Annotated in this window: 129 protein-coding genes, 1 tRNA gene and 2 riboswitches (2 of these 132 cut by a window edge); of the genes, 21 read left to right on the top strand and 109 right to left on the bottom strand. The window is 41.2% G+C overall.

Annotated features, from left to right (window positions below; genetic code table 11):
- The 26 genes from spoIVB to BA79_RS10935 form a co-directional block, all read right to left on the bottom strand.
- Positions 1–855, bottom strand: the 5' portion of a protein-coding gene (gene spoIVB, locus BA79_RS11060) for a SpoIVB peptidase (RefSeq protein ID WP_008342225.1). 423 nt of this gene lie to the left of the window's left edge; the window shows 855 of its 1,278 coding nt (coding positions 1–855); its start codon is at positions 853–855; its stop codon lies beyond the left edge, outside the window.
- 198 nt (positions 856–1,053) lie between these two features.
- The gene (gene recN, locus BA79_RS11055; protein ID WP_008342224.1) at positions 1,054–2,787 is read right to left on the bottom strand and encodes a DNA repair protein RecN; all 1,734 of its coding nucleotides are present in this window, start codon (positions 2,785–2,787) and stop codon (positions 1,054–1,056) included.
- Between the two features lie 34 nt (positions 2,788–2,821).
- Positions 2,822–3,271, bottom strand: coding sequence for a transcriptional regulator AhrC/ArgR (gene ahrC / locus BA79_RS11050; RefSeq protein WP_007501163.1), 450 nt, complete (start codon positions 3,269–3,271; stop codon positions 2,822–2,824).
- A gap of 366 nt (positions 3,272–3,637) precedes the next feature.
- Positions 3,638–4,492, bottom strand: a complete 855-nt coding sequence (locus tag BA79_RS11045) for a TlyA family RNA methyltransferase (protein WP_035702806.1) — start codon at positions 4,490–4,492, stop codon at positions 3,638–3,640.
- Positions 4,489–6,390: a 1-deoxy-D-xylulose-5-phosphate synthase gene (dxs, locus tag BA79_RS11040; protein ID WP_035702804.1), complete on the bottom strand. Its 1,902-nt coding sequence runs from the start codon at positions 6,388–6,390 to the stop codon at positions 4,489–4,491. Before dxs ends, BA79_RS11045 begins: the two co-directional genes overlap by 4 nt.
- 151 nt (positions 6,391–6,541) lie before the next feature.
- Positions 6,542–7,438 (bottom strand): polyprenyl synthetase family protein, encoded by an 897-nt coding sequence (locus BA79_RS11035; protein WP_205831366.1) that lies wholly within the window; start codon positions 7,436–7,438, stop codon positions 6,542–6,544.
- Positions 7,422–7,682 carry an exodeoxyribonuclease VII small subunit gene (locus BA79_RS11030; RefSeq protein ID WP_003215880.1) on the bottom strand — a complete coding sequence of 87 codons (261 nt, stop codon included), beginning with the start codon at positions 7,680–7,682 and terminating at the stop codon, positions 7,422–7,424. Before BA79_RS11030 ends, BA79_RS11035 begins: the two co-directional genes overlap by 17 nt.
- Complete coding sequence (xseA, locus tag BA79_RS11025) at positions 7,666–9,024, bottom strand: exodeoxyribonuclease VII large subunit (RefSeq protein WP_035702801.1); 1,359 nt, start codon at positions 9,022–9,024, stop codon at positions 7,666–7,668. Before xseA ends, BA79_RS11030 begins: the two co-directional genes overlap by 17 nt.
- A gap of 70 nt (positions 9,025–9,094) precedes the next feature.
- Positions 9,095–9,946 carry a bifunctional methylenetetrahydrofolate dehydrogenase/methenyltetrahydrofolate cyclohydrolase FolD gene (gene folD, locus BA79_RS11020; protein ID WP_007501171.1) on the bottom strand — a complete coding sequence of 284 codons (852 nt, stop codon included), beginning with the start codon at positions 9,944–9,946 and terminating at the stop codon, positions 9,095–9,097.
- 11 nt (positions 9,947–9,957) lie between these two features.
- On the bottom strand, positions 9,958–10,353 hold the full coding sequence (gene nusB, locus BA79_RS11015) for a transcription antitermination factor NusB (RefSeq protein WP_012010530.1): 396 nt from the start codon (positions 10,351–10,353) through the stop codon (positions 9,958–9,960).
- A 209-nt stretch (positions 10,354–10,562) separates the two neighbouring features.
- Positions 10,563–10,970: an Asp23/Gls24 family envelope stress response protein gene (locus BA79_RS11010; RefSeq protein ID WP_017357965.1), complete on the bottom strand. Its 408-nt coding sequence runs from the start codon at positions 10,968–10,970 to the stop codon at positions 10,563–10,565.
- Positions 10,971–10,995: 25 nt separating this feature from the next.
- Entirely contained in the window at positions 10,996–12,345 is a 1,350-nt protein-coding gene (gene accC, locus BA79_RS11005) for an acetyl-CoA carboxylase biotin carboxylase subunit (protein ID WP_008342217.1), read from the bottom strand.
- A gap of 11 nt (positions 12,346–12,356) precedes the next feature.
- Entirely contained in the window at positions 12,357–12,839 is a 483-nt protein-coding gene (accB, locus tag BA79_RS11000) for an acetyl-CoA carboxylase biotin carboxyl carrier protein (RefSeq protein ID WP_008342216.1), read from the bottom strand.
- A gap of 194 nt (positions 12,840–13,033) precedes the next feature.
- Positions 13,034–13,666: a SpoIIIAH-like family protein gene (locus BA79_RS10995; RefSeq protein ID WP_024718861.1), complete on the bottom strand. Its 633-nt coding sequence runs from the start codon at positions 13,664–13,666 to the stop codon at positions 13,034–13,036.
- Positions 13,666–14,301 (bottom strand): stage III sporulation protein AG, encoded by a 636-nt coding sequence (gene spoIIIAG / locus BA79_RS10990; RefSeq protein ID WP_370539206.1) that lies wholly within the window; start codon positions 14,299–14,301, stop codon positions 13,666–13,668. The genes BA79_RS10995 and spoIIIAG overlap by 1 nt, the downstream gene beginning before the upstream one ends.
- Before the next feature lie 28 nt (positions 14,302–14,329).
- Complete coding sequence (spoIIIAF, locus tag BA79_RS10985) at positions 14,330–14,962, bottom strand: stage III sporulation protein AF (RefSeq protein WP_007501185.1); 633 nt, start codon at positions 14,960–14,962, stop codon at positions 14,330–14,332.
- A 14-nt stretch (positions 14,963–14,976) separates the two neighbouring features.
- Positions 14,977–16,170: a stage III sporulation protein AE gene (gene spoIIIAE / locus BA79_RS10980; protein WP_017357967.1), complete on the bottom strand. Its 1,194-nt coding sequence runs from the start codon at positions 16,168–16,170 to the stop codon at positions 14,977–14,979.
- Positions 16,171–16,189: 19 nt separating this feature from the next.
- The gene (gene spoIIIAD / locus BA79_RS10975) at positions 16,190–16,603 is read right to left on the bottom strand and encodes a stage III sporulation protein AD (RefSeq protein ID WP_087978339.1); all 414 of its coding nucleotides are present in this window, start codon (positions 16,601–16,603) and stop codon (positions 16,190–16,192) included.
- Entirely contained in the window at positions 16,600–16,806 is a 207-nt protein-coding gene (gene spoIIIAC / locus BA79_RS10970; protein ID WP_003153142.1) for a stage III sporulation protein AC, read from the bottom strand. The genes spoIIIAD and spoIIIAC overlap by 4 nt, the downstream gene beginning before the upstream one ends.
- Before the next feature lie 19 nt (positions 16,807–16,825).
- Positions 16,826–17,341 (bottom strand): stage III sporulation protein SpoIIIAB, encoded by a 516-nt coding sequence (gene spoIIIAB / locus BA79_RS10965; RefSeq protein ID WP_035702800.1) that lies wholly within the window; start codon positions 17,339–17,341, stop codon positions 16,826–16,828.
- Positions 17,335–18,258 carry a stage III sporulation protein AA gene (spoIIIAA, locus tag BA79_RS10960; RefSeq protein ID WP_019743012.1) on the bottom strand — a complete coding sequence of 308 codons (924 nt, stop codon included), beginning with the start codon at positions 18,256–18,258 and terminating at the stop codon, positions 17,335–17,337. The genes spoIIIAB and spoIIIAA overlap by 7 nt, the downstream gene beginning before the upstream one ends.
- Positions 18,259–18,324: 66 nt before the next feature.
- Complete coding sequence (locus BA79_RS10955) at positions 18,325–18,606, bottom strand: YqhV family protein (protein WP_017367580.1); 282 nt, start codon at positions 18,604–18,606, stop codon at positions 18,325–18,327.
- Positions 18,607–18,777: 171 nt separating this feature from the next.
- Complete coding sequence (efp, locus tag BA79_RS10950) at positions 18,778–19,335, bottom strand: elongation factor P (protein WP_007501192.1); 558 nt, start codon at positions 19,333–19,335, stop codon at positions 18,778–18,780.
- Between the two features lie 25 nt (positions 19,336–19,360).
- Positions 19,361–20,422, bottom strand: a complete 1,062-nt coding sequence (locus tag BA79_RS10945; protein WP_007501193.1) for a M24 family metallopeptidase — start codon at positions 20,420–20,422, stop codon at positions 19,361–19,363.
- A complete protein-coding gene (gene aroQ / locus BA79_RS10940; RefSeq protein WP_007501195.1) occupies positions 20,419–20,862 on the bottom strand; it encodes a type II 3-dehydroquinate dehydratase in 444 nt (147 codons plus the stop codon). The genes BA79_RS10945 and aroQ overlap by 4 nt, the downstream gene beginning before the upstream one ends.
- A 109-nt stretch (positions 20,863–20,971) precedes the next feature.
- Entirely contained in the window at positions 20,972–21,499 is a 528-nt protein-coding gene (locus BA79_RS10935; protein WP_035702799.1) for a YqhR family membrane protein, read from the bottom strand.
- A 221-nt stretch (positions 21,500–21,720) separates the two neighbouring features.
- On the opposite strand from BA79_RS10935, the gene BA79_RS10930 reads away from it, so the two are divergent.
- Positions 21,721–22,677 carry a DUF1385 domain-containing protein gene (locus BA79_RS10930; protein WP_017357970.1) on the top strand — a complete coding sequence of 319 codons (957 nt, stop codon included), beginning with the start codon at positions 21,721–21,723 and terminating at the stop codon, positions 22,675–22,677.
- A gap of 38 nt (positions 22,678–22,715) precedes the next feature.
- The gene (locus BA79_RS10925; RefSeq protein WP_007501201.1) at positions 22,716–23,111 is read left to right on the top strand and encodes an SA1362 family protein; all 396 of its coding nucleotides are present in this window, start codon (positions 22,716–22,718) and stop codon (positions 23,109–23,111) included.
- Here BA79_RS10925 and BA79_RS10920 read toward each other — a convergent pair.
- From BA79_RS10920 to BA79_RS10910, 3 genes are all read right to left on the bottom strand, one after another.
- Entirely contained in the window at positions 23,108–23,983 is an 876-nt protein-coding gene (locus tag BA79_RS10920) for a patatin-like phospholipase family protein (RefSeq protein WP_008342205.1), read from the bottom strand. The genes BA79_RS10925 and BA79_RS10920 overlap by 4 nt on opposite strands.
- A gap of 306 nt (positions 23,984–24,289) precedes the next feature.
- On the bottom strand, positions 24,290–24,724 hold the full coding sequence (gene mntR, locus BA79_RS10915) for a transcriptional regulator MntR (protein ID WP_003215946.1): 435 nt from the start codon (positions 24,722–24,724) through the stop codon (positions 24,290–24,292).
- 85 nt (positions 24,725–24,809) lie between these two features.
- Positions 24,810–25,646, bottom strand: coding sequence for a lipoate--protein ligase family protein (locus tag BA79_RS10910; RefSeq protein ID WP_017357972.1), 837 nt, complete (start codon positions 25,644–25,646; stop codon positions 24,810–24,812).
- Positions 25,647–25,865: 219 nt separating this feature from the next.
- Here BA79_RS10910 and BA79_RS10905 point away from each other — a divergent pair, with 219 nt between their 5' ends.
- Entirely contained in the window at positions 25,866–26,246 is a 381-nt protein-coding gene (locus BA79_RS10905) for a rhodanese-like domain-containing protein (RefSeq protein WP_024718853.1), read from the top strand.
- Positions 26,247–26,285: 39 nt separating this feature from the next.
- Here the strand turns inward: BA79_RS10905 and gcvPB are convergent, their stop codons facing one another.
- Genes gcvPB through gcvT form a run of 3 tightly spaced genes read right to left on the bottom strand, consistent with a single transcriptional unit; the run spans position 26,286 to position 30,202 of the window.
- Complete coding sequence (gene gcvPB / locus BA79_RS10900) at positions 26,286–27,749, bottom strand: aminomethyl-transferring glycine dehydrogenase subunit GcvPB (RefSeq protein WP_035702793.1); 1,464 nt, start codon at positions 27,747–27,749, stop codon at positions 26,286–26,288.
- Positions 27,742–29,088 carry an aminomethyl-transferring glycine dehydrogenase subunit GcvPA gene (gene gcvPA / locus BA79_RS10895; protein WP_035702787.1) on the bottom strand — a complete coding sequence of 449 codons (1,347 nt, stop codon included), beginning with the start codon at positions 29,086–29,088 and terminating at the stop codon, positions 27,742–27,744. Before gcvPA ends, gcvPB begins: the two co-directional genes overlap by 8 nt.
- Positions 29,089–29,104: 16 nt before the next feature.
- Positions 29,105–30,202: a glycine cleavage system aminomethyltransferase GcvT gene (gene gcvT / locus BA79_RS10890; protein WP_019743009.1), complete on the bottom strand. Its 1,098-nt coding sequence runs from the start codon at positions 30,200–30,202 to the stop codon at positions 29,105–29,107.
- Between the two features lie 104 nt (positions 30,203–30,306).
- Positions 30,307–30,402, bottom strand: a riboswitch (glycine riboswitch).
- 3 nt (positions 30,403–30,405) lie between these two features.
- Positions 30,406–30,513: riboswitch (glycine riboswitch) on the bottom strand.
- A 250-nt stretch (positions 30,514–30,763) separates the two neighbouring features.
- On the opposite strand from gcvT, the gene BA79_RS10885 reads away from it, so the two are divergent.
- From BA79_RS10885 to sinR, 4 genes are all read left to right on the top strand, one after another.
- The gene (locus BA79_RS10885) at positions 30,764–32,434 is read left to right on the top strand and encodes a DEAD/DEAH box helicase (protein ID WP_008342199.1); all 1,671 of its coding nucleotides are present in this window, start codon (positions 30,764–30,766) and stop codon (positions 32,432–32,434) included.
- A 14-nt stretch (positions 32,435–32,448) separates the two neighbouring features.
- Entirely contained in the window at positions 32,449–33,246 is a 798-nt protein-coding gene (locus tag BA79_RS10880) for a YqhG family protein (RefSeq protein ID WP_035702783.1), read from the top strand.
- A gap of 184 nt (positions 33,247–33,430) precedes the next feature.
- Positions 33,431–33,595: an anti-repressor SinI family protein gene (locus BA79_RS19065; RefSeq protein ID WP_081826988.1), complete on the top strand. Its 165-nt coding sequence runs from the start codon at positions 33,431–33,433 to the stop codon at positions 33,593–33,595.
- A 33-nt stretch (positions 33,596–33,628) separates the two neighbouring features.
- Positions 33,629–33,964: a transcriptional regulator SinR gene (gene sinR / locus BA79_RS10875; protein ID WP_017357978.1), complete on the top strand. Its 336-nt coding sequence runs from the start codon at positions 33,629–33,631 to the stop codon at positions 33,962–33,964.
- Between the two features lie 67 nt (positions 33,965–34,031).
- Here the strand turns inward: sinR and tasA are convergent, their stop codons facing one another.
- The 3 genes from tasA to tapA are packed head-to-tail and all read right to left on the bottom strand — an operon-like array spanning position 34,032 to position 36,041.
- A complete protein-coding gene (gene tasA, locus BA79_RS10870) occupies positions 34,032–34,832 on the bottom strand; it encodes a biofilm matrix protein TasA (protein ID WP_008342195.1) in 801 nt (266 codons plus the stop codon).
- A gap of 58 nt (positions 34,833–34,890) precedes the next feature.
- Positions 34,891–35,463 carry a signal peptidase I SipW gene (gene sipW, locus BA79_RS10865; RefSeq protein ID WP_035702782.1) on the bottom strand — a complete coding sequence of 191 codons (573 nt, stop codon included), beginning with the start codon at positions 35,461–35,463 and terminating at the stop codon, positions 34,891–34,893.
- Between the two features lie 50 nt (positions 35,464–35,513).
- Positions 35,514–36,041 (bottom strand): amyloid fiber anchoring/assembly protein TapA, encoded by a 528-nt coding sequence (tapA, locus tag BA79_RS10860; protein ID WP_035702780.1) that lies wholly within the window; start codon positions 36,039–36,041, stop codon positions 35,514–35,516.
- A 252-nt stretch (positions 36,042–36,293) separates the two neighbouring features.
- Between tapA and BA79_RS10855 the strand changes: the two genes are divergently transcribed.
- The gene (locus BA79_RS10855; RefSeq protein ID WP_007501224.1) at positions 36,294–36,620 is read left to right on the top strand and encodes a DUF3889 domain-containing protein; all 327 of its coding nucleotides are present in this window, start codon (positions 36,294–36,296) and stop codon (positions 36,618–36,620) included.
- Between the two features lie 33 nt (positions 36,621–36,653).
- On the opposite strand, the gene BA79_RS10850 is transcribed toward BA79_RS10855, so the two are convergent.
- From BA79_RS10850 to BA79_RS10810, 9 genes are all read right to left on the bottom strand, one after another.
- Positions 36,654–36,842, bottom strand: coding sequence for a YqzE family protein (locus tag BA79_RS10850; RefSeq protein WP_008360237.1), 189 nt, complete (start codon positions 36,840–36,842; stop codon positions 36,654–36,656).
- Between the two features lie 60 nt (positions 36,843–36,902).
- Positions 36,903–37,286 (bottom strand): competence type IV pilus minor pilin ComGG, encoded by a 384-nt coding sequence (locus tag BA79_RS10845; RefSeq protein ID WP_035702776.1) that lies wholly within the window; start codon positions 37,284–37,286, stop codon positions 36,903–36,905.
- Positions 37,283–37,780 (bottom strand): competence type IV pilus minor pilin ComGF, encoded by a 498-nt coding sequence (gene comGF, locus BA79_RS10840; RefSeq protein WP_019743636.1) that lies wholly within the window; start codon positions 37,778–37,780, stop codon positions 37,283–37,285. Before comGF ends, BA79_RS10845 begins: the two co-directional genes overlap by 4 nt.
- Positions 37,722–38,000 carry a type II secretion system protein gene (locus BA79_RS19825; protein WP_268989650.1) on the bottom strand — a complete coding sequence of 93 codons (279 nt, stop codon included), beginning with the start codon at positions 37,998–38,000 and terminating at the stop codon, positions 37,722–37,724. Before BA79_RS19825 ends, comGF begins: the two co-directional genes overlap by 59 nt.
- Positions 38,001–38,019: 19 nt before the next feature.
- Positions 38,020–38,466 carry a competence type IV pilus minor pilin ComGD gene (gene comGD / locus BA79_RS10830; protein ID WP_035702770.1) on the bottom strand — a complete coding sequence of 149 codons (447 nt, stop codon included), beginning with the start codon at positions 38,464–38,466 and terminating at the stop codon, positions 38,020–38,022.
- Positions 38,459–38,752 (bottom strand): competence type IV pilus major pilin ComGC, encoded by a 294-nt coding sequence (comGC, locus tag BA79_RS10825; RefSeq protein ID WP_008342186.1) that lies wholly within the window; start codon positions 38,750–38,752, stop codon positions 38,459–38,461. The genes comGD and comGC overlap by 8 nt, the downstream gene beginning before the upstream one ends.
- 16 nt (positions 38,753–38,768) lie before the next feature.
- Positions 38,769–39,809, bottom strand: a complete 1,041-nt coding sequence (comGB, locus tag BA79_RS10820) for a competence type IV pilus assembly protein ComGB (protein WP_035702767.1) — start codon at positions 39,807–39,809, stop codon at positions 38,769–38,771.
- Positions 39,790–40,860, bottom strand: a complete 1,071-nt coding sequence (gene comGA, locus BA79_RS10815) for a competence type IV pilus ATPase ComGA (protein ID WP_017357987.1) — start codon at positions 40,858–40,860, stop codon at positions 39,790–39,792. Before comGA ends, comGB begins: the two co-directional genes overlap by 20 nt.
- Before the next feature lie 465 nt (positions 40,861–41,325).
- The gene (locus BA79_RS10810; RefSeq protein ID WP_007501231.1) at positions 41,326–42,195 is read right to left on the bottom strand and encodes an STAS domain-containing protein; all 870 of its coding nucleotides are present in this window, start codon (positions 42,193–42,195) and stop codon (positions 41,326–41,328) included.
- 99 nt (positions 42,196–42,294) lie between these two features.
- Between BA79_RS10810 and BA79_RS10805 the strand changes: the two genes are divergently transcribed.
- Positions 42,295–42,365: transfer RNA gene (locus BA79_RS10805), tRNA-Gln, on the top strand.
- Positions 42,366–42,420: 55 nt separating this feature from the next.
- On the opposite strand, the gene BA79_RS10800 is transcribed toward BA79_RS10805, so the two are convergent.
- On the bottom strand, positions 42,421–42,801 hold the full coding sequence (locus BA79_RS10800) for a Spx/MgsR family RNA polymerase-binding regulatory protein (protein ID WP_007501232.1): 381 nt from the start codon (positions 42,799–42,801) through the stop codon (positions 42,421–42,423).
- Positions 42,802–43,013: 212 nt separating this feature from the next.
- On the opposite strand from BA79_RS10800, the gene BA79_RS10795 reads away from it, so the two are divergent.
- On the top strand, positions 43,014–43,256 hold the full coding sequence (locus tag BA79_RS10795; RefSeq protein WP_003217440.1) for a DUF2626 domain-containing protein: 243 nt from the start codon (positions 43,014–43,016) through the stop codon (positions 43,254–43,256).
- Between the two features lie 48 nt (positions 43,257–43,304).
- On the opposite strand, the gene BA79_RS10790 is transcribed toward BA79_RS10795, so the two are convergent.
- Positions 43,305–43,943 (bottom strand): MBL fold metallo-hydrolase, encoded by a 639-nt coding sequence (locus BA79_RS10790; RefSeq protein ID WP_017357989.1) that lies wholly within the window; start codon positions 43,941–43,943, stop codon positions 43,305–43,307.
- Positions 43,944–44,103: 160 nt separating this feature from the next.
- Here BA79_RS10790 and BA79_RS19060 point away from each other — a divergent pair, with 160 nt between their 5' ends.
- Positions 44,104–44,277, top strand: a complete 174-nt coding sequence (locus tag BA79_RS19060) for a DUF2759 domain-containing protein (RefSeq protein ID WP_003217333.1) — start codon at positions 44,104–44,106, stop codon at positions 44,275–44,277.
- Positions 44,278–44,500: 223 nt separating this feature from the next.
- Here the strand turns inward: BA79_RS19060 and BA79_RS10780 are convergent, their stop codons facing one another.
- The 11 genes from BA79_RS10780 to rpmG all read right to left on the bottom strand — a co-directional run bounded on the left by BA79_RS10780 (position 44,501) and on the right by rpmG (position 54,259).
- Positions 44,501–44,815, bottom strand: coding sequence for an MTH1187 family thiamine-binding protein (locus tag BA79_RS10780; RefSeq protein ID WP_008342314.1), 315 nt, complete (start codon positions 44,813–44,815; stop codon positions 44,501–44,503).
- A gap of 77 nt (positions 44,816–44,892) precedes the next feature.
- Positions 44,893–46,146: an MFS transporter gene (locus BA79_RS10775; RefSeq protein WP_035702765.1), complete on the bottom strand. Its 1,254-nt coding sequence runs from the start codon at positions 46,144–46,146 to the stop codon at positions 44,893–44,895.
- A 330-nt stretch (positions 46,147–46,476) separates the two neighbouring features.
- Positions 46,477–47,598 carry a M14 family metallopeptidase gene (locus tag BA79_RS10770; protein ID WP_035702762.1) on the bottom strand — a complete coding sequence of 374 codons (1,122 nt, stop codon included), beginning with the start codon at positions 47,596–47,598 and terminating at the stop codon, positions 46,477–46,479.
- 86 nt (positions 47,599–47,684) lie between these two features.
- The gene (locus BA79_RS10765) at positions 47,685–49,604 is read right to left on the bottom strand and encodes an LTA synthase family protein (RefSeq protein ID WP_017367600.1); all 1,920 of its coding nucleotides are present in this window, start codon (positions 49,602–49,604) and stop codon (positions 47,685–47,687) included.
- Between the two features lie 212 nt (positions 49,605–49,816).
- Positions 49,817–50,770, bottom strand: a complete 954-nt coding sequence (locus tag BA79_RS10760; RefSeq protein WP_007501244.1) for an ROK family glucokinase — start codon at positions 50,768–50,770, stop codon at positions 49,817–49,819.
- 13 nt (positions 50,771–50,783) lie between these two features.
- Positions 50,784–50,987, bottom strand: a complete 204-nt coding sequence (locus tag BA79_RS10755) for a YqgQ family protein (RefSeq protein ID WP_008342322.1) — start codon at positions 50,985–50,987, stop codon at positions 50,784–50,786.
- Positions 50,988–51,057: 70 nt separating this feature from the next.
- Positions 51,058–52,596, bottom strand: a complete 1,539-nt coding sequence (locus tag BA79_RS10750) for a rhomboid family protein (protein ID WP_017367601.1) — start codon at positions 52,594–52,596, stop codon at positions 51,058–51,060.
- 86 nt (positions 52,597–52,682) lie between these two features.
- Positions 52,683–52,856: a hypothetical protein gene (locus BA79_RS19455; protein WP_017367602.1), complete on the bottom strand. Its 174-nt coding sequence runs from the start codon at positions 52,854–52,856 to the stop codon at positions 52,683–52,685.
- Positions 52,857–52,956: 100 nt separating this feature from the next.
- A complete protein-coding gene (locus BA79_RS10745) occupies positions 52,957–53,421 on the bottom strand; it encodes a hypothetical protein (RefSeq protein WP_007501250.1) in 465 nt (154 codons plus the stop codon).
- Between the two features lie 79 nt (positions 53,422–53,500).
- The gene (locus tag BA79_RS10740) at positions 53,501–54,061 is read right to left on the bottom strand and encodes a 5-formyltetrahydrofolate cyclo-ligase (RefSeq protein ID WP_035702759.1); all 561 of its coding nucleotides are present in this window, start codon (positions 54,059–54,061) and stop codon (positions 53,501–53,503) included.
- 48 nt (positions 54,062–54,109) lie between these two features.
- On the bottom strand, positions 54,110–54,259 hold the full coding sequence (rpmG, locus tag BA79_RS10735; protein WP_008360061.1) for a 50S ribosomal protein L33: 150 nt from the start codon (positions 54,257–54,259) through the stop codon (positions 54,110–54,112).
- Between the two features lie 451 nt (positions 54,260–54,710).
- Between rpmG and BA79_RS10730 the strand changes: the two genes are divergently transcribed.
- A complete protein-coding gene (locus BA79_RS10730) occupies positions 54,711–55,058 on the top strand; it encodes a hypothetical protein (RefSeq protein WP_003217285.1) in 348 nt (115 codons plus the stop codon).
- Entirely contained in the window at positions 55,055–55,555 is a 501-nt protein-coding gene (locus tag BA79_RS10725; protein WP_008342335.1) for an endolytic transglycosylase MltG, read from the top strand. The genes BA79_RS10730 and BA79_RS10725 overlap by 4 nt, the downstream gene beginning before the upstream one ends.
- 45 nt (positions 55,556–55,600) lie before the next feature.
- On the opposite strand, the gene pstB (BA79_RS10720) is transcribed toward BA79_RS10725, so the two are convergent.
- The 9 genes from pstB (BA79_RS10720) to BA79_RS10680 form a co-directional block, all read right to left on the bottom strand.
- Positions 55,601–56,383 (bottom strand): phosphate ABC transporter ATP-binding protein PstB, encoded by a 783-nt coding sequence (pstB, locus tag BA79_RS10720; protein ID WP_017367606.1) that lies wholly within the window; start codon positions 56,381–56,383, stop codon positions 55,601–55,603.
- 15 nt (positions 56,384–56,398) lie between these two features.
- Positions 56,399–57,211: a phosphate ABC transporter ATP-binding protein PstB gene (gene pstB, locus BA79_RS10715; RefSeq protein WP_007501258.1), complete on the bottom strand. Its 813-nt coding sequence runs from the start codon at positions 57,209–57,211 to the stop codon at positions 56,399–56,401.
- Between the two features lie 23 nt (positions 57,212–57,234).
- Positions 57,235–58,119, bottom strand: a complete 885-nt coding sequence (gene pstA / locus BA79_RS10710; protein WP_007501259.1) for a phosphate ABC transporter permease PstA — start codon at positions 58,117–58,119, stop codon at positions 57,235–57,237.
- Positions 58,119–59,045: a phosphate ABC transporter permease subunit PstC gene (gene pstC / locus BA79_RS10705; RefSeq protein ID WP_017357999.1), complete on the bottom strand. Its 927-nt coding sequence runs from the start codon at positions 59,043–59,045 to the stop codon at positions 58,119–58,121. The genes pstA and pstC overlap by 1 nt, the downstream gene beginning before the upstream one ends.
- A gap of 79 nt (positions 59,046–59,124) precedes the next feature.
- Positions 59,125–60,042: a phosphate ABC transporter substrate-binding protein gene (locus BA79_RS10700; RefSeq protein ID WP_007501261.1), complete on the bottom strand. Its 918-nt coding sequence runs from the start codon at positions 60,040–60,042 to the stop codon at positions 59,125–59,127.
- A gap of 214 nt (positions 60,043–60,256) precedes the next feature.
- Positions 60,257–62,392 (bottom strand): peptidoglycan D,D-transpeptidase FtsI family protein, encoded by a 2,136-nt coding sequence (locus BA79_RS10695; RefSeq protein WP_035702956.1) that lies wholly within the window; start codon positions 62,390–62,392, stop codon positions 60,257–60,259.
- A gap of 122 nt (positions 62,393–62,514) precedes the next feature.
- Positions 62,515–63,801, bottom strand: a complete 1,287-nt coding sequence (locus BA79_RS10690) for an MFS transporter (protein ID WP_008342348.1) — start codon at positions 63,799–63,801, stop codon at positions 62,515–62,517.
- Positions 63,802–63,924: 123 nt separating this feature from the next.
- On the bottom strand, positions 63,925–64,533 hold the full coding sequence (gene sodA, locus BA79_RS10685; protein ID WP_007501264.1) for a superoxide dismutase SodA: 609 nt from the start codon (positions 64,531–64,533) through the stop codon (positions 63,925–63,927).
- Positions 64,534–64,716: 183 nt separating this feature from the next.
- Positions 64,717–65,202, bottom strand: coding sequence for a DUF456 domain-containing protein (locus BA79_RS10680; protein ID WP_017358001.1), 486 nt, complete (start codon positions 65,200–65,202; stop codon positions 64,717–64,719).
- 143 nt (positions 65,203–65,345) lie between these two features.
- On the opposite strand from BA79_RS10680, the gene BA79_RS10675 reads away from it, so the two are divergent.
- The gene (locus BA79_RS10675) at positions 65,346–66,098 is read left to right on the top strand and encodes a DUF1189 domain-containing protein (RefSeq protein ID WP_017367612.1); all 753 of its coding nucleotides are present in this window, start codon (positions 65,346–65,348) and stop codon (positions 66,096–66,098) included.
- A gap of 241 nt (positions 66,099–66,339) precedes the next feature.
- On the opposite strand, the gene BA79_RS10670 is transcribed toward BA79_RS10675, so the two are convergent.
- Positions 66,340–66,885 carry a GNAT family N-acetyltransferase gene (locus BA79_RS10670; protein WP_017367613.1) on the bottom strand — a complete coding sequence of 182 codons (546 nt, stop codon included), beginning with the start codon at positions 66,883–66,885 and terminating at the stop codon, positions 66,340–66,342.
- Between the two features lie 185 nt (positions 66,886–67,070).
- On the opposite strand from BA79_RS10670, the gene BA79_RS10665 reads away from it, so the two are divergent.
- Both BA79_RS10665 and ispG read left to right on the top strand, forming a co-directional pair.
- On the top strand, positions 67,071–67,373 hold the full coding sequence (locus tag BA79_RS10665; RefSeq protein ID WP_007501268.1) for a hypothetical protein: 303 nt from the start codon (positions 67,071–67,073) through the stop codon (positions 67,371–67,373).
- Between the two features lie 106 nt (positions 67,374–67,479).
- Entirely contained in the window at positions 67,480–68,595 is a 1,116-nt protein-coding gene (ispG, locus tag BA79_RS10660) for a flavodoxin-dependent (E)-4-hydroxy-3-methylbut-2-enyl-diphosphate synthase (protein ID WP_008342357.1), read from the top strand.
- Positions 68,596–68,643: 48 nt separating this feature from the next.
- Here the strand turns inward: ispG and BA79_RS10655 are convergent, their stop codons facing one another.
- A complete protein-coding gene (locus tag BA79_RS10655; RefSeq protein WP_008342359.1) occupies positions 68,644–69,006 on the bottom strand; it encodes a DUF308 domain-containing protein in 363 nt (120 codons plus the stop codon).
- A 139-nt stretch (positions 69,007–69,145) separates the two neighbouring features.
- On the opposite strand from BA79_RS10655, the gene BA79_RS10650 reads away from it, so the two are divergent.
- Positions 69,146–69,724 (top strand): 5' nucleotidase, NT5C type, encoded by a 579-nt coding sequence (locus tag BA79_RS10650; protein WP_008342361.1) that lies wholly within the window; start codon positions 69,146–69,148, stop codon positions 69,722–69,724.
- Positions 69,725–69,748: 24 nt separating this feature from the next.
- Here the strand turns inward: BA79_RS10650 and BA79_RS10645 are convergent, their stop codons facing one another.
- The 5 genes from BA79_RS10645 to BA79_RS10625 all read right to left on the bottom strand — a co-directional run bounded on the left by BA79_RS10645 (position 69,749) and on the right by BA79_RS10625 (position 73,867).
- A complete protein-coding gene (locus BA79_RS10645) occupies positions 69,749–70,666 on the bottom strand; it encodes an ROK family protein (RefSeq protein ID WP_025207635.1) in 918 nt (305 codons plus the stop codon).
- A gap of 140 nt (positions 70,667–70,806) precedes the next feature.
- Positions 70,807–71,235, bottom strand: a complete 429-nt coding sequence (zur, locus tag BA79_RS10640; protein WP_003217433.1) for a zinc uptake transcriptional repressor Zur — start codon at positions 71,233–71,235, stop codon at positions 70,807–70,809.
- The gene (locus tag BA79_RS10635) at positions 71,213–72,073 is read right to left on the bottom strand and encodes a metal ABC transporter permease (protein ID WP_007501274.1); all 861 of its coding nucleotides are present in this window, start codon (positions 72,071–72,073) and stop codon (positions 71,213–71,215) included. The genes zur and BA79_RS10635 overlap by 23 nt, the downstream gene beginning before the upstream one ends.
- Complete coding sequence (locus tag BA79_RS10630) at positions 72,073–72,849, bottom strand: metal ABC transporter ATP-binding protein (RefSeq protein WP_008342368.1); 777 nt, start codon at positions 72,847–72,849, stop codon at positions 72,073–72,075. Before BA79_RS10630 ends, BA79_RS10635 begins: the two co-directional genes overlap by 1 nt.
- A gap of 136 nt (positions 72,850–72,985) precedes the next feature.
- Positions 72,986–73,867 (bottom strand): YitT family protein, encoded by an 882-nt coding sequence (locus tag BA79_RS10625; RefSeq protein ID WP_017367617.1) that lies wholly within the window; start codon positions 73,865–73,867, stop codon positions 72,986–72,988.
- Between the two features lie 140 nt (positions 73,868–74,007).
- Here BA79_RS10625 and BA79_RS10620 point away from each other — a divergent pair, with 140 nt between their 5' ends.
- The gene (locus tag BA79_RS10620; RefSeq protein WP_008342377.1) at positions 74,008–74,262 is read left to right on the top strand and encodes a DUF2624 domain-containing protein; all 255 of its coding nucleotides are present in this window, start codon (positions 74,008–74,010) and stop codon (positions 74,260–74,262) included.
- A 49-nt stretch (positions 74,263–74,311) separates the two neighbouring features.
- On the opposite strand, the gene BA79_RS10615 is transcribed toward BA79_RS10620, so the two are convergent.
- Together BA79_RS10615 and BA79_RS10610 are read right to left on the bottom strand one after the other, a co-directional pair.
- Complete coding sequence (locus BA79_RS10615; RefSeq protein WP_017358005.1) at positions 74,312–75,205, bottom strand: deoxyribonuclease IV; 894 nt, start codon at positions 75,203–75,205, stop codon at positions 74,312–74,314.
- Between the two features lie 9 nt (positions 75,206–75,214).
- Entirely contained in the window at positions 75,215–76,534 is a 1,320-nt protein-coding gene (locus BA79_RS10610; protein WP_024718822.1) for a DEAD/DEAH box helicase, read from the bottom strand.
- A gap of 155 nt (positions 76,535–76,689) precedes the next feature.
- Between BA79_RS10610 and vrrA the strand changes: the two genes are divergently transcribed.
- Together vrrA and BA79_RS10600 are read left to right on the top strand one after the other, a co-directional pair.
- Entirely contained in the window at positions 76,690–77,412 is a 723-nt protein-coding gene (gene vrrA, locus BA79_RS10605; RefSeq protein WP_035702754.1) for a VrrA/YqfQ family protein, read from the top strand.
- 156 nt (positions 77,413–77,568) lie between these two features.
- On the top strand, positions 77,569–78,513 hold the full coding sequence (locus tag BA79_RS10600; RefSeq protein WP_035702752.1) for a 4-hydroxy-3-methylbut-2-enyl diphosphate reductase: 945 nt from the start codon (positions 77,569–77,571) through the stop codon (positions 78,511–78,513).
- Positions 78,514–78,549: 36 nt separating this feature from the next.
- Here the strand turns inward: BA79_RS10600 and BA79_RS10595 are convergent, their stop codons facing one another.
- The 25 genes from BA79_RS10595 to rpsU form a co-directional block, all read right to left on the bottom strand.
- A complete protein-coding gene (locus tag BA79_RS10595) occupies positions 78,550–79,671 on the bottom strand; it encodes a Nif3-like dinuclear metal center hexameric protein (RefSeq protein ID WP_035702746.1) in 1,122 nt (373 codons plus the stop codon).
- On the bottom strand, positions 79,664–80,380 hold the full coding sequence (locus BA79_RS10590; protein ID WP_035702742.1) for a tRNA (adenine(22)-N(1))-methyltransferase: 717 nt from the start codon (positions 80,378–80,380) through the stop codon (positions 79,664–79,666). The genes BA79_RS10595 and BA79_RS10590 overlap by 8 nt, the downstream gene beginning before the upstream one ends.
- A gap of 120 nt (positions 80,381–80,500) precedes the next feature.
- Positions 80,501–80,860 (bottom strand): cytochrome c550, encoded by a 360-nt coding sequence (gene cccA / locus BA79_RS10585; protein ID WP_008342390.1) that lies wholly within the window; start codon positions 80,858–80,860, stop codon positions 80,501–80,503.
- 301 nt (positions 80,861–81,161) lie between these two features.
- On the bottom strand, positions 81,162–82,283 hold the full coding sequence (gene rpoD / locus BA79_RS10580) for an RNA polymerase sigma factor RpoD (RefSeq protein WP_008342392.1): 1,122 nt from the start codon (positions 82,281–82,283) through the stop codon (positions 81,162–81,164).
- 203 nt (positions 82,284–82,486) lie between these two features.
- Positions 82,487–84,316: a DNA primase gene (gene dnaG, locus BA79_RS10575; protein ID WP_008342393.1), complete on the bottom strand. Its 1,830-nt coding sequence runs from the start codon at positions 84,314–84,316 to the stop codon at positions 82,487–82,489.
- Between the two features lie 33 nt (positions 84,317–84,349).
- Positions 84,350–84,850, bottom strand: coding sequence for a YaiI/YqxD family protein (locus tag BA79_RS10570; RefSeq protein ID WP_035702740.1), 501 nt, complete (start codon positions 84,848–84,850; stop codon positions 84,350–84,352).
- 261 nt (positions 84,851–85,111) lie between these two features.
- Entirely contained in the window at positions 85,112–85,933 is an 822-nt protein-coding gene (locus BA79_RS10565) for a pyruvate, water dikinase regulatory protein (RefSeq protein ID WP_008342399.1), read from the bottom strand.
- Between the two features lie 25 nt (positions 85,934–85,958).
- A complete protein-coding gene (gene ccpN / locus BA79_RS10560; RefSeq protein ID WP_024423017.1) occupies positions 85,959–86,597 on the bottom strand; it encodes a transcriptional regulator CcpN in 639 nt (212 codons plus the stop codon).
- A gap of 166 nt (positions 86,598–86,763) precedes the next feature.
- Positions 86,764–88,809, bottom strand: a complete 2,046-nt coding sequence (glyS, locus tag BA79_RS10555; RefSeq protein WP_017367621.1) for a glycine--tRNA ligase subunit beta — start codon at positions 88,807–88,809, stop codon at positions 86,764–86,766.
- Positions 88,802–89,689: a glycine--tRNA ligase subunit alpha gene (gene glyQ, locus BA79_RS10550; protein ID WP_003217487.1), complete on the bottom strand. Its 888-nt coding sequence runs from the start codon at positions 89,687–89,689 to the stop codon at positions 88,802–88,804. The genes glyS and glyQ overlap by 8 nt, the downstream gene beginning before the upstream one ends.
- A gap of 329 nt (positions 89,690–90,018) precedes the next feature.
- Positions 90,019–90,789 (bottom strand): DNA repair protein RecO, encoded by a 771-nt coding sequence (gene recO / locus BA79_RS10545; RefSeq protein WP_007501304.1) that lies wholly within the window; start codon positions 90,787–90,789, stop codon positions 90,019–90,021.
- Positions 90,790–90,824: 35 nt separating this feature from the next.
- Positions 90,825–90,968: a YqzL family protein gene (locus tag BA79_RS19045; protein WP_008342408.1), complete on the bottom strand. Its 144-nt coding sequence runs from the start codon at positions 90,966–90,968 to the stop codon at positions 90,825–90,827.
- Positions 90,969–91,115: 147 nt separating this feature from the next.
- Positions 91,116–92,021 carry a GTPase Era gene (gene era / locus BA79_RS10540; RefSeq protein WP_007501305.1) on the bottom strand — a complete coding sequence of 302 codons (906 nt, stop codon included), beginning with the start codon at positions 92,019–92,021 and terminating at the stop codon, positions 91,116–91,118.
- A complete protein-coding gene (locus BA79_RS10535) occupies positions 92,014–92,412 on the bottom strand; it encodes a cytidine deaminase (RefSeq protein ID WP_008342410.1) in 399 nt (132 codons plus the stop codon). Before BA79_RS10535 ends, era begins: the two co-directional genes overlap by 8 nt.
- Before the next feature lie 112 nt (positions 92,413–92,524).
- The gene (locus tag BA79_RS10530; RefSeq protein WP_008342413.1) at positions 92,525–92,911 is read right to left on the bottom strand and encodes a diacylglycerol kinase family protein; all 387 of its coding nucleotides are present in this window, start codon (positions 92,909–92,911) and stop codon (positions 92,525–92,527) included.
- A complete protein-coding gene (gene ybeY, locus BA79_RS10525; protein ID WP_007501310.1) occupies positions 92,889–93,368 on the bottom strand; it encodes an rRNA maturation RNase YbeY in 480 nt (159 codons plus the stop codon). The genes BA79_RS10530 and ybeY overlap by 23 nt, the downstream gene beginning before the upstream one ends.
- The gene (locus BA79_RS10520; RefSeq protein WP_375830217.1) at positions 93,369–95,483 is read right to left on the bottom strand and encodes an HD family phosphohydrolase; all 2,115 of its coding nucleotides are present in this window, start codon (positions 95,481–95,483) and stop codon (positions 93,369–93,371) included.
- 114 nt (positions 95,484–95,597) lie between these two features.
- Positions 95,598–96,557: a PhoH family protein gene (locus BA79_RS10515; RefSeq protein WP_008342419.1), complete on the bottom strand. Its 960-nt coding sequence runs from the start codon at positions 96,555–96,557 to the stop codon at positions 95,598–95,600.
- Positions 96,558–96,560: 3 nt separating this feature from the next.
- On the bottom strand, positions 96,561–97,751 hold the full coding sequence (gene yqfD / locus BA79_RS10510) for a sporulation protein YqfD (protein ID WP_017358015.1): 1,191 nt from the start codon (positions 97,749–97,751) through the stop codon (positions 96,561–96,563).
- Between the two features lie 18 nt (positions 97,752–97,769).
- The gene (gene yqfC / locus BA79_RS10505; RefSeq protein ID WP_003217398.1) at positions 97,770–98,051 is read right to left on the bottom strand and encodes a sporulation protein YqfC; all 282 of its coding nucleotides are present in this window, start codon (positions 98,049–98,051) and stop codon (positions 97,770–97,772) included.
- A gap of 206 nt (positions 98,052–98,257) precedes the next feature.
- A complete protein-coding gene (locus tag BA79_RS10500) occupies positions 98,258–98,755 on the bottom strand; it encodes a hypothetical protein (protein WP_035702737.1) in 498 nt (165 codons plus the stop codon).
- Between the two features lie 31 nt (positions 98,756–98,786).
- A complete protein-coding gene (gene floA / locus BA79_RS10495; RefSeq protein WP_007501317.1) occupies positions 98,787–99,779 on the bottom strand; it encodes a flotillin-like protein FloA in 993 nt (330 codons plus the stop codon).
- A 27-nt stretch (positions 99,780–99,806) separates the two neighbouring features.
- The gene (locus BA79_RS10490; protein WP_007501318.1) at positions 99,807–101,120 is read right to left on the bottom strand and encodes an NfeD family protein; all 1,314 of its coding nucleotides are present in this window, start codon (positions 101,118–101,120) and stop codon (positions 99,807–99,809) included.
- Positions 101,121–101,261: 141 nt separating this feature from the next.
- Positions 101,262–101,711 carry a GatB/YqeY domain-containing protein gene (locus tag BA79_RS10485; RefSeq protein WP_017358018.1) on the bottom strand — a complete coding sequence of 150 codons (450 nt, stop codon included), beginning with the start codon at positions 101,709–101,711 and terminating at the stop codon, positions 101,262–101,264.
- 14 nt (positions 101,712–101,725) lie between these two features.
- A complete protein-coding gene (rpsU, locus tag BA79_RS10480) occupies positions 101,726–101,899 on the bottom strand; it encodes a 30S ribosomal protein S21 (RefSeq protein WP_003152957.1) in 174 nt (57 codons plus the stop codon).
- A gap of 182 nt (positions 101,900–102,081) precedes the next feature.
- On the opposite strand from rpsU, the gene BA79_RS10475 reads away from it, so the two are divergent.
- On the top strand, positions 102,082–103,011 hold the full coding sequence (locus tag BA79_RS10475; RefSeq protein ID WP_007501320.1) for a Na/Pi symporter: 930 nt from the start codon (positions 102,082–102,084) through the stop codon (positions 103,009–103,011).
- 40 nt (positions 103,012–103,051) lie between these two features.
- Here BA79_RS10475 and mtaB read toward each other — a convergent pair whose 3' ends face one another.
- The 9 genes from mtaB to lepA form a co-directional block, all read right to left on the bottom strand.
- The gene (mtaB, locus tag BA79_RS10470) at positions 103,052–104,410 is read right to left on the bottom strand and encodes a tRNA (N(6)-L-threonylcarbamoyladenosine(37)-C(2))-methylthiotransferase MtaB (RefSeq protein ID WP_017367626.1); all 1,359 of its coding nucleotides are present in this window, start codon (positions 104,408–104,410) and stop codon (positions 103,052–103,054) included.
- Positions 104,410–105,180: a 16S rRNA (uracil(1498)-N(3))-methyltransferase gene (locus BA79_RS10465; RefSeq protein WP_019743217.1), complete on the bottom strand. Its 771-nt coding sequence runs from the start codon at positions 105,178–105,180 to the stop codon at positions 104,410–104,412. The genes mtaB and BA79_RS10465 overlap by 1 nt, the downstream gene beginning before the upstream one ends.
- A gap of 23 nt (positions 105,181–105,203) precedes the next feature.
- Positions 105,204–106,139 (bottom strand): 50S ribosomal protein L11 methyltransferase, encoded by a 936-nt coding sequence (gene prmA, locus BA79_RS10460; RefSeq protein ID WP_019743216.1) that lies wholly within the window; start codon positions 106,137–106,139, stop codon positions 105,204–105,206.
- 22 nt (positions 106,140–106,161) lie between these two features.
- Complete coding sequence (dnaJ, locus tag BA79_RS10455) at positions 106,162–107,295, bottom strand: molecular chaperone DnaJ (protein WP_008342467.1); 1,134 nt, start codon at positions 107,293–107,295, stop codon at positions 106,162–106,164.
- Positions 107,296–107,460: 165 nt separating this feature from the next.
- Positions 107,461–109,299 (bottom strand): molecular chaperone DnaK, encoded by a 1,839-nt coding sequence (gene dnaK, locus BA79_RS10450; protein ID WP_008342469.1) that lies wholly within the window; start codon positions 109,297–109,299, stop codon positions 107,461–107,463.
- A gap of 24 nt (positions 109,300–109,323) precedes the next feature.
- The gene (gene grpE / locus BA79_RS10445; RefSeq protein ID WP_008342471.1) at positions 109,324–109,881 is read right to left on the bottom strand and encodes a nucleotide exchange factor GrpE; all 558 of its coding nucleotides are present in this window, start codon (positions 109,879–109,881) and stop codon (positions 109,324–109,326) included.
- Between the two features lie 62 nt (positions 109,882–109,943).
- The gene (gene hrcA, locus BA79_RS10440; RefSeq protein WP_008342473.1) at positions 109,944–110,975 is read right to left on the bottom strand and encodes a heat-inducible transcriptional repressor HrcA; all 1,032 of its coding nucleotides are present in this window, start codon (positions 110,973–110,975) and stop codon (positions 109,944–109,946) included.
- 81 nt (positions 110,976–111,056) lie between these two features.
- Positions 111,057–112,196 carry a radical SAM family heme chaperone HemW gene (gene hemW / locus BA79_RS10435; protein WP_035702733.1) on the bottom strand — a complete coding sequence of 380 codons (1,140 nt, stop codon included), beginning with the start codon at positions 112,194–112,196 and terminating at the stop codon, positions 111,057–111,059.
- Between the two features lie 114 nt (positions 112,197–112,310).
- Positions 112,311–113,984, bottom strand: the 3' portion of a protein-coding gene (gene lepA / locus BA79_RS10430) for a translation elongation factor 4 (RefSeq protein ID WP_008342476.1). The gene runs 165 nt beyond the window's last position; 1,674 of the gene's 1,839 nt are visible here — the last part of the coding sequence; its start codon lies off the right edge, out of view; it ends in the stop codon at positions 112,311–112,313.

Genomic DNA, 113,984 nt, shown 5'->3' with positions numbered 1-113,984 from the left:
AATATCACCTATCGTTTTTCTTTCGGAAGAAAACCTAGCCAATTTTTCTCCAGGGTTGCCTCCTGTCCCTTTTTCAATGGATGTGACAGTTGATCTGACAATTTCACCATTGTCGACCACGATTGGTTTTTTTGTATCCATGTCAGAAATCACATGCCCAAGGGCGCCATATTTTTTAGAAGATGGTTCAAAGAAGGTCATCGTCCCGATTCCTGCTGCGGAATCACGAATATAAAGACCGATTCGATAAGTACCTTCACTTGCATCTTTCGCGGGTGTTAGTGTCGTTTGAAAGGTTTTATGGTCTCTTTTTATGAGTAAATGAAGGGTTTCCCCCGTTTTTCCGGCTTTCTGAATAAATGGGGTGAGGTCATTCATCTTCTCCATTTTCTGACCATTGATCTCAATGATCATATCCCCTGATTGAATGCCTGCAGCTTCACCTGGTGATTTTTTGCCGTCTGCTGTTGTGATTTGATGAAAACCGACAACGAGAACTCCGACAGAATGGAGTTTGACGCCAATGGATTGTCCTCCAGGAATGACTTTTAATTCGGGAAGAACATCGACTTTTGTTTTCTTAATAGGAAATCCTTTAAAATCATAAACAATTTCGGCTTTTCCCGCCTTTTGTCCCGTTACTTCAAGTTGATTCTTTTTCTCTGAAAGACTAAAGGCTGGCGAAGAAGCATTGGCTGACGCTTCAATGGATGTATCAATCGAATGCTTCTCGTGTTCAAATACTGCGACAGTTGTTGGAATGCTGATATATTCCTTCACTATGCTCATAAACCCTGTACTTATTAAAGAAACAAGGAGAATCACACCAATGGCTTTTCTCATCTTTTCGGGCATTCATTTTTCACTCTCCTCGCTCCTTACCCACACCAGAACATTAATGTTTTGGCTACATCTTTACTTTTGCCTTCTTAGCGAGGATTTATAACCGGCACCTTTAGAAAATGATTGGATAAATTGATAAAAGAAAAAGACGATTTCATGCGTATATACGGCGAATATGAGACAATATAAAAAAGGCAGCTGTTGTTTCAGCTACCCTGTCGTTTTGACATCATTTGCTTGGTGCAGTAATTCTTTTGCATGCTGTTTTGTGAGCTCAGTGACTTCTACACCAGCAATCATTCGGCCAATTTCACTCACTTTTTCATCATCACTGAGTGGTTTGACGTTCGTCATTGTTCTACCAGCTTTAGCGCGTTTAGAAATAAAAAGATGTGTATCAGCCATTGCTGCGACTTGCGGAAGATGGGTAATACAGAGTACTTGTGAGCCTGCTGCTACTTTATAAATTTTTTCAGCAATGGCTTGTGCGACTCTGCCGCTAACACCCGTATCCACTTCATCAAATATAATGGACGTCACTTCTTGTTTCGCTGAGAAAATACTTTTCACTGCCAGCATGACACGTGAAATTTCTCCTCCAGATGCTACTTTTGACAAAGATTTCATCGGTTCACCCGGATTTGTAGAAATGACAAATTGCGCTTGATCTATGCCATTTTTTCCGAGCTGTACGGGTTTTCCATCTAAAAGCGGGCAGTCCGTACTGCCAAAAGGTGCATATCGAATCGTAAAAGCGGTATCAAAAGAAGACTTCTCCATATATAAATCCTTCAATTCAGCTTGAATATGCTTCGCCAGTTTTTTCGCCCATTTTTTACGGAGCTCTGACACGTTAAGCGCTTCAAGCAATGCATCCCGGCTTATCGCATCAAGTTTGTTTTTAAGTGTCTGCAAATGGCTGTCTCGATTTTGGATTTGGTCTATCTCCTCTTCAATCTTAGCTGCATATTCTAAAATTTCCTCAACGGTTGTGCCGTACTTTCGCTTCAGCTGCTTCATCTCATTTAGCCTAGACTCAATAAAATCAAGACGGGCTGGGTCAAATTCTAATTGATCAAGCATGCTGCGCATTTGAAAAGTAGAATCTTCTAATAAATAATAGGAGTTTGACACTTGCTCAGAGAGCTTTTTCAGATCGTCGTTGATCTCAGAAACTTGCTCAAGCTCACTTGAAGCCATCCCAACCCAATCAAGTCCTCCCTGCTCATTACGCAGAGCATTATATGCGTTTTGAAGCGAGGAAAAGATTTTTTCAAAATTGCTGATTTGATGACGTTCCTCTTGAAGCTTCTCATCTTCCCCAGGCTCTAATTGTGCCGCTTCAATCTCTTCCAGCTGAAATTGCAATAAGTCTAACCGGTGAACCATTTCCTGTTCATTTTCAGACAGCTGTTTGAGTTTTTGCGCCGTCTTCATATATTGATCATACGCTTCTTGATACTGTGAGAGAGCAGGTGCAATTTCTTCTGCTCCAAATTGATCAAGCAAATGTAAATGATTTTCATCTTCCATTAACAGCTGATTATCGTGCTGTCCATGTATATCAAGCAAAAGACGGCCAACTTCTCTTAAAAGCGAGATGGTGACAAGCTTCCCATTAATGCGGCAAATGCTTTTCCCGCTTTGATTGATATCACGGCGAAGAATCATCATTTCATCAGATGCATCAATTCCTTGCTCCTCGCAAAGGGCAAATACAGGATGATCTGCTGGTACAAGAAAAAGACCTTCCAGCTCTGCTTTTTTTTCGCCATAACGGACAAATTCGGATGATCCTCTTCCCCCTACAAGAAGTGAGACAGCGTCAATCATGATTGATTTTCCGGCACCTGTTTCCCCTGTTAGAACTGTGAGTCCTTTTTCAAACGAAACCGTTAACTCCTCAATGATTGCAAAGTTTTTAATGGTTAGTTCTGCTAACACTCATTTGACACCTCTTTTTGTATACCTGATCTCTTTATAGAAGTTCTAAAATTTTAGACGAAACGGTATCCGTATCATCTGGCGTGCGGCAAATGATTAAGATGGTATCATCCCCACAAATGGTTCCCATAATTTCTTCCCAATCTAAATTATCCATTAAAGCACCGATGGCTTGAGCGTTCCCAGGCATTGTTTTTAGAACGATTAAATGACTGGCAGCATCCATTTTAATAAATGCGTCCATTAAGGAACGCTTTAATTTTGATAGCGGGTTAAACCGCTGATCTGCAGGAAGGCTGTATTTATATGTTCCATTATTTGTTGGCACTTTGACTAAATGCAGTTCTTTGATATCTCTTGATACGGTCGCCTGTGTGATGTTATATCCATCCGCTTTCAAAATATCGACTAATTCGTCTTGTGTTTCGATTTCTTGGCTTGCGATAATTTCTCTAATCTTAATATGTCTTTGACCTTTGTTCATTTTGACCCCCCTAGGCGTTAGAATCTCAGTTTGTCTTTACGTTCTATGTTATATGATGCACACTTCAAAAAACAAGCATTACGTGAGAAACGGTCAATTCTGATCTTTTGACCATGTAAAAAGGAATAATAGCGAGCGATTATTCCGTTCAGCATGTAGACAAACCCTCGCATTCTTTGTCAGTCCTGCGCTCTGGTGCTCACGAATGCCAAATTCGCTCCGCGCCAGTACTCGTCCTTCCTAGACTGCAAAGGTTTTCTATCACGCTGAAAAGAAGACAAAGGGCTAAAATCAAGTTCATTTTAGCCCTTTGTCAACAATCTAAAAGGAATAATAGCGAGCTATTATTCCTTTTGTTTCAATAATTCATGTGTCAGCCGGCTCAGGACTGTTTTTCTTTTCTTTCAATACGGCATGGGCTTCTTTGACGACTTTTTCAAGTTCAGATACTGGAAGTGCCGTATTCTCTTCTTGATCGGGATGCAGGACCAAGTGGATGAGAAATTCGATATTTCCATCTCCGCCTGTAATGGGTGAAAACGAAACATCCTTTACATCATAGCCTTCTTTTGCAGCAAATTGATTCATTTCTTCTAGCACACCAAGGTGTACAGAAGGTTCTCGCACAATGCCTTTTTTTCCAACAAGCTCTCTGCCCGCTTCAAACTGCGGCTTTACTAGCGCAATACAGTCGCCGCCTGGGATAAGAATATGCTTTAATGCAGGAAGAATGAGTTTGAGCGAGATAAATGATACATCAATAGATGCAACCTCTGGTAATCCTTCGGTGAAATCTGCCGGAACAGAATGGCGGAAGTTGGTGCGTTCCATGACGATCACCCGATCATCCTGTCGTAATTTCCACGCAAGCTGATTGTAGCCAACATCCACAGCATAGGATTTGACTGCTCCATTTTGGAGTGCGCAATCTGTAAATCCCCCTGTTGATGAGCCGATATCAATTAAAAGCTTTCCTTCAACGGTTAAATCAAATTCTTGAAGTGCCTTTTCGAGCTTTAGCCCACCTCGGCTGACATATTTCAGCGGATTCCCCTTCACAGTCAGCGGGGTATCACGAGCGATTTTTTCTCCTGGCTTATCCAAACGGTTTTCATTTGAATAAACGATCCCTGCCATAATGGCGCGTTTTGCTTTCTCTCTCGTTTCCATTAGTCCTTGTTCGACTAATAAAACGTCAAGTCGTTCTTTCTTTGATGTCATGATCCAATTCCTTTTCTTGGTGCTGCGGGAAGCAGGTCACGTAACGTTTCAGCAACCTGCGTTTTCGTCAGTCCAATTTCCTCAAGTAGCGCATCGACACTTCCATGCTCAATAAATTCATCTGGAATGCCCATACGTTCTACTTTTATATGAGACGCTTTTTTGTCGTGAATATATTCTAATACGCTGCTGCCAAATCCACCTTGAAGCACCGCTTCTTCTATTGTTAAAATTGGCAAACCTTCAGACAGTATCTCATTTAACATGGCTTCATCAAGAGGCTTAATGAAACGTGCATTGACAACACGGATTGATTTACCTTCTTTTTGCAGTTCTTCTGCTGCCTGCAGCGCCATTTTAATGGTTGTACCGAATGTTAAAATGACAGCATCTTTCCCGGGACGAAGAACTTCCCAAGAACCAATTGGGATGGTTTTCAGCTGTTCATCCATTTTGACGCCTAGTCCATTTCCACGCGGGAAGCGCATGGCGATTGGACCATTATCATATTGAATGGCTGTGTTGACCATATGCTGTCCTTCATTTTCATCCTTTGGCATCATGAGAACCATATTCGGCATATGACGCATGAAAGCAATGTCAAACACACCTTGATGCGTTTCTCCATCTGCACCGACAAGACCTGCACGGTCAATTCCAATGAACACATTGAGATTTTGACGGCAAATATCATGCAACACTTGGTCATAGGCTCTTTGAAGGAACGTTGAATAAATCGCTAAAAATGGCTTCATGTCCTGTGTAGCAAGTCCGGCTGCCATTGTTGCAGCATGCTGCTCTGCAATCCCAACATCAAACATTCGCTCAGGGAATTCTTTTGCAAATCCTTCAAGCTTTGAGCCAACAGGCATTGCAGGTGTAATCGCGACAATCCGCTCATCTTCCCGTGCAAGCTTTCTGACGGTTTCACTGACGAGACCACTCCATGACGGTGCAGCTGCTGTCGGTTTTACAAAGTCACCTGTGTCGATTTTATATGGGCCTGTTCCGTGCCATGTGCCGATCTTATCAGATTCGGCCGGCTTATAGCCTTTTCCTTTTTTCGTGATGACATGAAGGAGAACCGGGCCTTTTGTTTTCTTTGCGTACTCAAGATTCTCAAACAAATCTTCATAGGAATGTCCATCTACTGGTCCTAAGTAAGTAAAACCCATTTCCTCAAAGAACATACCAGAGACAAGCAAATATTTCAGACTGTCCTTGATACGTTCTGCTGTTGCAGCAAGCTTCCCTCCTACTGCTGGGATACGCTTGAATAAGTATTCAAGCTCGTCCTTTACCCATTGGTATTTACCAGCTGTACGTAGTCTGCCAAGCATTGTATGGATCGCCCCAACGTTTGGCGCAATACTCATTTCATTGTCGTTTAAGATCACAATCATGTCTTTTTTTTCATCCCCGATATGGTTCAGTGCTTCTAACGCCATACCGCCGGTTAGTGCACCATCGCCGATAATCGGGAGAATGTATTCATCTGTTCCTTTAATGTCACGCGCTGCCGCCATTCCCATTGCACCAGATAATGAGGTTGAACTGTGTCCAGTTTCCCAAACATCATGTTCACTTTCATTTCGTTTAGGGAACCCGCAGAGCCCTTTATACTGACGAAGTGTATCAAACTCGGCGCCTCTTCCAGTTAACAGCTTGTGAACGTAAGACTGATGTCCAACATCCCAAAGAAATTTGTCTTTCGGGCTGTCAAATACTTTGTGAAGTGCAACAGTAAGTTCAACGACACCAAGGTTTGGACCAATGTGCCCACCAGAGTTCGCTAACGACTCAATTAAAAATGTGCGAATGTCCGCACTCAGCTCCTCTAATTCTGCATTTGACATTCCTTTTAGAAACGTTGGATTTTTTATTGATAAAAGATCCAATCAGGATCAACTCGCTTTCAACAAAATTTCTATCTACATATATAATGCCTTATTCCTATGAAAACCAATTCAGGAATAAGAGTTGTCTCATCATGATAAACTGTTTACAGTTTACCACAATTGCTCGAGGACCCTCAAATCTAGGCTGTTTTTAGTGATCTCGTGAGGCAATCAGATCGCATAAATCATGCAGCAAGTTTTGCTCCAACTCAAGATTTGAGACAATTTCTTTCGCACGAGTGATATGTTCATCCAGCTTTTCTTTTGCTCCTGAAAGCGTTAATAAAGAAGGATATGTCGACTTTTCATTTGCTGTATCGGAGCCGATCCGCTTTCCTATTTTCTCTTCGCTGCCTTCAAGATCTAAAATATCATCACGGATTTGAAAAGCAATGCCAATATGATAGCTGAATTCCCTCAGCTTTTCGATCTCATCATCAGATGCACCTGCCAGTATCGCACCAGCAACCACACTAAAGGTGAGTAGCTTTCCTGTTTTGCGGGCATGAATCGATTCTAATTCAGAAAGAGGGATTTGTTTCTGTTCTGCTTCCATATCATCAAATTGCCCGCCAACCATTCCGAGTGCACCTGCTGATGTAACAAGTTCATCGATGATTCGAAGCTTTTGATCAGCAGGTACATCGTCAGATAATTGCGATGTAATCAGACGGAAGCTTTCAGTGAGCAACGCATCGCCTGCAAGAACGGCTGTTGCCTCGCCGTATACTTTATGGTTGGTCGGTTTTCCTCGGCGCAGATCATCATCATCCATACAAGGAAGATCATCATGTATCAAGGAATACGTATGAATCATTTCCACTGCACAACCTACTGGTATACCGTCTTCTTCCTTTTTCCCATACGCATTTAAAAGAGCAAGAACAAGCACAGGACGCAGTCTTTTTCCGCCAGCTTTCAGAGAATAAAGCATAGAAGATTTCAGCTCTTCTGGAATAGACAATTCCTGCACATATGTAAATAAATAATCTTCAATTGCTTGTTTTCGTGTTGTTAAAAATTCGTTTAAGTTACTTGTCACCAGCATCTGCCTCCTTCACTGAAAAAGGAGCCAGTTCACCGTCCTCTTTTAAAATGAAATCCATTTGCTTTTCAACATGCTGTAATTTTTCATGGCAAAGTTTTGAGAGTGTCATACCCTCTTGGAAATAGTGGATGGCTTGTTCAAGCGGTACATCGCCTTCTTCGAGCTTTCCCACAATCTCTTCAAGTCCTTTCATAGCCTCTTCAAATGTCATTTGTTCTTCTTTTTGTTTATTTGATTCTGTCATGATGATTGCCCTCCTTCTCAATAACCTCACAAATCAGACGTCCATCCTTCATTGTAATCGTCAGTTGATCCTTCGTTTCTACTTGATTCACACTTTTAATGAGCTCATCTTCTTTATAAGCTAAACTATAGCCTCTTTCCATGACTTGAAGCGGATTTAATGCATTTAGTTTACCAAGAACCGATTGGAACTGCGAATGAATTGTTTTCATTTGCACATTCATGCTCCGAACGAGCTGTTCTGTTTCATTGGCATGGCGTTTTTTCGCCTGAAGAAGCTGCTCTTTTGGATGAAGCGGCTTCAGTCTATATGTTTGGCGGTCAAGTTGACTGCGTTTTTGTTCCATTTGTCTTGTCAGCTGTTTTTGAAAACGATCAAATACCATATCGAATTGCTGCTCTTTTTGCTCTTGTAATCGTTTTGGAAAACGGAAAGCATAAGACGATTGAAGTGCCACAAGACGGTCTTTTGCTTGTGACGTTCGATTTTTTACTGCTCTTGTTAACCGAATGTCGATTGATTTGATTCGTTCAATTAAGTCAGCGGTGCTTGGAACAGCTAGTTCTGCTGCTCCTGTTGGTGTGGGTGCTCTCATGTCTGCAGTGAAATCACTAATGGTAAAGTCTGTTTCGTGCCCAACGGCAGAAATGATTGGAATGTCTGATGCGAAGATCGCTCTTGCGACTGCTTCTTCATTAAAGGCCCAAAGTTCTTCAATCGATCCTCCGCCTCTCCCGACAATCAAGACATCACAAAGCTGTTTTTCATTGGCTTCTTTAATCCGTTCCACAATCGAACGCGGAGCATTTTCTCCTTGGACTAATGCCGGAAGCACAATGATCTTGGCCTGCTGATAGCGCCGATTGATCGTGGTAATGACATCTCGAACAGCTGCTCCTGTTGGGGATGTAATGACACCAACAACCTCTGGATATTCAGGAATTGTTTTTTTATAGCGCTCATCAAATAAGCCTTCACTTGCTAGTTTCTTCTTCAGCTCTTCATAGGCAAGATGAAGAGCACCAACACCATCAGGCTGCATTTCTTTTGCATATAATTGATAGCTTCCGCTCGGTTCGTAGACTTGAATTCCGCCACGTACGAACACTTTCATTCCGCTCTTTGGTGAAAAAGGCAGCTTGGACGCGGAGCGCTGGAACATAACAGCTTGCATACGTGCATTTTCGTCCTTTAAGGTGAAATAAACATGACCTCTTGAATGAACCTTCACATTTGATAACTCACCTTTGATCCAAATATCTTCTAAATGAGGGTCAACATCAAATTTTCTTTTTATGTATTTTGTAAGGGCTGTGACCGTCACAAAGGCTTTTTCACTCATGACGTATTCCTCCTCTTCAAAAACGCACATTCATCCACCGGCAGCACGCAGGTGGATGAATGGATCAAGCTTATGATAATGTACGTTTTGCTGATTTAACTGTATTGTGTGCAAGCATCGTAATTGTCATTGGACCCACTCCACCAGGGACTGGTGTGATGTAAGAAGCTTTTTCTTTTGCTGCTTCAAAGTCAACGTCCCCTACAAGTTTCCCTGTTTCTAGACGATTGACTCCTACATCAATGACAATAGCGCCTTCTTTAATTTGGTCAGCTTTAATAAAGTTTGCTCGACCGACGGCAACAACTAAAATGTCCGCTTTTAACGTATGTTCTGAAATGTTCGCCGTTCTTGAATGACAGTAAGTGACGGTTGCATTTTCGTTTAATAGCAATTGTCCAACTGGTTTGCCGACGATATTGCTTCGTCCTACAACGACCACTTCTTTGCCAGAGAGATCCACACCTGTTTTGTTCAATAATTCAACAATACCTGCTGGTGTGCAAGGGAGGAATGTGTCTTCCCCAAGTAGCATTTTCCCGATATTCAGCGGATGAAAACCATCTACGTCTTTCTCTGGTGAAATTCGTTCAATGACGGCTTTTTCAGAAATATGTTTTGGCAGTGGAAGCTGAACAAGAATTCCGTGGAATTGATCATTCGCATTGTACTGATCAATCATCTTTAGCAATTCCTCTTCTGTTAAAGAAGCATCTAAATGATCAAGCTGGAAATGCATGCCCATGGCTTCTGCTGCTTTTTTCTTCCCGCGTACGTAAGAAAGTGAAGCCGGATCATCACCGATTAGAATAACGGCAAGACCAGGTGTGACTCCTTTTTGTTTTAGCTCTTCTACTTCTTTTGCTAATTGTTCACGCTTTTCTTTTGCTGTTTCTTTCCCATCGATGATTGTTGCTGTCATGTCGAATCCTCCTATTGCTGCTTTAGGTCGTTTTTAATGTTTGAAAGTACACCATTTACAAATTTCGGCGCCTTATCGTCACCGAACAATTTAGCCAGTTCAATGGCTTCATTCATTGAAACACTCACCGGGATATCTTCTTGATATACCATTTCGTACACAGACAGCCTTAAAATGGCTCTGTCTACGTTCGCAATACGATCAAGTTTCCAGTTCACAAGATGCTGTGAAATCATGTCATCGAGCTTGTCCTTTTGTTCGAGCACACCGAAAACCAGTTCCTCGAAAAAAGGATCTGATTCTTGTTCATCCAGCGCATGTGTAATGGCCTCTTTCGGATCAATATTGCTGACATCAATTTGAAATAATGTTTGTAGCGCCTTTTCTCTTGCAGTTCTTCTTTTCATTATTTACTCCTTTAACCACTTTATCCGCTTGTCGTTAAGCCATACAGAGATCATAACATATTTTGACCGCAGTCGCACCAAGATCCATGCGAGCTGTGACGAAAAACGAATCACTCCATGCGTGACGTAATCATCATGTGGAATTTTCCCAAAAATGGGCTTTAAAAAACCAAAGAGGCAATGCCTCCTTGGTTTCACTTCAACCCTTTTTACATTTCTTGATCAACTTCAGCTTCAGCTGTTTTTGTATCAAATTGAATGCCCACGACATGAATGTTGATTTCATTAATCGTTAAGGCCGTCATGTTTAAAAGGGTTTGACGGATATTTTCTTGAACAGCAGTGGATACCTTTGGAATGGATAGGCCAAATTCAACCACACAATACACATCAATTGTGATGCCTTCATCAGAGACATCTACTTTCACACCTTTACGGTGATTTTTCTTCCCAAAGCGTTCTGCCACATCAGCAGCGAAGTTGCCGCGCATTTCCGCAATTCCTTCGACCTCTGATGCAGCGATCCCAGCAATGACTTCAATCACTTCTGGCGCAATTTGCACTTTTCCCAATTGATCTTCATCAAGGTTCATTTCAAGCAAATTGTTTTCTGACACGATCATTCACCTCCGAAAGCTGTTATTATTTCATAATTTGATACGTTTCTAAAAACTTCGTATTAAAATTACCGCTCACAAATGTTTCGTGCTCTAGTAATCTGAGGTGGAATGGAATCGTTGTGTAGACTCCTTCAATGACGAATTCTTGAAGCGCACGTTTCATTCTTGCTATTGCTTCTTCTCTCGTTTTACCATATGTGATCACTTTCGCAATCATACTATCGTAATATGGCGGAATCACATAACCAGGATAAGCGGCAGAATCAATACGTACTCCTAAACCGCCTGGCGGAAGGTACATTTTAATTTCACCAGCAGAAGGCATGAAATTTTTCTCAGGGTTCTCTGCGTTAATACGACATTCAATCGCCCAGCCTTCGTATACGACATCCTCTTGCGTAAGGGAAAGCTTTTCACCTGAAGCTACTTTGATCTGTTCTTTGATCAAATCAACACCAGTGACCATTTCCGTTACAGGATGCTCTACTTGGATACGTGTATTCATTTCCATGAAGTAAAACTTCTCTTCATTATAATCGTAAATGAATTCAACCGTTCCAGCACCTGTGTATTCAACAGCTTCGGCTGCTTTTACGGCAGCTTCACCCATTTGCTCACGAATATCTGCATTTAGTGCAGGTGATGGCGTTTCTTCCAGAAGCTTTTGCATTCTTCTTTGGATAGAACAATCACGTTCACCTAAGTGAATGGTATTCCCATGCTGATCAGCAAGGACTTGAATTTCAACGTGTCTAAAGTCTTCAATGAATTTCTCCAAATAGACACCTGGGTTCCCGAAGTTTTGTGCTGCTTCCTGCTGCGTGATGGTGACACCGTTAATGAGCTCTTCTTCTGTGCGAGCCACACGGATACCTTTACCACCGCCGCCTGCAGTTGCTTTAATAATGACAGGATACCCAATACCAGCTGCTGTTGAAACAGCATCATCAAGATCTTTTACAATTCCTTGAGAACCAGGGACAATTGGAACACCAGCTTGCTTCATTGTTTCTCTTGCCACATCTTTCGTTCCCATTTTGGAAATTGCTGACGCAGTTGGTCCAACAAAGATGACATTACATTCCTCGCAAAGCTCTGCAAAGTCTGCATTTTCAGCAAGGAAACCATATCCTGGATGGATGGCATCTGTACCTGTTAGTTTTGCCACACTGACAATATTTGTCACATTTAAATAACTATCTTTTGAAGCAGTCGGTCCGATGCAATATGCTTCATCAGCCATTTGAACATGCAGCGCATCACGATCCGCTTCAGAAAATACCGCAACTGTTTCAATTCCAAGCTCTTTACAAGCACGGATGATTCTAACTGCGATTTCTCCTCTGTTTGCAATTAATAGCTTTTTAATCATGATCGTACTCCTTACTCTGCTTTCACTAGAAAGAGGGGTTGTCCGAATTCTACAAGCTGACCGTTTTCAGCTAATACTTCGACGATTTCGCCTTTTACTTCTGCTTCGATTTCATTAAACAGTTTCATCGCTTCAACGATACATACAACTGAGTTTTCCTTCACTTTAGAACCTGTTGTCACATATGGATCTGCTTCTGGTGAAGAAGAAGCGTAAAATGTGCCAACCATTGGGGATGTGATTTTATGCAGGTTTTCAGACGCGGCTTTCTCTTGTGCAGGGGCTTCGGTCTGAGCTGGAGCTTGTGCTTTAGGAGCTTGTTGAGCTGGAGCTGCTTGGACAGGAGCCACTGGTGCTTGTGCCGCAACTTGCTGAACGACTTCTTTATTTTTCTTTAACTTGATTTTTGCACCTTCGTTTTCGTACGTAAATTCATCAATTGTTGATTCGTCAATTAATTTAATTAGTTCATGAATCTCTTCAATTTTTAACATGGATTTGCACCCCTATGTATGGATTTATCTTTTTTTATAGGCTAGTACTAAAAGTACATACTATAACCATCTTACAGGAGGATTTCGTTGAATTCAACTATTAATGTGATGAGACTCATCGCACAAGCACCTGAAAAAGGGCGTCAACCCGCATGAAAAAACGCCCTTTTCAGAAAAGGGCGCTTGTGCATTTTTTATTGATTCGATGGCTCAAAAGTGACGGCTACGTTATCAAGCCCTCTCATTTCTTTTGTGACCAAATCAATAATATCTGCTGCTTGGGACTTTGATTTTTTATCAGAACGAACCGTGATGTTTACTTTATCTCCTTCTGCACTGACGAGCGCATCTTTATATCCTTTTGTTTTGATTAATGTCTCCAGCTGACGCTCTGTTCCTTCTGCCTCACTAAGCGCTGTCATTTGATCATAAGCTTCACTTTTCTCTTGCGCTGTTGCATCATCACTAGACACGATTTCGTTATACTCTTCACGCTGCTTGCTGCGCTTATCTTCCAGTTCAAGTCTGTAGGTTGTGAAAAGTTCATCGTCGGTCTGCTCTGAAACAGCCTTTCCTTCTTCTCCACTTGTTTCAACATCTTCTTGTTTCGCATTGGTTTCTTTGTCAGTTGATTTCTCTTCTGCGTTCTTTTCAGTTCCTTTGTCAGTCCCTTTTTCTGGCTCAGCCTTTTTCTCTTCCATTCCTTTTGATTTTGTATCTTCTACTGTCACAGCATTCTCACCTTGCGGGGACATGATATAGTACACACTTAATACGACAACTAAACTTAGCATCGTTAATAGCCAAACCGTTTGTTTTTTTAACATCATTCCGAATCCTCCTTGATTTTTTTAGGGGCAACAGCCACTCTATGGCTCGGTACATCAAGCACTCGTGTAACCGCTTCAATGATGGTTTTCTTTATTTGAACGTTGTCTACTCCTTGAGCAACAACGAGGACACCTCGAATATCTGGCTTTTTCGTTTGGACAACAACAGGTGTTTCTTCATTGCCATTTTTAATAATGACAATCTCTTCTTCTTTTGTTTGATCCGTGACACTTCGCACGCCGCCTTCTTTGTCTGTTTCCTCGGTCGTAGTGCTTTTATTGGATTTGTTTTTTTCAAACACTTTTAAAGAAGTTGCGTCTACATTTACCACAATGGAAACATCCTCAACACCAATGATCGTTTCTAAAATCTCTTTCAGCTGATTTTCGTATTCTTGTTCAACATCCTCTATCGAGTTGTTTGACTTACCTGAAGAGGATGGTTTGAACACCGCCTGCTCTTCTGAGGATGTTTTTTTAGACGCAGGAACAGCAGCCTCTTGTTTGCTTGATGGCGGTGACAGAATCTGACTGACTAACATGAATGACACGCCGATAATGAAGACAAGCAGTAAGTAATGGTGCTTCGTTAATTTTGGTTTCCCTTCACCTTTTTCAGGTGCTTGGAACATTGATTTCAGTTTTTGTCTCCAGTCCTTGTTATTCATGATCTGCTGCGTCACCTCCCTCAATGTTCAGCGCAATGTGTTCAGGCCGTGTATTCCATACATCTGCAAGCGTCTCTTTCACCCTCGCCATCTCTTTTGCTGACGCCCCGGCGCTTTCCTCCTTTTGCCTGGAGAGATCAATGTCGACCTTTGCCACCGTTTCTACAGCATCACCTGTGAGCGGGACAAGGACTGCTTTGATGCGAAATTGATCTGCCTCCATATTCTGATCAAGGTGCTCCTCATCTGCCAACACTTCTACGTGTTTCATTTCATAGCTCTCCTTCTCCAGTGGCTCCTTTGCGCTTTTTTCTAGTTGGACAGCCATTTGCTTTAAAATATATGCACGCTGTGAAGCTTGTATTTCTTTTTTTTCTAAATTCATCTGATTTTTTATTTCTTCTGATTGCGCTTGGTCCTTCCCTTTCATGATTTCTGAGAAAATTTGGTCAGGATCTGCCCGGAATAACGCAAAGATCGGATTGAGCATCACCACAATTAACAGTAAGCTGACGACCATTTTTGCATACTTCTGCATGCTTGAATTGGGAAGCAAAAGATCAATCACAATCGCAAATAAAATAAATAGGATAATACTTGTGATCCATTCTGTGAGAAAACTCAAATGGTGTCACCTCCTTACTTCATCATCATGGTGAGGTTGCCAGCTGTGATGATAACGGTAATGCTTAAAAAGAACATAAGCGATACAACAGCTAATGCAGCAAATATATAAAGAACACTTTTTGAAATGACATCAAGGCAGCTAATAATCGGCCCGCCCCCTAAAGGCTGAAGAATCGCAGCGGCCAATTTATAAATCAGAGCGAGCGACAGCACTTTAATCGCTGGGAAAGCCGCAATTGAAATCAAAATAGCGACGCCTACAAGGCCAACCGTATTTTTCAGCAGCACAGAGGCGCTGATAACGGTATCTGTCGCATCAGTAAACATTCTGCCAAGGACAGGGATGAAATTTCCGGTAATAAACTTGGCTGTGCGAAGAGCGATGCCATCAGTGATAGCAGCAGATGCCCCCTGTACAGAAATGACGCCGAGGAATACAGTTAAAAAAACAGCGAGCCCGCCAATGGCGACATTTCTTAACAGCTGGGCAAGCTGGGTCACTTTGTATTGTTCGGTCAATGTACTGACGATGCTCAAGATCGCTGATAAAAAGATGAGCGGAAGAACGACATATTGAATAAAAACACCGCTCGTGTTCATTAAAAACAAAATCACAGGATGAAAGAATCCGGCTGAGACAAGCCCGCCTGATGAGGCAATAAGTGCTAATAAAAGAGGAATAAGAGCAAGAATAAAACTAGTCATCGTTTGAATGGCTTCTGTTGCATAAGAGATCGCAACATGAAAACTGTTTAATGCAATAATGATAAGCACCATATAAACAAGAGCGTATGCAACTTTACTAACAGTGCTTTGCTCAAACGCATTTTGCAAAAGCTGCAAAAGCGAACAAAAGATGGTGAGTAATATAAGTGTGCCTAAGAGCTTTCCATTGGCAATCAGCTCATGAAACAGATAATGAACAAAAGCCTTCAGCCACGTTTGGGGAGACAGCTCTTTATCGCCATCGATCATTTCCTTCACTGTACCTTTTTGGCTTTCAGGCAGAAAACCGCCATACTCGTCCAATATCGTTTCCCAAAAGTCACTGATAGAATGAAGCTCTAAGGCATCAGCCTGTCCACCCGCAACTTCTTCTGCGACCGGTTCTTCACTTGATAAAGGCACACTTTCTTCTGCACCTGCATACGGAACGATCATCCAAAAGAACATCATAAACCCTAGCACAGCTGTCACCCGTTTCATCATCATCACCTCTTTTCCATCAAGTCATGGACGGGATCATACCTAGGATCGTCTCAATGATGACCGTTAAAATCGGTACCGCCATGACCAAAATAAGAATTTTGCCGCCAAGCTCTATTTTTGAAGCGATGGCGCCTTGTCCCGCATCCTTTGTGAGCTGGGCACCAAATTCTGCAATATAGGCAATGCCAATGATTTTCAAAATGGTTTCCACGTATTTCATATTGACGCCTGCACTTGCTGCAATTTTTTCAATCATGGAGATAATGGCATAGATTTGATCGATTAAATAAAGGAAAATGACACACCCAGTAAACACAACAAGCATAAAGGCGAAGGTTGGCTTTTGTTCTTTGACGATTAATGCTAGAAAAGTAGCGATTAAACCAAGTCCAACAATTTGAATAATTTCGATTTGTAAGCCCTCCCCTATCCTTGAAATAGAAATACGGCTTTAATCTTCTTAAACAAATCATCCACAATGGTAGCAACCATAAATAAAATGTAGATAAATCCAAGCAGTGTCACCCACTGTGCGTACTCTTTTTTCCCCATTTGATCTAAAATCGTATGGAGAAAAGCCACGACGATACCCACTCCCGCAATTTGGAAAATGACGTTTACATCAACGCCCATGCTCTCGACTCCCTTCCTCTCACATCAATAACAGAATCAGTAGTAAACCACTTAGAAAACCAAGACTTCTCACCATTTTTTCATTTTTTACTTGGGCAACTTCAGCTTCTTTCTCCTCTGATTCCAAATGGCCTAAAGCTAGCTTGATATATTTTTGTTGAGCCGTCACATCATGCTGACCAAGGGTTTCTCCAAAGTGCTTCAGCGCCTCATATTCGCCTTTTTTTAATACGGTTTTTTTCCATACATCCTCTAGACTTTCATTCCATGCATGCCTCGCAGAAAAGGTTCCGACATTGAGTTTTTCTGCAAATTGTTCAAATAGCCCATTCACAGGCGGTCCTACTTGGGACGCAATTTGGTCAGCGGCTCTAGCTAAAGGTGTTTGACCATACATAATTTCAGCTTCAAGAGATTGGAGTGCAAACCGGAGCTGGCGGATTTGCTTTGGCCGATCACTGTACCGCTTCGCAAACTCGAATCCTCCCCATGTCGTAGCCGCAACAATGAAAATAGCACCAATAAGCTTTAACATACGTCCACTCCCCGCCTCCTCTTCAGCTCTTGTCCCTCTTGGTCAAATATCCGTCCGATCGTGCCAGGCCCTTTTTCTCTATTTAATTCCACATATCGATCAAACACACGAAGCTGCCATAACGGTTCAAATGATGGCCGTTTAGATAAGTCTTCAAGAGAATATCCATGAGCTGAGACGATAATGGTGACTCCAGCATGGATTGCTTCTAGCAGTGCCTGTACATCTTCACTTTTTCCGATTTCATCGACAATGATGACTTCTGGGCTCATGGATCTGATCATCATCATTAACCCTTCAGCCTTTGGGCACGCATCAAGTACATCAATCCGGTGCCCAAAAGAATGCTGCGGCACTCCTCTTATACAACCTGCGATTTCAGAGCGTTCATCTACAATCCCTGTTTTTCTAGGAGAAATGGCTGTTGTTCCTGTACTGACAAGACGTGCTAGATCACGCAGCAATGTCGTTTTCCCGGTTTGCGGCGGACCTATAATCAGTGTGTTACACCAATGTTTTTCATATAAATAAGGGAGAAACGGCAGAGCAATTCCGATCTTCTCTTTTGCGATGCGAATATTAAATGAAGAAATATCTCTTAAGCCTTTGACGAATCCATTTTCGACGATGACCTTTCCAGCAAGCCCAACCCGATGTCCGCCAGATATGGTGATATAGCCCTGTTTTAACTCTTCCTCAAGTGTGTACATGCTGTAATTACTGAGCCTGCCTAATAGCTGAGCCGCATCTTCACCTGTTGTATGATAGGAAAGAAAGCGTGGTTTTCCACCTTGCATCAGCTCAATTGGGCGATCGGTGCGAATGCGGATTTCTTCTATTTGCGCCCACTCTGCTTCTTTTAACATGCTGAGTTCTTGTCCAATTGAGTGCGGGAGAATATCCAACAAACTCCGCAACGAATTCCCCTCCTTTTTTTCTTCTCTAAAATGTATGATGTATGCCGTTAATTATGCCAAGCCATTTCACTTATAAATTCCAACAAGAATAAATACGACACCAATGAAAATAAACACAAGCTTCGCATAGGATAACTGCCCTGCAATTTGATAGATTCCAATCGTCATCGTGATAATAAAAATGAGCGGCCCGATGATCGCTAATATACTATTGATGACAACCGCTTTACGCACATCATTTGTCACTAAAATGAGGATGGCGGCCGTCAGTTCAATTGCGGCAGATAAAAACCTCATCCCAGCCATGGCAGCAACTGATGGGTGTATACCCGGGAGAAATTGTTTCATATAGAACCTCCAGCTTTTTTTACACTATATGCTTCACTAGCTAGAAGTAGTCTTGTTTTTCAAAAGGAAGAGAGATGGATGAGAGAATAGAGTAAGGGGTGTCATAACGAGGCGTCCTATTTTTCAAATAAAAAAAGACTGTAAACACGAGGTTTACAGTCTCTCTGTTCATTACGCTCTTGAAACGTATGAACCGTCAGATGTATTGATCACTAGTTTATCACCTTGGTTCACAAAGAAAGGAACGTTCACGATTAAACCAGTTTCTGTTTTTGCAGGTTTTGATCCACCTGATGTCGTATCACCTTTAATACCAGGCTCTGTTTCTACTACTTCTAGTTCTACAGTGTTTGGAAGTTCTACTCCAAGTGTTTCATCACCGTACATGACGATTTGAACCGACATATTTTCAAGCAAATATTTCAGCTCATCTTTGATTTGCGCTTCGCTTAGTTCAAGTTGTTCGTATGAACTTGTATCCATGAATACATGCTGATCGCCATTTGCATATAAATATTGCATTGTTTTTGTTTCAATTTGCGCTTTCGCTACTTTTTCACCTGCACGGAATGTTTTCTCTTGAATCGCACCTGTACGCAGGTTACGCAGTTTCGAACGGACAAACGCTGCGCCTTTTCCTGGTTTTACGTGTTGGAAATCCACTACACGCCAAATACCGCCGTCCACTTCAATTGTCAGGCCTGTACGAAAATCGTTTACTGAAATCATTTTGTCATCCTCCTACATTTCACCATCATAATATGATAAGTTCTTTCGGTGAGTGGGTCAATCGTTTATTGCCGTCAGCTGTCAGGACAATATCATCCTCAATTCTCACGCCGCCGACATCCGGCAAGTAAATGCCTGGTTCAACTGTCACAACCATTCCCTCTTCTAACACGACATCTGAGCGCGAGGAAAGGCCAGGTGCTTCATGTACTTCCATACCAAGACCATGTCCAGTCGAATGCCCGAAGTATTGACCGTAGCCATACTTTTCAATGATGTCTCGTGTGATGCGATCAGCTTCTTTTCCTGTTAAGCCTGGCTTGATTTTATCCACACCAGCGTTTTCTGCTTCTAATACGATATGATAAATTTCCTTTAATTTGTCGCTTGGTGTTCCTACAGCAATGGTTCTTGTCATGTCTGAACAATAGCCTTTATAATAGGCACCGAAATCCAGTGTCACCAAGTCGCCAGATTCAATCACCTTTTCGCTCGCTCTCCCGTGTGGCAGGCTTGAACGAACGCCAGAGGCAACAATCATATCGAATGAAGATCCTTCTGCCCCTTCTTTTCTCATGAAAAATTCAAGCTCGTTCATGACCGCAATTTCTGTCAGGCCCGGCTTGATGTACGTGAGAATATGATCAAAGGCATGATCTGCAATCTTCGCAGCTTCCTCTAATATCTTAATCTCTTCATTAGACTTAATCAAGCGCAACTTTTCAACTGATTCTGAGACTGGAACAAGCTCGATACCGCTTGCTTTCCCCGAGTACTGCTGGTAGGTGGCAAATGTCATATGGTTTTGTTCAAAACCAAGACGTTTCACCCCAAATTCGTTTGCCGTTTGGACAGCAGTTTCCACAATGTTTCCTTTATGTTCAATGATGTCATAGCCCTTTACTTGATCCTTGGCTTGCTCCGTGTAACGAAAATCCGTAATAAAGGCGGCTCGATCCTTTGAAACGATGGCAAGACCGGCTGATCCAGTAAAACTCGTCATATAATGTAAATTAAAGCTGCTCGTAATCACTAAACCATCTATGTCTAATTCGGCTAAAAGTTTTCTTAGTTTTTCAAGTTTCATGATACTGCTCCCCCTTCACTGACTAAATAACGAATCGCCAATTTATATCCTTCTAAACCAAGTCCAACGATTTGACCTTGACATACTGGAGCAAGAACCGAATGATGGCGGAATTCCTCTCTCTTATGAACATTTGTGATATGTACTTCGATGACAGGTAACGTAATACTTGCAATGGCATCTCTCAGTGCATAGCTATAGTGGGTAAAAGCACCCGGGTTAAACACGACGCCATCGTACTGATCTTCTGCTTCATGGAGCGCATCGACCAAATCTCCCTCGTGATTCGATTGAAAGAACGTCAATTGAATATTTGCTCTTTCTGCAAACTGAAACAAATCCGTTTCTAAATCTGTTAATGTTTTACTTCCATAAACTCCTGGCTCTCTCTTGCCGAGCCTATTTAAGTTGGGCCCATTCAGCACTAGAAAATGAGGCATATGACCACTCCTTCACCCTAATTCACTCTATATCGATGTCTGTTTCTTTTTCCTTAGAAACCTTTCGTTTCCAAAAATAATTTTATCATATGAAAGGTGGATTTACACTTTATTCTGTCTTTTTCCCGAGTGCTCTTGCAAGCTTCTGACTCGTTAATTCATTGTATTCAAATGAAATACTGTATCCGACAAACATGCCATATAAAATATATAGGCAAAATGTCGTCACAATGGTGCTTTGCTGCAAATCTTGCACTTGCTTCACATCGGGGAATATAGGATTAAATACATAAAAAACAAGCAGCCACAAAACCCCTCCATAAATCAGTCCCATCCAAAAACCTTTTATCCGTTTGAGCAGTCCATAATAAATAAAGGCTGCCCCAATAGATAAAATCCCTAAAAGAACAATACTCATAAATGTACCAAGTCCGCCTTTTTTCCATTCACCAAGCACAAATGGCTGCAACAGCATATTTGGACTCACCTCTGAAAAATGAAACATATGGGTCAGAAATCCGATAAAGCCCCAAAAAACTCCGCCGACAAAACCTGTGGCTGCTGCCCTTGCCACCATTGAAGACATTTGTACTGATTGATTTTTTTCTTCTTGGTTTTTCTTTTCATCACGTTTCATATGAACACCTCCAGCAAGTAGTATGTCCAAAATGTCATGAAAAAAAAGGATTTCCGTGCGAGAGTGTAAAATTTTTATAACAGGGTATACTGGCTAAAAAGAGGTAGATAGAATTCTAGTAGATAATCGACCTGTGAGCTAGTGATTTCCCCTCTTTTCCTGTACAATAAAGGTATAAGGAAATGCATGTAAATTACAGGAAACAGGCAGGTTGATGAAATATGTCCAATCAAACAAAACCTCCAGCATATGGAGGGCAGGCAGTTGTGGAAGGTGTCATGTTCGGAGGTAAAATGAACTATGTGACAGCGATTCGGCGTAAGGATGAGTCGATTGAGTTTTTAAAGCTTCCCCGGACCTCCAATAAACGAACCGCCTTTCTTAAGAAAATCCCTTTTGTCAGGGGTGTTGCTGCACTTGTTGAAGCAAGCGCAAACGGCAGTAAGCACTTAAACTTCTCCAGCGAGCGCTATGACTTAGATCCTTCTGAAGATCATTCTCTTGAAAAAGAACAAAAAAGCTCGAAATTATCAATGATCTTCGGCATTGCTGTGATCGGAGTTCTCTCTCTTCTTTTTAGTAAATTTGTCTTTACTTTAGTGCCTGTCTTTTTAGCTGAACTTGTGCGTCCGGTGTTTTCTGGAAACTTCGCACAAATTGCAGTGGAAACATTCTTTAAATTGATCCTGTTATTAGGCTATATTTACTTTATTTCCATGACCCCTTTAATTAAAAGGGTATTTCAATATCATGGGGCAGAACATAAAGTCATAAACTGCTATGAACAGAATCTTGACATCACAGTGGAAAATGTCCAAAGCCAATCTCGCCTGCATTATCGATGCGGCAGCAGCTTTATTTTATTCACTGTCATTGTCGGCATGTTCGTCTATTTACTCGTACCGACAGATCCTTTATGGGTGAGAGTTCTGAATCGCTTGGCGCTTATTCCGGTTGTTCTGGGCATTTCATTTGAAGTGCTTCAGCTCACAAACAAACTCCGTGACGTGCCAGTGCTTAAAGTGCTTGGCTATCCTGGCCTTTGGCTGCAATTGCTCACAACAAAAGAACCCTCTGATGATCAAGTCGAGGTAGCCATTGCAAGTTTTAATGAACTTCTTCGTTTAGAGGAAGCATCTGCGAAACAAGCATCAGATTCTGCTCATCAAGTGATCTAGTTTATAAATCCGGTAAATTCTTTCGGAGGTGGACAGTTATGAATCGCCGAGTACATCCTGCTTTTACCATTATTTTCGCTTTAGGTGTTTTGGGATTTGTGTATTTACTCACAACGAATCCAAGCAGACTTTTTACAATGCTGCTATCAGTTGTGATCGTTGGAGCGGTTCTATTTTTCTTATTTAGATGGCTGATGAATCGAAGAACTGGAACAGAAGGAAATCTTTATCGTAAAGCAGTCAAACAATCAAAACGTCGCTACCAGCAGCCTAAACCAAAAACGAAAAGCCAGATGAAAAACCGGGTCACTCATTTGCGAAGCGTGCCGACTGACCACAAGTCTAAGCCCGTCCTTCTCAAAAAGAAAAGCCAAACACATTTGACAGTCATTGAAGGCAAGAAAAACAAAAAGAAAAATCGCGCCTTATTTTAAAATGTCCAGCTCTTTAAAAATTGCTCGGCCTTCTGTCTGCCTAGATCGACGAGCGCCTTTTTCTTTTCTGTCATCAGCTGAAAATCAGTGGCAATGACGTGTTCTACAGGAATAAAAATAATATGACGTTCGTGTTTTGTGGCAATATGTCTTTCGTCATGAGCACCACGCATCGTTTCAAATAGAGCGCCAAACAGTTCAAACGCATTGCGGATGGAATGTTGAGGGCGTTCTTTTTCGTTTGGGGTTAATGTGACACCGACAAACGGTCTTTTTTTCTCTTCAGCAAAAAGCCAAATCGGAAAGTTGCTGAGCACGCCGCCATCTACTATGGTACAAATTCCTTTTGAAGACCTCAGTTTGACAGGTTCGAAAAAATACGGCAGACTGCAGCTCATCCGAATGGCTCTGGCAACAGAAAACCGTTCTGGATTTAACCCATAGGAAGGAAGGTCATCTGGAAGGACGAGGATTTTGCCATTTGTTAAATCAGAAGCGACGATTTTGAGCGTATCTTTTTTCAGATCACCGAATACGGTGACGCCTTTTCGTTTTAACACGTCTGTCAGCCATTTTTCTAGACGGTCACCTTTGTAAAGGCCAAGACGCCAATAAATAGACACCCATCTGAGCATTTTAAACGGGATGAATTGACACCTTCGATCAAGCAATTGATGCTCATCCATTTCGTCTAACAGCTCCCGAATCTCCTGACTCGTAAAACCCGCTGCGATGAGTGAAGCAATGATCGCTCCCGCACTTGTTCCAGCGAGACGGACAAATTGAAACCCTCTTGCTTCAAGCGCTTCATAGGCGCCTGCAAGTGCTGCACCCTTAATGCCTCCACCTGAGAACACACCATCTATCTTCATCAAGGAGCCCCCTTTTCTGTCACACTATTAATAGTGTAGGAGCAATTGCCTTTCATTAGAACTATATTCAAAAAGGACACCCATGCTAAGGGTGTCCTTTCAGCGTGTAGACAAACCCTCGCATTCGGTGTCAGTCCTGCGCTCCGGTGCTTACGAATGTCAAATTCGCTCCGCTCCGATGCTCGTCCTTCCTAGACTGCAAAGGTTTTCTTTCACGCTGAAAAGAAGACAAAGAGCTAAAATAAAGTACATTTTACCCCTTTGTCAACAATTTAAAAGGACACCCTTCGACAGGTGTCCTTTTTCTTAAGATTCTTGATTTGTTTGTTCGTTTTTCTTTTGAATCGCTTTCAGCTGAACGGATCGCTCATCGTTTTCTTCAAAGAATTGGACGAGGTCGCCAATACGGTCAATGCTGTTCCAGCTGAGATGATGCTCAATACCTTCTACATCATCATAAATTTTCTCTTCATCTACACCAATGATTCTTAAAAATTGCTCTAGCAGTTCATGTCTGTATACGAGACGTTTTCCAATTTTTTTGCCTTTCGGGGTTAAAATTAGACCACGATATTTCTCATAAATGAGGTATTCATCTTTATCTAGCTTCTGAACCATTTTTGTTACAGAGGAGGGATGGACAGCGAGGGCTTCTGCAATATCAGATACTCTTGCATATCCTTTTTCTTCTATCAGCATATAAATTTGTTCAATATAATCTTCCATACTAGGTGTAGTCATAAAACCCCTCCAAAATGCACCTTTACTTAATAATCATAACAATTCTACACCATCGCCCATTAAAAAACAAGAAGAGTCCTTCGTCTTAACGCTTGTAATTCCAATCATCTGTGGCGTATTTCGTTTTGGCGAGGTGATGAACAAATGCCAACTCTTCATCTGTCAGCTCATAAGGCACAAGCTCGATATTTAATCCTTTTTCAAATCCTCGTTTAAATGCAACACGCGCATCGTCTATCGTACATGTTCGATCTGAAATTTCATTGATCGCCACCGCTTTGTTTTTAAAGCTGCGCTGCATCCGCTCTCTCACCCGATCGTTTGGATAAAGAAATAAATCAAACAATTTATCCTCATCAAGATCAATTAAAATCGAGCCATGCTGGAGGATCACACCTTTTTGTCTTGTTTGCGCACTGCCTGCTACTTTTCTGCCTTCTACAACAAGCTCGTACCATGAAGGCGCATCAAAACATACAGACGATCTTGGATTTTTTAAGCTTTCTTTTTCTTTTTCTGTACGAGGAATAGCAAAATACGCATCGAGTCCCAGTTCTTTAAAGCCCTCTAAAATCCCTTCTGAAATGACGCGGTATGCCTCTGTCACCGTCGCCGGCATCTCTGGATGCTCTTCTGATACGATCACACTGTAGGTCAATTCCTGATCATGAAGAACGCCGCGGCCTCCTGTAGGCCTGCGGACAAATCCAAGACCATAGCGCTCAACCGCTTCCATGTTGATTTCTTTTTCAACATGTTGAAAATATCCAACAGATAATGTCGCTGGATTCCAACCATAAAAACGGATCACAGGCGGGATCAGCTTCTCACTATGCCAATAAAGCAAGGCTTCGTCCATGGCCATGTTAAAGGCAGGGTCTTGGTTTCCTGTATCAATGAAACACCATTTCTCTTTTTGCATATAAAATCCCTTCTCTTTTACGTAGTCAATGTTAGATGATGGTGGTGACCACCGATTTTCTCTCTTCATCAGTCTATCAAATAGGGAAGGAATTGAAAATAATTCTTACCATTTATGATGACAAGTTTCTTTTGCTTTACTATAATAGTATTTGTCTAAAACGTACCATCAGACAGGTGACTGTGCTGATGCTCAAGAAGGAGTCGAGTCGTATTGCCAATATTCAACTATATCGTCCTCTCACTTTGTGGACTTTTCGTTCTTTATTCCATCGGCAGTTACATTTATCAGCAGCGCATTATGAAAACGCTGACGGAAGCAGAATTTATCAAAGGTTACCGCAAAGCCCAACTCATTGATGTGAGAGAACCAAATGAGTTTGAAGGTGGACATATTTTAGGCGCAAGAAACATTCCCCTTTCACAATTAAAGCAGCGCAAAAATGAAATACGCCCTGACAAGCCTGTTTATCTCTATTGCCAAAATAATTTGAGAAGCGGAAAGGCTGCTCAAACGTTACGTAAAAATGGCTGTCGTGAGATTTATAATTTAAAGGGCGGCTTTAAAAAATGGGGCGGCCGCATTAAAACAAAGAACTAACAAAAAAGACTCTGGGAGCTATTGCCCCCATGAGTCTTTTTATTTTCTTTCAAAAACTAGCACTGGATTCCGTGCTGCCTTTGTTTCATCCATTCGTTTCACAACGGTTGTATGTGGTGCTTCCTGTACGATTTCTGGGTTCTCTTCCGCTTCTTTTGCGATTTGAATCATCGCTTCAATAAATGCATCAAGGGTTTCTTTTGATTCTGTTTCAGTTGGTTCAATCATGATACATTCCTCTACATTTAGCGGGAAGTAAATTGTTGGCGGATGATAGCCAAAATCAAGTAATCGTTTGGCAATATCAAGTGTCCGCACACCTAGTTTCTTTTGACGTTTACCTGAAAGGACAAATTCATGCTTACAGTGGCGGTCAAATGGCAAATCATAATGAGCACATAAGCGGCGCATCATATAGTTTGCATTCAACACCGCATGATCAGTTACAGCCTTTAAGCCGTCTGGTCCCATAGAGCGGATATACGCATACGCTCTGACATTGATGCCAAAGTTGCCATAGAACGGTTTCACACGGCCGATGGATTCTGGACGATCGTAATCAAAGAAATAACGATCATCTTTCTTCACAAGCACTGGCTTTGGCAAATATGGAATCAAATCCTTTTTCACGCCAACTGGACCTGAACCAGGGCCTCCTCCTCCGTGTGGACCTGTAAAGGTTTTATGAAGATTTAAGTGAACCACATCAAATCCCATATCCCCCGGTCTTGCTCTGCTTAATACGGCATTTAAGTTCGCTCCATCATAATAAAGCTTCCCGCCTGCTCCGTGGACGATTTCAGCCATTTCTAAAATATTTTCTTCAAAAAGGCCAAGTGTATTTGGATTTGTGAGCATGAGAGCCGCCGTTTCTTCATTGACAACACGGCGCAGGTCGTCTAAATCGACAAGCCCATGTTCATTAGATGATGCCACCGTAATCGTTTCAAATCCAGCTACTGTTGCAGATGCGGGATTTGTTCCATGAGCAGAATCAGGCACGATGACTTTTGTTCGTTTATGATCTCCTCTTGCTTCATGGTATGCACGAATCATCATGAGCCCCGTCCATTCGCCATGTGCTCCTGCCGCAGGCTGTAATGTCACGGCGTCCATTCCTGTAATTTCTTCTAAATGGTCACCTAAATCATAAAGTAACTCTAATGCACCTTGCACAGTGTCTGCCTCTTGAAGTGGATGCACATGCGAGAAACCTGCAAGACGTGCCACCTTTTCGTTAATCTTTGGATTATATTTCATAGTACAAGAGCCTAGAGGATAAAAGCCAGAATCGACCCCGTGATTACGCCTAGATAATGCTGTGTAGTGACGCATAATGTCCAGTTCAGAAACCTCTGGCAGCTCCGCATCTTCATGGCGGATATACGTTTCATCAAATAAATCTGGGAGCTTCTCCTCAGGTACGTCTAAATCAGGCAGGCTGTAACCAATTCTTCCTTCTTTGGATAATTCAAAAATAAGCGGCTGATCTTGTTTATTCATGACGATCCCCCAATTCCTTGATGAACGTATCAATTTCTTCTTTTGTTCTTAGTTCTGTCACAGCGACGAGCATATGCTGCTGAAGCTCTGGATAATCCCGTCCCAAGTCATATCCACCGATGATTCCTTTTTCAAGCAATCGCTCATTCGCTTCTTTCACAGGTTCATTCAGTTTCAACACAAATTCATTAAAATGAGCGCCCTCTATTTCAGCCTGTAACCCATGTTTTTCTGCCTGCGTCTTGGCATAATGGGCCTTTTGTACGTTTTGATAGGCAATGTCTTTGATACCTGTTTTCCCAAGCGCCGTCATCGCAACAGAAGCGGCTAACGCATTTAATGCTTGGTTTGAACAAATATTTGAAGTCGCTTTGTCTCTTCGGATATGCTGCTCGCGCGCTTGAAGGGTCAGCACAAATCCTCGCACACCGTTCTCGTCTTCTGTTTGCCCGACTAAACGCCCCGGCACTTTCCGCATTAATTTTTTCGTCACAGCGAAATATCCACAATGAGGTCCGCCAAATGCAGCTGGAATGCCAAACGGCTGCGCATCACCAACGACAATATCTGCCCCAAGCTTTCCTGGTGGTGTCAGTAAACCAAGTGCAAGTGGGTTACTTGAGACGATGAACAGACTTTTCCCTTTATGTGCAATCGGTTCAATGTCTTTTAACGGTTCGACAACACCGAAGAAGTTTGGGTATTGTACAAGGACCGCTGCTGTTTCGTCGCAGACGGCTTCTTCTAATGCAGCTAGATCGGTCTGACCTTTTCGCGCAGGTACCTCGACGACTTCAATATGCTGTCCTTTCGCATATGTTTTCAGCACCGCTCTTGATTCAGGATGAACCGTCTCAGATACCACAATCTTTTTCTTTTTTGTATGTCCTGCAGCCAGCATCGCCGCTTCAGCTAATGCCGTTCCGCCATCATACATCGAGGAGTTGGCAAGATCCATACCGGTCAGCTCAGCAATCATTGTTTGAAATTCAAAGATTGCTTGCAATTCACCTTGAGAAATTTCAGGCTGATAAGGTGTGTACGCTGTATAAAATTCAGAACGTGAAATCACATGATCGACAATCACAGGCTGGTAATGATCATACACACCAGCACCTAAAAACGAGGCATAAGCCACTGTATCTTTATTTTTTGCAGCAAGACGAGACAATTCCCGCACTAGCTCTGTTTCTGATGCGGCTTCTTTAATGTTGTACGCACCTTTGAATCTGACTTTCTCTGGGATATCTGAGAAAAGCTCATCAATTGACTGAACACCGATGACATCCAGCATTTCTTTTTGATCTTGCTCTGTTTGCGGCAAATACCTGTGCTTCATCCTCTATTCCTCCTCGTTATTTGGCTCTTTTATAAAATGGTGTGGCGACGATTTTGGCTTTTAGACGTTTTTTACGAACTTGCACTTCCACTTCTGTCCCAAGCTGCGCCTCTGATGTTTCAATCAAGGCAAGCCCAATATTTTTCTTTAATGTTGGAGATTGTGTACCGGTTGTGACTACACCAATCTGCTTATCTCCTGAGAAGACTGGATAGTCTGTCCGCGGAATCCCCTTATCTATCATTTCAATCCCGACAAGCTTTCGCTTCGGTCCTTCTTCTTTTTGTTTTTTAAGTGCATCTTTTCCGATAAAATCTGCTTCTTTATCCGTTTTAACAGCAAAACCAATGCCGCCTTCTAAAGGAGAAATATCCTTCGTGAGCTCTTGGCCATAAAGCGGAAGTCTTGCTTCAAATCTTAAGGTGTCACGTGCACCGAGTCCACATGGAATCAGTCCTTTCGGCTGTCCGGCTTCTAATAAAGCGGTCCAAAGGTGAACAGCATCTTCTGACTGGCAGTAGATTTCAAAGCCATCTTCTCCTGTGTAGCCGGTTCTTGATACAAGCACCTCTTTTTGCGCAATGATTGCTTTTGATAAAAACGTAAATGGCTTCAATGACGTTACCTCTTCATCCGCAACATCTTTGATGATGTCAGCAGCAAGAGGTCCTTGAAGGGCTAACAAGGCGGTTTGATCAGAGACATTTTTAATCGAAACGTCTTCCTCACCTTGATGTTTCAGCAGCCAATCCACATCTTTTTCAATATTTGAAGCATTGATCACAAGCAAATAGTTGTTCTTTTCTTTTTGGTAGACGAGCAGATCATCCACCGTTCCGCCATCTTCATAACACATGGCTGTATATAGTGCCTTACCGTCTGTCAGCTTTGACAGATCATTGGTTAATAACCTTTGTAAAAAAGGAAGAGCTCCCTGACCTGTGACTTCCACCTCACCCATGTGAGACACGTCAAACAGCCCTGCTTTTGTTCGAACAGCTTCATGTTCTTCTTTAATGGAAGAAAATTGGACAGGTAATTCCCAGCCCCCGAAGTCAATGGTTTTTGCGCCAAACGTTTCATACGCATGAAAAAGCGGTGTTCGTTTCAACATCAATCGTTTCCCCCTTTTTTCTTACAGTGCACATTACAAGCTGAATTTTCAGAAAAAAATCACAGCAAAAAAGGACAGAGCGCTCCCTTTTATCAAAAAGAAGTCTCTGTCCTTGCACCTGAAAGTTTACAGCACAACATCATTGTGCGTTTTCCCCTTTGGTGGTTTGCTAAAAATCGCTGCGCAAACACTCTCCAGAGTTGCGTCCGGTAAGAGTACTTTTGCCTGAGAGATTCACTGAACCAATTCAGCTTGCTCCTTCGGCGCCTGTCAGTGCAAAATAACCGCTAGGTCTCTCCCCATACCATCATCCGCTCATATTCTTCACCTTTATTGGACATACTATCAAAATGGGTGACTTATTCTCTAGATCACTTACCAACATCCTACCATTAGAAATGGATGAAGAGCAACAGAAAAATCATTAACATTTTCAAAATAATCATTCATTATCGTTCGCTTTTATTGATATATAACATCTTTTAAATCGCTATCAAAAAATGAAGCGTTTAAAAACAGAACGATTTTATCATCACTCTACCAGAAAGGCAGGCGGTCACATTGAATATTCAAACGATCTTTGATCAAAAATGGGCAAGTGAATTTCAAAAGCGGCTTACAGCAGACGGTCCCTGGGCGAATTGGGATATGTACCGTTTAGCAGCACAGGTACAAAAAGTGACAGCCATTGATTCATTTGAAGGACTGCAAGCACCTGCGCACCTGCCTGCATTTACTCCTTTAAAACACCAGCTCGAAGTCGCTAGAAGAGTCGTAGAAGAGATGAATGGGAAAGCCATTTTAGCAGATGAAGTGGGTCTTGGAAAAACCGTTGAAGCAGGACTGATTATCAAAGAATACATGATTCGCGGACTTGCCAAGAAGATTCTCATTCTCGTACCCGCCTCCCTTGTGTCCCAATGGGTACAAGAACTGCGGACAAAATTTTATATAGATGCTGTCGAGCAAAAAAAGAGCTATGTGTGGGAGCAGTGCGATGTTGTGGTTTCCTCAATTGATACAGCCAAAAGACAGCCGCATCGAGACACGATCTTATCCATCTCCTACGATATGGTCATTATTGATGAAGCACACAAACTGAAAAACAATAAAACGAAAAACTATGAGTTTGTGAGAAATTTGAATAAAAAGTTCTGCCTACTGCTCACAGCCACACCTATCCAAAATCGGATAGGAGAAATTTTTAATCTCGTCTCTCTGTTGAAGCCAGGCCATTTAGGTAATGAAACACAATTTAAAGACCTCTTTGCCAAAAAAGACCTTCAACTTGAAGACCATGACCGGCTAAAACAGTTAGTCAATAAAGTCATGATTCGGAACCGGAGACAAGACACTGGCATCGAGTGGTCAAAGCGTCATGTGAAGACAATTTCTATTGATTTCTCCCCAACAGAACAAGCACTATATGATGAAATTTGCAAGTTAAAAGAAAACCCTTCCTATACGAAGCACATGTTTTCAATTATGACCTTAGAACGAGAATGCTGTTCGAGCCGTGAGGCCGTCTATATGACCATTAAAAAAATGCAAGAAGAGGAAAAACACATTCTAGGCGCTTCTGCGATGATGCACATCATGGAGAAAATCAACCAGGTAGAACAAAATTCTAAAGCACTTGAAGTCGTTAAACTCATTCAGCAATTAAATGAAAAAGTCATTATCTTCACTGAATACCGTGCGACACAAATTTATTTACAATGGTTTCTCCAGCAAAACGGCATCAGTTCGGTTCCTTTTCGAGGCGGGTTTAAACGTAGTAAAAAAGACTGGATGAAAGATTTATTTAGAGAGCGGGCGCAAGTGCTCATCGCGACAGAAGCAGGCGGCGAGGGGATCAACCTTCAGTTTTGCAACCAAATCATCAACTACGACCTTCCGTGGAACCCAATGCGCTTGGAACAAAGAATTGGACGTATTCACCGGCTCGGTCAAGAGCGGGATGTTCACATTTACAATATGGCAACCAGCGGGACAGTCGAAGAACATATTTTAAAACTTTTGTATGAAAAAATTCAGCTGTTTGAAAACGTCATTGGCGATCTAGATGATATTTTAACCCGAATTGATATCCAAGATGCTGAAACAGAATTGCATCAAATTCTCTTCCAGCACGAGTCTGACGTAGACATGAAAAAGAAATTAACCCAATTTGCTTCCTATTTAACAGAAGCACAAACACCGCTTTTAGAAGAAAGACAGCAAGGTTCATAAAGGAGAGTTGACCAATGGAGCAGCGCGAGATTCACACATTTCTTCTCCGTTTCTTTCAGGCAAATCAATGCGACATACTTGAAGAAAGTGCAGGGCACCTGACCGTACAGCTGACAATCGAAATGGATAAATTGATCATGAACCGCCCTTTTTATTGGCATTGGCTCGAAAAAACGGGAGGCGTACCTGAGCCGCGGCAATTGACTTTGATCACCGATCAAAAAAAAGCTGATGACTCGGTCGAAGGAGAATTTGTCCACTTCGGCTCCCCTCGTTTATTCCAAATATTCGAGGCTGTGAAACAGCAAGGCCGTTTTATTCGGCTGTACGAAAAAGTCAGACCACTCACAAACAGCCAGATCGCACTGGAGCCGTGGCTTGGTCTCAATGTCAAAATATCCTATCTGGCAGACCGTAAAAAAGATAAACTGCTGTCTCTTGGACTTCATCTAATACGCGGAGAAGTCATCGAACAATTTCAAGAGAAGCTAGAAGCACGTGAGCTATCGTCTCAAATTCCTGATTATTGCTTCACAATGAGTACGATGATTAAGCCAGAGAGCGGCGTCAAACGGCTTTACAGCCTGATGGAACGTTATGCCAATGAAGAGCCGGATGATTGGGCGGTAAGAGCTGTTCAAAAGTGGAAAGAAGACTCGGAACTTTTAAACCAATTTTATGAAGGGACTTCAGACACATCTGTAGAATATGAAATAGAAAGACAAGCACTTAAAACTTTATACGAACCAAAAATCAGTCTTACGATTGAAAATGGCGGACTTTTTTACTTACAGCAAAAAAGAGGGGGCTGACTTAGCATGTCTCCCTCCCTTTCATGTGATATCAAATTTTCGATCAATCAAAAGCAACGTTTGTCTGTTTGTATTGGGCGGAAACATGACGCAAGCAATCTATGAGGTCTTATCACCTGTGTTTTTCCATTTCATGCGTTAAGTGCCTGAAATACACGATTCAGTATTTTAGGAGGGTATTTGTATGGAAAAGAAAACGAAGTTATTAGACAGTGAATGGGTTCAATTATTACGCGAAGCGCGCAAAGCAGGACTAACAGTAGAAGAAGTCCGTCATTTTCTCAAATCACTCGAAAAGTCCTCTGAGTCTCCCCCTATGGCAAGAAGTCATTCTATCAAACCTTTCTGAATGTGCTATAATATCGAAAGGAAGGTGATGACATTGATTGGCCAGCGTATTAAACAATACCGCAATGAAAAAGGCTACTCACTATCAGAACTGGCCGAAAAGGCTGGGGTAGCGAAGTCTTATTTAAGTTCAATAGAAAGAAACTTGCAAACAAACCCCTCCATTCAATTTCTTGAAAAAGTCTCCGCTGTTCTGGACGTCTCGGTTCATACACTGTTAAACGAAAATGATGAAACCGAATACGATGGTCAATTAGATAGTGAATGGGAAAAACTAGTTCGAGATGCAATGACATCAGGGGTTTCGAAAAAGCAATTTCGTGAATTTTTAGATTATCAAATCTGGAAAAAAAAGCAAGAAGAGGAGTAATGCGCATGTTTTAGCGCATACTCCTCCAATTGCTATGCAGATCTTGTTATCAGTCTAAAGACTGACTTTATTTTTTATCTTCGCTGTGTGCTTTTTCGTTTTCTTTCACGTAGCCTTTTTCATCCGTATGCTTTTTTGGATTGATCGTTAAACCATTCCACTGAGTCGCTTCGAAGGAAAGATCAACTTGAATCGCATCGCCTTGGTATTTATTTTGGATATAGTTACCCGCTTTATCCTTCGTCTGGTCATTGACAAATTCAATGATCATTTCCATTTTATCGTAATCAAACGGATTCTTTGGAATGCCGTCATACTCTGGAGCTGTTGATCCATCAACGGTGGCAACATTAATTTTACCACTTTCATGTAAAAACTTCTCATCGACGGCATGACGAAGCTTTTCAAATGCGGTCTGATCCTGCTTTGACGTTAATAGATGCAGGTCAAGCAGGTTTGCATGGTCTAAAATAATATTTTTCGGGTATCCATTCCCACCTTCGGCTCCAACCGTTAGAACACTCACCTGAAATTGGCTGAGGAATTCTTCAGCTGTATTCTTCCCGCCATTCTTCGCTGATGTTCCATCTTGAAACTGGCTATAATCAAGACTCATCAGCACTTGATTAATTGCAAGAGACCCTTTATTTTCAAAATTAAATTCCTTCTTTATACGGTCACCGGGTTTTATGTTCGCAAGGTTGATGGCGCCGGAATTCTCTTTTGCAGATAGATTCAGCTCTCCTGTAGAGTAGACCGCGTTTGCCGTCTCAACATCATTAAATGCAGCCCACGTTCCCCCTCCAATTAAAGCAAGACCTAATGCTCCCGATAAAACACCTAAACGAATTGATTTTTTCATTGCCATGATTGAACCCCCTAATAAATTGTTTTATTGAAACCTGATTTAGGTTACAAACGAAAATTTATGCTTGTTCCTCTGACATATGTAACTCAGCCGTATGTCTTCGATGTTTGGCAGCACCAACAAAATGAATGGTTGAATAAACAAGCAGCATCACCCCTGGAATTATGAGCAAAAGAGCGGTCCCAGCAGAAGTTCCTGCATACGAAAGAAGATTTCCTGCATAAGGAATGTTCACGCCCGTATACTGCGCAGTCACTTGATTCGCTTTGACGAGCGTGCCGTCTTGATACATATTGTGGTCTCCTTTTGTCTCAAAGGCTTTATTTACTCCTTTTCCTTTCACCCCAACAATGCGGTGAGTCACAAAGGATTGGTCTTGCTTCGTTTGAAACGTAATAATATCCCCTTTTTTGAGTGTTTCAGGTGAGGTGACATGTTTCACGACAATCAATGAACCAGTCGAAAATTCCGGTTCCATTGATCCAGATAATACTTGCTTGAACTCATAACCAAAGATCTGAGGATCTCCTCCTGTTGTTCTAGATGACAACACGACAATAATACACACAATCATCATCGTGAAGACCAGCGCGTAAAGAATACTCCCAGACATTTTCATCCATTTTTTCATAACCTTTCTCCCCTTTACATATCATGTTTCATTCAAAAGACTAGTCCCCTTTAGGACACCTTTTCTTGACAATTCGAAAGCTGCATATGTTGAGACGTAAAGAATGGCTTTTCAGAACCACCAAACCCTTTAGGATAATAGATTTTAAACAAATAGATTCCATTTGTTTTTGCTTTAACTGACGTGACAGTCGTCGTTTCTTCTGATGAGAGGGACTGTATAGCACCTTTTTCAATAACATGGCCATCTTGTAATGGCATCTGAGCACTCTCTACTTTATACAGTTCCCACTTCCATTCAGAGTGCGCGATGGGTTGTCCAATATTTTTTAGTGACATGCTCAACTTTTGAGGCGCACAGACTGTCCCCTCAATGATCGTTTGATCGATCAGTTTCAAATGGCTTCTATCCCATTTCTTCGGCTGACAATGCTGATCTGTCTCTTCGAAATTTTCACATGTTTTCATGACAAAATTCGAATGCTCGACATCGTTAAAAGAAGCATTAGTAGACGTAATAAAAAAAGAAGTGAAAATCAAACAAATAGCACAAAATAGTACAAAGAGAGGCTGTTTCATTGATTCTTTCAACTCCTTGAACAATTGTTCTTTAAAAAGAACGATTACACTCAGTATAAGGAATTACCTATAAAATCCAAAACGTCAAATTAGTCCATTTTGTTCTTAAACAAGAACATTACCGAGAAAATTCTTCCATTTTCTCATTCTTTCGCCATATTCAATATTTTTTTCTGTGACATTTGTACTTCTTAAAAATTTACATAAAAGTGCAGGATTTGGTCAGGATAATAATTGGTGAGGTGATGTTAGTTGAATTATGGAAGAATCATGATCATGCTCAGTTTACTGTTAAGCCCTTTGATCCAAAGCGCCCATCTAGCGGAGGCAAAAGGAATCACTTCTGCCGCAGATCAATGGGAAACAAGGGCAGTCAAAGAAGCAAAAAAACGGTATCCGTTAGCACATGTTTTATTCAAACAAAAAGTGTGGGATCGGCACCGGGAGAAAGAATCCGTGAAGCAATATCATATTACATTGAAAGATCAGGCCAAAGAATTTGGGGTATATGTCACCATTTCCTATAACCCATACTCGAACAAGGTCAATAAAGTCATTGTTGTGGAAGAATACAGCTAAAATGGCATTAAAAAACCGCCTGCTGGCGGCTTTTTACTTTTGTCGATGACGTTTTTTTAGCATCATTGAAAAGCCAAAAGGCAGAACACCGAATAAACGCTGAGAAAATGGTGGTTTCGTCTCCATTTTTTCCTGTTTATGTTCTTTCCGCTCGTCACGTGGTGTATTCATATATTTAATAATTTCCTGCGTCATATATTTTACATAATCATTTGTCTTCATCGAACACTCACCTCTTCTTCCTTAAAGTGTTACCAAGAAGAGTATCGTTTTATACACTCGCTAATGAGTGCTGATCCATTGATTGATTTCTCCTGTCTCCTTATTCATCTCTAGTTCCCGCTCGTCAGTTACACCACCCTTTGTCTCGATGTTAACCAAGAGGCGGACTAGCTTTTTTCTGTCATCGCACCCAATTCGCTTCAACGTCACTCGACCTTCTTCTGTGACAATTGGGCTCAATGGCTGATTACAAATACGATTTAATTTGTTTGCAGCTTCACTTAGACCTAAACGAAATAACTGCTGTTTTTGATAAAAAGAAATCGTGAGCTCTGCACTTTTCAACTCTTTTTGAAACCCAATGGTCATCGAGCCTAGAATCAATAAAAATAAAAGAATGACAGCAAATACGTGAGGATAAATAAACCCGTCTTCTCTTTTCACGTTTTAGGAATCACTCCTTTGTAAGTGAAAAAAACAGCTTCATGTACTTGACCAAATACATCTGTGACTTGGAGAGTGGTGGTTTGCTCTTTTGTTCTTACATGGAATTGTTTCACCTTTTGTAATAAAGGGAGATGGCCTGCCTGATCCGTTCGTTTACGAAGCATCTCTTGATACGGCTCAATCGTCACCACTCGCCCTTGATTAGAAATATACTCCAGTGCTGTTCCATTTTTCACCGCTCTTACAGCGACAGCACAATTTAGATCCTCCTCTAATTGCAGGACCGTTTGTTTCCACTCCATTTGCGAAAATTTGTTGATTTCTGCAAACGGATGAGCTTTTTCAACAATTGATAAAAGCAGCATGCAGCCAAAAGAAAGCAGCAAAAATAGCTGCAATTGCCATATTGCTTGAGCGAGTGTAAAGCCTTGTTCATCGCTCCAAATGTCGAAAGCAAATCGTCTTCTTTTTTTGTACTTTGTATGAAACACATCCCTTCTCCTGACCCCAAATGAATTCATATGTGATCTGGCCTCGTTTCTTTGTACTTGTTTTCTTTTGACCTTCTATAAAAGCTTTATTCATATACTCATGTAAAATTTGATTAGCTTCCAGTTTGGCTCTTAATTCTTCTTTCCCTATTGTCAGTTTTTCAAAGGATGGCACGAGCACAAGAGCAGCAAATAGAAAGAGGTGGCAAGAAAAGAGCATCTCAAACGTACTAAATCCTTTATTGTTGCTGAACATGAATCCGCCCGCTCCCTAAGTAAATCGTGAGTTTATATATTTGACTGCCAAATTGAACAATGAGAGAACCGCCGCTATTTGGATGTCCGTTTTTATTAAAGTGAAGGCCTTTTTGAAATGTGGATTGCTTGATGGTGCCTTTTTTATGTGGATTAGAAGCAATGATCTGCTCACTATTCTGCTCGATGACTTGATAAGATACATTGGTCGGGTGAAACTCAACAGTTACTCGTGTTTTTTTAATAAATGCAGTATAAGATGCCAATTGAAGATCTTGTTTTAGCAAGTTCACTTGCTTTTTTGCTTCAGCACTTTCTAATATTTTGGGAACTTTTCCACCTATTATCGATAATAAGATAGAGAAAATCATGACGATCAAGAGCTGCTCAATGAGTGTAAATCCTTTCTCCTGGAAAAGCGATTTATTCATTTTTCACATCCCCATTTTGAATGAAAATTGCCTTTCCATTCGGACAAGTTAATCCCTTTTTGACATAGCCTTCTTTTTCTAATTCAGCTAAAGATGGCGTCTTGCCGTCATGCTCTAATTCATATGCCATTACCTGTGTACTCACCATTGATTTCAGCCCTTCACAGCCCTTTGCTTGAATGCTTTGATGATGCCGAGTGATATTTGGAATGGTGATCAATAAAAGAATGGAGATCACAAGCATAACAATTAACATTTCTAACAGTGTAAATCCTTTATCATTCATGCTTTAGTCCTCCTTTTCACACTTGTTCCATTAGTTGATACATTGGTAAAAGAATAGATAAATACACAATGAGTATAAGAAATGCTGTTAAGCCATAGATGACAGGCTGCAGCCATGAAACCCATTTTTCAATTTTCAATTCTGCATTCTCTAAAAGAAATTGACTATATGTGTACATTTCTCTTGCTAGCATCCCACTTGCTTCCCCATGCTTAATGACAGCCGCAAAATGCCTTTCGAAAAAAGGAGACCGGCTTATTTGATGTTCCATACTCTCACCTTTTCTTAACTCTCCTATCATTTGTTCAGACATTTCTTGAAGGAAGGGTAAATAGGTCTGCTGTTTAAAAGCTTGCAAACTTTCGTAAATCGATAACCCAGCTTGAAGAAGTCCGCTTAGCTGAAGGGAAAAAAGATACGTATGCATCAGCTGCACCCCTTTAAATACCACCGGCAGCCTGCTGATGACTTTCAGTTTCTCAAGGGTCGATTTTTTCTTAAAAAAAAGCTCATAATATCCAAAAAGACAGATACATATACAACCGATCATGAGCAGCAAAGCGTGTAGGAATTGAAAGAGGCCAAACATTCCTTGAATGAGCCATGACATGCTTGTATTCATAGATGAATATAATAAAGAAAATTGAGGGACGATCATTTGCTGAACAATGATGAGCACAACAAAAACCGTAAACATAAGAAAAATTGGATATCGTAACATGCGCTTGAATGTGTCTATCTGCATAATTTTTCTCTCTAAAAAACGGGCGCTTTGTTCAAGAGCTCGCGCTAGGCTGCCATGTTTCTCTGAAAAACAAAGAATAGCGACGGCTTCCCGCTGAAAATGAAGTCGCTCAAGCACAACGTAAAAAGGCTCCCCTTCAAGCAGCCACTGAATGCCTGGCGTTAAACGCTGTTGCTGTTTTTTTGATAATTGAATATTCACCATCGTTAGTGCATCAACCAATGTATATCCGGCTTGAATCAATTGAGCCAGTTTCGATAAGAATTCAGCTTGTTCTTTTTTAGACCAGGATTTAGAGGCTCGCTTCTTCATAAACCCATCGATGATATGTGCTTTTTGATAAATAGCCGAGTGCCACTCCTTTCCGAATTAATCTTTGCAGTGTTTCGTATGACGAATGAGCGTATTCACCTTTTGCCTCTTTGATACACTCACCAAGCTCCTTTCCGTAAAGCAATTCAAATACATTTGTTCGTCTGACTGGCCGATTTAGTTTGCAATAAAGCTCACACGTTTCGCCGCAAAATGGACATGCGAGTTCGATTAACCGCTGAGCAGCAATGGCAACCATTGTTTGTTCGAGTTCATTCATCGTCACACCAAATTCGAGCATTCGATAAAGAGCTCCTTTTGCATTCTTTGCGTGCAGTGTGCTCATGACTAAATGACCTGTCAAAGCTGCTCTAATAGCTGTTCTCGCTGTTTCCGCATCTCTTATTTCTCCAAGCACAATCATATCTGGATCATGTCTTAAAATAGCGCGTAAACCTGCCGCATACGTGATACCAGCTTTTTCATTTACTTGAACCTGCAGCACTTCTTCATTTCTTGTTTCCACAGGATCTTCAAGGGTAATAATATTTCGATTAAAATGTTTTTTGGCAAACTGGATCAATGAATAAAGTGTTGTCGTTTTCCCTGAATTTGTTGGTCCAGTAAATAAAATGAGCCCATGCGAATGATTCAGAAACGATAATAATCTCGCTGAAGCCTTCGGGAACAGTGACAAATACTTTGTTTTCGGAACATGATCCTGCGGTAAAATCCGAATCACTAAACTTTCATCATTTACAGTCGGTAATGTAGAAAGCCGAACAAACACTTGACCGCGTCTTAACATCACAGCCAATGATCCATTTTGTGGTCTCCTTCTTTCACCAATATCCATAGAAGATAAAAATTTGAAATGAGCAATGAGCCGCTCTCCGCTCTTTTTGTCAATGATCCGCTGCTGAATGAGGTCAGCGTCTACACGAAAAGAGACTGAAGCTTCCTTTTCTCTCGGAACAATATGCACATCAGATGCTCTCATGCGGCACGCCTCTTCTAGCAGCTCTTGCCCCAAATATTCAATACCATACAAGTGTGTTCACTCCTTTCAGTGACCATATTGTATGATGGTGGAACGTGCCTGACAAAAACGTATTTCATGATTTTCATGACTGAAGAGGGTTAAAAATGTTCAATTTGAGGTGTATTTCATCTATAAATAACAGAAAGACATATCAAAAAATTTGACTTTTACAACAACGGGTTCCGTTCAGAGGAGAAAATAAAAAAGAAGTGCTACTGGCACCTCTTTTTTGATGATCATCATTATTTCATTTTGTTCTTTCATTATGGATGATCTGTTACAAGGAGGTGTCTCCAAATTTAATCCTCCTTAATAGGTTACTGATTTGAAGATAAAGAATATCCTTTCGTGTCTGATTTATGGATAAAAAAAGAGACCAAATCTGTATGCGAATTGGTCATCTCATCCATATGCTCATTATATTGTTTCTCCTTGTCAACGTACCCGTTACTTTTACTAGTAACATTTTTTGGTTCACGTTGCTTCTTGCTGCTCTTCAAAGATACGAAAGCCTCTTTTTTCTAAAGCTTTTGCAAGGCTGTGTTCAGTATTTACTTTTGAGAAATCAATGCCGAGTTTCACTACAGTTTGAGCGATTTCTGGTCGAATGCCTGATATAATCGTCTCAATTCCTAGCAACTTCGCACTATCAACCACTTTAAACAGCTGATAAGCAACCATCGTATCAACAACAGGAACGCCAGATATATCAATAAATAAATGGGTTAGACGCAGTCTAGATGCCTGTTCTAGTACTGATTCCAAAATGATTTTCGCCCTGTACGTATCAATTTCGCCAATTAGCGGCAAAATACCGATCTCTTTTGAAACTGGAATAACAGGCGCACTAAGCTCTTGAATCATTTCTCTTTGTGCATTAAGCTGATTGATTGTCACGCGGTCATACTCTTCTGATAAACGTGCAATCATGTCATCAAATGTTGCGTGAAAATGCTGATTCCAATCGCACACATCTTTGAGTGTCACTTCAAGCTCCGTTTGTTGTGTAAAGGTCTCAATTCTGGAACAAAAAATGTGACGGAACACCTTAAATTGTCCGATGATTTCATATAAAGGTACTTCATGAACAGCTCGATCGCGGGCAATATCAACCGACCACTTTTTTAGGTGGTCTTCTACTTTATCTGATAGCGTGACTAACGTTGCTGCAATCGTTTGAATAAATGCTGTGTTTTGTTCTTTCAGCTTCTTTTCTGTCTCCTCTGAAGCATGTTTGGAGTATAATGAGCCTTCTTCTGTTCTTGTTTTCAGCCATTCTTCGGTCATGACAGGGGCTTCTTTAAGAATAAATTCATATAATTGCTCAGATTTTTCATTTTTCATTTCTGTCGTTCGCTCCTTTTTCACTTACAACTAGTGACAACCAACTTTTTATGTATAAATGACCGCAGATGGTGAACAATAGCATTACACGTTTCATATTGGGCTATAGCCAAGTGGTAAGGCAATGGACTTTGACTCCGTGATCGTTGGTTCGAACCCAGCTAGCCCAGTTCAGCACAAAAACGAAGACGGCTGAAACATCATTCAGCTGATCTTCGTTTTTGATTAGGAAACCGATTGATGAATCGCTTTCTTTTTTGAAATTTTCATGAGTTCTCCTGGATTATAGCCGACCACTAATTTATTTCCATCAATGATAATAGGTCTCCGGAGCAGCTTTGGCTTTTCAATGAGAAGCTGAAGTACCTCATTTACTTTTAAATCATTAATATTTAAATTTAAGCTTTTAAAAGCTTGGCTTCGAGTAGCTAAAATTTCATCCATTCCTTCTGTTGTTAAGGAAAGGATTTTTTTCAATTCGTCTAGTGTTGGCGTTTCTCTGAAAAGGTGACGCTCTTTAAAATCAATTTGATTCGCCTTTAACCAATGTTTTGTTTTGCGGCAAGACGTGCAGCTTGGGTATGAATAAAAAGTAATGTCACTCATTAGTCTTCCTCCTTAGGTCGTTAACCTTTTCTCTTATGGACTAAGTACCCTCATAAATTTAGGCATAAACACTTTTTCATCACTTTTTCAAAAAAATTTTTTCTAACGAAAGAATGAATGTTCACACGTTGTCAAAAATGTAAATGTTTACATAACAAGTGATCATCAGCTATAATATGAATCAAAGGGGTTTTTTAAGGGGAGGGAAAGAAATGAATCGCATGTTCCGCGTTCTTGGGTTTTGGACGGGTATTTTTGCTGTCATGTTCTATTTAGGACATATGAAAGATGCATCCTTGCTGTTCTTCGGTCAAACCGTTCTTTTTGTATTTTTATCCTACTTGAATTTATCCGAAAGAATGTATATTTACATTTTCGGAGCGTACTTGACGATTTTCTTTGCCGGATTTACATATTATTCGATTTTCATCATGGTTCCCGGTACCGGACATTAATAGAAAAAAGCATCTCCTTTGAAAGAGATGCTTTTTTCGTGCGTGCGATTATAAAGAAAACCCATTGATAAACGGATTTTGCTCCTGTTCTGTAAGCACAGTTGTTTCCTCGCCATGTCCACTTAACACAAGAGTTGATTCTGGCAATGACAACAATTTGTCATGTATCGATTGAAGTAGCACGTCTTGATTACCACCCGTTAAATCAGTTCTCCCGATACCGCCTTGGAATAAAGTATCACCAGAAATCACAAATCCCTCTTCCGCTGAATAGTAAGACACACTGCCAGGTGAATGACCTGGTGTGTGGAACATTTCTAATGTAAACGATCCAATTTGAAGAGGTCCTTCTGACGTAATCAATTGTTCAGCTTCTTTGACCGTAATTCCGTTACCAATTAGTCGAGCTGAACCGTTTAGCTGAGCATTTGTCAGCCATTCTTTTTCCTTTTCATGGACATAAAGCGGAATTCCCCATTCTTGACGCACCTCATCTGCTGCACCAATATGATCAAAATGGGCATGTGTCAATAAGACAGCAAGAGGTTTCAGCTGTTTTTCTTTCACATAAGAAATTAGCTTTTGCGCTTCGCCGCCTGGATCAAAAATTAAACATTCTCCCTGTTCATTTTTCCAAATATATGCGTTCGCTTGCACATAACCTAGCGGCATTCTTCTCCAATTCATTTTCATCACCTACTACTTTTTTCATTCTTTTTTATTATGAAGGCTATTCAATAAAAATTCAAACAATCGTCAACTTGAATGTACTCGACAAGCTTTATGAAAACGGTTAAAATGAAAAGAAAGGAAATCAAGGGGATTGATGACAAAGGGGGACTTTCATATGATGCTCGTCATTATTTTTGGTCTAGTCACGATTTTAGCCGCTCTCGGCATCTATCGCTCACTCAAAAAAGTGAACGTACTGGCCATTGCTTTCGCTGGCGCCACATTTTTGGTTTTTGGATGGTTTACCGTCATGACCATCATCTATAGCGGTTATCCAACTGCACATTAAAAGCCTGCAATCAGCAGGCTTTCAGATTGTTGACAAAGGGCTAAAATGAACTTGATTTTAGCCCTTTGTCTTCTTTTTAGCGTGATAGAAAACCTTTTGCAGTCTAGGAAGGACGAGTACTGGCGCGGAGCGAATTTGATATTCGTGAGCACCAGCACGCAGGACTGACAACGAATGCGAGGGTTTGTCTACACGCTAAAAGCCTGCAATCAGCAGGCTTTTTCTATTGATTCAAATGTTTATTCACGCTTTCTAATTTGCTTGAAAGGGTGGTCGTTTGATCTCTTCTGTCATCTATGCGGATATTGGTTGCTACTCGGTGTAAACCCTTTTCAAATGGAGCTTCATGAATACGCTGAATGACCTCAAATAAAACGGATAGCTCCCCTTCAATTAAAGTATTCATTGGTGTGAGCTGATATTTGATTTTCCCTTCTTGTTGAAAGCCCTCTAACAGTCTTTGTACGTCTGCTACATAAGCACTCACGCTTGGTGTATCAGTGCCTATTGGAATGATGGTGACATCTGCTATCGCCATGGTTCTTGCTCCTTTCAATGATATCCTATTTCTTTCTCGTTCTCATTGTAACCCATCGTGATTCAAAAATGCCATGATCATGTGGCGTTTAAGCTTGGTTTGTCCCGTTCTATCGTCAAATCTGCTCTCTCTACCTTCCCAATATTCGTGAAAAGGAGCAAGCATATACCTGAAATAGCCTCTATCAGTCCTCCTGCTGCAATGACATAACCTGAACCGAATAACGTCGCCATATAACCACCAATGAGAGCGCCTAACGGTATCATTAAATACGAGATCATGTTAATAATCGCATACACTTGCGGCTGATCCTCCGCTTTTACTGACAATTGAATCATCGTATGTTCAGGTACATTGACTGCACTGATGGCTGCACCTAAGGCAAATGCAGATATAAACACAAGTGGTAATAAAGCATTCATCCCTGTAATGAAAAATGCAATTCCATCAACGATCCCTGCCCCGATAAACAACAGACCGTATCGATTCACTTTCACCTTTGTTAAAACGAATCCCATCAAAAATGCACCTAATGCCGTGGTCACTTTGATGAATGAATATACTACTGGTCCACTATGTAAATCTTCTGTTAAATAAATAACCGACAATGCCTCCCACGGTGCCGCAGCAAAATTGGAGCAGACACAAAAAATGGCTAATGGAAACAAAATATGATGACTTTTCACAAGTGAAAATCCTCTTATTAATCGTTTTCCGTATGATAATCCTTTTTTTCCTTTATCCATGATCGCTTCCGTTTTATATGTAATCAGCAAAACCAGCAAAGCAGACATGAGGTAAAGAGGAATAATGACAAGCATTGTATATCCTACCCCTACAAATGCAATCATGACACCACAAATCGTCACAGTCACAAGCCTGACCACATGACTGGCTGATTGAATGGTTGCATTCGCCTTTTGTATCACATCTTCATGCACAAGCTTTGGAATAATGGACACGGAAGCTGGTTCATAGGAACCACCAGTCGCTGAATGCAGCAACATACCGGCAATGATGAGTGCCAAAGGAGAAAAATCATAAAAGTAACTCACCACAATCACAAGTATAATCGCCGCCCGAGTTAAATCAGCAAAGCACATCCAAAATTTCAATTGATGCGGCTTCATCATTGGGGTAATAAACGGCCCAATAATGGCTTGAGGGACAAAACTAACGGCAATAAAAAATGCTGTTCCAATTGCTCCTTTTCCCCCTAGCACTAAAAGCCACAAAATGGTGTTAAAAGATAAACTATCAGCAGTAATTTTACACATTTTAGAAACAAATAGATAAGTAAAATTCCGTTTCCACAGGCTTTGAGCATTCAATCATCGACATCTCCCTAATTCATATCCTTTTTTTTACAACCACTCTTTCACAATAGCTTACAGGGATGCTCTCGTCAATCACATCAGCACGGTTTTTATTGACCATAAGAAATTGATTGGTTTGAACGGATTAAAAGATTGTTGACAAAGGGCGAAAATGAACTTAATTTTAGCCCTTTGTCTTCTTTTCAGCGTGATAGAAAACCTTTGCAGCCCTAGGAAGGACGAGTACTGGTGCGGAGAGACTTTTACCTTCGTGAGCACCGGCACGCAGGACTGACAAAGAATGCGAGGGTTTGTCTACACGCTGAAAGCACCAATTAGGTGCTTTTAATACTTACATGCTTCCCACAATAACCGCTTTGTTTTTTCATAGATCGAATCAAATTGACTCATAGAAAGCGGGTTCTTTCCTCGCCCAAGTTCCACCGTATAGCCCTCACTTTTACATTGATAAATAAACCAATCTCGATAACCTGCATAGCTATCAAGATATTGAATCGCTTTGTAACCACTCACCCGTTCTAACCGTTCGACCGTCTCTTTTGAAATGGCCGGTTCGTGGCCAAGAAACCCCCAGTATATCTCTTCTCCTTGTGTATGAAGGGCAATCATTCGATCAAAGCGTTTTCTTAAAGCGAGATGTGCCATTGCTTTCGCTTCTGGTTCTGTTAACGGCTGATGCCCTGGGAAATCCCTATAAGACGGTGCCTTCGGCTTATTACGATAATATTCGATTTCCCAATAGGCAGGAAATTGATTGTTTAAATCAATTCCTCGAATATTCGCCTTCCATTCTCGATAATCGGAAAATCCACCATTTAGCGGCGCGAACTCCTCACCGCACAGCCCTAAAGATTCTGGACCATTGCGAACCAAATCAACACCGTCTGGATTTACCATCGGGACAATAGACAAAGCAGTAGTCTGCAATATACGAACCGCTTCATGATGTCTTGCTTGCACTGGATCAGAGGCCGCTAAACAAAGTGATTTAAGCCATTTTAATAAAACAGAGGTCGTGATCCATTCATTTGCATGAAAAGAGGCATTAACATGTATGGAATGTAAATGTTGTACAGGCTCCGTACGGATTTCATAAATGGGCGTATCAAGCACTGATTGACCAATCACACTCATCTGAAGAAAAGGAAAAACAGCTTTCAAATATTGAAGCTCTCCTTCTAAGTGAGTGCTATCATATTCAAATGTTCCGCTGATCCAATCATCTGATTGCTGGAGCCGGTAAGGCGCAATGAAGCTTTGCACATCACCTACCGATTGAAATGAATGGGTCCCTTCTGGAAGTCTATACCCAGGTAAAAGGAGGTGATCCGTATTTGACTGATTGGATAAACGGAAAGCTTCTTTCCCTATACCAAGCTGCTTTGCCACATCCTCCTTCCTTGCTTCACCCAGATGCCATTCAATTGTGCCAAACGACTTTTTCATTTACATCCCTCCCCTCTCACACTATATGAACCAGTAAGTAAAAAAAGAAAACCTCTGCATGTAAATAGCAGAGGTTTTCTTTTAAATTAAGACGCCTTTTTTAGCTCAGTGTCATCTTCTTTTTTAGATGGTGAATGGTCCGAGTTGTTTCGGTCATAAAATCTAAGGAGATCTCCATAGATAATTTGATCAGAGAATTGAAGCTCCTGCTTTGCCTTTTCTTCATAAGACTGACAACCAGACTCATCTTCTCTCGGCTCACCCGTTTCTTTGTTGTAGCACACACCAGCTGTGAAAACACTGTCCTTCGTAATAAAACTTCCATCTCGAAGCACTGTGAAGTCATTTGTATCTTTTGATAATAGGTCATGACCAAATTGAATTTGCTTACTTGTATCGATTCCTAGAAGGTTCATGACTGTTGGACGGATATCCACTTGGCCGCCAACTGTATCAATCTCTTTTGGATGTTTATCCGTGATACCAGGAATGTGTACAACAAATGGTACTTTTTGAAGCTGAACTTCTTCAAAAGGTGTAATGTCTTTGTTTAAGAATTGTCCCATTGCTTCGTTATGGTTTTCAGAAATCCCGTAGTGATCCCCATATAACACAAAAATGGAGTTATCGTATAACCCTGCTTCCTTCATTTTTTTAAAGAAAAGCTTGAGTGCCTCATCTTGATAACGCACTGTAGGGAAGTATTTGTTCAACGTTTTGCTCTTTGAGTCATATTCATCAATGAGCTTATCTTCTTCATCTAAGTCGAATGGAAAATGGTTCGTTAATGTAATCAATCTCGTATAGAACGGCTGCGGGATCGTTTTCATTAAATCCACTGACTGCTCAAAAAACGGACCATCTTTTAGTCCCCAGCCAACTGAATTTTCTTCATTTACATCGAATGATTTAATATCAAAAAATTTGTCGTAGCCAAAGCTGTCATAGATCAGGTCACGGTTCCAGAAACTTTTGTTATTCGCATGAATAACAGAAGAATGATAGCCTTCCTCTTTTAACAACTCAGGTGCGGCTTTGAACTCGTTGCTTGGATTTGTGAAAAATACAGCTCCTCTTCCAAGCGGATAGAGTGAATTATCAACAATAAACTCGGAGTCGGATGTTTTTCCTTGACCCGTTTGATGATAGAAATTACTGAAATTGTAGCTTTTCTTGATCAATTTGTTTAAGAACGGCGTGATCTCTTTCCCATTTAATTTTTCATTGATCACAAAGCTCTGGGTAGACTCAAGCGATACTAAAATGACATTTCGTCCTTTTGCTTGACCAAACGTCTTTTCATTACGGTCTGTTTGATTTGCGCTTACATAGTTTTCAATTTCCGTTAAGCTATTGCTGTCGGCAAGTGCTCGCTGAGCGGATTGCTTCGATTGCAGAACCCCATCATAAATATGGAAGTTATATAAGCTGATGTTTTTCACTAGCATCTCACGGTCAAATGAACGAGTTAACAGCTCTGGTCTTTCTGTTTCAGCCAGACCAAGGTTAAAGAAGAAAGTGGCTGCCACAAATAAATAATAAGCTGCACGTCCCTTACGTGAAATCATTACATCTGTTCTAAAGGAAGGCTGTTTTTTATAGAGCCAAATTAAAATGATGATATCAACAAACATCAGAAAATCAACTGGTTCAATTAAAGAGGTAATACTTGACCCGAGGTCACCCATATTGTTTGTTTGAAATAGGACGGGGATGGTTAGAAAATCACTGTAGAATCGATAAAATACAATGTTAGCTAACAAAATAAATGTCAGAACAAAACTCGTCACGATGATATATCGATTGCGATTTTTTTCTTTAAAGAATAAACCGATACCGAAGATAAACAAGAGAAAGCTAAGCGGATTAATAAACAGGATAAATTCCTGCATGAAATTTTCAATTTTGATATTAAAGCTAGATTTATAGATAACATAGGTTTTCACCCACATTAACAAAGTCGCAATCAGTAAAAATGACATCGCCTTTAATCTTTTCTTTCGCATTGTAACCTCCTTATGCTAAAAACGCACTCAGGTTAGGGACATCCCCAATTATTGGTGCTTCTTCAAAAATAACTAAAGTATATCTTATCCTGTCTATGCTGGAAAATCAATGTCTTTTTCCCCATGACAAACTTATGAATATGCTAAACATTCAATTTCATGCCTATCTATCGCTGATTTTAATAAAAATGACATCATTATGACATTTTTGTTCAAGACAGCCACTTGTTTTTTGCCATCCATGCACCGCCGATCACGCCTGCATCGTTTCCTAGTGAGGCAATCACCACTTCAACATCCTCAGCACATGGCGGGAAGGCATGATGTTTGACGACACGCTCTACTTTACTGCGAAGAAGCTCGCCCGCTTTAGATACACCGCCGCCAATGACGATTTTTGTTGGGTTTAAGGCACTGGCTAGATTCGCAAGGACCAGACCAAGATGGGTTGTTACTTCATCTACGACACGCATCCCAAGTTCGTCTCCGTTTTCTGCTGCCTCAAATACATCCTTTGCAGACAGCGAAGTAAGTGAGCCAAGTGATGATGTATGGCTCTTTGTTTGTAATGTATCCTTTGCGATTCGGACGATACCTGTAGCAGACGCAATGGTTTCAATACAGCCTGTTCTCCCGCAGTTACATGGTGCTCCTTGAAATGGAACGGCACAAATATGACCAATTTCTCCACCAGCACCTGTTTCGCCTTGAACCACTTCTCCATTGACAATAATACCGCCGCCAACCCCTGTGCCCAGTGTAACCATCAGGATGTTTTTGGCGCCATCACCTGCACCCTTCCACATTTCACCGAGTGCAGCAATGTTTGCATCATTTTCAATGACAGATGGAAGTCCTGTCTCTGCCTCTAAATGGTCTTTCAAGGGATAGTTTGTCCAGCCCAGATTCGTTGTTTTATAGACAATTCCGGATACTTTATCCACTGGTCCAGGTGCCCCCATACCGATCCCAATTAGGGCTGATTTCGGCATGCTGATCTCAACTAGTTTATGGTCAATTGACTTGGCAATGTCGACTGTAATTGTCTGCCCAGATTTATCCGTAGGAATCTCCCACTTATGCTGAATTTCACCATAAAGATTAATAAACGCAAGCTTAATTGTCGTACCGCCAAGATCAACTCCTACAAACCAATCCCCTGTCATATGTCCTCCACCTTCACATTGTTTTTCGATTTAATTTGGCTAGTTCCATTTGAAGGATGGTCATTGCGTTTGACCATTCAGTTCGATCGATGATGCCCGATGTGTACATTTCCTTCAATTCATCTGCCATAAATTCTAATTCCACTTCACGATCTCCGAAATACACGTAATTTCCAAATCTCATGAGCAGCTGCTGTACATCATATAACGTTTTCATTATTTTCACCATTTCTCTAAATCAACAGATAGGATAAGCGTATTCATAAATACGCTTTCAGTCAAGTCATTCAACGTGTTTGAGTGTTTTCAATATATTGTTTCAACTTTAAAAATTGGTCATTTTGCGGATCTTGTTTTAATGCTTTTTTGATGAATTCGTCTGCTTCCGCTGTCTCGCCTTTTTCTACATACAACAACGATAAGTGATACAATTTATTCGGCTCATTTGGATCTTTTTCAAGCGACTTTTGCAAATACTCAATGGCCTTGTCAAGATGTCCAAGCTGCGCTTCGGAAAGCGCATATATATGAAGTGCTTCAGCTGAGGCATCCTTTTGCTTTACATATTCCTCTAGACGCTGACTTGCTTCGCTATAGTGCTTTTCATCAAATAAACTCGCTGCCTCGCTAGTTGCCGCCGCTTCTTTTTGATCGTCTGAATGAAACCCTGTATACAATCCAAAGCCGCCAATAAGGAGGAGAAGAAGACTAGCAAGAAGCATTTTGACAGGCTGAAACTGTTTAGGAAGACGGACCGCTAAAGCGGCTAAAAATCCCCCAGCGAGCCCCCCAAGATGCCCTGCATTATCAATCCCTGATACAGTGAAACCTATCCCTAAGTTGATGAGGATAATCACGATAATATTTGTCCCCATCGTACGAAAGAAGAGCTTCCGGTTAGAAATCGCTAAATATAACAATGCGCCTAAACAGCCAAAGATCGCACCTGATGCTCCTGCTGCGATGGCTGTATTAAACACAAAGCTTGCTATGGAGCCAAAGATGCCGGAAATTAAATAAATGAGCAAAAATCTTCCTGAACCATAAATTCTCTCAACAGCCGCTCCAACGGACCAAAGAGCAAATGTATTAAAGAGTAAATGCGTCAAACCAATGTGTAAAAACATAGGTGTCACAAAACGCCACCATTCACCCTCTAAAATCAGCATATTATTTTTCGCACCAAATGCTGTTAAAGTGGCTGTATTGGTACTTCCACCAGATAATTCAAGTAAAAGAAACATCACCACTTGAACTGCGATTAACAAGTAGGTAAAAATCGGTCTGCCATTTTGAAAAACAGCCCGTTCTCGTTCACGCTGCTTCTCCTGATCTTGAAATGCCTGAAGCACGTTCATTTTAAGCTGCATCACATCTTCGGCTGTATCTGCTTTCGCCTCTTCTACATCAATCGAAAGTGATGTATTCAGCCATTTTTGCAGCTCGTGTCCATCGTTTTGAAGGGTTTCTTCATTCAGTAAAACAGGTGTCACCGTCACCTTTTGCTGTTTTTGCGGTTGACCGTTTATGTCTTCCCAATCATCTACTGGATGATCAGCTGTAAATTGTAGCTGCAGGAGATGGAGAGAACGTTTACGCATGGCTTCTCTCAACTGATTCATCCGAAAGGCCTGCTCTTCCATATCTCGAACGATCTCCTGTCTAAAATTCACATCTCTTCTATAGAGACGGATGAGATCATATCCTGAGTTTCGTGGTGCTTCAAAAAAGATTTCATCTTCTGGGTACGGACTTTGAATCATCTCGTATCCTTTTTGTCTGAGTTCATCAATCACTCGCCAAAATAGACTATCTATGACATTCATTCATTCGCGCTCCATTTTTTACATTATTATAGCAAGAATTACTCTTATACGCATTTCTCAACAAAAAAATCCCGGCTTTTGCGGGATTAGAATGCTTGGCGAATAAATTTCGTCCGAAAATATGGGATTTTCATCAGCCATTTAATAAAAAAGTGACGCACTTGGTTTTGACCTAAGATCAAATTCATGAGCCGATAACGATTTTGCACAAGAACGAATGCAAACAGTGTGAACACAATGCTCCAAATCATTTTATTCATCATATTCCCTCCTATGTTCGTATCGTGGCTTAAATAGGATTTGTTTATGCATGAACCATCGTTTTTATCACTTTGAATGGTTCCTTTCATTAGCCAGCCTTCACAATCTAATCCCCTGTTCTTTTGATTGAATATAAAAAACCTCTTCACCCTCTGATTGATAACAGGAAACATCAAATTGATGAAGATCCACTAAATCCTTGAACGTATGAGGTAGCTTACAATTCGCCTCTAACTTTTCCATCTTATGAGGGAAGTAATTGTCGTTCGGATTTGGCGTATGAACATATACGGCGTCTAAACCAGGGTCATGTTCGTGAATACAAATCCATGTTTGGTATGGCTTTTTAAATGCTTCAAGCTGCTTTAGCAGCCTATTGTATAAAGCGATATGAGCTTTTATATGCTCTCTTCTTATTTTTAAGCTATTTTCCCCAACTCCAGAAAAATCAAGGTGCGTATGCCAAAAATAAAACCATGAATCATGATCGAGTATTAGGTCACAAGTATTCACTTCCTCCCACACATTGCGGAAGTATCTTTTCTTTCCACGAAATTTTTTCAAAACGAACCTCCTATCAGCTAAAATGCCATGACTCTAATGAAACGCCAAAAAGCCCGTTCAATGGGCAAGCAGCGGACTTTTACTTTTGATATAACAGACCTTTTTCACTGACAATCATAGACACCGATATGTCATGCGCTTCAGCCGGCACATACTCGATTTGCTGTAATGACAGACAAAGGGCAATGGTTACACCGTGATAGTCCGCTAAGTAGCGGTCATAATAGCCGCCCCCAAATCCAATACGGTAGCCTTGTTGATCGAAGCATACCCCAGGAACAATGATCAAATCGATTTCTTCTTTATGTACAGCAGCCGACACCTGAGGGTCTGGCTCTGTTAGCCCAAAGTAGCGGGATATCATCTTCGTTTCCGGTGTATATTCATAAAACGTCATCTCTTTTGTTTCCGGGAAACAGGTCGGTACACATACTGTTTTCCCCTCCTGCCATGCTTTTTCAATCAGAGGCATTGTCGGTATCTCTTTTCCTCTAGACATAGTGAGCGCAATCGTATTTGCATGTTTCCATGCTGGCAGCTGAAACAAGTGCTCATGAAGGAAAGCGGTGCTTCGCTCGAATTCCTTAGCACTCATCTGATCAAGCTTAGCTAATGTTTGAAGACGAAGCTCTTTTTTCACACAGATCATCTCCCATCATAAAAAAACAGCAGGAAAATTCCCTGCTGCTTACTTTGTTTCACGATGTAAAGTTTGTTTTTTATCACGTGAGCAATACTTTTTGAATTCAACGCGATCTGGATTGTTTCGCTTATTCTTTTTAGTAATATAGTTACGCTCACCGCATTCAGTGCAAGCTAGAGTAATATTTACGCGCATGTTTTTCCCTCCAAACTAAAATCAATTCACATTCAGACCTAACTATAATACCACTTCTAGCTAAGGAATGCTAGAATGTTTTTTCACCAATTTCATTTTTCAATGCATTCCACCCGCATCCTGATCCATATTGTCTGGTCATGTGATGAAAAATCGCCTTCTCCCCTATAAAAACACGTTCTTTGTCGTACTGTATACATGAGAACCCCTTCTTTGTTCCACAGCTTTTTTTCATCTGATCCGTCTTCTTTTATTTTAACAGCGGGCAAGGTTTTCGTACTCAGTTTACCTATAAAAAGAAAAATGATGAAAAAAAGGTGATTTTTTCAGCAATTCCTTTTGAAACTAGCTTTTTTATGGTATAAAAAAGAAGGGTCGAAAACTGTCTGAAACAATCATGAGAGCCTTTTTTGGCTTTCAGCATTAAAATATGAATAAAAGGTGATGAAACATGGAAATTGCAATTATCGGATTGCTTGTTGTCAGTATTGTACTGATCGCATTCTCATATTTTCAAAGAGAGCCGATTAAAGAAGTCGAACAGGAACTTGAAACACTTCAACTATCTGCAATGCAAGAAATCTATAAACTGAAAAAGAAAATGAAGGTTCTTGAAGAAGAATTGCTTGAAACAAACATCGTTGTCCGCAAGCATTCAGAAATTGATCCATCTATTGCAAGACAAATCATTTCAAAGCATCAAAATGGCATGTCTCCTGAGGCGATTGCGCGCGCTGAGCATGTATCTGTAGAAGATGTGAACATGATCATTAAAGACAACGAGAGGGTGCTTGTATGACGAAAAAAAGCATCCAAACGTTTGCAGCAGGTATGATTCTTGCAACTGGTGTTCTGGCGATCGTCTTTTTCCTTACTGGAAAAGATGAAGCGGCAGCTGATTCTACAACAAAAGAAACCCTCGCAGCAAAAGTGACAGACACTGACGTGAAAAATTACTTAGACTCTAAAAAAGAAGTCTCCGTCAGCCGTGAAACATATCAACAACTTCTTGATTATAAAGAAAAAGCGCTGAAAGCAAATGAAGACGGCGATTCTCAGAACGATAAACAAACAACGGACAAGCCAAAAGGCAAAACGGTTAAATTCGTGATTAAAAACGGTATGAGCACAAGTGATGTTTCAGACATGCTTGAAAAGGACGGAATCATCAACTCATCTAAAGATTTTAATGATTACGTGATAGACGCAGGCTACCATAAAGAAATTCGTGCCGGCAAATTCAATTTAAAAACAGGTATGACATTCAAACAAATTGTCAAAGCCTTAACAAAATAACATCAAAAAACCCCCTGGCGGCATTGACCTCCAGGGGGTTTTTGATTATCCAAATCGTCCTGATATATAATCATTTGTTCTTTGATCATTTGGCTCTGAGAACATCACATTCGTATCATTGACCTCAACAAGCTCGCCCATCAAGAAGAACGCTGTTCGGTCTGATACCCTTGCCGCTTGCTGCATATTATGCGTCACAATGGCAATCGTATATTTCTCTTTCAATTTCATGATTAATTCTTCAATCTTTAATGTTGAAACAGGATCAAGCGCAGATGTTGGTTCATCCATTAATAGAATATCCGGGCTTGTGGCAATGGCTCTTGCGATACAAAGACGCTGCTGCTGACCGCCGGAAAGACCTAATGCAGGCGCACTTAATCGATCTTTCACTTCATCCCAAAGGGCAACATCACGAAGCGCTTTTTCAGCGATTTCTTTCAATTGCTGCTTGCTCTTCACCCCGTGAATTCTTGGCCCGTAGACGACATTATCAAAGATAGATTGAGGGAATGGGTTTCCTTTTTGAAAGACCATTCCGACGTTTTTACGCAGTTCCACTAGATCGACACGGCCTTTTAAAATATTGTCACCGTTATACATCATATCCCCGGTGATTTTCACACCTGGCACTGTTTTGACCATGAGATTTAAGGTCTTTATAAATGTTGACTTTCCGCAGCCGGACGGACCGATAATCGCTGTGACCTCATGCTCTTTAATGTCTAAATCAATATGCTTCAGTGCGTGATGTTGTCCGTACCAAAGGTTCATATCATTCACACGAAACACTTCTTTTTTGGCTGTTTCAGTTGCTACTGCATTCATCAAAATCCACCCGCCTTATCCGAATCGACCATTAATATAGTCTTCTGTTTTTTGCTGCGCAGGACGTGTAAAGATACGTTCAGTCGCATCGTATTCCACTAGATCACCGTTCAGGAAAAAGGCTGTATGATCAGATACACGTAACGCTTGCTGCATATTGTGTGTGACAATGACAATCGAATAATCATGTTTTAATTCCGATAATAGCTCTTCAATTTTTGCATTTGAGATCGGGTCTAAGGCAGAAGCCGGTTCATCTAATAAAAGCACGCTAGGTTTCATCGCAAGGGTACGTGCAATACAGAGGCGCTGCTGCTGGCCTCCTGATAATGATAAGGCAGAGCGGTGCAAGCGATCCTTGACCTCATCCCATAGCGCTGCCTTTGTTAAGCTTTCTTCTACCGCATCATCAAGCACTGATTTCCTTTTTTCACCCGCATATTTTAGCGCATGCGTAATGTTGTTGTAGATGGATTTAGGAAATGGGTTTGGCTTTTGGAAGACCATTCCGATTTCTCTTCTTAAATTCACCACATTAATACGGTCATCCAAAATATTTAACCCTTCGTACATGATCGCCCCTTCACTTCGTGCACCTGGAATTAGGTCGTTCATGCGGTTAATGCTGCGTAAAAAAGTCGATTTTCCGCACCCTGATGGGCCGATTAATGCAGTAATTGCATTTTTTTCAATTTCAAATGAAATTTGATTGACTGCTCTTTTTTCACCATAATAAATACTTAAATCCTGCACCTGTAGAATCTGTTCCGCTTGAAGTGGAGCCTTTTTTGCTGCAATCTCTTTTTTTTCTGCTAGCATTTGAACCATATCCCCTTCACACCTCTCACTATTTATTTTGACGTAAGCTTCTTATGAATAAATGAACCAAGCCATCTAGCTGCTAAGTTGAATACTAATACAGAGAGCACAAGTACGGCTGATGCACCATTTGCAATGGCCTCTGCATCTGGAATAATCCCCTGTGTATTGACGTTCCATATATGAACGGCTAATGTTTCTGCCGGTCTAAAAATATTCAGTGGTGATGTATCGGAGAAAGGACTCCAGTTTGTAAAATCAAGACGCGGTGTTGAAAGACCTGCTGTGAAAAGAAGAGCAGCCGCCTCACCGAAAACTCTTCCCGATGCTAAAATCGCTCCTGTAATAATGGATGGAATCGCACCTGGGATCAGAACCGTCTTCACTGTATGCCACTTTGTCACACCGAGCGCAAGCGATGCTTCCTTTTGATCCTTCGGTACAGATCGAAGTGCATCTTCTGTCACCCTGACCATCACTGGCAGATTAAAGACAGTCAGCGCAAGGGCTCCTCCGATGATCGTATAGCCCCATCCTGTTAAATTAACAAACATCAGCAAACCAAACATACCGATGACGATCGATGGCAGAGACGATAACACTTCAATACATGTACGAATAAAATCAGTCACTTTGTTTTGAGGTGCATATTCTGCCATGTACACCCCACCGCCCACGCCAAGAGGCACGGTAAACAGCATCGTAATAAATAGAATGTAAAACGAGTTAAACAGCTGATCCCTAATACCGCCGCCAGAACCAATCGCACTTGAGCGTGTAGTCAAAAAGTCAAAATTTAATTCTTTGGCACCGTTGAAGATGATATAAGAAAACAAGCCAACAAGTATCGCCGTAATAATGGCGGCACATAATCCAAAAACAATTGTGGCAAAACGATCGGTCATTTTGCTATTCATTAAATCTTCCTCCTAGATGACAAGTATCTGATAATGAGTATGAACATAAATGATACAACTAGAAGGACAAGTCCCATTGACCAAAGTGTATTGTTTTCAACACTTCCATACGTTGTATGTCCCATGTTTAACGTAATAATGGTTGTTAATGTACCAGCTGTGTCCATAATACTTTCTGGTAGATTACGCGTGTTTCCAATGACCATCTGAACGGCAAGGGCTTCTCCAAATGCTCTTGCCATTCCAAGCACGACTGCTGTCATTAATGTCGGAAGCGCTGCCGGTACAAGAACACGTCTGATCGTTTGCCATCTTGTTGCGCCTAATGCATACGATCCCTCACGTAAACTTTTTGGAAGTGAAGCCATTGCGTCAGTTGCAATGGATGTAACAGTTGGCAGAATCATAATAGACAGGACAATCGTTCCTGCTAAAACACTGTGCCCTGAACCGCTTGACTTGAAGTGTCCAATAAACGGCACCAATACTGTAAGACCTATGAATCCGTAAACAACGGATGGAATCCCTACAAGCAGTTCAATCACTGGCTGGAGAATTTTCCGTCCCCATGCAGGTGCAATTTCTGTCATAAAGATCGCTCCTGCGATGCCTAGCGGTGCTGCTATAAGTGCTGATAGAAGCGTGACAGCGATTGAACCAAAGATAAACGGAAATGCGCCGTATTGCGGATTTTCTGCTGTAGGGTTCCAATTGATACTGGTTAAGAACTCAATTGGGCTTACACCATTTACGATGAAAGATTGTAAACCCTTAATGCCAAGGAAGATTGTGATGGCAATTGATACAGCAATCATTAAGAATGCGCAAAATTTCACCAAAATACTTCCTCTTACTTCATCCATTTGCCTATTTTTTTTCGAGCTGATCAGTCGATCGCTCGCTTCTGTATGTTCTATCTGTTTCATCTTTTTCTACACTCCTATGAATGTCATAAAAGGAAAAGTGAAAAGCTCCACTTTTCCTTCATCATCAATTCAAGACCTTTTACTTATCTGTTTGTTTGCCTGTTGCGTCTCTTTCTACTTTCATATTAGAGACTGAGATGTAGCCTTGGTCTTTCACGATTTCTTTTTGTACTTCGTCACTCATCAAGTAATCTAAAAATTGTTTTGCTAAACCGTCTGGCTCACCTTTTGTATAAGAGTGCTCGTATGCCCAAATTGTATATTTACCGCTTTCTACATTGCTTTCTTCTGGTTTCACACCATCAATGCTAAGCGGTGTAATTTTGTCATCTGTTAAATAAGAGAATGCTAGATACCCAATCGCACCTGGTGTTTCTGCAATCAACTTTTTCACTGTGTTTGAAGAATCCTCTGTGATTCCTTCTGCAGGTGTCGCGCCGTCAAGTGCATATTTCACAAATGTTGCACGAGTTCCTGATGAGTCTGGTCTGTTCACAAGTGTGATTTTTTGGTCTTTCCCGCCAAGCTCTTTCCAGTTTTTGATTTTACCAGTGAAGATTTTTTTCAATTCGTCCTTTGTGATGTCTTTGACACCAACTTCAGGGTTAACAGCTGCGGCCATTCCAACAACTGCTACTTTGTGGTCTTTTAAAGCTTTTGCGTCGATTCCGTCTTTCTCTTCTGCGAATACATCTGAGTTCCCAATTTGTACAGATCCTTCTGATACTTGAGAAAGTCCTGTTCCTGAACCGCCGGCTTGTACTTGAATATCGGCTTTTGGATGTTTATCCATGAATTTTTCTGCTGCCGCAAGAACTAAAGGCTGCATCGCAGATGATCCTGAGATGGTAATGGAACCTGATGCCTCATCTTTGTTTGAAGCATTTCCTTTACTGTCTTTTGAATCTCCGCTTGAGCTGCTGTTTCCGCATGCTGTGACGAATGCTAACAATGCGATAGTAAGGAAAGTAAGCAGCCATAATTTGTTCTTTTTCATTTCAAGAATACCCCCTGAATAATTTGTCCTACGAGTAATACATTAAAGGTTCTTTATTAATTTCGTTTAAATGGAATGTTAAGGTTTTGTAAATGTCGAAGATTTGTAGAGAAATTGCGGGGTTTTTTATGATTTTTGTCAATTTATATCGAAAAGTTTGAAGAAAATATAAAAAAACGCCCACAAAAAGTGAGCGTTTTTACCTAGAATAGGTCTAGTTATTTGTTTCTGCTTCATTTTCAATTTTGTTTTTGTTCTTCGCTTGTGTATCATTGCTTTCCTGTTTTGATTTCAGTTCAAAGTACTTGTCTAATACTTGTTCACCAATATCATTTGTAATCGGATAGCGCTGGTTGTAATCTTGATACACCCAAGGCACGACAACTGAAATCGCTACTTCTGGATTATCAGCAGGCGCATACGCAACAAGTGTTGTGTTATACGTCGGTGTGCCGCGTTTGCTTTTAATCGGGCCGTCATAGAATGATTGAGCGGTCCCTGTTTTGCCAGCTGGATTGTATTTTTTGTTGCCAAAGTTCGAATATGCTGTCCCTCTTGGGTTCTGCATCACAAGCTTGAATCCTTGCTGTACGCGTTTGATCTCATCACTTGTCATATCGAGCTTATTCAGTACATCCGGCTTGACGGACTCTGTTACAGCCCCAATGCCTCTTTGCGGATCTGGCTCTCTCACTTCTTTTACGAGCTGAGGACGTAAACGATAGCCGCCATTGGCAATCGTTGAAACGTATTGCGCCATTTGCAGCGGTGTAAACGTGTCATATTGTCCAATCGCATAGTCAAGTAAAAGACCGGATTGTGTAGACGTTCCACGATAGCCAGTTGCTTCGTTTGGCAGGTCAATACCTGTCTCCACTCCAAGACCAAATTTACTAAAATTGTAACGGAACGTATCAAACGCCTTTGTATCAATTGGGAGCGGCTGATTCTTACGATATTCCCCTTTCCCAATTGCAATCGCTGTTTTAAACATATACACGTTTGATGAACGTTCTAGTGCGGTTAAATCATTAATGAGTCCCATATTTTGATAGGATTTTTTCGGCGGTGACTGAGCGATATAGAGCGGTTCATCGTATTGGGTGCTTCCAATGTGAAGGACGCCTGTTTTATAACCTGTCAGTACCGTTGCCCCTTTTACTGCTGATCCCATCGCATATGATGATGTCATCGTTCCTAGTGCATAGTCATCAAATTTGTATGTCCCATTCTTATTGGTAATCTGTTTACCCGCAATCGAGAGCACTTCCCCATTTCTCGGGTCCATCATGACAACAAACGCACGATCAAGAAGTTCTGTGCCGCCTCTTTGCTTCGCACTTTTCAAGTTCTTTTCGATGATTTTTTCCACCGCTTTTTGCAGCTGAATATCAATCGTCAGCACAAGGTCTTTTCCGCTCTTTCCTTCTGTTAACACTTTAGAGCTTGTGACATTGCCTTCTTTATCCGTTGTACTTTGTTCTTTTTCTTTTTGACCTTGCAGGACATCTTCATATTGATATTCAAGATAGCTTTTTCCTACACGATCATTTCGGCTGTAGCCGAGTGATAGATAATGTTCAAGCAGTGACGACGGAAGACCTTCATCACTTGAAGACACACTGCCGAGCATACTGCGGAGCAGTCCTTTATAAGGATAGCTGCGTGACCAGTCTGTTGTGACATCTACACCTGGCAGCTCGTCCAAATGCTCAGAGACGTAAGCAATTTCACTTGGTTTAACATCTTCGTTTTTAATGAATTGAGGCGTAAGTGCATAGCCTGCATCCATTTGTCTTTTAATCGCAAGCACTTGCAAATCTTTTTTCGTCAGTTGATTTAATTCCTTGTCTGTGATGCGTTTTAGCTGGAGCTCGTATAGTTTATCATCAGAGACCTTTTCGTCACCCTTTAAATCGGCTTCTTTTTGAACAAGCTTTTTCGCTTCATTCGGATGGGTTAAGATCCAGAAATCTTTTTTATCACGATCTGTGATTTTCTTCGTACTTACATGAATCATATCTGCTAATTTTGTTGCCACTTTGAGCCGCTCTTCTTGTGAAGTCGTCGAGGTTCTCGTATATGTAATGGCATTTAGCGCTTTATTGCTGACAATCGTGTTATAGTTTCGATCATAAATTTTTCCGCGCGGAGCAGATGAGCTGACATTTACGTCTTCTTGTTTTTCTGCCTGCTTTTTATAATCTTCTCCATTCACAATCTGCACAAAACCGAGTCTGACCACAACACCGGTAAAAATAATAAACGCAGCTAAAAATAATAAATTCAGCCGGATCGGAAGTGTTTTGCGCCCTTCCTTCGCGTCTTTTTTGTTTTTCTTGTTTCTCATCACATCACCTTTTCTATCAAGAAAGAAATGGCACCCCTTTTTGTGTATAAAAGGTGCCATCATCATTTTAGCGGTTTTTCTATCATTTATCTAGAAATTTGATGTTCCATTGGTAAGAAATTTTACCTTTCTCCCTTCATAAGGTTCGTTTGAGAAACAGGCTTTTGACCGTCAGCCTCTTCTATATCAGCTGTTTTCTCTTTTAAATGAATGTCCTTTACAAAATAATAAATAAGGGTGTGCCCCGCTCCGAGTACGACAAGTGAAGCAGGAATCCCAAGCCGATCGCCCAGTAAGGTGACAGATAAAAGAAAAAAGACAATCGAACAAATACGCCCGGCATTTAAAAATAGTTCTCTGACGACAATATATTCAATTCGGGCTTTTCTTGCATATCTAGCATGACCGATGACATCGTAAGTTAAAGAGACATACGGAACTAGCAGAAGCGGGTAGCCGATCGCAATGGCTACAGCGTACATAAGCAGTGATACATAGGACAAGTGAAAGACGATTAAAAATAAAGCGCCGTATAAAATAAGCCCGCCAAACATAATCGCTTTTTTGCGCCATTTTTTCTTAATCAAACGAGTAGCAAAAAAATAGGCAAAAAAGGCAACACCTGAATTGACTAGACCAAATGTGCCTAAAGCAAGCTCACTGTTTGTTGCAATAAACACAAAGACACTGATTAAAAAGACAAACACGCCTTCACGGAGCCCCTGAAAAAAGTGAGCAGTTGTGATCTTACGCCAATTCTCGTCCGCATGGCGCTCTTTCCAAATTTGCTTAATGATAAATTTTCCTTTTGATTGTCTCCTCTTGAGGAAAAAACTCATCACAACCGCTAGTGAAAACAAAAAAAGCGATAAAGTGAAAATCACTGTATAGCCTGTATCATCCGTTAATTGAGAAATCACAATTCCTGCAATGAGCGGCCCGATCATACCGGCTGTAGAGGTAAGCACTCCTAAAAATCCATTAAAGAAATCCCTTGTTTCAGGTTCAGTAATCTCAAAAGTGAGCACGTTAAAGGCAAGCCAGTAAAAACCATAGCCGATTCCAAGCACACTGCCTAATAACACGAGCCGAGCTGCCGCTTGCTCTCCTGCCATGAGAACAATTAAGTAAAAAGCGGCTAAGAAGATGACACCGAAACGAAGGACAAATGCACGATCTATTTTTTTAGCGAGCCGTCCAGCAAATAAAAAGGTAATGGGCTGAAGGACAACAATCGCCAAGTTATAAATCGCAAGGTCTGTAAATCGCCCAGACTGTTTCCATAAATACACGTTCACAAACGTATTCGAAAGCGCAATCGCAAGTGCGTATAATCCGCCAATCGTGAGGAGGAGCAATAAATCTCTTGTGACATCCATGTCCCCGAACATTTTCTTTAATCTGCTCATATCATTCATTCTCCTTTTCTACACAATAGTCTGTCTCATCAAAAGGCAGATATGTAAAAAAAGGAGGGAAAATATAAAAAGACCCGCTCTCAGAGAGAAGCAGGTCTTTTCAAATCAAATCATTTATTTAGCTTCGCTGTAAAGGCGAGCCACTTCATCCCAGTTCACAACATTCCAGAATGCTGAAATGTAATCAGGACGACGGTTTTGGTAGTTTAGGTAGTAAGCATGCTCCCAAACGTCTAGTCCTAGGATTGGTGTTTTTCCTTCAGTTAAAGGAGAATCTTGGTTTGGTGTGCTTGTGATTTCAAGTTTGCCATTGTTCACAACAAGCCATGCCCAACCAGAACCAAAGCGTCCTGCAGCTGCTGCAGCGAAATCAGATTTGAATTTTTCAAATCCGCCTAATTCTTTTTCGATCGCATCTGCAAGTTCACCAGTTGGTGCGCCGCCACCGTTTGGTGAAAGAAGCGTCCAGAATAATGAGTGGTTCGCATGTCCTCCGCCATTGTTACGTACAGCTGTACGAATGTTTTCAGGCACAGAGTTCAAGTTAGCCACTAGCTCTTCAATTGATTGATCTTCAAGAGCTGATACACCTTCGATTGCTTTGTTTAAGTTTGTTACATAAGTGTTATGGTGTTTTGTGTGGTGAATCGTCATTGTTTCCTTGTCGATATGTGGTTCTAATGCATCGTAAGCATATGGTAATTCTGGAAGTTTAAAAGCCATGGTTAAATTCCTCCTTAGAAATGTATGTACTGAAATGCTTCCTTAGTAAGCAAGCAATTCACCCTAATCAAAGAGTATCAAAAGAAACGGCTTGTTTCAACGTTATTGCTCATGATCTGAAACATTTCAGTGTTTATTTTGTATTTAACCCTTCTGAAAGAGTGTTAAACACCGATTTTCCATTTAGCGAAGCACATAAAACAAAAAGATTCCCAGCATCAGTGCTTGAATCAACCCTTTTGCAAATACGCCTGACACAAAACCAATTAATGAGCCAAGCCCCACTTTCACACTTGTCTTCAGATCTTTTTGATGAACGAGCAGCTCTGCGATGACACTGCCGATAAATGGACCAATGATAATTCCAGCAATCGGAATCACAAAAGGACCGGCTAAAAGCCCAATGGTACTTCCCCAAATGGCCGCCCGGCTGCCACCAAAGCGTTTCACCCCAATCAAATTGGAGACATAATCCGCGGCAAATAACACAGCTGTAAACATGGCTTGAATGAGCCAAAAGGTGAGCGTCAATTTCTCAAAGCTAAAAAAGAGCCCATATAAAATAAACCCAAGAACCATGAAAACCACACTAGGAATGATTGGATAGACAAGTCCCACAAACGCAATGATAAATGCACAGCCGATCAAAACCCAATATAGCACGTCCAATCCGCAGCCGCCTCCTTTTTATATGCTGTATACATTATGCCTCATTCCTTCTATCTTAACCAGCAATGAAGGCCGTACTTGTACTGGATGGATAGACATTGATACAATGTGAGAAATAGAAAAGAATGTAGGAAGTGAATCGGTTGAACGTATTTAGTTTATTGTTAAAAGGAATTTATTCACCAAAAGATATTGCCAGAGCACGTTTTACTGGGATTGGAAAGGCCATTTTATTCATCTTTATCCTTTCGATCATCGCAGCTGTCCCCCAGGGCTATCATATGAGCCAAGAGATTTCAAATGCGATGTCAGGATTTCAGCATGTGATTAAAAAAGATTTACCCGACTTTTCCATTGAAAAAGGAACGCTTCAAGCGGTCCAAAGCACGCCGATAGAAAAAGAAGAAAACGGCATCACGATTATCTTTGATCCCGCTGAAAAAATAAAATCAAGTGAGCTTGAGTCAAAACAAACAGCCATTGCGTTATTGAAAGAAAAAGCAGTGATTGCCATTGATGGACAAATGACAGATATTCCATACCAGCTGCTTGGCGGAACACTCACAAAAGATGAACTTGCCAGCGTCACAAACCAGAATCAAGCGATCATTATCCCTGTCATTTGTGTCCTGCTGTACCTATCTACTGCTGCTCTCATGTTCATCAGCGCAACATTCCTAGCCATGCTTGGCACATTTATTAAACGAATGCAGCAAAAAGAGCTGTCCTTTCAAATGCTTTGGAAGCTCTCTGCCTATTCACTCACATTAACAACCGTCTTTTTCGCCATCATGAGTGCATTAAACACGCCGGTTGCGAACTCATTTTTATTAAATTGGGTGATTAACTTTATTTTCTTATATCTTGTCATTAAAGAAATACCTGCAAAAAAATAAGCTCCCTCATTTTGGGGAGCTTTCAGATTGTTGACAAAGGGCTAAAATGTTGTTGATTTTAGCCCTTTGTCTTCTTTTCAGCGTGATAGAAAACCTTTGCATTCTAGGAAGGACAGCTACTTTGACGGAGCGAATTTGTCATTCGTGAGTACCAGCGCGCAGGACTGACAAAGAATGCGATGGTTTGCCTACACGCTGTAAGTTCCCTCATTTTAGGGAGCTTTTTTTATTTGTCTTGACCCTATGACTCATCTGGATGGATGATCGCAAACATATAGTGATCCTCCCACTTATCATTGATCTTTACTTTTTTACGATGAAGTCCCTCATTTTCAAACCCTGTCTTCTCAAGCACACGAATGGAACCAATGTTAGATGGTTTTACGCCAGCCTCAATGCGGTGAAGGTACAATTCATAAAAGGCATAATCGATAATCAAACGAATCGCCTCTGTCATATACCCCTTCCCGCCTTGCCTTTCATCAAGCACATATCCAAGCAAAGCCCCTTGAATCGGTCCTCTTTCAACAGAATGGAGTGAGATCGTTCCAATTAATGCATCTGTTTCATTTAAGAAAATACCGTGCATATAGGCTTCATCTTTTGCACGCCTTTGCATACTGCGGTTAATCCGTTCCTTTTGACGAGGTACAGTAAAAAAATCATCCTGAACCAAAGGTGTAAATTGCTGAAAATAAGTGCGATTCTCTCGTTCAAGTGTTAATAGAGCTTCTGCATCACTTTCTGTTAGTGTTCTTACATATATATTCTGACTGATTTTCTTCATATACTCTCCCCCTTTTTTTATTTTATCATAATAAAGAAAGGGCTTAGGCTTATCAAAGATTTTTCCGATTACAAGTCATAATAGAACTCACTAGAACCACCCTTCCCTAGCTTTTTCACTCTTTTTGGTTCTATCAACTCAGGACATGCATACACTGAAGTAAACTCTTAAAAGCGGTGAGTAAAATGCGGCGAATTATTTTTTTACTAGTCAGTTTGTTTGTCCTCTTTATTATCTTTTTTGATTTGAAAAATGGAACGATCCCCGTTCAGGAAGGCCCTGCTGTTCCCGCCAGCGCCTTTCAAACAGCTGAAAAACAGGCATATAAAACTGTCACTGTTAAACAAGGTCAAACCGTCGTCTCTATCGTACATACAAGTAAGCCATTAGATGAAGTGATCGAAGACTTTGAAGCACTGAATCAAGGCGTCAAAGCGAACGAAATTCGGGCAGGCAGCACATACAAGTTTCCGGTCTATAAGAGATAAAACGTTAATTCCTTGTCATTCATATAAAGAGACTGTTACAATATGAGATGTAAAACACGTCGTACACTGCAAACGAATTGCATGTACACTAAGGAGCGATTGACAAGTGAGTGAAGTCACACATCGTACAAAAACGCGTCCCGTCAAAGTGGGACCTTTAACTATAGGTGGAAACAATGAAGTCGTCATTCAAAGTATGGCGACAACCAAAACACATGATGTCGAAGCGACAGTAGCTGAAATTAAACGTTTAGAAGAAGCTGGCTGTCAAATCGTGCGTGTCGCATGCCCAGATGAGCGTGCAGCAAATGCGATTGCGGACATTAAAAAACAAATCAACATTCCCCTTGTTGTCGACATTCATTTTGACTACAAGCTTGCACTGAAAGCGATTGAAGCAGGTGCAGACAAAATTCGTATCAACCCAGGAAACATCGGAAGACGAGAAAAAGTCGAAGCTGTTGTGAAAGCGGCAAAAGAAAAAGGCATTCCAATTCGTATTGGGGTAAACGCCGGTTCACTCGAGAAAAAGATTCTTGATAAATACGGCTATCCAACAGCAGATGGTATGGTTGAAAGTGCACTGCATCACATTAAAATTTTAGAAGACCTAGACTTTCATGACATCATTGTCAGTATGAAAGCATCTGACGTAAACCTTGCGATTGAGGCATACGAAAAAGCAGCAAAAGCCTTTGATTATCCTCTTCATCTTGGGATTACAGAATCAGGTACGTTATTTGCAGGTACGGTCAAAAGTGCAGCTGGTCTTGGCGCAATCTTGAATATGGGGATTGGTAACACACTCCGTATTTCATTAAGTGCTGACCCGGTCGAAGAAGTCAAAGTGGCACGTGAATTATTAAAATCATTTGGCCTTGCATCAAATGCAGCAACACTCATCTCTTGTCCAACTTGTGGACGAATTGAAATTGACCTCATTAGCATTGCAAATGAAGTCGAAGAATATATTTCTAAAATTAAAGCACCAATTAAAGTAGCTGTTCTCGGATGTGCTGTAAACGGTCCGGGTGAAGCGCGTGAAGCTGATATCGGCATCGCTGGTGCTAGAGGTGAAGGCCTCTTATTCCGCAAAGGTGAAATTGTTCGGAAAGTACCAGAAGAAACAATGGTCGAAGAACTGAAAAAAGAAATCGATAAAATCGCTGAAGAACATTATGCGAAAATGGAAGCTGAAAAAGCAAAACAAGCGAACGCATAACAAAGAACGCCTGACATCACTGTCAGGCGTTTTTCTGTTCCTGTCCTGTTAAAAGAACGGAGTGATAAAGATGCCGAGGATGACGGAAACGATTCCGATCCCGATTGACCATGCGCCAAGCGCATGTGCTCCTTTTCTTCTTGCAATATAACCAACGACGATTGCCGCTACGCCTAATAGCACCGGCAAGACAAATAGTGAGATAATCGCGATCGCGAGTGCTGTATAGCCTATCCCCTTACTGCCTGAATCGTCACCTACATGGTCACGTTCTCTTCTGTCTTCACGATCTCTTGATGCTTGATATGGCTCTGCAATTTCAGCAGCTGTTTCCTCTAAATAGCCATCATCATTACTAAAGTGTGTGTCGATTTCACGATCATTTCTTCTGAAATCTTCGTCTCTTTCCATGATCAATTCCCCCTTTTGGTTAATAGAAAGGAGCTTTTTTAGTATGAGCAAAAATGTCTGTTTCATGTTTGCTAAAACTTGCTGGAATTGTGAATTGATTATGTTACACTTTAAGAGGATAAATATGAGGAGTGTGGGCATGTTACGTTTAGGAATTGATATCGATGGCACAGTCACGGCGCAGGACACCTTTGTCCCCTACTTAAATGAGTCGTTTCAATGTGACATCACACTAGATGATATGACGGAATATGATTTGACGAAGCTTTTAAAGATTTCAAATGAAGAATTTTGGGGCTGGATGAATGAGTATGAGCCTCTTATTTATAAACAGGCAAAGCCTGCCGAGGGTGCAAAAGAAATCCTCAATCAAATGAAACATCATCATCAATTGATTTATATCACAGCCAGAAGGCAGCATCACTCAGACATCACCTACAAATGGTTTGAGGAGAATCATGTCCATTATGACGATATCGAGCTTGTTGGCGGACATCATAAGGTGGAAGCTGTTCAAAAACATAAGATCGATGTGTTTTTTGAAGATCACCATGGCAATGCCACAATGATTGCAAAAGAAGCTGACATTCCAGTGATTCTGTTTAACTCACCGTATAATCAAATGCCAATTGATGAACGGATCATTCGCGTGAATAACTGGCAAGAAGCATCCCAATGGATCAAACAGTATGAAAAGCGTCTGCAAACTGCTTACTAAAACAGATCAAAAGCCGATACGTTTTTAATGTATCGGCTTTTTGATTGTACGATGATGTCCTTCTTTTATTAAAAAATGATAAAGTGCACCCATCATACCTGCCTGATTGAAGTAATAGCACGTTTCCAGTGTCACCTGTATGTTTTTCCATGCATGCAAAGTATGTAAATGTTTCTCAATGTTTGGAATCAAATCGGGCCTTGCACTCACGCCCCCGCCAATGAGGATTTTCTCTGGATTGAGAACTGTTGCCACATTGTAAATGCCAATTGCGATTCGCTTGTACCACTGATCGATCATCTTCTCAATGGCCGGATCTTGCTTGGCTTTTTCAAAGATTTCTTGACCGTCGATTTGCTGACTTTGTGGAATTCCTTGCTGCTCTTTGTAGCTTCGTATCAATCCAGCTGTCGAAGCACTGCTGTTGAGTGTCGTAAACTGACCGTTTTCTGTTTCTGTCAGCATCATGCCAAATTCACCGCCGCGAAAAGAGGCACCGCGAACAAGCTCTCCGCCAGCAAAAATACCGCCGCCGACACCAGTCCCAAGCGTCATACATATAAAGCTGTCACACTCTTTCGCATGACCACTAAATTTTTCAGCCAGAGCTGCACAGTTCGCATCATTTTCTACTTCTACACGAAGTGATGTTTTTTCTTCCAAAAGCGTTTTGACATTTTGGCCATTTAAAGCAATAATCGCTCCTGCAAATTCCGTATAACCCGTTTGACTGTCAACAAACCCCGGAAGACTCATCGCAATCCCTTTGATATCCCAAGTCCTTTGATACTCTTTCACCACGTTCTCCATGTCCTCTAAAAACGGCTCAAGCTGCCTGCAGTTTGTTTCGTAGTCGCCGCTCGTGATCAGCTCACCATGTCGATCCATGACCCCATGCTTTGTTTTTGTCCCGCCTACATCGAATACGATATAATACGCCACTTTTGACCCTCCCCCTATTTCTAAAGACTCAAATCTGCTTCTATAGATGATCTGTTGTTCTCATTTTAATGAAACAGCTATCCTTTGTAAAACGTTTTCAACATGACAAAACAAAAAGCCAGCCCATCGGCTGGCTTCTTTCATGAATGAACTTCCTTCGGTTCGCAAGAAGGACACGTTCCGTAAATTTCAAATTTATGTCCGCTAATGTGATAATCCTCTAGATCAGCATCAAGCTTGTCCATAGGGCAAGCGTCGATTTCCTTTGTTTTACCGCATGTCAAACAAATAAAGTGGTGATGATGATGGGAAAACGAACATTTAAAACGAAACAGTTTCTCCCCTGATAATTCCGTTGTCTCTAATATCCCAAGATCTTCATATAAAGACAGGTTTCGATAAATCGTATCAAAACTAAGCCCTGGGTAATCTTCACTTAATGCTGTTAATACATTTTTAGCGGTCAAGTATTTATCAGAATCAGAAAACAATTGAAGCATATCTTCACGTTTGCTTGTATATTTATAGCCTTTTTCCTTTAATAAATCAAGCGCTTCTTGTACGTTCATGATGATTCCCCCTTCTGAATTTCCCAATACTAATACACCCGATTAAAATCAAAATAGACAGCATCACAATGGTTCCACCCGGCGCTAAATCAAGATAATAACTTAAAATCAAGCCGACCATAACAGACAATTCCCCAAATAAGATGGAAAGGAAAATCGCCTGTTTAAACCCTTTGGCAATCCGAATACTTGCCGCAACAGGCAGTGTCATGAGTGCGGACACTAGGAGTGTACCAACAATACGCATCGATGCTGCGATGACAAGTGCAACAACTAAAATAAAAATAAAATGAATCCACTTAGCTGAAATACCAGAAGCCTTCGCATGTTCTTCATCAAAAGAAAGCAAAAACAATTCTTTATACAAGAGCACAACCACTAATACAACGACAAGTGAGATCCCAACAATAATCCAAAGATCGAGCCTTGAAACCGCACTGACACTTCCGAACAAATAGCTGAACAAATCTGTATTAAAACCATTTGCAAGTGAAATGAAAATAACAGAGATCCCAATACCACCCGATAAAATAATGGGAATTGCCAGCTCCTGATAATGTTTATACACAGAGCGCAGACGTTCAATAAACAACGAGCCAGCCACAGAAAAAGCCATTCCTAAGTAAAGCGGGCTAACCCCTGTCAAAAGTCCAAACTTTTTATCAAGGAATAAACTTGCCGCTATCCCAGCAAGTGATACGTGACTAAGCGCATCTGCGATGAGAGAGAGCCTTCTCACGACAATAAATACACCAAGTAAGGGCGCAATAAAGCCGATCAGCATACCTGCGATAAACGCATTTTGTAAAAATTCATAATGAAAAAATGGAAATAGCATTATTCATGTCCCCCATGATGGTGATGATCGTGATGAATCACTTGAATGTCATGCCCGTAAAACTGAGAAAGCGCCTGATCATCCATCGAATCAAACGTTTCCGCATCTCCATGAAAATGAAGTGTCTGATTTAAACAAGCCACATGCGTGACTTTGTCAGAAACGGTTCCTACATCATGTGTAACGAGAATTAAAGACATTCCTTTTTCTTTGTTCAATGTTTCTAACAGCTGATAAAAGCCTTCTACTGTTCTTTGGTCTACACCCACAGTCGGCTCATCTAAAATAAGCAGCTTCGGCTGACTGACGAGTGCACGGGCAATAAATGTACGCTGCTGCTGCCCGCCTGAAAGCTCACCAATGTTTTGGTGTTTTAAGTCCTGTATGCCAACTGAGCGGATGGCCTCATCTACTTGAAGCTTATCCTGCTTACTCATGCGTTTGAATAAACCAATCTTCGCCGTTAAACCACTTGCCACGACCTCGTATACAGAAGCAGGAAACCCTGTATTAAAGCTATTTGCCTTTTGAGAAACAAATCCAATTTGATCCCAGTCTTTAAATTTTTGAGCAGGTGTGCCAAAGAGCTTCAATTCTCCCTGCTGTGGTTTAATCAAGCCAAGCAGGCATTTTAATAAGGTTGTTTTACCAGATCCATTCGGTCCAACAAGTGCTAGAAAGTTTCCTTCCTCTACTGTTAAATGAATGTGATCGATGACATTTCGCTGTCCATATGAATACGAAATGTCCTTCATTTCAATAATTGGCTTTGCCATAAATCTTTCCACCTTTAATCCAATATAAAAAGAATGATTACGATTTATACAACAAAAAGAAAATGGCTTTTGCCATTTTCTTTGTCCATACATACATTTCATTATATAAAAGAAAGATAAAAAAGTAAAATAAAAGCTAATGAATGGCTGTTTTGAATTTACCGCCTTTTGTTTCATGCGTATCCATAATCGTAATAAAGGCTTGACCATCAATTTCAAACACAATAGATTTCAGCTTCGTAATTTCAAGTCTTGTCACGACGGCGTAAATGACATCTTTTTCTTCATCGGTATAACCGCCTTTTCCTCTAAGCTTGGTCGTTCCCCTGCCGAGACGATGAAGGATCGCATCTGAAATTTCATCATAATAATCCGAAACGATAATGACAGCTTTTGTTTCATCTAGTCCTTGAATGACAGCATCAATTGTTTTCATTGCCAAATAATATGTCATGACAGAATACATAGCTTGCTCCGGTCCGAAGACAAAGCCCGCCCAAATAAAAATGAACACATTGACGATCATGACAAACTCACCGACGGAGAAAGGAATTTTTTTCGTCAGAAGAATTCCTAAGATTTCCGTTCCGTCCATTGAGCCTCCATTCCGTATCACAAGCCCAACGCCAAACCCGAGTAACAGCCCCCCAAATACAGTAGCTAAAATCGGCTGCGTCGTAAATGCCTCTACATGATGAAGTGAAGATTCAATCACGGCCAAGCTGACAATCCCAATCACAGTGGAAACCAAAAAGGTTTTCCCAATATGTTTGTATCCTGATATCATAAATGGAATATTTAAAATGACAACAATCGTCGCGAAATTAATGAATGGGTTATCCGTAAAAAGATAATCCAAAATAAGCGAAATACCGATGATGCCTCCATCAATAATATTGTTTGGCACTAAAAATAATTCAATGCTGACTGCTGCACATGCAGCTCCTACTAGAATCAGAAAAATTCTCAAAATAAAATGAGGCACTGATTCCTTTTTATGCTGTTTACTATTTGCCATACGTTCTCCCTTCTACACATGTTTAGTTTTCAATGAACATTTTATTCACTTTACTATTTTATCATTTCACAGAGTAAAATAAAATTTTTTGCACATTTTCCGTTTTCGCCCATACATTGATACAGAGGGGAGGAATGGAATTGATTTTAATTCAAAAAATTGTGTTACAGCGTCTGAATCAGATCACAGCAAATGACTTGTTAAGGTATGCGAAACAGTACGGGGTCAGTTTAACATCCAATCAGGCTGCTGAGGTCGCCAAACTCATGAATGGGAAAAACGTCAATATTTTTAATGATGCAGAGCGCAACCGGCTGCTTAAGCAAGTGGAAGCGATTACGTCTAAACAGACAGCACAGACCGTCAATGATCTGTTTAATCAATTCACAAATTAGGCAAAAAAGGGCCGCATTTAGCGGCACCTCATCACATTGCATGCACTTTTTATTGACCCGTAATCTTATCTAGTAAACCTTCATCAAATTGCTTTTCTTTCAGCATCGCAATTTCGAATTTGTAAGGTGGTTTCTTGTTCTTTTTATCTTCACCTACATAAGGCGTTTCTAGAATCTTCGGCACATCTTGAAGCTGTGGATGATGAACGATATAGCTCAGGGCATCAAAACCAATTTCTCCAAAACCGATATTTTCATGTCGGTCTTTTCTTGCGCCTTGTACATTTTTACTATCATTAATATGAAGAACTTTGATTCGGTCGATCCCGACAATTCGATCAAATTCTTCTAATACTCCATCAAAATCACTCACAATGGGATAACCTGCATCGTGCGTGTGACACGTATCAAAGCAAACAGAAAGTGCTTCGTTATGTGTCACACCGTCAATAATTTGGGCAAGCTCTTCAAAGCTTCTTCCGCACTCTGATCCTTTTCCCGCCATTGTTTCCAGCGCAATTTGAACCTCCTGCCCCTTCACAATGACTTCATTGAGACCTTCAATGATTTTTTGAATTCCAGCATCTGCACCTGCTCCGACATGCGCACCTGGATGAAGAACAATTTGTCTTGCACCTAGCGCTTCTGTACGCTCTATCTCAGAGCGAAGGAAGTCCACTCCAAGCTCAAATGTCGCTGGATTCACTGTGTTCCCAATATTGATAATATACGGTGCATGAACGACGATATCTGTCATACCATGCTCTTTCATATGCGCTTGTCCAGCTTCAATATTGAGATCTTCAATTTTTTTACGGCGCGTATTTTGCGGTGCACCTGTATAAATCATAAAAGTATTTGAACCATAAGAGGCAGCTTCCTCACTCGCTGCAAGAAGCATATGTTTTCCGCTCATGGATACATGTGATCCAATCTTCAACAATGTGTCCCCCTACTTTCCGTTACGCTTTGACTTTCTACGTTCTTGTCTTTTGATCTTATCCATCTCACGTGTCATTTTCTTTTTATATCCAGGTTTGACGGCTTTCGGTTTTCTGACAAGGCGTTTTGCTTTTTCTTCAATTTCATTTGGTGCTTTTTTACGTCTTTGACGCTTCAAACGATCATCTGCATCTCGCCATTCGCCATGAACAATTGTTTTGTTTTCAAACACAACACCCATTTTTTCAATTTGAACGAGTGCATCCTCATCAGCGAGATCATAAATGGTCATTGCAATGCCAGATGAACCAGCGCGAGCCGTTCTTCCCACACGGTGAACATAAAAATCAAGATCGGATGGGAGCTCATAGTTAATCACGTGGCTGACGCCCTTAATATCAATCCCGCGGGCAGCAAGATCAGATGCCACAATATAGGTGAACTCCAAATCTTCAATTTGTTTCATCACTTTTTTACGTTCACGAGGCGTTAAACCGCCATGAAGCACCCCAATTTTCATTCCTTTTTCCTGTAGGAATGAGGCAATTTCATCAACAGTTGATTTTGTATTGGCAAAGATGATCCCTAAATAAGGCTGTACATTCGTCACCATTTCATGAAGTAATTTTAATTTATCACGTTGTTTAGATGGAACTAAAATATGCTGAATGTTTTCAGCCGTAATTCGTTTCGGTTCAACATGTGCATATTTCGGATTATCCATATATTTTTTGAGGAAAGGTTTTAATTTTTCTGGGATAGTTGCTGAGAACACGAGCATTTGCAACTGTTCTGGCATTTGTGAACCAATACGATCCACATCTTCTAAAAAGCCCATATCTAGCATAAGGTCTGCTTCATCAATGACAAGAGATGTTGCTTTGTACACATTCAGCGCTTGCTCATGAATAAGATCAGCAATACGTCCAGGAGTGCCGACCACTAAGTGCGGCTGATTCTTTAGCTTTTGAATGGATTTCTGCTTGTCCGTTCCGCCAATGTAAAGCTTTGCCTTGATTTCTTCTTCTGGAGGCGTATTTTTTAAGATCGTTTGTGCTTCTTTAAAAATTTGATTCGCTAATTCTCGTGTTGGTGCAGTAATGACCACTTGTACTTGCTCTTTGCTTGGATCAATTGAATGAATAAGCGGCAATAAATACGCATGGGTTTTCCCTGTCCCTGTTTGTGACTGTCCAATCACGCTTTCACCTTTTAAAACAGCAGGGATAATTCTTTTTTGAATATCAGTCGGCTCATAAAAGCCCAGTTCATGAATAGCATCTATAATAAAAGACTTTAATTCATATGTCGTAAATTTCGTTTCTTTCATGTTTTCACTCCTTAAGGCAATGCCTTTTTGCTCATCTCCTCATTATAGCTGATTTTCAGCAAAAAAACCATGTCCGCTTTTCTCACAGGAAACCAAATGATACTTCCCTGCATAACCTATGAAGAGAAAGAGAATGCAGTAAGGGAGGTACAAGTATGTTAGGGCAAAGGCCTATGGGCGATTTTCAGCCGCATCGTCCCTCACGCCGGCACCTTGGAAATGGCGGACAGCCCGGGATTTTTCAACGGAGACAGCAGGCTCCGATCGAACAGCCTTTTCAAGGGCAAGGCAACCAATTTCAACAAATGATGCCTCGCTCTCCGTCTGTACAAGGCGGCGGTCTACGCGGGATGGGTAGCATTCCTGGAGGCGAAAGCCGAGCACTAGGCGGCGGCGCCGGAATTAAGGGCATGCTGGCAAAATTTCTTCCTGGAGCTGGAGGAGCAGGGATCTCTGGAGCTGGAGGTGGTGCGGGATTACAAGGAATCCAGAGCTTCGCAAACCCTGCGAACCTTTCAAGCATGTTAGGAAATGTTCAAAAAGTACTCGGAATGGCGCAGCAATTCACGCCTATGATTCAGCAATACGGTCCTTTAGTCAGAAATTTGCCTGCCATGATTAAACTCTATAGCCAGCTTGGCAGTGCGGATGATGATGAAACAAATACGAATGATGCAGACGAAGAACCAAAAGAAATCACTGCAGAAACAGACGTTCCGCACGAACAAGCAGCACCGGTTGATGATGAAATAGAAGAAGGAAAAGAAGAAGAACCAGAGGACATCCTTGTCAAAAAAACCACTGTACACACATCAGCTGCTCCTGAAGCAAAACCGAAAAAAAGATCGGGCAGTTCCATTCCGAAACTATATGTCTAGTGATCTTTTAAAGGCGAAGTGTTTCCCATGTATAACAATCTTTGATATATGCGCTTACTTTGGCTATAATGAAGGAAGAGAATGATCAAAAGCCGTTTTTCACGGCTTTTTATATTGTTCTTCTCTAGCAGCACTTCCCTACAGGAGGACGAATAAATGAATGTAATTAAAATTTCGCCGCGTGGCTATTGCTATGGCGTTGTAGATGCAATGGTCATTGCTAAAAATGCCGCACTTGATAAAAACTTGCCACGCCCAATTTATATATTAGGTATGATTGTGCACAACAAACATGTCACAGATGCCTTCGAAGAAGATGGAATTTACACACTGGACGGACCAAACCGTCTAGATATTTTAAAACAGGTTGAAAGTGGAACAGTGATTTTCACCGCTCACGGCGTATCTCCTGAAGTCCGTCAAATTGCAGAAGAAAAAGGCCTTGTCGCCATTGATGCGACCTGTCCAGATGTCACGAAAACACATGAACTCATTTCAGAAAAAACAGCTGATGGATATGACATTATTTATATCGGGAAAAAGGGGCACCCTGAGCCAGAAGGAGCCGTCGGTGTTGCACCTGACAAAGTGCACCTTGTCGAAACAGAAGCTGATATTAAAGCGCTCGATCTAACGTCAGATAAACTACTCATCACCAATCAGACGACAATGTCTCAGTGGGATGTTCATGATCTGATGGAGCTCATTAAAGAAAGATATCCTCACGTCGAGTACCATCAAGAAATCTGCCTTGCGACACAGGTACGTCAGGAAGCTGTGTCACAGCAAGCAGGCCAAGCCGATCTGACCATTGTGGTCGGCGATCCAAAAAGCAATAACTCAAATCGTCTGGCGCAAGTGTCAATGGAGATTGCAGGAACGCAGGCTTACCGAATTGGTGATCTCAGTGAACTAAAGCTTGAATGGCTCCAAGGGGTTAAAACAGTTGCCGTTACTGCAGGTGCTTCCACACCAACACCTATTACAAAAGAAGTCATTCGTTTCTTAGAAAACTACGAACCTGATGATGAATCAACATGGAAAATTGAACGGACGGTTCCTCTTTCTAAGATATTACCTCGCGTGAAAACAAAGAAATAAAAAAACGTCAGAGCTGCTATGCTCTGACGTTTTTGTTTACACAAATTGAAACGGGTTTGTGTTTGATTCTGATACAAAGAATTGCACATCATATTTTTTATCTGTACATAGCGATTCTAGCTTTGTCTTTACGCCCTCTTTCATGATCTTTTCTGCGTAATGACCCGGGTCCACTACATTCAGTCCGAGCATCATGGCATCGTGAGCGACATGGAAATAAAGGTCGCCAGTCACGTACACATCTGCACCCATTCTTTTCGCTTGATGGATATATTTATTTCCGTCTCCTCCAAGCACAGCTACTTTTTTCACGACCGCTTCCTGATTTCCTACAAAACGCGCTCCATTCACATCTAACTTCGTTTTCACAAATTGAGTGAAGTCTTTAAGTGTCATAGGTTCTTTTAATTCACCAATACGCCCAAGGCCTTTTTGAATAGGAGGAAGATCTGTCGTGTGTACACTGTAAGCCACTTCTTCATAAGGGTGTGCTTTGATCATTTCACGAATCACTTGTTTTTCAATACTTGCTGGGAAAATGGTTTCGATTCGTACTTCTTTCACAAATTCCAATTTACCCGTCTCACCAATAAATGGCACAGCTTCTTCTGATGGCAGAAAACTGCCTGTCCCTTCATTTGAAAAAGCGCAATGACTGTAGTTGCCAATATGGCCAGCTCCCGCATTTCCTAAAGCCGTCCTGATGGCCTCTTCAAATTCCACTGGGACATACAAAGCTAGCTGCTTAATTGGATCTTCGTATGTTGGAACTAGCACTTTTGTTTCCCCGAGCTCTAAAGCATCTGCAAGCAAGTCATTGACTCCTCCATCAGCCACATCCAGGTTTGTATGTGCTACATACACCGCAATATCATGTTTGATGCATTTCTCAATGATCCGTCCTGCCGGCTGATCTGTCGCCACATGTTTTAATGGACGGAAAATTGGCGGATGGTGGGCAATAATGAGATCCACCTTCCGCTCAATTGCCTCATCTACCACATTTTCTAATACATCTAAGGTGATCATGACATTGGTCACTTTTTTATTTAGCGTTCCAATCTGGAGCCCAATTTTATCACCTTCCACCGCATATGCCTTTGGTGAAAATTGCTCAAATAATTGGATGATTTCATGCCCGTTCACTGTTTTAGCCAACAGTCAAAACCTCCTTTAGCATTTTTATTTTCGCATTCAGCTCTTTCAGACGTTCTTTGTTCTCTTCCGTCGGCGCTGCTTGTTGAATCTGGCCTTCTATATGCTCCATGTGCTGAAGCTCGTTCATCCATTTGCGCCGGAAGACATCTTTTTGCTCTTTGGCAAGAAACGGACCAACGAGCATGCCTGTTTCAATCGACATGCCTTCATAAGCTTTATCTTTGTCTCCTGTTTCGGCAATGATGATTTCGTATATTTTGCCATCCTCTTCTAAAATCACTTCATCCATCAGTTCATACCCCTCTTGATAGAGCCATAAACGAATATGGTGAGCATGAATATTAGGCTGAAGAATAAGCCGCTCCTGCCCTGTGAGCTTGTGTTTACCTTCATTTAGAATGCTTGCAATAAGTGCTCCGCCCATCCCTGCAATCGTGACAGCATTTACCTCGCCTTTTTCAATCACTTCAAGGCCATTTCCTTTTCTGACTGAAATTTGCTCATCTAATTCAAGCCTATGTACTTGCTGCTTCGCAGATTGAAGCGGTCCATCAGTAATTTCACCAGCAATGGCTTTCAATGCTTTATGATGTAATATCGCATAACATGGCAAATAGGCATGATCTGAGCCGATATCAGCAAAGACCGCCTCTTTTGGTAAAAAGTCTGCGACTCTTTTTAATCGTTTTGACAAATTCATTTCATTCATCCATATCACTACTTTTCTTTAATGTTCATACTTGTCTATCTTATATAAATTATGGACTTTTTAAAAGTCGTTTTCAAATGAAAAAAGCTCTTCTGATGAAAAAGAGCTTTTTGCGCTTTATTATTTAATTTTGGATACCCATTCTGACATTTCATCGAGCTTTTCATTCGGAATTAGCCCGCCCGGCATCCCATTTCCGCCTTCTTGAATTTTCTTCTTGATGTCTGCTACTTCAAGCTTGTCGCCAACACCTTTTAATGCAGGACCTGCGCCACCTTCGTAGTTTTCCCCATGACAGCTAATACAGTTCTGCTTATACAATTCTTCCGGCGTTGCATTTGCGGTCTCTTCTTGCTTTTGCTCTTTGCCCCCAGAGGCAATTTTGTCTTCATCTTTCAGCCCCTTCATTGATAAGAAAAAAGTGAGTCCAATACCTAAAATGGCAATCAATAAGAATGGTATAAGTGGATTCCGTTTCATTTCTTTCATCCTCCCCTTTGTGAAAAACCCCTTTGAGACTATGCAAACAATTCTAATTCTACTTTAATTTTACAAAAAGTAAACGAATTATGATACAAAACTTTGGTCAAGTTCACAGATTAGACAAAAATGATTCAAAATGAGAAAAGAAGCCTTCAGCACATTTAGATGTATTTTTTATACATCTTTTCTCTAAGAACGTTGCAAATTCATTTGTTATTCAGTAAAATATAATCAGATCAAAAAAGCGTTTTCATTTTGATGAAGAAAGAACGGATCTCTCTCAAGATCCGTCCGGTTTCTATTCTAAGAAGTCTTTTAATCGTTTACTTCTGCTTGGGTGTCTTAATTTACGAAGAGCTTTCGCTTCAATTTGGCGAATACGCTCTCTTGTTACGCCAAACACCTTTCCTACCTCTTCTAATGTGCGTGTTCTTCCGTCATCTAGTCCGAAACGCAGTCTCAGCACATTTTCTTCACGGTCCGTTAGCGTATCTAATACATCTTCAAGCTGCTCTTTTAAGAGCTCATAGGCAGCATGGTCTGATGGAGAAGTCGCCTCTTGGTCTTCGATAAAATCACCAAGATGCGAGTCATCTTCCTCACCAATAGGTGTTTCTAAAGATACTGGCTCTTGCGCAATTTTAAGAATTTCTCTTACTTTCTCTGGTGTTAAATCCATGTCTTCCGCAATTTCTTCTGGCGTTGGTTCTCTACCTAGATCTTGTAGAAGCTGTCTTTGAACACGGATTAATTTATTAATGGTTTCCACCATATGAACCGGGATCCGGATTGTTCTCGCCTGATCGGCAATCGCACGTGTGATCGCCTGTCTAATCCACCATGTCGCATATGTTGAGAATTTGTATCCTTTGCGGTAATCAAACTTCTCAACCGCCTTCATGAGCCCCATGTTTCCTTCTTGAATCAAGTCAAGGAACAGCATACCACGACCAACATAACGTTTCGCAATGCTGACAACGAGACGAAGGTTCGCTTCCGCTAATCTTCTTTTTGATTCCTCATCGCCTTCTTCAATCTTTTGAGCATACGTAATCTCTTCTTTAGCAGATAGCAAATTGACGCGCCCGATCTCTTTTAAGTACATACGAACAGGATCATTAATTTTGACACCTGGTGGTACGCTTAAATCATTCAGGTCAAATTCCTCTTCTGCCTTAGCCAGCTGCTGAACATTTGGGTCTTCAGTCTCTTCATTTTCACTGATGAGTTCTACACCCTGTTCGCCTAAGTATTCATAGTATTCATCCATCTGGTCTGATTCAATTTCAAAGCTAGACATACGCTCTGCAATTTCTTCGTATGTTAAAACGCCCCGTTTTTTACCCGTTTCAGTGAGCTTATCTCTCACCTGTTCAAAGGTTAATTCAGTTTCAGTTTCGTGGGCTTGTTTATCAGCCATTATGGATCCCTCCTTCCAAAGCTTGCAACGAATTCTAAAGTAACTTGCGATTTGCTTCTGCTCTGCCTTTCTCTCTCTATCAAACAGAATGAGCAAATAGGAATAAAATAAATAATGATGAAGGCAAGATGCTTGCGGTCTTATGCTCCTCCCATTAAAGGATTCATTGCCAGCCGTAAGTCTTGTCATAAATAGTAGACGTATTACTTCAGCGAACGGTTCAACTGAATAATTTCTTTTGCAAGTGTTGCCGCTTTGAAGAAATCTTTTTGCCTCTCCGCCTCTGCACGTTCTAGTTCTTTTTCCTTTATCATTGACAAATTCCGATGATTCAACACTTTTTTTACATAATCACTTAATTCAGCTTCACTTAGTTCGTCTCCAACTTGAATCATGAATATATCCGTCAGGAGCTGATTGATCACATCATCTTCTATACGGTTCATCAGATGCTGCGGGGTCGGCTCCTTGCCTTCTTCATACAATGCATAAATGTATGTTGCCAGCGCTCTGTGCGAATCTATATTAAATTCAAACCCTATCCTATCAAGCACTTTTCGGATCACGTCATCATTTTTCAACATATGTGCAAGGAGCATTCGCTCTGCGTTTTCATATGCCGGCCTTAGACGTTTTCGTCTTACCTGTGTTGACAGATGTGCACGCCGCTTTTCAAGCCCATTTTCTTCTTGCGAGCTCTTGGCCTCTTGGCGCTGCTGCTTTTCAAAAAGCTCCAATTGCTCCTTTAATGAGTCAAGTGAAATGGAGAACTCCCCGGCCAGCTGCTTCATGTAAATCTCTTGTTCCAAGGAACCGTTTAATCGGCTGATTTCTCGGAGAACCTGCTTCATGTAAGTCAGGCGGTCTCCTTCGTCAGACAAATTCTTTCCTCTTCGGAAAAAATTCATCTTAAATGTCATTAATGTCACACTTGCATCTATGATGTCATTCCTAAATTTCTCGCCGCCATATTTACGAATGTAATCATCTGGATCAAGTCCATCTGGTATCATGGCAACGCGAACTTTACATCCTCTTTTTCCAAGCAAATCTGATGCTTTCATGGTCGCTTCATACCCGGCCGTGTCAGAGTCATAACATAAAATGATCTCTTCTACGTTCCGCCTAAGAAGCTTTACGTGCTCTTCTGTTAAAGACGTACCCATTGTTGCAACACTTTCGCCAACACCACTTGTGACAGCCGAGATGACGTCAGCAAATCCTTCGAAAAGGACTGCACGTTCGCGTTTTCTAATATGCATACGAGCGTCATGAAAGTGATAAAGCAGCTTACTTTTATGAAAAAGTGGCGTTTCAGGACTATTCATATACTTTGGCTGCTGATCACCAAGTGATCTTCCAGAAAAAGCGACAACCGTCCCGTGATGATCATGAATCGGAAACATGACACGATCTCTAAAGCGGTCAAAAAAACCTGTGCCGTTTTCTCGTTGAATCAAAAGACCAGCCTTCTCCATCATCGCAGGATCAAACCCTCGTTTTTCTAAAAACTTGGTCACGAAATCCCACGAGTCGAGAGCATATCCGATCTCAAACTTGGCAATTGTTTCATCCGTAAAGCCCCTGGACCTTAAATAATCGAGTGCGTTTTGACCTTCCTTTGTATTTACCAGCAAATGGTGGTAAAATTTCTTAAGAAGCTCATGCGCCTCAATCATTTTATGATCTGCTGTATCCTCTTGCTGTGAGGAACTGATCTGCGCATTCGCTACATGATCCGGCAAATCAATATGGTACTTATCAGCAACATGTGAAACGGCTTCAATAAATGAGTAGCCTTCCATTTGTCTGAGGAACGAAAATACATTACCTCCTGCACCACAGCCAAAACAATGGAAGATTTGCTTATCTGCTGAAACAGAGAATGAAGGAGTATTTTCACCATGGAATGGACAAAGACCGAAGTAATTCCGACCTTGTTTTCTAAGCTGTACGTATTCTCCAATCACTTCGACAATGTCTGCGTTTTTTTGGATTTGCTCCAAAAGTTCATCTGGTATACGTTTGCTCATCCTAATAACACTCCGTCGTACATTATTCGCCTTTTAATTCAAAAATCCTTCATGATTCGACAGGATTTTTTGTAGTTGGGCAATAAATCGCTTTTTATCCTCTTCTAAAAGCTTTTTGGGACCTTTTCCGTATACACCTTTTCTTCGCTGTTTACTGGAAACATGCCTGCGTTCCAAATCAAAATCAATTGTTTCGTTTGTGTACATTCGTCCTCTTTCAGACAGAACAATGACTTGTCTTGGAAGCAGTAAGGAGGCCAGACCAATATCCTGGGTGACGACAACATCGTGCTTGACAGCTAAGTTCGCAATGACTAAATCTGCTGCTTCCTTATGTGTATCAACAAACCGCCAATCTTCAAGTGGTGATCGTTTGGTTTGAAAATGCTCATATGAAGCAATGAAAGTCACAGGTACTTGAAATTGAGATGCGACAGAAAGGATTTCGTCTTTTACAGGACAAGCATCTGCATCGACATAAATCGTCCTTTCTTTTTTACGTTCATTCAGGTGACTAATTCTCCATCCCTCCACCTTATTCCTGCTTTAGAGAAGCAAAAAGACCATACTTTTCCCCCATAAAGCGATCAACAGTAAAACTCATTTTGTCGAAAAGTTATGTTCAGAATCACTTGACTTCTGCCAATATTAGTTTATTCGTTCTTGACTTAACTTAAACCTAAAATCAATCATTTTATCACAATTTTTTATTATAATACAAATGCAGCAAATATGCTATTGTTTTTGTTTACCCGTTTCCCACCATAGGAAAAACCCAGGAGGAGCATCCTGAGTTTATTCGGAACCTCTTTTGGTCAGCATTTGATGAATGACATTTGCTGTCTCCTCAACTGCTTTATTCGATACATCAACAACTTGACAGTTAATTCGGTCAACCACTTTTTCAAAATATTCTAGTTCCTCTTTAATCCGCTCGATATTCGCATAAATGGCACGGTCATTTAAACCGAGTGATTTTAAACGTTCTTTACGGATATGATTTAGTTTGTCTGGACTAATTTTCAGGCCGATGCATTTTTTTGGATCAACTGAGAATAACTCCTCTGGCGGATCAACTTCAGGAACAATCGGAACGTTTGCTACCTTCAAGCGTTTATGTGCTAAGTATTGAGAAAGTGGTGTCTTAGACGTACGTGATACACCAATCAGCACAATATCAGCCTTTAGAATACCTCTTGGGTCCCGGCCATCATCATATTTCACAGCGAACTCAATGGCTTCTACCTTTTTAAAATAGTCCTCATCTAATTGACGTACACGACCTGGCTCATGTTTCGCTTCATTTCCATATGCCGTCTCCATTTTATCAATAAGTGGACCGATAATGTCATAGTACACGACGCCATTGGCTTCTGCTTCTTCTATTAAGAATTGGCGCATTTCTGGCACAACAAGAGTAAAGCAGACGATCCCATTATCTGCTTTCGCCAGTGAAATGACTTCTTTAATCGTACCAACATCCTCTACATATGGGATTCTTCTAATATTTGAATGGTCGGATGAGCCGCCATCAAATTGGCTAAGTGCCGCTTTGACCACGAGCTCTGCCGTTTCTCCTACTGAATCTGATACAACAAAAATTACGCGATTACTCATAACATCCCCTCGCAGTCTTCTGTAATTAGATAATTTCGTTCTCTGATAAGCTAACAAGTATTTTCGTCATGTTTGTTTTCGTAATTCTGCCGACCACTTCAAAGCCTTTATCCGTATCTTTTATAACAGGAAGTGCATCTATTTGCTTTTCAATCAAGTGCTTGGCCACATCCATAATAAAATCTTCTTTGCGGCAAACGGTAATGTTCGGCATTCTTGTCATAATAATATGGACAGGTATAGATGGAAGCTCTTGTTTCCCAATACTTGCTCGAAGGAGGTCTTTTCTTGATAACACGCCTGTTAAAATAGAGTGATCGTCCACAACGAATAATGTGCCCACATCCTCTAAAAACATCGTACAAATCGCATCATAAACCGAAACATTCTCGTGTATCACGACCGGAATGGACTGAAAATCTTTCACTTGAAGTTTTTTCAGCTTATCTGCCAGAAGCTGCGTGCCTGTTTTGCCTGTAAAAAAGTAGCCGACCCTTGGCCTTGCTTCTAAAAAGCCAGACATCGTTAAAATGGCTAAATCCGGTCTGAGGGTAGCCCTTGTTAAGTTCAGCCGATCGGCGATATGCTCTCCAGTGATCGGACCATTCTCTTTGACAATCTGTAAAATCTGCTCTTGCCGTTTATTTAACTCGATTGTACTCACCACCTTTAAATAGAGAGAGCGAATCCTTACTTTATGTATATCAATTTCATAACTCATCATATTATAGCGCATCTTCGTCCGAATGAAACAAAAATCCACTCAAAAACCGTGAATTAAATGAGTAAAAAACGATTGCCCTTCGAAAAAGGCAACCGTTCTTAGGTATTTATTTTACAATTAAATTGTTCATATTCGCAAATGATTGAATGACTTTTGCAAGTTTGACCATTTGTGCCAAACGATTTTGTTTCAGTTTTTCATCATCGGCATGAACCATTGTATGGTCGAAATAATGAACAATTGGTGCCTTTAACGTATCTAACGCTTCAAGTGCTGAATGGTACTGTCCACTTGCCATATGCTCGTTGACGGCTTTTTCCGCTTGCTGATACGCTTCAAATAGCTTTTGTTCGTGTTCATTTTCAAACAGTTCAGGCTGAATCTGTGCGTCTTCCCCTTTTTTACTGATTGAAATGACGCGGCCTAGTGCCTCAGCCGTTTCTTTGAAACTTTCCTGTTTCACGCTCTCCTCAAGAACAGCTGCTTTTTTCACAACTGCATATGGTTCAATATTTTCAACATCAAGGACTGCTTCCACCACGTCATGACGGATATGTTCTGCTTGGAGAACATATTTCAAACGGTGTGTTAAAAATTCAATGAGAGCCGCTTCATGTTTTGTCTCTACTTGAGCTAGTGCTAAAAGCTCTTTAAATGAAAGATTCCATTGGCGGTCAAGCAGGATTTGAACGATACCGCTCGCTTGTCTTCTTAATCCATAAGGATCTTGAGAGCCCGTTGGAATGACATCAATTGAGAAGAATGAACAAATAGAATCTAGCTTATCCGCCACTGCAACAATCGCCCCAATAAGTGTTGACGGCGCATCGTCACCGGCAAAACGCGGCATATAGTGCTCGTTGATACTCTTTGCCACTTCTTCATGCTCGCCAAGTGCTCTAGCATATTTTTCACCCATGATTCCTTGCAGTTCTGGGAATTCATAGACCATCTGAGTCACAAGATCAAATTTAGAAATACTGGCTGCTCTTGCAGCGCGTTTAGACGTTTCTTCATCTGCTCCCACATGACTAGCAAGGCGGACGGCAATGTCTGTTACTCTTTTCAGCTTGTCGCCAATCGTGCCAAGTTTCTCATGGAATACGACTTTATCAAGCTTTTGAATGTTGTCTTCAATGACGAGTTTTTCGTCTTCTTTATAGAAAAATGCCGCATCTGATAAACGTGCACGAAGGACCTTCTCGTTCCCTCTTGCCACATTTTCAAGTGCCTCACTGTTTCCGTTTCTGACCGTAATAAAGTGCGGCAGTAATTCCCCTTGTTCATTTTTCACTGGGAAATAACGCTGATGCTCTTTCATTGTCGTGACAAGCACTTCTTCTGGCAGCGCAAGAAATTCTTCTTCAAAAGAACCAAATAGAACGGTTGGATATTCAACGAGATCGTTCACTTCTTCTAGAAGCTCAGGATCAACTGGAATGACCCAGCCTTTTTCGGAAGAAAGCGCATGTAATTGCTCAGTAATTAATTGTTTTCTTTTATCGGAATCTACAATGACAAATTGATCTCTTAATGTTTGCTCATAAGAAGCTGGTGTGTCAATGCTGGCTGTCGTCCCTAGGAAACGATGTCCTCTAGTCTCCCGTCCGCTTTTCACTCCTGCAATTTCGACAGGAATGATCTCTTGACCAAATAAACAAACAATCCATTTAATTGGACGGATATAGCGTAAATCCTCGCTTCCCCATCTCATGTTCTTTGGAAAACTCAATGAAGCGGCAATGTCACCCAATGCTGGAAGAAGGTCTTTGACTTGCTTTCCTTCTTGAAACTTTTGGACATGGACATAATCCACACCTTTAATGTCTTTGAAATACAGATCATCAGTTGAAGCGCCTTGTCCGCGGGCAAAACCTTCGGCAGCTTTTGTCCAGTTGCCTTCAGCATCTTGAGCAATCTTTTTAGCTGGTCCTTTTGCTTCTTCTTTGATGTCCTCTTGTTTTTCTGCAACACCTTTGACGAGTACAGCTAGACGTCTTGGTGAATTAAATAAAGCAACGTCTTCGAATGAAATATTTTGCGCTACGAACCAAGCTTTTACTTTGTCACCTAGCTGCTTTGTGCTTTCTGGCATGAAACGAGCCGGCATCTCTTCTAAGCCGATTTCAAGTAATACATCTTGTTTATTCATGAGAAGCCGCCTCCTCTTTTAGCATAGGGAATCCTAGTTTTTCTCGTTCTTCGTAATATGTTTTGGCTACTTTTCTCGCTAACTGACGTACTCTTCCGATATAGCCTGTTCGCTCAGTCACAGAAATCGCGCCTTTGGCATCAAGCAAGTTAAATGTGTGAGAACATTTGAGTACATAATCATATGCCGGGTGAACAAGCCCTTTGTCCATTTGACTATGTGCTTCTTTTTCATACGTTGTAAATAAATCGAACAGCATATCCGTATTAGATGTTTCAAACGTATACACAGAATGCTCGTATTCAGCCATTAAGAATAAATCTCTTACAGTAAAGCCATCTGTCCATTCAAGGTCAAATACATTTTCTTTGTCCTGGATGTAAGAAGCAAGACGCTCAATTCCGTATGTGATTTCAACAGAAACTGGCTTACATTCTAAACCGCCGACTTGCTGGAAATACGTAAATTGCGTAATTTCCATTCCATCAAGCCAAACTTCCCAGCCAAGTCCTGCGCAGCCAAGAGATGGGTTTTCCCAGTTGTCTTCAACAAAACGAATATCATGTTTCAGCGGGTCAATGCCAAGCGCCTTCAATGATTCTAGATACAGTTCTTGAATATTGTCAGGTGATGGCTTAATGATCACTTGAAATTGATGATGTTGATACAATCTGTTTGGGTTTTCTCCATATCTGCCGTCAGCCGGGCGTCTTGAAGGTTCTACATAAGCTACCTTCCATGGCTCTGGCCCAATGCTTCTGAGGAACGTGTATGGACTCATCGTTCCAGCACCTTTTTCTGTGTCATATGCCTGCATTAATACGCAGCCTTCATTTGACCAATGCTTTTGCAGTGTCAAAATCATGTCTTGAATATTCAATGATCGCACCTCCATCTTTTTTACACCATCCGCTATGTATGGCGGTGGGGCCTAGAACCTTTTTGCAAAACACAAAAACTCCCGTCTCTATGCTCGCAAGGTTCCTTGCAAACATAGGGACGAGAGTTTTTCCCGCGGTTCCACCCTATTTGCTGGTGTCGTAGCACCCAGCCGCTTTGTTTTACGTTGCTCAAGAATGCCTTTCGTTACGTGTCCATCCTTAGCTCACACCGTCCTAAGGTCGCTTTTATGGCTGATACGTAAGTACTTCTTTCTGTCAATGCAACATATTTGATCTTAGATGATCTTACAAAAAGTCATGGAAGATGTCAACTTTTGTTTTCACCGTCCATTAGCTTTTTCATGGATTCCATTTGATTCATGAATTTTTTTGATTTTAAATAAAGACCTGAATACTCTTCATAATAATGATCGAGCACTTGACGAATTTCTTGTTTCGTTTGTGGTTTCACGTCAACCTGACCAAGCCTTGATAAATCAAAATAATGAAACAAACGGAGCAGTCTTGCTGCTGCTGGGGATAAGGGCAGTTTATATGGATCTTTAGAAAAGCATTGCCTACAGATGAATCCGTTATCTCTAATTGAGAAATGGAACTGCCCTTCTTTTTGACCGCAGTGTACACATTGGTCCAGTTCAGGCTTCAACCCCATCACTGACAGCATTTTAACCTCTACGATAAATAAAATAATATCAGCATCTGTGCCTTCATTGAGATGGCGTAAAGATTGAAGAAGAAGTTCAAACAAGTAAGGGTTTGGCTTCTTTTCTTCCGTTCCTTTATCAAGTAATTCTGTCATATATGCGGCATATGCGGTCAGAAATAAATCTTCCCGAATGGTCCGCATGCTTTCCATCATTTCACCTTGCTGGAGCGTTCCAAGTCCTGTTGATGATTGGATCAGGAAGGTTCCGTATAAAAACGGCTGGCTTATGGCTGACAGGCGGCTGTTCGATTTCTTAGCGCCTCTTGCCATCACACCAATTTTCCCATGTTCTCTAGTGAGCAGCGTGACAATTTTGTTTGTTTCGCCATAATCTGTTGTTCTAAGGACGATTCCTTCACTTTTAATGAGCATTTGTCTACACTCCGAGCATTGGAGGGGGTCAAGAATTATAAGATTGGAAAATCAAGTCGTGCTATTTCTTCTTCAAGTACATCGGGTCTTTCCAGGTTCTCCTTTTCTAACTCTTTGAAAAGCAGATACGTGTCAACGCTTCCTGTTTGTGAAAATACGTTCCATGTAAAATTCAACATAAAAACCCCACCTTTCTTTATTAGAAGCAGCAACGCTACATCCAACATATTAACTTTATCTTGACCAGGCTACCTCCATTTCATGATAAACAATTTTTACTAATCGAACCGCACCATTGTCAGATCTACTAACAACTGTATCGGTTTTTAATATTCGTCTTCTCTAAATCCGAAATCACGAAGGTGTGTGGATTTATTACGCCAGTCCTTCTGCACTTTTACCCAAAGCTCTAAATACACCTTTGAGCCTAAAAGTGCTTCAATGTCTCTGCGCGCTTTTTGTCCCACTTCTTTTAATAAGCTGCCGCGCTTACCAATCACAATCCCTTTTTGTGAATCACGTTCTACGACGATGGTCGCTGCAACATGAATCTTGCCGTTTTCATCTGGCTTGATCGATTCAATCGCAACCGCAATACTGTGAGGGATCTCTTCTCTCGTTAAATGCAGCACTTTTTCACGAATTAATTCAGAAATAATAAATCGCTCTGGGTGATCTGTTACTTGATCTGCCGGATAAAATTGAGGGCCTTCTGGAAGATAACCTTCAATTTGCTGAAGAAGCGTATCAATGTTGTTGCCTTCAAGTGCTGAAATTGGCACAATTTCCTTAAATGGGTAACGTGTGCGGTATTCATCAATTAAAAGGAACAGTTCATCCGGATGAATTTGGTCAATTTTATTGACGACAAGGAACACCGGTGTCGATGTTTGTTTTAGTCGTTCAATGATGAATTCATCACCTTTTCCATAGCCTTCCTGTGCGTTGATCATAAACAAGATCAGGTCGACTTCCTTGAGTGTATTTTGAGCCACCCTCATCATAAAATCGCCAAGTTTGTGCTTCGGTTTATGAATTCCTGGTGTATCGATAAAAATCGTTTGTGACGTGTTCGTTGTCAGAACACCTTGCACTTTGTTTCGAGTCGTTTGGGGCTTATCACTCATAATCGCAATCTTTTGTCCAATTACACGATTAAGAAAGGTCGATTTCCCTACATTTGGTCTTCCAATAATTGATACAAATCCTGATTTGAAGCTTTCGTTAGTCATTTAAATCCTCCGGTGAAAATGCGCCTGGCAATAGTTCGTTTACTGTCGTTTCGTATATATGACCTTTTAAGTTCGTTAGAATCACTGGCATATCAGGTGCACATAGCTCTGAAATGACCTGTCTGCATGCGCCGCATGGTGAAACAGGCCGATCTGTATCAGCCACTACTGCAAGCATTTGAAAAGATGTGATGCCCTCTGAGTACGCTTTAAAAAGTGCTGTTCTTTCCGCACAATTACACATACCATATGCTGCATTTTCAATATTGCAGCCGCCATACACTTTTCCGTCATGCGATAATAATGCTGCACCGACTTTGAATTTAGAATAGGGTACATATGCAAAATCTCTTGCTTTGACTGCTTCTGAAATCAACTCTTGTTTGTTCATTCTAGTTCCCACTTTCAGAAGAAATGGTACCACTGTCACATTTATATTTTACATAATTCACGTGACATTTTCACGCCCATTTCTAAAAATGTTAATAAATAGTAATATTGTTCTATTGCATGATCTTCGGTAAGAAGATGATCAACCCAATCATAACCGAAATGGCGGCGTAAACGCAAACAGCGCCTGCTGCCGCGTCCTTCGCTCTCTCAGCAAGAGGATGCTTCTCTTCTGTGAAAAGATCTACTGTATGTTCAATCGCTGTATTCACAAGTTCTAACGCAAACATCCCGCCACATAAAAGCAGAATGATCATCCATTCAACCGGATGAATGTGAAACCAAAAGCCGCAAATCACCACGATGATGGCTGCGACTGTGTGAAACCGAAAATTCCGTTCATTCAAGAAAGTTCGCCATATTCCTCTAAATGCATAATAAAAACTCCGAAAAAAACGGACAAGCGGCGTTCGCTTCTTACGATGATCTCGAAAGGCCATAATCATCCAAGATTTTTGTCTGTTTGGCGAACATTTCTTTTTCATCTTCTTCTGTCATATGATCATAGCCAAGCAAATGAAGAAAACCATGAATCGTTAAAAATCCTAGCTCTCTCATGAAGGAATGTCCATATTCCTCTGCTTGCTCTTTCGTACGATCAACACTAATGATAATGTCACCAAGTACAGGCGGAATGTCATCAGCTCCAATGATTTCAATTTCCCCTTCGCCTTCTTCCTCAAGGGCAAATGAAATTACATCTGTTGGTGCATCTTTTCCTCGGTATTCTTTATTAATTTGATGAATTTCTTCATTTGAAACGATCGATACTGATACTTCCGCTTGATCTTTTACCTCAAGGGCATCCGCAGCAAATTGAAGAAGCTTTTCCACTTCTTCAAGCTGCTCTTTCGATACTTGTCCTGTTTCATCTATTAAATCGATTAACAATGTCATTTACTTCACCTTCTGCTTCGGGGCATCTGGATATTCAATCCGAGAATGGAAAATCCCCTTTAATGTTGTACAAATTGTTTGGCTAATAATATTTAATTCTTTAAATGTCAGATCACATTCACTAAATTGCCCATCCTGCATCTTATCTGAAATAATGCCTTTGACAAGCTTTTCAATCCGCTCAGGGTTTGGATTATGCATCGAACGAACCGCCGCTTCCACGCTGTCAGCTACAGAAATAATGGCCGCTTCTTTCGATTGCGGTTTTGGACCAGGATAACGAAATTCTTCTTCTGTCACCTGATCATCCCGTTCTTTTGCCTTATAGTAAAAGAACTTCAGCAGAGACTTTCCGTGATGCTGTTCTGCAATGTCCACAAGTTCCTCTGGAAACTTCTTTTCTCTCAGCATTTCAGCACCATCTGTCGTATGGGCAATAATAATATTCTTGCTCAGCTGAGGAGAAAGCTTGTCGTGCGGATTATCAATGTTCATTTGGTTTTCAATAAAGTATTGGGGTCTTTTCGTTTTTCCAATGTCATGATAATAAGCCCCAACCCTTGCTAACAATCCATTTGCACCGACTGCTTCACATGCAGCATCCGCTAAATTCGCCACCATGACACTATGATGATATGTACCTGGCGTCTCTGTTAAGATCTTTTTCAGCAGCGGATGATTCGGGTTTGATAATTCAATAAGCTTCATGGTCGAAAGTATGCCAAACATGCTCTCAAAGACTGGCATTAACCCAATAACCAAAATAGCCGATGCAAACCCTGACACAATCGCCATGATGAGGTTTACACCTATTTCAAGCCCTGATGGAGAAGAATTTTGAATCAGCATAATGGACAGCACAACAAGTACATTCACCAAAGCTACCCAAAGCCCCGCCTGCAAAATTTTCGATCTCGCATTATGTTTTCTCAAAAATAAAATTCCCGCCATCCCGCTTATTAGATAATAAGCACAGATGACATAGTTAAAGACGCCTGTTACTCCTTGATTAAACATCATACTGCCGCAAAGGGCAAATACAAGGCCGGAGAAGATCGCCAGCCGCTCATTGATCAGCAGCTTAATCAGCATCGTGCCAAGTGCCACAGGCACGACGTAGCCGATGGTTGTATATTTGGTTTCCTGGAAGAGACTGAATACTTCCATGATGATTAAAATAATGGTGAAAATAAGCGAGTACAGCAGTAACGATTTATTCTTATGGACGAGCGACTTTTTCCTCGATTCCAGTGAGTGGACAATCGCCGCTAAGAAGAGACCAATTAAGATGATAAGACCGCTTACAGGCTTAAACAAATTGGAGCTGTTTAAAAGGCCGGTCAGTTCTAATTTGCGATACACTTCGCGGTCAATGAGCTCTCCTTCTTCCACTAAAATTTGCCCTTGCTTAATTTGAACCGGCTGGATATTATCAGCTGCTTCTTGTCTTTTCTTCTCTGTTGCAACCGGGTCAAATACATAGTTTGGAATAATCGCAAATTCACCAATTTCTTTCGCTGCATTTAAATATTTTGACGGAATCGAATTGTTTTCAAGCTCTGCTTTCACTTGTTTCTTTTCATCTTGCAGCTTAGAAGCTGTGATTTCTTTACCCATGAGCGAATTGACCACTGTGATGATGGAGTCCTTTGTAAAAGAAAGGTTTTCGTCGCTTGCTTGGAGCAGTGCTTTAATCGATTGATCCGAAACAGCTTCCTGCATATCGGTTGTGAGTTTCTCTTTTACACGCTTCACCATCTCTTGATCTGTTGGCGGGTTCTCTTTGTCATCAGCTGCTGCTTTCTTCTCTTCTTTAATGGCTTCAAAGAGGGATGAAATGAGGTCAACACGATTATCAGAATACGCTTTTTTGAGTGTATATTGGTCTTCTACTTGATCCGTTGCTTCTTGTTTCTTTTCTTCTGTTGCTTCTTGGTCATCAACGGTAGACGGAGAATAGATGGTCTGTTCGCTCACTGAAAACAAATCTAGGTCGAGCGATTCAGGCTTTACATGGAAGAAGAGCACCACAAACAGGATGGCCGCTAAACCAGCGTATAGCAGTACGTTTAAATAGCGTGAGCGCTCCATTTTCTGAGGTTCTTTTTTAGACAGCAGCCTTTTGCGCTTACTGCCTTTCTGATTCTTTCTCAAGGAAAGTACCTCCTTTTTTACTTTAAACCACGATCGAAACAAAATGACCCGATTAAGGCGATCGGGTCACTCAGTTCATTTTTGCTTTTCGTATGCTCCAATGATCTTCGCCACAAGCGGGTGTCTGACCACATCTGTCTGGTCTAATTCAATGAATGAGATACCCTTGATCTCAGCAAGCATGTCCTTTGCAGCTGCAAGGCCTGACTGCATACCTTTAGGCAAATCAATTTGTGTAATATCTCCTGTAATGACCATTTTAGAACCAAAGCCTAGTCTCGTCAAAAACATTTTCATTTGAGCTGGCGTTGTATTCTGCGCTTCATCTAAAATCACAAATGCATCATCAAGCGTCCGCCCTCTCATATAGGCAAGAGGGGCAATTTCAATCACTCCGCGCTCAATTAAACGTTCCGTATGATCACTACCAAGCACATCGTGCAGAGCATCATATAGCGGTCTTAAATAAGGATCGACTTTTTCTTTTAAATCTCCTGGCAAAAAGCCAAGACTTTCTCCTGCTTCAACAGCTGGCCTTGTCAGGATAATCCGTTTGACATGTCCATTTTTCAGGGCATGTACGGCGTTGACCACTGCTAAATACGTTTTACCTGTACCAGCAGGTCCAATCCCAAAGACCAGATCATCTTTTTTCATTGCCGCAGCATATTCACGCTGGCCGATCGTTTTGACTCTGATCGACTTGCCTTTGGCATTTTTCGTAATTTCATCTTCATACATATTTTCAAAATAATTGAGCTTGTCTTTTTGCGCCATTTTAATGGCATAGACGACATCCCGCTCAGAAATCTCAATTCCTTTACGAATGAGATGTAAGAGAGATGTAATCAAACGGCTCACAGTATCTCTTGATGCTTCCTGACCAGAAACATACACTTTCTCTCCACGTGTGATAATGGAGACATTCAGCTCGTTTTCCATCAGTTTCAGATAAGCATCTTGATTGCCAAATAAAGCAATGGCTTCGTTTGGGCTATCCAATTTTTGTTGAATCTCAAGTAAATGTTCTGTCATTCTCTAGTCTCCCTGAACAATAGGTGTTGGTTGAACAATATCTTCTATTACTTGGTAAAGGATGATTAACTTAACTTTACCATTCCCTGTTGTCTCGTGCAAAACTTTTTCACTTTTCACCTCACCTGTTTGACCTAGCTTTTCTTCTAATTCTTTTTTACCCATTTTAATCCCTGCTTGAACCGCTTCTTTATTTGTGTATTCTCGATTTATTTTTTCACTTTCTCGTGTGATTTCCTTTTCATAGGAGAACGGCAATTGCATATTCAAAAAATGAAGCGGGTGAACTTCTGTTTCTGTTTTCGGCTGCTGAAAATCATCTTTTTTAAAGGAAAATCCCCAAAATGGGATAGAGCCTCCAAATAAGGAGAGCTTGTGCTTTGTCTTCATTTTACCCGTAAAGACATCAAAAGATGTTCGGAGAGGGACAGAAACTTCAGATCGGTACCATGTTTCACCATAGATTTTCGCTTTGGCTCCGACCGTTTTTTTCTGATCTTCACTCCCAATTAAACCTGAGACGAGCATCTGCCCTTTTTTCACATGCTCATCGACCTGGGCAAGCGGTTCTCCCTTTTCTACATACATTCTCGTGATAACCGCCTTTTTCTTGGCAACGATGTGCTGAGGACTTGTATATTTCTCCTTTTCAGGTTCATTTTTTTCGACCACTTTCATTTGAAACGTCGTTCCGTTCAGTTCAACTCCGACCCATGTAATGCTCTGAATATTGGTCGTCAATGACTTTTGTATTTTTTCAGGTGTCCCCATGAGAAACTGAAAACGCCCTTTTTGTACCCCTATTTCGTCCAGATGCTTTCTCATTTGGTGTTCTGTTTCTGGATTCGCACCTTTAATCTCAATTTTCCACACCATATTTGAAAGAGCCAATATCGTCACTAGGAAAAAAGCCATCCCGAGGGTGAAGCCAATATTTCTTCTCGACCATAGAAGAAGAAACGGGAACCCTTTCTTTTGATGAAACGAACATTTCACCTCATGATGTCTGCGCACTTTTCTAAAGGCATGTACATCTGAGAGGCGAATAAATAAGCGCACGCTGTCTTGACGGCGGCTCACTTGAAAAATTGTGATCCCCTGTCTCGTGCACTCATTGATTAGCCGCTCAATACCGCTTCCTCTTATCTCCACTTCCACTCTGCCAATAAAATAGGAAAACCATTTGTTCTTCACGTTTCTCCCCTCCGTCAGTTAAGAATCAATATAACGGACCTCATCGATTTTCCCCTCTAATAAGATCTCTTCTGGCAAAATCGTTTTAATCACAAAGTCTTTTCCTGAAATAATGCACTGTCCTTGCTTGAGCATCAGCCTTACCTCTTGATCACTGAAAAGTAAAAGCCCTTTATGGTTCTCTATGTAAATATGGAGTCTGCCAACCATCGTAATACGGGGAAGATCCATCATCACGTCCGGAGGGATTTCAAGTGTTCTTGTCAGCCATGCTTTAAGTTGATTTTTTCTTTTTCCCATTCAATAAGAACCCCTTCCCACCTCATGTGTATGAGATCAAACTGAAAGATGGTGAGACTGATGAGAAAGCCTCTATATCATCCTATTCCTCAGCGGTTCATATCATGCTAATGAATCCCGTAAAACAGCCGTTTCATCATTTTGACTAAGAAAAATCTCCATTACGCAACAAAAAAGCCCCCTTAAGGATGAGGGGGCTTACTTCTTTATCTTTTATATGGTCGTTTCATCGTTCGATGTGGCTTTTTCGCACGAGGCTCTCCAAATACTTCACCAAGGATCATCCCTTGAACGACCGTATCTTGGTTGAGCTTCTCAATCATTTTCGGCTTCATTCCAGCAGATGCTGCCTTTGGCCTTGTAAGTTCTCTTTCAAGCGATTGAAACTCTTTATTCAGCTCGCTTTTTCTTTCTTCCATTTCGGCAAGTGTAGCTGTATAACGATCCTGTAAGGACTGTGAACCTTGTTTCTTCATCCCGCCATGATCATGTACATCGCCAAAATCGTCGAGCTGGTCCGTCACGACTGGATCTGGACTTGTTTGTTTTGTTTGCTTTTGCGGCACTGGTTTACGTTGAGGAGCCGGTTTGCTTTGCTGGTTCTTTTGTTCGTTCTCCTCTTGTTTGCCGATTTTCCCAAAGACCGCAGAGATAATACCGATGATAATCGCTATTAGTAACGGATTTTCAAATAGAATGTCCAATGGGCTCCCTCCTTAAAGCGTGAGAGGATGCTTATTTGTTTTCATTATCAGATGGACCTTTTGTCATTTTGCCAAATGAATCTCTCATATCCGTATCAGCATCGATATTCTTAATGTTCATGTAGTCCATAACTCCAATATTACCTTCACGTAGTGCTTCGGCCATTGCAAGTGGTACTTCAGCCTCTGCTTCTACTACTTTCGCGCGCATTTCTTCAACTCTCGCACGCATTTCTTGTTCTTGTGCAACAGCCATCGCGCGGCGTTCTTCTGCTTTCGCCTGTGCAATGTTTTTGTCGGCTTCTGCTTGGTCTGTCTGCAGGATCGCCCCGATATTCTTACCGATATCAACATCTGCGATATCAATCGAGAGAATTTCAAATGCTGTACCTGAATCTAATCCTTTACCAAGAACCGTTTGAGAAATCATATCAGGATTTTCAAGAACCTTTTTATGATTATCTGATGAACCGATTGTCGAAACAATCCCTTCACCTACACGAGCAATGATCGTTTCTTCCCCTGCACCACCGACAAGTCTGTCAATGTTTGCACGAACTGTAATACGTGCTTTTGCTTTTACTTCAATCCCGTCCATCGCAACACCTGAGATAAATGGTGTTTCAATGACTTTAGGGTTTACACTCATTTGGACAGCTTCAAGTACGTCACGGCCTGCTAGGTCGATTGCCGCACAGCGAGCAAAGTTCAATTCGATATTCGCACGCTGAGCTGCGATCAGTGCGTTGACCACTCGGTCTACGTTACCACCTGCAAGATAGTGGCTTTCTAATTGGTTAATTGTCGCATCAAGACCTGCTTTATGCGCTTTGATGAGCGGGTTGACCACTCGGTTTGGAATCACTCGGCGAAGCCTCATTCCTACAAGTGTAAAAATGCTCACTCTTACGCCAGCCGCTAGGGCAGAAATCCACAGCATCACCGGTACAAAGGTGAAGAAGATCGATAGAACGATCAAACCTGCTGCGATAATCACAAATAATAGTAAAGTAGATGGATCCATTTTATTCCTCCTATAAAATCAGTATATCTATACTTTCCTCACGACAATGCGTGAGCCTTCCGCTTTCACAATTTTTACTTGTTCATCCTTATCGATAAAAGCACCTTCTGACACAACATCAATGCGCTCGTCACCGAATACAATCGTACCAGATGGACGAAGTGCTGTTGCTGTCACTGCGATTTGTCCTACAAGATCATCTCTTGTTTCATTTGAGACATAACCACTTTCTTTATTGGTTGAATCGGTTAAAATGAACTTTTTAAAAAATTTCATACGTTTCCCCAACACCTTTGTCAATAAAATAACTGCTATGATTGAAACAGCAGTGGCAATCAAGATGGAAATCGCCATTTCTGTAAAGCTTCCAGCTGCTAAAAATAAGCTGACAACGACACAGATTAGTCCAATGACACCCACGATTCCCCCTGGCAAAAATAATTCCAGAATGATCAACACAATCCCCGCCAAAAACAGGAACAATGTCTCATATCCTGCAAAACCTGCCACGAGATGACCATAAAAGAATAGAAGAAGCGCTGTGACTCCCATGGTGCCTGGGACCCCAAAGCCGGGAGAATATAATTCAACAATTAACCCTAAGCTCGCGATGGATAAAAGGATAGGAATGACGATCGGATGCGTGAGAAAACGCGCAACCTTTTCAGCAAAGCTCACTTCATCGTATTGAACAGAAGCATCTGCTAAGTTCAGCTTCTGAAGCAAGTCATCCATATTTTTCGCTTCTCCTTCTGCATAACCGAACTGAAGTGCCCGATCTGTGTTAAAGGTCAGCAATTCTCCTTTTGGTGCACCAGCTTCTTTTGCGTCTATATCTACATCTGCCATCGCAAGAGCATATTTTGGATCACGCCCCTGCTTTTCAGCAGCGTCACTCATTTCAGCAAGCCATAGAGATTCAGATTTTTGATCGGCAGCGTTGCCTTCACCATCAATAATCGCAGCAGCCCCCATCTTTCCGTTTGGGGTCATATAAATTTGATCGGCATTTAAGGCAATGAATGCCCCGGCTGAAAGCGCTCTATGATTCACAAACGCTGTCACTGGGATATCGGATGCACGAATGGTATCGGCTATTTCAAGCGCCGCATCGACTGCACCACCTGGTGTATTGATGTCGAGAATGATGTGCTTCGCCCGTTCCGACTTTGCCTGCTCAAATGATCGTTCAATGAATTTAGAAAGTCCTTTTTCTACTGTATCTTCAATTGGGATAACATGAACTTTCTGATCTGCTGATTTCGCGGTCAATTGAACCCCTAATAACAAGCATATTATAAAACAACTGAAGAGAGCAATAGAAATTTTCATTTTTTTCATCTATTTGGTGATCCCCCCTCTCTTTCTTTCATTTTACCGTTCCTTTACATACGTTACAAATGTATCATAGGTTTCATTTTTATATGACAGGTTTATGGAGGCATAAAAAAAGTACCCTTCTAACATGAGAAGGATACTTTTTTATTGAGACAGTTGCTCACTGACAAGTCTGTTAATCACAGCACCATCAGCTTTACCTTTTACTTTTGGCATAATAGCGCTCATCACTTTACCCATATCAGCTTTCGATGAAGCACCGGTTTCGGCGATTGTTTCTTTCACAACCGCCTGCAGTTCTTCTTCAGAAAGCTGTTCAGGTAAATAAACGTCTAAAATGTCAATCTCTTTTTGAACTTTATCTACTAAATCTAAGCGATTAGCTTTCGAAAATTCATGGAGGGAGTCTTTACGTTGCTTAATCTCGCGGGAAAGGACGGTTAGTTCCTCATCTCCGGTCAAACTGTCTTTCTTAAGCTTTATTGCTTCATTTTGCAGTGAAGCCTTTACCATACGAATGACAAGAAGCTTGTCTTTCTCTCGGTTTTTCATAAAAAGCTTCATATCAGAATTTAATTGCTCAAGAAGACTCATAAAATCCACCCTCTTTAGAATTTACGTTTTCTAGCAGCTTCAGACTTTTTCTTACGCTTTACGCTAGGCTTTTCATAAAATTCACGCTTTCTTGCTTCTTGCAATGTTCCAGTTTTGGATACACTGCGTTTAAAGCGACGAAGAGCATCTTCAAGCGATTCGTTTTTTCTAACGACCGTTTTTGACATTCTCTTTCCCTCCCTCCGAATACACCAATCGACTGCATTAAAAAAAGATATACATGCAAAACATGTACCTAGACATTATAATATAAGCCTAGGTTGAGGTCAACTAAGTGATTTGGAAATATATTTTCGTCATGAGCAGGTAGACAAGTCCATATATTCATTGGTAAGAGGAGGACTTTTCTATGATGGCGATCATTTATTTTTGTGCACTTATTTTCATTTTTTTATGGGCAATGGGTTTGCTTAGGAAAGGATTAATGGCACTCACGTCGTCTCGTATTGAGAAATCACTTCTTCTCTTTACAGATCATCCAGTCAAAGCATTCTTGGTCAGTATTGTGTTTACAGGGGTTCTTCAAAGCAGTTCGGCGTTTATGGTCATCGTTATCGGCTTTGTGAGTACAGGCATTCTCACGTTTAAAAAATCCATACCCATGATTCTTGGAACGAATATCGGCTCAACATTTACGACAGAATTTATTGCCATTAAGATGGACGTGTTTATGTGGGTTCTGATTGCAGCTGGTCTTTTATGTATCATTTTGGGCAGGAAGTCTTTTCGATATGCAGGAAAAAGTTTATTTGGGCTTGGCATGATCTTTTTTTGTATTCAAGGTTTTTCAAAAATTGCAGGTATGATGACCAGTCAGCCAGAGACACTGCGTTTTCTTGAAATGATGCAGCACTCCGATTGGACAGCTCTTCTCTCTGGTACAGTTCTCACCGCGATTGTTCATTCAAGCTCTGTATGTATCGGTATTTTGATGGGATTTATGAATGAAGGGACTGTCGCTCTAAAAGAAGGCATTAGCTTTGTTTTAGGGTCCAATATCGGAACATGTATCACTGCCGTGATGGCTGCTATCTCTGGCGGTTATGCAGCCCGCCAAACCGCGTATGCACACGTCGTGTTTAATGTTCTAGGTGTTCTTTTATGTCTTCCTTTTCTCGCCTTTATCACAGAGTTTGTTGCGCTTTTAGCAAGCTCTCCTGCCCAGCAGATTGCGCACTTTAGTCTGCTGTTTAATGTTGCAAGTTCTCTCCTCTTTTTCCCGTTCATCCGCCCTTTTTACGCCTTGATTTTGTTCCTTCTTCCGAATCGGTCAACATAAAAGAAACCGGCTTGCCTAATGGCTGCCGGTTTTTCATTCATTATGAGGTCATTCTCACTTGATCCGTCTGCACGTCATCACTTATACGGACGAATTGTCCTTCGTTATAAGGATAACCTGCTTTCGTAATCTTCACTTTCACCAAACGGCCGATCATGTCTTCTGTTCCTTCAAATACGACCTTCATGTAGTTATCAGTATATCCTACATACAGATTGTGCGTTCCGTCTTGTTCTTTGAAGGATTCTTCTGGAATAATCTCTAAGACGTCGCCTTCATATGCCGATGCATATTCTTTCGCAAGCTGATCAGAAAGAGCAATGAGGCGGTGAACGCGTTCGTTTTTCACATTCTCATCTACTTGATCTTCCATTCTTGCAGCAGGCGTACCTGTCCGTTTGCTGTAAGGGAACACATGGAGCTCAGAGAATTGATGGTCTTTGACAAAATTGTATGTTTCCATAAATTCTTCTTCTGTTTCTCCTGGGAATCCAACGATCACATCTGAAGTGACAGCAAGACCTGGCAATGCTTTTTTGAGCTTCGTTAAACGCTCTGCAAAGAATTCCATTGTGTATTTACGGCGCATTCTTTTCAGTACAGTATTAGAGCCAGATTGAAGCGGAATGTGCAAGTGTCTCACAATTTTATCTGACTGATCGAGCACTTCAATCACTTCGTCTGTAATTTGACTTGCTTCAATGGATGAAATGCGGATTCGTTTTAATCCCGCCACACGTTCATCTAATTCTTTCAGAAGCTTAGCAAAGTTATAATCCTTTAAATCTTCACCGTATCCACCTGTATGAATACCTGTTAATACAATTTCTTTGTAGCCAGCATCGACAAGCTGCTGCGCTTGATTGATGACTTCTTCTGGATCTCGAGAACGCAGTAATCCGCGAGCCCAAGGGATAATGCAGAATGTACAGAAATTGTTACAGCCTTCTTGGATTTTTAACGAAGCACGTGTTCTGTCAGTAAACGCAGGAACATCTAGTTCTTCAAAGACCCGTGCTTTCATGATATTGCCAACTCCATTGATCGGCTGTCTTTCTCTTCTGTATTCTTCAATATAACCAAGCAGTTTATGTCTGTCTTGTGTGCCAACCACAATATCAACACCAGGAATCGCCATGATTTCTGCCGGAGACGTTTGTGCGTAACAGCCTGTTACACAAATGACACCATCCGGATTATGACGAATGGCTCTTCTAATGACTTGGCGGCTTTTTTTATCGCCTGTATTGGTGACGGTACATGTATTAATGACATATACGTCTGCTTTTGATTCATAATCTTTTCTTTCATAGCCAGCTTCTTTAAACAGTTGCCAGATGGCTTCTGTTTCGTAGTGATTGACCTTACAGCCAAGTGTATGGAACGCTACTGTTCCCATCATGATTCACCTCTTAATAACTCTGTTTGATAAGATATAGCAGAAAGCGCGTAAAGAGGAGCTGTTTCTGTTCTTAAAATGCGTGGTCCAAGCCCGCAAATGACTGCACCATGCGCTTCAAGTTCTTCAATTTCCTTTTCTGCTAAACCGCCTTCTGGACCAAAAACCACTAATAAGGTTTGTCCGCCCTTCATCTGTTGGAGCACCGTTTGAAACCGGCTTTGCTCGCCTTCTTTCGATGATTCTTCGTATGCAACGACACATTTATCGAATTCACCGGCCAGTTGAATCAGCTCTTTAAATGTTGATACTGGATGAACGCGCGGAATGATATTCCGGTAAGACTGCTCGGCAGCTTCTTTCGCAATTTTTTCCCAGCGATCTCGTTTTTTTAATGACTTTTTTTGGTCAAGTTTTGTAATCGAACGAGCCGCTTGAAACGGAATAAAAGCACTTGCGCCAAGCTCGGTGCCTTTTTGGATAATCCATTCAAGCTTATCCCCTTTTGGCAGACCGCTTGCAATCGTCACCTTGATCGGAAGTTCTCGATTCTGATTCGTCCAGCCTTCCAAGTGACAAATCACTTCTTCCTTTGTTATTGTATCAATTTTACTGAGCGCTTCAAAGCCGTCTGTCGTTAAGCAAAGGATGTCTTCTCCTGCTTTCATCCGCATGACGTTTGCAAGGTGATGAACATCTTCACCCTTTATGACGATGTTTCCCTTTTCCGTCACTTCTTCTTTTGTGAGGTCGATAAAATATCGTTGCATACGTGTCCTGACACCTACTCGCTTTATTTTTTCGCTATAATGCTGACCCAATCTTCCATTGACAGCACTTCAACAATCTCAAAACCGGCTTCTTCTAAAGCCGTTTTGACTTGTAATTTCTTTTGTCCGATAATGCCTGATGTAATAAAGTAACCGTCTTTCTTCAATAGATCATACGCTTGATCTGTAAAGCGCAAGATGACCTCTGCAAGGATGTTGGCCACAATCACATCGCGTTCACCTGAAATCCCATCAAGTAAATTGTTTTGTTTTACCGTTACTTGGTCGCTCACACCATTTAATTCGATGTTCTGCTTTGCACTTTCCACTGCAACGGTGTCGAGATCAAATGCATGAATGTCTTTCGCACCGAGCATTGCAGCGGCAACACTTAAAATGCCAGATCCTGTTCCAACGTCAATCACCGTGTCGTTTTCCTTCACATAGCGCTCAAGCGCCTGAATGCAAAGAACCGTTGTTGGATGTGTGCCGGTTCCAAATGCCATTCCAGGGTCCATTTCGATGATCAATTCATCAGAATGAACGGGTGTGTACTCTTCCCATGTTGGGACGATGGTAAATTTCTCAGAGATTTTCACAGGATGATAGTATTTCTTCCATGCAGTCGCCCATTCTTCTTCGTTTACTTCACAAATTGACAGTGTATTTCGTCCAAGGTCAATATCGTATAGAAGAAGATTGTTGATGGCTTCTTTGATCTCATCTACCGTTTCCATCAAAAAGCTATTCATCGGAAGGTAGGCTTTGACGATAACCCCTTCCTCAGGATAATCATTCGGATCGAGCTGGTAGATCTCACCGTATACATTTTCACGTTCCTTGACTAAATCAAGCGGGTCCTCAATCACGACACCACTTGCACCTGCTTCATGCAAAATATTGGTGATCGGTTCCACCGCTTCATTTGTTGTATGGACGCTAATTTCTGACCACTTCAATACTACCAACTCCTTATCCGTCTTACTCGCCTTTAAATGCGCGTTTCACCTTATCGAAAAAGCTCATTTCTTGTTCGTCCGGTTTATTTCCGCTCACTTCAGCAAATTTTCTAATGATATCTTTTTGATTTTCAGTTAAATTCGTCGGTGTTACGACGCGTACAACGATATGCTGATCGCCTTGACCATAACCGCGTACATTTTTTACACCTTTTCCTTTGAGTCTAAACTTCGTACCCGTTTGTGTGCCCGCAGGAACTTTTAATTTGACTTTCCCATGTAATGTCGGCACTTCAATTTCATCACCTAGTGCAGCCTGCGCAAAGGTAAGCGGCATTTCGCAGTAGATGTCATCTCCATCTCGTTCGAAGAATTCATGCGCCCTCACATGGAAAACAACAAATAGATCGCCTGGAGGTCCTCCATTTACACCTGGTTCACCTTGACCAGATACTCTAAGCTGCTGACCATCGTCCACACCTGCTGGGATCGTCACATTGATTTTCTTACGCTTACGCACTTTACCAGATCCACCACATGTTGAACACTTATGCTCAATTTGTTTACCAGTTCCGCTACAGTAGTTACATACTCTGCGGTTGACTACTTTACCAAATGGCGTGGATTGCTCGACATTTAGTTGACCTGATCCGCCGCAATGTGAGCATGTCTTTGCCTGTGTTCCAGGTTTTGCACCTGATCCATGACACGTTTCACATGATTCCTCGCGGGGAATCTCGATCGTTGCTTCTTTCCCAAATGCCGCTTCTTCAAATGAAAGGGTCATTGTATATTGAAGGTCCGCTCCTTGACGTGGTGCATTTGGATCTCTTCTTCTGGCTCCGCCGCCAAAAATACTAGAGAAGATGTCATCAAAGCCGCCGAAGCCGCCAAAGTCTCCCCCACCGCCAAATCCGCCGCCACCAAATCCTTGGTTTGGATCGGTGTGACCGAACTGGTCATAATGTGAACGTTTTTGATCGTCAGAAAGGGTTTCATAGGCTTCTTTTACTTCTTTGAATTTATCATCTGAGCCAGCTTCTTTATTAATATCAGGGTGATACTTTTTTGAAAGCTTGCGGTATGCCTTTTTGATTTCGTCCTTTGAGGCGCTCTTACTCACGCCAAGCACTTCATAGTAATCACGCTTACTCATCTCTTCACACTCCCGATTTTCTCACATAAATACGATTGTATCATTTTAAATTGATCTTTTTCAATTCCTTTTCATCGTTGAAAAGAAAAAAGTCAAAGCCAAGAGATCCTGACTTTGACTTTCTGACGAGTACGTTTCAGCAGTCTTTTTCAAAAGTAAAGGTGATTATTTTTTCTCTTGATCGTCGTTTACTTCTTCGTATTCTGCATCCACTACATTGTCATCTGCTTTTTGAGCACCTTCAGCGCCTTCTTGCTGAGCTTGTGCTTGTTTTGCAGCTTCTTCATAGAGCTTTGTCGTTAATTCTTGAACGATTGTTTGTAGCTCATCTTTTTTCGCTTTGATGTCTTCAAGCTCGCCTTTTTCGATCGCAGCTTTTAGCGCATCTTTTGCATCATTCGCTTTTTTCACTTGCTCTTCATCGATTTTGCCTTCAAGATCTTTTAATGTTTTTTCTGTTGTAAACACTAATTGATCTGCTTCATTGCGCACTTCGATTTCTTCTTTTTTCTTTGCATCTGCTTCAGCATTTTCTTCTGCTTCTTTGACCATTTTTTCGATCTCATCATCAGAAAGACCTGAAGAAGATTTGATTGTGATGTTTTGCTCTTTGCCTGTACCCATATCTTTCGCACGTACGTTGACAATACCGTTTTTATCGATATCAAAAGATACTTCGATTTGTGGTACGCCGCGTGGTGCTGGCGGGATATCAGTCAATTGGAAACGACCTAATGTTTTGTTGTCTGCTGCCATTGGACGCTCACCTTGTAAGACGTGAATGTCTACAGCAGTTTGGTTGTCAGCAGCCGTTGAGAATACTTGAGATTTACTTGTTGGAATGGTTGTATTACGTTCAATCAGCTTTGTGAATACGCCGCCCATTGTTTCAATTCCTAAAGAAAGTGGTGTGACGTCAAGAAGAACAACGTCTTTGACATCTCCTGTGATAACTCCACCTTGAATTGCCGCACCAAGTGCAACCACTTCATCAGGGTTTACGCCTTTATGAGGCTCTTTACCTGTTTCTTTTTTGATTGCTTCTTGTACTGCAGGAATACGAGTTGATCCACCAACAAGGATAACTTTATCAATCTCGCTAGCAGATAGACCAGCATCTTTCAGTGATTGACGTACAGGTGTCATTGTACGCTCTACAAGGTCTGCAGAAAGCTCTTCGAATTTAGCACGCGTTAGCGTTAATTCTAGGTGAAGAGGACCTGCATCTCCAGCTGTGATAAATGGCAGTGAGATTTGTGTAGAAGATACACCAGAAAGATCTTTTTTCGCTTTTTCAGCAGCATCTTTTAAACGCTGAAGCGCCATTTTATCTTTAGAAAGATCAATGCCGTTTTCTTTTTTGAACTCAGCCACTAGATGATCGATGATGACTTGGTCAAAATCGTCTCCACCTAGACGGTTGTCCCCAGCAGTTGAACGTACTTCAAAGACGCCGTCTCCAAGCTCAAGGACTGATACGTCAAATGTACCGCCACCAAGGTCATATACAAGGATCGTTTGATCTTCATCTGTTTTATCTAAACCATAAGCAAGTGCAGCTGCTGTTGGTTCGTTGATGATACGTTCTACTTCAAGACCAGCAATTTTACCAGCATCTTTTGTTGCTTGGCGCTCTGCATCGTTGAAGTAAGCAGGAACTGTAATAACCGCTTTTGTTACTTCTTCGCCAAGATAGGCTTCAGCGTAAGATTTAAGGTGTTGAAGGATGATTGCAGAGATTTCCTGCGGCGTGTAGTTCTTGCCCTCAACTTCTACTTTATAATCTGTACCCATATGTCTTTTAACAGACATGATGGTGTTTGGGTTTGTAATTGATTGACGTTTCGCTACTTCACCTACTTGGCGCTCTCCATTTTTAAAAGCGACAACAGATGGTGTTGTACGTGCTCCTTCAGCGTTTGCAATAACTTTTGGCTCGCCGCCTTCGAGTACTGCAACACATGAGTTTGTTGTTCCTAAGTCAATACCAATGATTTTACTCATATTCGATGACCTCCCATTATGTAGTTATTGATTTACTTTTACCATTGATGGACGAATAACTCGGTCTTTGAGTTTATAGCCCTTTTGCAATTCTTCTACAACGATGTTTGAATCGTAGTTTTCATCTTCAACTTGCATGACGGCTTGATGAAGGTTTGGATCGAACTCTTTGCCGACAGCTTCAATTGGTTCAACGCCTTCATTTTTCAACGCTTCTACCAGCTGGCGGTAAACCATTTGCATACCTTCTAGCAAACTTTTCGTCTGCTCATTGTCTGGATCGATTCCAAGCGCTCTTTCAAAGTTGTCGAGAGCTGGGAGAAGGTCGCTGACAACATGTTGAGAACGATATTTTTGCACGGTCTCCACTTCAGTTCGAGCACGGCGTTTATAGTTTTCAAAATCTGCTTGAACACGCAGAATTTTGTTTTCTTTTTCATCTAGAAGCTGCTGCAATTCATCAATCTTCTCTTGGAAGGCAGACTGTTCATCGTGCTTTACTTCCTCAGTTTCTGCTTGAACTGCTTCTTCTTGTGCTTCAACCTCTGCTGCTTGCTCAGGTGTCTGTTTTTCTTCTGACATTGTGTTCACCTCCCTCAAAAGATTCAATTATACGAAGGGGCTGTGCCCCACCTTTTATCACCCTACTCATCATACAAATTGGAAAGTGCGTTTGACAAGTCTTTTGATACATGATGCAAAAGACTAACGACTCGCCCGTAATCCATACGGGTTGGACCAATGACAGCGATGGAGCCGAGTGATTTTTGATCAATCGCATAAGTTGCTGTGATTAAACTGCAGTTCTCCATTGCTTCCAAATTGTTTTCTGAACCGATTTTAATGGTGATTCCTTGCTGATTTGGATGAAACAGCTGCATGACATCGTTCTTTTGTTCAATCAGCATCATGAGTGAACGAATGCGGTCAATGTCATGAAACTCTGGCTGGTTCAACATATTAATCTTCCCGCCAAAGAAAAGTTTTGATTCATTTTGTGTTGAAGTGAATGTGTTACCAAGCGCATCTAAAATATGATCATAGTCTTTTAAATGCGTGCGAAGGAGCATCACTACTTCTTTATACATCCTGTCCTTCAGCTGATCCATCGGGACTCCGGCTAAGCGGCTGTTTAAAATATTCATCAGCTTCTCAATATCGGAGACATCAAGATGCTCAGAGAAGGTAATGGTTTTGTTTTCAACATGCCCGCTGTCTGTAATCATAATCGCTACTGCTTTATTAGGCTGGACGGGGACAAGCTGAATTTGCTTCAATCGATTTTCACTTAGCTTTGGACCAAGGACAATCGATGTGTAGTTTGTGAGATCTGATAAAATTTCCGCCGATTTTTGAACTGTTTTTTCCAGCTCAAAAATTTTCTCCTGAAATACTGACTGGATGAGCACAAGCTCTTTAGATGACAGTTTTCGCGGAGAGAGCAAATGATCTACATAATAACGATATCCTTTTTCGGAAGGAATTCTTCCTGATGAAGAATGGGTCTTTTCAATAAAACCGAGTTCCTCCAAATCAGCCATTTCGTTTCTAATCGTCGCAGAGCTGAATGTAATGTCTTCTTTTTTGGAAAGAGTCCTTGATCCAACTGGCTGCGCCGAACGAATAAAGTCATTAATAATGACTTGTAGAATCAAAAGCTGACGATTTGTTAACATCATCATCACCCCTGTTAGCACTCTCTTTCAACGAGTGCTAATTGTATAAACAAAATTACCAAACTCAAATTAAAATGTCAATTATAACTCACCGAGAAACGCTTGAAATACTTCATTTCCTAACAATTTTCCTTTTCTTGTTAAACGAATGCCAATCTCATCCTGTTCAATGAGACCTTTTTCTGCTAATTCTTCAAGAACGGCGGGAAAGAGTGCTTCTGGTGATGCTCCAAATTTCGCTTGAAAGTGAGCACTTTTCACGCCTTCAATTTTCCGCAAACCTAAGAACATTTCTTCTTCGATCTGTTCTGCTTTTGTCACCTGATGCGTTTCCTTATATGGAAACCCTGTTTGTTCAATGAGCTCTAAGTAATGCTTCACTGGTCCAGCGTTCACATTACGGACGCCATCTACATACCCGTGCGCTCCAGCTCCAAAACCAAAGTAATCTTCGTTGCTCCAATAGGTGAGGTTATGCTGGCTTTCAAAACCTGGTTTGGCGTAATTGCTAATCTCATATTGTTTGAGTCCGTGCCGCTCCATTTCATCCATGACGAGCTCATACATTTCAGCCTCACGTTCTTGCGGTGGTAAATGCAGTTTCCCTTTTTGCATCAAATTGTAAAAGACCGTCTTCGGCTCGACAATCAGCGAATAAACCGAATAATGCTCTGCACCTAATGAAAAAGCGGTCTCTAGTGAATGCATGACATGATGCTTCTCTTGATGAGGCAAACCAAACATCAGATCAAGACTAATGTTGTCAAACCCAACTGCTCTTGCTCGCTCGAAAGATGTGAGAACATCTTTCTTTTGATGAACCCGTCCGATTTTTTTGAGCAGGTCATCTTCAAATGTTTGAACACCAAAGCTGAGCCGATTAACGCCTGCTGATTTTAAGACATTCAATTTCTCAAGCGATAGTTCGTCGGGGTTTGCTTCTACTGCAAACTCGATTAAGTTTTTGGTTGGTTTTAATACGCGGTGAATGCTGTCCATAAGCTGATCTAACTGGCTGGTTGTCAGTGATGTCGGGGTTCCCCCACCAATAAAGATCGTCTTTAGTTCTTGCTCTCCTTTTTGATCGATCGTGTGCTGCATTTCTTTTTCAAGTGCGGCTAAGTATTCATCGACCGGTTGGGTTTTAATGAAAAATTTATTGAAATCACAATAGTGACAAATGTGCTCACAAAATGGAATGTGAATGTATGCTGCTTTCAATTATTGACACCTTCTTTACAGGTAAAGAGCCGCAGTTTATCGCTGCGGCCTCTTCGTTTGTTTTCGACTATAAACGTCAAGGCGAGCATTGTAAAGCAGGTTGCCTTGAGGATGTTATTTTTTCGGTGTGCTGTCGTCCATTTTCAGCACGGCCATAAATGCTTCTTGTGGGACTTCTACAGATCCCACTTGCTTCATGCGCTTTTTCCCTTCTTTTTGCTTCTCAAGAAGCTTTCTTTTCCGGGAAATATCTCCACCATAACACTTCGCTAGTACGTTCTTGCGCATGGCTTTAATGGTAGACCGAGCAACAATCTTTTGACCGATCGCTGCCTGAACTGGTACTTCAAAGTGCTGGCGCGGAATCAGTTCTTTCAGCTTTTCTACAATGATCTTTCCGCGTTCATACGCATAGTCACGGTGAACAATAAAGGAAAGTGCATCGATTTTTTCGCCATTGAGCATGATATCCATTTTCACTAGAGTGGATGGGCGATAGCCGATCAGCTCGTAATCAAAGGATGCATACCCTTTTGTATTGGACTTTAATTGATCAAAGAATTCGTATACGATCTCTGCCAGAGGAATTTCGTACACAATGCTCACGCGGTTTGCATCAAGATATTGCATATCAATGAAATTGCCGCGCTTTCCTTGGCAAAGCTCCATCACAGAACCAACATAATCATTTGGCACCATCATTGTTGCCTTCACGTATGGCTCTTCAATTCGCTCAATCTTTTGCGGATCAGGCAAATTGGATGGGTTATCTACAACAATTTTTTCTCCGTCTGTCATATACACATCGTAAATAACACTTGGCGCTGTCGTAATGAGGTCGATTTTAAATTCACGTTCAATCCGTTCTTGGATGATTTCCATATGAAGCATGCCAAGGAAGCCGCAGCGGAAGCCGAAGCCAAGTGCTTGGGATGTCTCTGCCTCATATTGAAGTGAAGAATCATTTAATTCAAGCTTTTCTAACGCTTCACGCAAGTCGTTATATTTCGCTGTGTCAATTGGATAAAGGCCGCAGTACACCATTGGGTTCAGCTTTCTATATCCAGGCAGAGCTTCTTTCGCAGGGTTTACCGCACTTGTGATCGTATCCCCTACTCGTGTATCACCAACGTTTTTAATGGCAGCTGTTAAATAGCCAACATCTCCAACAGTGAGTTCGTCTGTTGGCATTGCTTTCGGTGTAAATACGCCAACTTCAAGCACTTCAAATTCTTTGCCTGTCGCCATCATCTTAATTTTTTGACCCGGTTTGACGGTTCCTTCGACAATTCGTATGTAAGCAATGACGCCACGATACGCATCGTAGAGAGAATCAAAAATGAGGGCTTGAAGTGGTGCTTCTGGATCTCCAGCTGGTGCCGGCACCTTTTCGACGATTTGTTCTAAAATATCCTCGATCCCGATGCCCGCCTTAGCAGAGGTGAGAACAGCTTCAGATGCATCCAACCCGATGACATCTTCAATTTCTTGTCTTACACGTTCAGGCTCTGCACTCGGCAGATCAATTTTGTTAATGATCGGCAGGATTTCTAAGTTGTTATCAAGAGCTAAATAAACGTTCGCAAGTGTCTGTGCCTCAATGCCTTGTGCTGCATCCACCACAAGAATTGCACCTTCACAGGCAGCTAGGCTTCGAGATACCTCATAGGTGAAGTCGACATGCCCTGGTGTATCAATCAGGTGCATAATATATTCTTCTCCATCCTTCGCCTGATATTTCAGCTGGACAGAGTTTAATTTGATCGTAATGCCGCGTTCACGCTCTAA

Source organism: Bacillus altitudinis 41KF2b, from assembly GCF_000691145.1.
Lineage (GTDB): Bacteria > Bacillota > Bacilli > Bacillales > Bacillaceae > Bacillus > Bacillus altitudinis.
Note: the sequence above shows the minus strand (reverse complement) of the source record. Positions and strands in the feature narration are given on the sequence as shown.

What these genes read in the sequence shown, in the direction of transcription:
- BA79_RS10880 (WP_035702783.1), top strand. Translation starts at nt 32,449, where the DNA reads ATGGAGCAGCGCGAGATTCACACATTTCTTCTCCGTTTCTTTCAGGCA.
- BA79_RS11030 (WP_003215880.1), bottom strand. Translation starts at nt 7,682, where the DNA reads ATGACAGAATCAAATAAACAAAAAGAAGAACAAATGACATTTGAAGAG.
- ahrC (WP_007501163.1), bottom strand. Translation starts at nt 3,271, where the DNA reads ATGAACAAAGGTCAAAGACATATTAAGATTAGAGAAATTATCGCAAGC.
- dnaK (WP_008342469.1), bottom strand. Translation starts at nt 109,299, where the DNA reads ATGAGTAAAATCATTGGTATTGACTTAGGAACAACAAACTCATGTGTT.
- dnaG (WP_008342393.1), bottom strand. Translation starts at nt 84,316, where the DNA reads ATGAGCAAACGTATACCAGATGAACTTTTGGAGCAAATCCAAAAAAAC.
- BA79_RS10490 (WP_007501318.1), bottom strand. Translation starts at nt 101,120, where the DNA reads ATGAAAAAAATGAAAATTTCTATTGCTCTCTTCAGTTGTTTTATAATA.
- tapA (WP_035702780.1), bottom strand. Translation starts at nt 36,041, where the DNA reads ATGAAACAGCCTCTCTTTGTACTATTTTGTGCTATTTGTTTGATTTTC.
- BA79_RS10590 (WP_035702742.1), bottom strand. Translation starts at nt 80,380, where the DNA reads ATGAATGAAATGAATTTGTCAAAACGATTAAAAAGAGTCGCAGACTTT.
- efp (WP_007501192.1), bottom strand. Translation starts at nt 19,335, where the DNA reads ATGATTTCAGTAAACGATTTTCGTACAGGCCTGACAATTGAAGTGGAC.
- BA79_RS19825 (WP_268989650.1), bottom strand. Translation starts at nt 38,000, where the DNA reads ATGCTCTTTTCTTGCCACCTCTTTCTATTTGCTGCTCTTGTGCTCGTG.
- BA79_RS11045 (WP_035702806.1), bottom strand. Translation starts at nt 4,492, where the DNA reads ATGACATCAAAGAAAGAACGACTTGACGTTTTATTAGTCGAACAAGGA.
- BA79_RS10995 (WP_024718861.1), bottom strand. Translation starts at nt 13,666, where the DNA reads ATGTTAAAAAAACAAACGGTTTGGCTATTAACGATGCTAAGTTTAGTT.
- accC (WP_008342217.1), bottom strand. Translation starts at nt 12,345, where the DNA reads ATGATTAAAAAGCTATTAATTGCAAACAGAGGAGAAATCGCAGTTAGA.
- spoIIIAG (WP_370539206.1), bottom strand. Translation starts at nt 14,301, where the DNA reads ATGTTCCAAGCACCTGAAAAAGGTGAAGGGAAACCAAAATTAACGAAG.
- BA79_RS10910 (WP_017357972.1), bottom strand. Translation starts at nt 25,646, where the DNA reads ATGCAAAAAGAGAAATGGTGTTTCATTGATACAGGAAACCAAGACCCT.
- glyS (WP_017367621.1), bottom strand. Translation starts at nt 88,809, where the DNA reads ATGAATAAACAAGATGTATTACTTGAAATCGGCTTAGAAGAGATGCCG.
- BA79_RS19045 (WP_008342408.1), bottom strand. Translation starts at nt 90,968, where the DNA reads ATGTTGAATTTTACATGGAACGTATTTTCACAAACAGGAAGCGTTGAC.
- BA79_RS10765 (WP_017367600.1), bottom strand. Translation starts at nt 49,604, where the DNA reads ATGCGAAAGAAAAGATTAAAGGCGATGTCATTTTTACTGATTGCGACT.
- BA79_RS10465 (WP_019743217.1), bottom strand. Translation starts at nt 105,180, where the DNA reads ATGCAACGATATTTTATCGACCTCACAAAAGAAGAAGTGACGGAAAAG.
- tasA (WP_008342195.1), bottom strand. Translation starts at nt 34,832, where the DNA reads ATGGCAATGAAAAAATCAATTCGTTTAGGTGTTTTATCGGGAGCATTA.
- BA79_RS10655 (WP_008342359.1), bottom strand. Translation starts at nt 69,006, where the DNA reads ATGGAAAGAGACGAAGATTTCAGAAGAAATGATCGTGAAATCGACACA.
- BA79_RS10700 (WP_007501261.1), bottom strand. Translation starts at nt 60,042, where the DNA reads ATGAAAAAGAACAAATTATGGCTGCTTACTTTCCTTACTATCGCATTG.
- rpoD (WP_008342392.1), bottom strand. Translation starts at nt 82,283, where the DNA reads ATGGCTGATAAACAAGCCCACGAAACTGAAACTGAATTAACCTTTGAA.
- mtaB (WP_017367626.1), bottom strand. Translation starts at nt 104,410, where the DNA reads ATGGGAACAGTAGCGTTCCATACACTTGGCTGTAAGGTCAATCACTAC.
- BA79_RS10925 (WP_007501201.1), top strand. Translation starts at nt 22,716, where the DNA reads ATGAATCGCCGAGTACATCCTGCTTTTACCATTATTTTCGCTTTAGGT.
- gcvPA (WP_035702787.1), bottom strand. Translation starts at nt 29,088, where the DNA reads ATGAAGCACAGGTATTTGCCGCAAACAGAGCAAGATCAAAAAGAAATG.
- BA79_RS10750 (WP_017367601.1), bottom strand. Translation starts at nt 52,596, where the DNA reads ATGAATGTCATAGATAGTCTATTTTGGCGAGTGATTGATGAACTCAGA.
- sodA (WP_007501264.1), bottom strand. Translation starts at nt 64,533, where the DNA reads ATGGCTTTTAAACTTCCAGAATTACCATATGCTTACGATGCATTAGAA.
- BA79_RS10955 (WP_017367580.1), bottom strand. Translation starts at nt 18,606, where the DNA reads ATGAAACAATTTCTCCCGGGTATACACCCATCAGTTGCTGCCATGGCT.
- rpsU (WP_003152957.1), bottom strand. Translation starts at nt 101,899, where the DNA reads ATGTCAAAAACGGTCGTTAGAAAAAACGAATCGCTTGAAGATGCTCTT.
- spoIIIAE (WP_017357967.1), bottom strand. Translation starts at nt 16,170, where the DNA reads ATGAAACGGGTGACAGCTGTGCTAGGGTTTATGATGTTCTTTTGGATG.
- BA79_RS19065 (WP_081826988.1), top strand. Translation starts at nt 33,431, where the DNA reads ATGGAAAAGAAAACGAAGTTATTAGACAGTGAATGGGTTCAATTATTA.
- BA79_RS10610 (WP_024718822.1), bottom strand. Translation starts at nt 76,534, where the DNA reads ATGAAAGAAACGAAATTTACGACATATGAATTAAAGTCTTTTATTATA.
- BA79_RS10920 (WP_008342205.1), bottom strand. Translation starts at nt 23,983, where the DNA reads ATGAAGATAGATGGTGTGTTCTCAGGTGGAGGCATTAAGGGTGCAGCA.
- BA79_RS19455 (WP_017367602.1), bottom strand. Translation starts at nt 52,856, where the DNA reads ATGAATAAAATGATTTGGAGCATTGTGTTCACACTGTTTGCATTCGTT.
- BA79_RS10755 (WP_008342322.1), bottom strand. Translation starts at nt 50,987, where the DNA reads ATGAAAACGTTATATGATGTACAGCAGCTGCTCATGAGATTTGGAAAT.
- BA79_RS10485 (WP_017358018.1), bottom strand. Translation starts at nt 101,711, where the DNA reads ATGAGTCTTCTTGAGCAATTAAATTCTGATATGAAGCTTTTTATGAAA.
- rpmG (WP_008360061.1), bottom strand. Translation starts at nt 54,259, where the DNA reads ATGCGCGTAAATATTACTCTAGCTTGCACTGAATGCGGTGAGCGTAAC.
- mntR (WP_003215946.1), bottom strand. Translation starts at nt 24,724, where the DNA reads ATGACTACACCTAGTATGGAAGATTATATTGAACAAATTTATATGCTG.
- ybeY (WP_007501310.1), bottom strand. Translation starts at nt 93,368, where the DNA reads ATGACATTGTTAATCGATTTAATAGATGAAACAGGACAAGTATCGAAA.
- hrcA (WP_008342473.1), bottom strand. Translation starts at nt 110,975, where the DNA reads ATGTTAACAAATCGTCAGCTTTTGATTCTACAAGTCATTATTAATGAC.
- BA79_RS10475 (WP_007501320.1), top strand. Translation starts at nt 102,082, where the DNA reads ATGATGGCGATCATTTATTTTTGTGCACTTATTTTCATTTTTTTATGG.
- BA79_RS10565 (WP_008342399.1), bottom strand. Translation starts at nt 85,933, where the DNA reads ATGAGTAATCGCGTAATTTTTGTTGTATCAGATTCAGTAGGAGAAACG.
- BA79_RS10650 (WP_008342361.1), top strand. Translation starts at nt 69,146, where the DNA reads ATGTTACGTTTAGGAATTGATATCGATGGCACAGTCACGGCGCAGGAC.
- sipW (WP_035702782.1), bottom strand. Translation starts at nt 35,463, where the DNA reads ATGAAAAAATGGATGAAAATGTCTGGGAGTATTCTTTACGCGCTGGTC.
- comGD (WP_035702770.1), bottom strand. Translation starts at nt 38,466, where the DNA reads ATGAATAAATCGCTTTTCCAGGAGAAAGGATTTACACTCATTGAGCAG.
- pstC (WP_017357999.1), bottom strand. Translation starts at nt 59,045, where the DNA reads ATGAAACAGATAGAACATACAGAAGCGAGCGATCGACTGATCAGCTCG.
- era (WP_007501305.1), bottom strand. Translation starts at nt 92,021, where the DNA reads ATGACTAACGAAAGCTTCAAATCAGGATTTGTATCAATTATTGGAAGA.
- BA79_RS10535 (WP_008342410.1), bottom strand. Translation starts at nt 92,412, where the DNA reads ATGAACAAACAAGAGTTGATTTCAGAAGCAGTCAAAGCAAGAGATTTT.
- BA79_RS10930 (WP_017357970.1), top strand. Translation starts at nt 21,721, where the DNA reads ATGTCCAATCAAACAAAACCTCCAGCATATGGAGGGCAGGCAGTTGTG.
- BA79_RS10670 (WP_017367613.1), bottom strand. Translation starts at nt 66,885, where the DNA reads ATGAAGAAAATCAGTCAGAATATATATGTAAGAACACTAACAGAAAGT.
- nusB (WP_012010530.1), bottom strand. Translation starts at nt 10,353, where the DNA reads ATGAAAAGAAGAACTGCAAGAGAAAAGGCGCTACAAACATTATTTCAA.
- grpE (WP_008342471.1), bottom strand. Translation starts at nt 109,881, where the DNA reads ATGTCAGAAGAAAAACAGACACCTGAGCAAGCAGCAGAGGTTGAAGCA.
- BA79_RS11035 (WP_205831366.1), bottom strand. Translation starts at nt 7,438, where the DNA reads ATGCTGGTGACAAGTAACTTAAACGAATTTTTAACAACACGAAAACAA.
- comGC (WP_008342186.1), bottom strand. Translation starts at nt 38,752, where the DNA reads ATGAATGATAAAGGATTTACACTGTTAGAAATGTTAATTGTTATGCTT.
- folD (WP_007501171.1), bottom strand. Translation starts at nt 9,946, where the DNA reads ATGACAGCAACAATCATCGATGGGAAAGAAACAGCAAAAGAAAAGCGT.
- yqfC (WP_003217398.1), bottom strand. Translation starts at nt 98,051, where the DNA reads ATGGGAAAAAGAAAAAATCAACTTAAAGCATGGCTGACAAGAACACTT.
- BA79_RS10690 (WP_008342348.1), bottom strand. Translation starts at nt 63,801, where the DNA reads ATGAGCAGATTAAAGAAAATGTTCGGGGACATGGATGTCACAAGAGAT.
- BA79_RS10600 (WP_035702752.1), top strand. Translation starts at nt 77,569, where the DNA reads ATGAATGTAATTAAAATTTCGCCGCGTGGCTATTGCTATGGCGTTGTA.
- vrrA (WP_035702754.1), top strand. Translation starts at nt 76,690, where the DNA reads ATGTTAGGGCAAAGGCCTATGGGCGATTTTCAGCCGCATCGTCCCTCA.
- recO (WP_007501304.1), bottom strand. Translation starts at nt 90,789, where the DNA reads ATGCTCATTAAAAGTGAAGGAATCGTCCTTAGAACAACAGATTATGGC.
- BA79_RS10790 (WP_017357989.1), bottom strand. Translation starts at nt 43,943, where the DNA reads ATGAATTGGAGAAGAATGCCGCTAGGTTATGTGCAAGCGAACGCATAT.
- BA79_RS10695 (WP_035702956.1), bottom strand. Translation starts at nt 62,392, where the DNA reads ATGAGAAACAAGAAAAACAAAAAAGACGCGAAGGAAGGGCGCAAAACA.
- BA79_RS10625 (WP_017367617.1), bottom strand. Translation starts at nt 73,867, where the DNA reads ATGGCAAATAGTAAACAGCATAAAAAGGAATCAGTGCCTCATTTTATT.
- pstB (WP_007501258.1), bottom strand. Translation starts at nt 57,211, where the DNA reads ATGGTTCAAATGCTAGCAGAAAAAAAAGAGATTGCAGCAAAAAAGGCT.
- BA79_RS10665 (WP_007501268.1), top strand. Translation starts at nt 67,071, where the DNA reads ATGCGGCGAATTATTTTTTTACTAGTCAGTTTGTTTGTCCTCTTTATT.
- BA79_RS10800 (WP_007501232.1), bottom strand. Translation starts at nt 42,801, where the DNA reads ATGAGTGACATTACTTTTTATTCATACCCAAGCTGCACGTCTTGCCGC.
- pstA (WP_007501259.1), bottom strand. Translation starts at nt 58,119, where the DNA reads ATGAATAGCAAAATGACCGATCGTTTTGCCACAATTGTTTTTGGATTA.
- spoIIIAC (WP_003153142.1), bottom strand. Translation starts at nt 16,806, where the DNA reads ATGGGCGTTGATGTAAACGTCATTTTCCAAATTGCGGGAGTGGGTATC.
- BA79_RS10760 (WP_007501244.1), bottom strand. Translation starts at nt 50,770, where the DNA reads ATGACAGGGGATTGGTTTGTAGGAGTTGATCTTGGCGGTACGACAATT.
- BA79_RS10515 (WP_008342419.1), bottom strand. Translation starts at nt 96,557, where the DNA reads ATGACAGAACATTTACTTGAGATTCAACAAAAATTGGATAGCCCAAAC.
- gcvPB (WP_035702793.1), bottom strand. Translation starts at nt 27,749, where the DNA reads ATGAATAAACAAGATCAGCCGCTTATTTTTGAATTATCCAAAGAAGGA.
- spoIIIAB (WP_035702800.1), bottom strand. Translation starts at nt 17,341, where the DNA reads ATGTTAAAGCTTATTGGTGCTATTTTCATTGTTGCGGCTACGACATGG.
- zur (WP_003217433.1), bottom strand. Translation starts at nt 71,235, where the DNA reads ATGAACGTACAAGAAGCGCTTGATTTATTAAAGGAAAAAGGCTATAAA.
- BA79_RS19060 (WP_003217333.1), top strand. Translation starts at nt 44,104, where the DNA reads ATGATGCTCGTCATTATTTTTGGTCTAGTCACGATTTTAGCCGCTCTC.
- accB (WP_008342216.1), bottom strand. Translation starts at nt 12,839, where the DNA reads ATGTTAAAAATTGAAGAGATTCATGAACTAATTAAATTAATTGACGAA.
- comGB (WP_035702767.1), bottom strand. Translation starts at nt 39,809, where the DNA reads ATGAAGAAGCGAGCCTCTAAATCCTGGTCTAAAAAAGAACAAGCTGAA.
- aroQ (WP_007501195.1), bottom strand. Translation starts at nt 20,862, where the DNA reads ATGCCTCATTTTCTAGTGCTGAATGGGCCCAACTTAAATAGGCTCGGC.
- BA79_RS10935 (WP_035702799.1), bottom strand. Translation starts at nt 21,499, where the DNA reads ATGAAACGTGATGAAAAGAAAAACCAAGAAGAAAAAAATCAATCAGTA.
- BA79_RS10945 (WP_007501193.1), bottom strand. Translation starts at nt 20,422, where the DNA reads ATGAAACTTGAAAAACTAAGAAAACTTTTAGCCGAATTAGACATAGAT.
- BA79_RS10530 (WP_008342413.1), bottom strand. Translation starts at nt 92,911, where the DNA reads ATGGCCTTTCGAGATCATCGTAAGAAGCGAACGCCGCTTGTCCGTTTT.
- BA79_RS10635 (WP_007501274.1), bottom strand. Translation starts at nt 72,073, where the DNA reads ATGCTATTTCCATTTTTTCATTATGAATTTTTACAAAATGCGTTTATC.
- gcvT (WP_019743009.1), bottom strand. Translation starts at nt 30,202, where the DNA reads ATGTTGAAACGAACACCGCTTTTTCATGCGTATGAAACGTTTGGCGCA.
- BA79_RS10850 (WP_008360237.1), bottom strand. Translation starts at nt 36,842, where the DNA reads ATGAAGACAAATGATTATGTAAAATATATGACGCAGGAAATTATTAAA.
- BA79_RS10725 (WP_008342335.1), top strand. Translation starts at nt 55,055, where the DNA reads ATGACGAAAAAAAGCATCCAAACGTTTGCAGCAGGTATGATTCTTGCA.
- dnaJ (WP_008342467.1), bottom strand. Translation starts at nt 107,295, where the DNA reads ATGAGTAAGCGTGATTACTATGAAGTGCTTGGCGTGAGTAAGAGCGCC.
- BA79_RS10795 (WP_003217440.1), top strand. Translation starts at nt 43,014, where the DNA reads ATGAATCGCATGTTCCGCGTTCTTGGGTTTTGGACGGGTATTTTTGCT.
- pstB (WP_017367606.1), bottom strand. Translation starts at nt 56,383, where the DNA reads ATGAATGCAGTAGCAACTGAAACAGCCAAAAAAGAAGTGTTTCGTGTG.
- BA79_RS10780 (WP_008342314.1), bottom strand. Translation starts at nt 44,815, where the DNA reads ATGGCGATAGCAGATGTCACCATCATTCCAATAGGCACTGATACACCA.
- BA79_RS10730 (WP_003217285.1), top strand. Translation starts at nt 54,711, where the DNA reads ATGGAAATTGCAATTATCGGATTGCTTGTTGTCAGTATTGTACTGATC.
- xseA (WP_035702801.1), bottom strand. Translation starts at nt 9,024, where the DNA reads ATGAGTGAAAAAGCCTTTGTGACGGTCACAGCCCTTACAAAATACATA.
- floA (WP_007501317.1), bottom strand. Translation starts at nt 99,779, where the DNA reads ATGGATCCATCTACTTTACTATTATTTGTGATTATCGCAGCAGGTTTG.
- BA79_RS10810 (WP_007501231.1), bottom strand. Translation starts at nt 42,195, where the DNA reads ATGAAAAATGAAAAATCTGAGCAATTATATGAATTTATTCTTAAAGAA.
- cccA (WP_008342390.1), bottom strand. Translation starts at nt 80,860, where the DNA reads ATGAAACGGAATCCACTTATACCATTCTTATTGATTGCCATTTTAGGT.
- BA79_RS10770 (WP_035702762.1), bottom strand. Translation starts at nt 47,598, where the DNA reads ATGAAAAAGTCGTTTGGCACAATTGAATGGCATCTGGGTGAAGCAAGG.
- BA79_RS10630 (WP_008342368.1), bottom strand. Translation starts at nt 72,849, where the DNA reads ATGGCAAAGCCAATTATTGAAATGAAGGACATTTCGTATTCATATGGA.